Consider the following 112,618-nt stretch of genomic DNA (forward strand, 5'->3'; position numbering starts at 1 on the left):
GCTCCCGGTAGATCTCCACGCCGTCCGGCACGTCGGTGTCCCGGACGAACTCACGGTAGGCCTCGTCGAGCACCACCAGGACGTCGCCGGGCACCCGGTCGAGGAACCGCTCCAGCTCGGCCCTGCGCACCGCCGTGCCGGTGGGGTTGTTGGGGTTGCAGACGAAGACGAGCCGCGTCCGGTCGGTGATCGCGTCGGCCATCGCGTCCAGGTCGTGCACATCGCCCTCGGTGAGCGGCACCTGCACCGAGGTGGCCCCGCTGATCTGCGTGATGATCGGGTAGGCCTCGAAGGAGCGCCAGGCGTAGATCACCTCGTCACCGGGGCCCGAGGTGGCCTGCAGCAGCTGCTGGGCGACGCCGACCGAGCCGGTGCCGGTGGCCACGTGGGACACCGGGACCGCGAAGCGCTCGGCCAGCTCCGCCGTCAGCGCCGTACAGGCCATGTCCGGGTAGCGGTTGAACGAGGCGGCCGAGGCCGTCACGGTCTCCATCACGCCCGGCAGCGGCGGATAGGGGTTCTCGTTGGAGGACAGCTTGTACGCCGCCGGTCCGCCGGCCGCCGCCGGTTTGCCCGGCTTGTACGTGGGGATCCCCTCCAGCTCGGCGCGCAGCTTGGGGCTCGTCTCGCTCACCGCAGTCCTCCTCGCGAAGACCGGCGGCACCCGTGTCCGCCGCCGACATCCAATACTGCTCACCTTATGAGGATTCGGCCCCGCTGCGTATAGGAGGGGACGAGGCGTGCTTCCCGGGGGCCGGAGGGTCCGGCGCGCCCGCCGGAAGGCCGGGTCCTCGCGCCCGTGGCACCGGTCACGGGAACAACAGGGGGCAACGTCCCACGAAGGGGTACGAAGGGCGTGCGGGCCAGGGGCGCGCCGCACATATATCTACGCGCCGGTGGTTCGCGCCGTGGCGCGCATCCCCCGTGCAGGTGAGTTGAGACCTCTTCGCAACATCGCACCCTCGCCAGGCCCGCATGCGCCGACACGTCAGGTCCTGGCATTGGAACGTTCAACCTCCTTGATTTGCAAGGCAATTGAGTATCAATGATCATGCAGAAACGTGCCTGTCAATGTGTGCATATGCGTCCGCCCTACCCCACCGCATGAGCCCTACTATCGGCTCGCCATGACAGCAGCAGGGAAGCACCAGGTGAGCCGCGCGGAAACCTCACGCCGAGGCAGCCGGCCGGGTCGAGCGGGCATCAGGGACGTGGCCGCCGCCGCCGGAGTCTCCATCACGACCGTCTCCGACGCCCTCAACGGCAAGGGCAGGCTCCCGGACGCCACCCGGCGCCACGTCCGCGAGGTGGCCGACCGACTGGGGTACCGCCCCTCGGCCGCCGCCCGGACGCTCCGCACCGGGAAGTCCGGACTCATCGGCCTGACCGTGACGACGTACGGGGATGAACCTTTCACCTTCACCGAGTTCGCGTACTTCGCCGAGATGGCGCGGGCCGCCACCTCCGCCGCGCTCGCCCGCGGCTACGCCCTGGTCATCCTGCCCGCGACCTCCCGCCACGACGTGTGGTCCAACGTCGCACTGGACGGCACGGTCGTCATCGACCCCTCCGACCAGGACCCGGTCGTCAGCGAACTGGTCCGCCAGGGCTTACCGGTCGTCTCCGACGGCCGCCCGGCCGGCGCGCTGCCGGTCACGGCCTGGGTCGACAACGACCACGAGGCCGCGGTCATGGGCATCCTCGACCACCTCGCCGACGCCGGCGCCCGCCGCATCGGTCTGCTCACCGGCACCACCACCGACACGTACACCCACCTCTCGACCACCGCGTATCTGCGCTGGTGCGAGCGCGTGGGCCAGGACCCCGTCTACGAGTCCTACCCGGCGCACGATCCGCGCGCGGGCGCCGTCGCCGCCGACCGGCTGCTCGCACGCCCCGACCGCCCCGACGCCGTCTACGGCCTGTTCGACCCGAACGGCACCGACCTGCTCGCCGCCGCCCGCCGCTACGGCCTGCGCGTCCCGGACGACCTGCTGCTCGTCTGCTGCAGCGAGTCCATGGTCTACGCCAACACCGAACCCCCGGTCACCACGCTCTCCCTCAAACCGCGCCGCATCGGCACGGCGGTGATCCAGCTGCTCATCGACGCCATCGAGGGGGTCGAGTCCGACCAGCCGGTGGAGCAGGTCATACCGACCGAACTGATCGTCCGCACCTCCTCACAGCGCCGCCCGCCGCGTACGACGGTCAGCCCGCCGAGGTCCCCGAACGGGACGTGACACACCGGTCCGAGCGGACTGGCGCCGCCCGGCCACGGAACAGGACGGGCCGGCCGCCCCGAGAGGACGGGCCGGCGACCGGCGGAGGGCGCGGGGGAACGGCGGACGAAGACCGTCCCAAACGGGGCGAAAGCCTCGGTGAAGCGGAGTCTCGCTCCGATTCACCACCCCTGGGTCATCACACAGCGCGATCCGCATTCCTATGATGGGCCCACGACACCGCGGGCCGCTGCGACCAGGCAGTCCGACGCGGTGCGGAAGCGGCGTGATGGTGGAGGGGTCGATGACTCAGGGGGCCGGTCAGGGACCCGATGTGGAGCGGACGGCGACGCTGCGCGACTTCCGGGTACCCGCGTACGTCCACGAGTCCGGTCCGTACGCCCAGAGCACGCACCCCGGTGACGTCGCCCCGCCCTCCGAGGAGACCTATCCGGAGGGATACACGCCCACCCAGCGGGACCTCCCCGTCATCAATCGGGGTGACACTGTCCAGGTGACCGTCGACCCCGCGTCCGTCCCCGCTCCGCCGCCCGCCACCGGCCAGGGCCCGCTGTACGTGGTCGGCGACGTCCACGGCTACCTCGACGAGCTGATGGCCGCGCTCCGGGAGCAGGACCTCGTCGACGCGGCGGGCAAGTGGTGCGCCGGCACCGCCCGGCTGTGGTTCCTCGGCGACTTCACCGACCGCGGCCCGGACGGCATCGGCGTGATCGACCTCGTGATGCGGCTGTCCGCCGAGGCCGCCGCCGCGGGCGGGTACTGCAAGGCCCTGATGGGTAACCACGAGCTGCTGCTGATCGGCGCCAAGCGGTTCGGGGACACCCCCGTCAACTCCGGCGCCGGCACCGCCACCTTCCAGGCGGCCTGGCTGCTCAACGGCGGACAGAAGACCGACATGGACCGCCTCCAGGACCACCACCTGCAGTGGATGGCCCGGCTCGACGCCGTCGAGGAGGTGGACGGCCACCTGCTGCTGCACTCCGACACCACCGCCTACCTCGACTACGGCCGCTCCATCGAGGAGGTCAACGACACCGTCCGCGAGACGATCACGCGCAACGACGCCGACGAGGTCTGGGACCTCTTCCGCAAGTTCACCAAGCGGTTCTCCTTCCGCGACGAGGGCGGCGCCGACGCGGTGCGCTCCCTGCTGGACACGTACGGCGGCACCCGGGTCGTACACGGCCACAGCCCCATTCCGTACCTGCTCGGCGAAGTCGGCTCCGAGGAGGACGAGGACGACACCGGCCCCGTGGTCACCGGACCGCACGTCTACGCCGACGGACTCGCCATCGCGATGGACGGCGGGGTCACCATGGCCGGAAAACTGCTGGTCCAGCAACTGCCGCTGCGCGCCTGACGGTTCGGCGGGCCGCTACGGCGCGGCCCGCAAGCGCACCGTGCACATGCCAATTTCGGTAAACCCCCTGTCACCGCGCGCCGTCACCGCTCTACCATCGGCTTATCCGTAGCAGGCTCCCCTCCGTTTCTGCCCGACGGCTCGTCAGCATGCCGAGCCCCAAGCCCTACGGAGCATCGGGGGATGCACATGAACAGCGTTCCGCAGCACCTGCTGAGTGAGGACCGCCAGGAATACGAGCGGATCCTCCATGCGGCGCTGCGCTCCGCACCACACCACCCGGAACTGGCCGCTGTCGGTCAGCGGCTCAACTCGGAACAACTGCGCACCATGGCGCTCAACGCCAGCGCCCTCATCACGGCGGCCGCGGCCACCGAGTACCAGAACTACGTGAAGCTGCGCGAGGAACTGCGCCGGCCACCCGCACAGGGCACGCCGTCCGCCCGTGATTCCGGCTCCGCCGAGCCGGGCGCGAACGCGGTGGGGCTCGCCGCCACCATGGGCGAGGTCGCCGAGACCGCCGGGGCCGGCGCCGTCGCCGTCGTGGCCGTCCTGGCGCCCGTCCTGGCCGGTACCTCGGCCGCGATCTTCCTGCTGGTCGGCTACATCCTGCGGATGCTCGATCCCGGCGCCGCGTTCGCCCGGACCATGCTCACCACGGGCTGGGTGTTCGGCGCGGTGACGGCCGTCGCCATCCTGGTCGCCGCCGTGGGCCTGCTGATCACGGCGCTGCACAACAAGCCCTCGGCGCCCGGCGGCTCGTACGACGAGCTCGACGGGGAGGTGACCCGGGCCAGGGACGCCTGGCGCGAGGCCCTGCTGGAGCGGGGGATCCTGCCGTTCCTGCGGGAGGCCCTCGCCGACCCGGCGACGGCCACCGCGCTGCAGCACACGGCCCCGCCCCCGCCGGCCGGCCGTATCCCGCACCTCGGGTACGACAGGCCGGGCTTCTCCAGCCCGGGCGAGGGCTCGGCGCGCGGCACTCGGCCGAGCTACTCCAGTCCGGACTACTCGAGCCCGGACTTCGGCGGGCCGGAGCACCAGCCGGACTAGCCGGAACGGCTTGGCGGCACGTCCGCCGGCTCGCGCTCCGCGGCGGAGACGCGAGCCGGGTGGGCGGGCCGGCCGGACGGGGCCGGCCCGACGCGGTCCTCAGAGGATGCCCGCCCGTCCGGCGGCCGTGATCCACTGCGGGAACTCGGAGAGCAGACGGTCGTACAGCTCCGCGTCCGGCACGGTGCCGATGTCGTCGACGGCGAAGAAGCCGACGTTGTCGACCCGGCGCCCCGCCAGCGTGTCGAACCGCTCCAGCACGCCGTAGTTGGACTTGCCCAGCCCCACGAACTGCCAGAACACGGGTTCCTCCACCGCCTCACGGAGTTCGCGCTCGATCTCCTTGTTGCGGTAGACGCCGCCGTCGGAGAAGAACAGGACGAGCGTCGGAGCGGACGCGGGATTGTCCCGGACGAACGCCCGCACCTCGGCGATCACCTTCTGCTCCTCGTTCTGGATGCCCACGTCGCGCATGTCGACCTGGCTGGGGTCCAGTCCCTTCTTCCGTCCGCGCCGGAACAGGCCCACCTCCCCCACGCGCACATGCAGCCGCAGCCACTCCGGAAGCTCCCCGAGCCGCAGGTCCGGCAGCCGGGCCGGGTTCGAGGCGAACGTCCAGGCCTGCATCTCACCGTCGTCGTCCAGCTGCGCGGCGACCGCCGCCATCCGCTCCACGACATCGGCCACGACCCCCTTGGAGTACAGGAAGGACATGGACCCGGAGGCGTCCAGCACGAGGACGACGCGCGCGACGACGTCGGCGGCGCCGTGTTTGCGCAGACTGACCGCCACCTGCTCCTTGCGCAGCGACAACCGCTTCCGCATGTCGACGGGCAGCCGCTCCTCGCCCTTGGTCAGCCGGGGGGCACCGGGACGGGAGGGGGCGGAGGCGGCGGGCGCGGCCGGTGCGGCGGGAGGAGCCGGCGGGGGCGGCGGGACCGCGGGTGCGGCGGCGGGCCGGGGCGCGTCGTCCACGGTGATGCCGAAGTCGGTGGCGAGCCCGGCGAGCCCGGAGGCGTACCCCTGCCCCACCGCCCGGAACTTCCACTTCCCCTGCCGCCGGTACAACTCGCCGCCGATGAACGCCGTCTCCGTCCCTGCCACCATGTCGAACCGGGCCAGCTCGGACCCCGTCGAGGCGTCCAGCAGCCGCAGCGCCAGACCCGGCACCTGGCCGAACGTCCCGCCGTCGGCCGACGCGCACAGCACGATCCGCTCGACCGCCGGCTCGACCGCCCCCAGATCCACCTCGATGGTGTCGCCGGCGGCACCGGCGACGCTCCGCTTCCCGAGGTGCGTCACCGCGCCGGAGGCGTGACGGGGCTGGTTGTAGAAGACGAAGTCCGCGTCGTCCCGCACCTGCCCGGCCTCCGTGAGGAGCAGCGCGGAGGCGTCGATGTCGGGCACGCCGGACCCGGCCGCCCAAGCGAGCTCAACGCGCACCACGCGGGCATCGACGGGAAGGTTGGACCCCTTGCTCATGGAACTCGCTGTCATGGGGCCAGTCTGCCCATCCACCCCGCCGAAGGGGAGGGGCGGCCCGGCCCGGCTCCCGCAGGAGCGGCACCCCGTCACGGGCGCCGCCCCCGCGCGGCCGCTCAGTCGGTGAGGGGGAGATACACGCGATTGCCCGCCGCGGCGAACTCCTTCGACTTCTGCGCCATTCCCTCCTCGATCTCGGTACGGCTGCCGCCATGTTCACGGCGGATGTCCTGGGAGATTTTCATCGAACAGAATTTCGGACCGCACATCGAGCAGAAGTGGGCCGTCTTGGCGGGTTCCGCCGGGAGGGTCTCGTCGTGGAACTCCCGTGCCGTGTCCGGGTCGAGGGCCAGGTTGAACTGGTCCTCCCACCGGAACTCGAAGCGGGCGTCGGACAGCGCGTCGTCCCACTCCTGGGCGCCCGGGTGCCCCTTGGCGAGGTCCGCGGCGTGGGCGGCGATCTTGTAGGTGATGACGCCGGTCTTGACGTCGTCGCGGTTGGGCAGGCCCAGGTGCTCCTTGGGCGTGACGTAGCAGAGCATGGCCGTGCCCCACCAGGCGATCATCGCGGCACCGATGCCGGAGGTGATGTGGTCGTACGCCGGCGCGACGTCGGTGGTCAGCGGGCCGAGCGTGTAGAACGGGGCCTCCTCGCAGATCTCCTGCTGGAGGTCGATGTTCTCCTTGATCTTGTGCATCGGGACGTGCCCCGGGCCCTCGATCATGGTCTGCACGTGGAAGCGCTTCGCGATCGTGTTGAGTTCCCCGAGCGTGCGCAGCTCCGCGAACTGCGCCTCGTCGTTGGCGTCCGCGATGGAGCCGGGCCGCAGGCCGTCGCCGAGCGAGTACGTGACGTCGTATGCGGCGAGGATCTCGCAGAGCTCCTCGAAGTGCTCGTAGAGGAACGACTCCTTGTGGTGCGCCAGACACCACGCTGCCATGATCGAGCCGCCGCGCGAGACGATGCCGGTCTTGCGGTGCGCGGTGAGCGGCACGTACGCGAGGCGCACGCCCGCGTGCACCGTCATGTAGTCCACGCCCTGCTCGGCCTGTTCGACGACCGTGTCCTTGTAGATCTCCCAGGTCAGCTCCTCGGCCCGGCCGTCGACCTTCTCCAGGGCCTGGTAGAGCGGCACGGTGCCGATGGGGACGGGGGAGTTGCGCAGCACCCACTCGCGGGTGGTGTGGATGTTGCGGCCGGTGGAGAGGTCCATGACCGTGTCGGCGCCCCAGCGGGTCGCCCAGGTCATCTTCTCGACCTCCTCCTCGATGGAGGAGGTCACCGCGGAGTTGCCGATGTTGGCGTTGACCTTCACCAGGAACCGCTTGCCGATGATCATCGGCTCGATCTCGGGGTGGTTGACGTTGGCCGGCAGCACGGCCCGGCCCGCCGCGATCTCCTCGCGGACCACTTCGGGCGCGACGTTCTCCCGGATCGCCGCGAACTCCATCTCGGGCGTGATCTCGCCGCGCCGCGCGTACGCCAGCTGCGTGACCGCCCGGCCCCCGCGGCCCCGGCGCGGCTGGCGCGGCCGGCCGGGGAAGACGGCGTCCAGATTACGCAGACCGCCGCGCGGAGAGGTGTGCCTGATCCCGTCGTCCTCGGGACGGACGGGGCGGCCCTCGTACTCCTCGGTGTCGCCGCGGGCGGTGATCCAGTTCTCCCGCAGCGGTGTCAGCCCCCGGCGGACGTCGGTGCCGACCAGCGGATCGGTGTATGGGCCCGAAGTGTCGTACAGCGTGACCGACTGCCCGTTGGTGAGGTGCACCTGGCGGACCGGCACCCGCAGATCGGGGCGGGTGCCCTCGACGTACGCCTTGTGCCAGCCGATGGACTTCCCGGCCTCCCCGTTCTCCGACGTGCCCGTCGGGTCCTGCGTGGAGGCAGGCGTGCGTGCGTCCTTGTTGGTCATGAGACCTACTCCCTACGCCGGCATTACCCGGTAACAGGTTCAGCGGTCGACGCAGCGGTTTCCGTCTGCCGGCGTTCCGTGTGAAACATCACTCGACTTCGGTGACGTTTCATGTGAAACATGGCTGGGACGGAGGTCAGCGCCCTCTCAGCCCGGTGCTCCGAGCTCCCGCGTGTACAAAAGCGCCTCCACGCTAGCGTCCTTTCTGGCGCGGTGAACAGAGGGCCCACCCCGTTCTTGCGATGATCGGGCGGTGACCCCGACTCAGCCTCCTCCGTTTCCACCGCCCGAACCCCCGCGCCCGCCCGGCGCGGGAGACGGCGGCGGCCACGGCCACCCGCACGGGCACGGACACAGCCACGCCCACGGCCCGGCGGCGCCCGTCTCCCAGCACCTGCGCAAGGTCATCGCGGCGATCCTGATCCCGTTCGCGGCGGCGGTGCTGATCGGGCTCGCCGTGCTGTGGCCGGGCGGCGCCCCGGCGCACGAACGCACCGGCGTCGGCTTCGACCGGCAGACGCAGCACGCCACGGTCACCAAGGTGGTCGAGCTGAGCTGTCAGTCCGTCAACGCCTCCGGAGGCGTGCCGACCGGCGACACCTCCACCGCGGAGGGCTCCTCCGCCCAACAGCAGGCGGACGGCACCTGCAAGAAGGCGACGATCCGTGTCGACACCGGCAAGGACAAGGGCCGTACCTTCGACGAGATCGTGCAGCCGGACCAGTCCCGGCAGCTGAGCGAGGGCCAGAAGGTCGTCGTCGCCTACGAACCCTCGGCGCCCGACGACCTCCAGTACTCGGTCACCGACGTGGACCGGCGCTTCCCCCTCGCGCTGCTCGCCGGCATCTTCGCGCTCGCCGTGGTGGCCGTGGGACGGCTGCGGGGCGTCATGGCGCTGGTCGCGCTGGCGATCAGCTTCCTGGTGCTCAACTTCTTCGTGCTGCCCGCCATCCTGCAGGGCTCGAACCCGCTGGTCGTGGCGGTGGTGGGGGCGAGCGCGATCATGCTGATCGCGCTGTACCTCTGCCATGGGCCGTCGGCGCGCACATCGGTGGCGGTGCTCGGCACGCTGATCTCGCTGCTGCTGATCGGCGTCCTGGGCTCGGTGTTCATCGGCTGGGCCGCGCTCACCGGCAACACCGACGACAACACCGGTCTGATCCACGGGCTGTATCCCGGTATCGACATGAGCGGTCTGCTGCTGGCCGGCGTCATCATCGGTTCGCTCGGCGTCCTCGACGACGTGACGGTGACGCAGACGTCGGCGGTCTGGGAGCTGCACGAGGCCAACCCGTCGACGGGCTGGCGCGGGCTGTACCGCGCGGGCATCCGCATCGGCCGCGACCACATCGCGTCCGTCGTCAACACGCTGGTCCTCGCCTACGCGGGCGCCGCGCTGCCGCTGCTGCTGCTGTTCTCCATCGCGCAGAGCAGCGTGGGGACGGTCGCCAACAGCGAGCTGGTCGCGGAGGAGATCGTGCGCACCCTGATCGGCTCGATCGGCCTGGTGGCCTCGGTGCCGGTGACCACGGCCCTGGCCGCACTGGTCGTCTCGGCCGACCGCCCCTCGGCACGGACACCCGGCCGGGCGGGGGCGCAGGAGGCTGCACAGGCACCGGAAGCCCGGCCTCCCACGATGCGCGGGGGCAGGGGCAGGCGCCGCAAGCGCTGAGGTCCGCGGGGCGGGCGCAGCCCGCTGAAGCGTTCCGCCACCGGTCACCCGGCCGGCGGAACTCCTCAGCCGGCGCTCTGCTCCGCCAGGATCCGGTCCAGCGCGTCGTCGAGGTGGGCGTCGAAGTCGGCGAGCGCCCCCTCCTGGCCCAGCGGCACCAGCTTGTCGGTGCGGTCGAGGAAGGCCACCAGCGGCGCCGTCGACGAGCGGAACAGCGCCTGGTCGCCGCCGACCTGAAGCCGGATCAGCACCTCGCCCAGCGCGTCGGGGTCGAGCGGCGAGACCCGCACATCGCCCTCGCCGCACGGCCGCCCCACGCCGTCGATCAGCAGCTCTCGGCCGAACGCCCAGGTGACGGGGGCGTCCCCGGGCAGGTGGAAGGTCAGCCGTACGGCGTAGGGATCACAGGTGTCGTAGCGGAGCTCCACCGGAATGCGGAAGGACAGCTCCTCCGACACGAGAAAGCTCATCATGACCTCTGCCTGTACGGATTCGCGCATCGCCTACCCCGTCATTCGCCACGGACTGGCCGGGCATGGACCCTGACACCACAGGGAATCTTGCTGAAAGTACACAGCAGATCACAAGGAGTGAGTTTTCAGATACTGATAGACGGCGTGAGCGACCCGAGCAGACGTCCCGCCTCGGCCTGGAGCCGCAGGGCCGCGGGGACGAGCCGGTCGGCCTGGTGTGCGGGGAGCGAGAGGGCCACCGCCGCGGCCGTGGAGCCGACGGTGACCGGGATCGCCGCGCAGACCGTGCCGAGGGCGTACTCCTGGCGTTCCATGACCGGTTCCATGCGCCGCGTCCGCTCCAGGCGCCTGAGCAGCCCCTGCTCGTCGCGCACGGTGTACGGAGTGACGGGCCGCACGGGATGGCGGTCGAGGTGGTCGCGGCGGCCCTCCTCGTCTAGCTGGGAGAGCAGGCACTGTCCGAGCGCGTGGGCGTGGCCGGTCTGCCGGAAGTCGGCCCATTCCTCGACCGCGGGGTTGCCGGGGGTGTCGGAGACGCAGACGAGGTCGATCTCGCCCTCGCGGTACACGGCGTAGTACACGGGGGCGCCGATCGCGTCCCGCCAGCGGGCCAGGGTGTCGGCCACCGTGCTGCGACGTTTCTGCTGTGCTCCGCTGCTGCTCAGCCGTGCTGCCGCCTCCCCCAGGAAGAACAGGCCCTTGTCACGGCGCAGATAACCCTCGTGCACCAGGGTGCGCAGCAGGTGGTAGGCGGTGGGGAGCGCCAGCCCGGTCTCACGGGCCAGCTGCTTGGCGGGGGCCCCGTACTCGTGGCCGGCGACGGTCTCCAGCAGACGCATGGCCCGCTGCACCGAGCCGATCAGGGTCGCGGTGGGAGGCGGTGCGGAGGGCGCCGGCGAACGGGGCTGCGGGGGGACCGCGGTCAGCTGTGCGGAGGCGGTGCCAGTCGTGGCCAAGGGTCACTTCCGTAACGCGAGAGGGCGGCCCGTGCGGGAACACGGGTGGGGGACGCCGCTCGCGGGGATCGTCCCCGCGTCGAGTTCCGGACTCTAACGGGCTGTCACCGCGCGCGGACGGCCCGCCGGAGAAACTTCCCCCGCCCGAGGGAACCGGTGATTCCTGTTACCGCCCCACCGGTCCCCCTCGGCTCACCAGTCGCTGCGCGACGAGGAGCTCGACATGAACTTCCTCACGACGTAGATCAGTCCGCCGACCAGCGCCACGAAGAGCAGCACCTTGAAGAGCAGTCCGATCACGAAGCCGATCACGCTGGCGATCAGTCCGCCGAACACGACCAGAGCGATGACCGGCACCGCGATCCACTTCACCCACCACGGCAGTCCCGTGAAGATCTCTCGCATCGCCCTGTCCTTACCTCTCCGCCCGCCGAGTGCCGGGTCGTGTCGATGTGTCCTGCACTCGATGCTAGGGCCGCGGGTGCTCCGGCGGGGGCCCCGGATCCCTTGTCCTCCCCTGACCGTTCCCCTAGGGAACCCCGGGGCGGGGCTCAGCTCTCGGGGGGAGAGAACACCACCAGAACCCGCAGATCCTCGCTGATGTGGTGGAACTTGTGCGCCACCCCGGCCGGTACGTACACGACGCTGCCGCGTGCCACCTGGGTGGTCTCCATGCCGACGGTGATCGCCGCACGGCCGCTGACGACGAAGTACACCTCGTCCTGGCTGTGCGGCTGCTGCGGGTCCTGGGCGCCCGCGTCCAGCGCGTAGAGGCCGACCGACATGTTCCGTTCCCGCAGGAACTGCAGGTAGGCCCCGTCGTTGGCGGCGCGCTCCGCCTCCAGTTCGTCCAGCCGGAATGCCTTCATCGTGTGGTCCCGCCCCTGCCTCACTGCCCGTGTCCGATCGTGTCTGCCACGATCAGACACATGATGAATTTCCTAGTCAAGACGCTCGCCAACGCCGGCGCCCTGGCAGTCGCGGTCTGGCTGCTCGACAAGATCACCCTCACCGGTGACAGCACGGGCAAGGAGATCGGCACCCTCATACTTGTCGCACTGATCTTCGGCGTGGTGAACCTGCTGGTCAAGCCGTTCGTGAAGCTGCTGAGCCTCCCTCTGCTCATCCTGACCCTGGGGCTGTTCACCCTGGTGGTGAACGCGCTGATGCTGCTGCTCACCTCCTGGCTCGCCGACCAGTTCGACCTGAGCTTCCACGTGGACGGCTTCTGGACGGCCGTACTGGGCGCGCTGATCATCTCCGTGGTCTCCTGGGCGCTCAACGTCGTGCTGCCCGACGGGGACTGAGCACCATGACCTACCGCGTCTGCTTCGTCTGCACCGGCAACATCTGCCGCTCCCCGATGGCCGAGTCCGTCTTCCGCGCGCGGGTGGTTCAGGCCGGTCTCGACGGCCTGGTCGAGGTGGACAGCGCCGGTACGGACGGCTGGCACGAGGGCGAGGGCGCCGATCCGCGCACGGTGACCGTGCTGCGGGAGCACGACTATGACGCCGGTCACACGGCCCGGCGGTTCGACCCCTCCTGGTTCGCCCGCCTCGATCTCGTGATCGCGCTCGACTCCGGCCACCTCCGGGCGCTGCGCCGCCTCGCCCCCACGGAACGGGACGCGGAGAAGGTGCGTCTGCTGCGTTCCTACGACCCCGCGGCGGACGGCGATCCCGACGTACCGGATCCCTACTACGGGGGCGCGGAAGATTTCGCCGCATGTCTTGAGATGGTGGAGACGGCGAGCACCGGACTGCTCGCCGCGGTACGCGAGCAGGTGGAAGGACACGCGGCATGAACGATTCGACGACCGGCGCGGGCCAGGGGCCCGCGCTGCCGGACGGGGCGGGTGACGGCACCCGCGCGGTTCGTGCCGGGCTGCCCGAGCCGGTCAAGCACGAGCCGACCCTGCCCGGGCCCGTGTTCGCGGCGCACTTCCATCTGCCCGGCGACCCCACCGGCCCGTACACCTACGGCCGGGACGAGAACCCGACCTGGACCTTGCTGGAACGGGCCGTCGGGGAACTGGAGGCGCCGGGGCAGGACGACGTCGAGGCCCTCGTGTTCGCCTCGGGCATGGCCGCGATCTCCTCGGTGCTCTTCTCCCAGCTGAGCGCCGGGGACGCGGTCGTCCTGCCGGACGACGGCTACCAGGCCCTGCCCCTGGCACGGGCCCAGCTGGAGGCCTTCGGCATCGAGGTGCGCACCGCGCCGACCGGCGGGGACGCCCAGCTGGAGGTTCTCGACGGCGCGAAGCTGCTGTGGATCGAGACGCCCTCGAATCCGGGGCTCGACGTGTGCGACGTCCGGCGGCTCGCCGAGGCGGCGCACGCGCGCGGCGCCCTGGTGGCCGTGGACAACACCCTGGCGACGCCGCTCGGCCAGCGCCCGCTGGAGCTCGGCGCCGACTTCTCGGTGGCCAGTGGCACCAAGCAGCTCACCGGTCACGGCGACGTCCTCCTCGGCTACGTCACCGGCCGGAACGCCGAGGCCATGGCCGCGGTCCGCCGCTGGCGCAAGATCGTCGGCGCCATTCCGGGACCTATGGAGGCCTGGCTCGCGCACCGCTCGATCGCCACGCTGCACCTGCGTGTCGACCGGCAGAACGCCACCGCCCTGGCGCTCGCCGGGGCACTGCGCGAGCGGCCGGAGGTGACGGGTCTGCGCTATCCGGGGCTGCCCGACGATCCCTCGCACCGGATCGCCTCGCAGCAGATGCGGCGCTACGGGTGCGTGGTCTCCTTCACGCTGCCCTCGCGGGCGCGTGCGGACGCCTTCCTCGACGCGCTGCGGCTCGTGGACGACGCGACGAGCTTCGGCGGCGTACGGTCCACCGCGGAGCGGCGCGGGCGCTGGGGCGGGGACGCGGTGCCGGAGGGCTTCATCCGCTTCTCCGTGGGCGCCGAGGACCCGGAGGACCTGGTCGCGGACGTACTGCGCGCCCTCGACGAGTCGGCCGGCTGACCGGCGGCTCCCGCGAAGGCCGGCGGGCGACCGGCACACTGCGGCGGACGGTCCGAGCCTCCCCCCTCGTGGCTCGGACCGTCCTCGGTTCCGCGCGCGAAGAACCGCTCGACCAAGGCTAGTTGACTCAGTGTCAGTGTCCAATCACAGTAACGACAGCGGCCTATCGACATATTTATAGTTGGCCGCGTCCGGCCCGCAGCGGGGACGACGAGGGAGGGTGTGCCGTGGATCTGGCATTGCTGCGGACCTTCGTGACCGTGCACCGGGCCGGCTCCTTCACCCGTGCGGCGGCCCTGCTCGGCCTCTCCCAGCCCGCCGTCACCTCGCAGATACGCACGCTGGAGCGGCAGCTGGGACGACCCCTGTTCCTGCGGCAGGCGCGCGGTGTGACACCGACGTCCATCGGGGACGAGCTGGCCCACAAGGCGGCGCCGCATCTCGACGCCCTGGTGGAGATCGCCGAGTCCGGGCTGGAGGAGGACTCCTCCTTACGGACGCTGCACCTGGCCGGCCCTCCGGAGTTCACCGCCGAGCGGGCGCTGCCCGTGCTCACGGAGCTGACCGGCGAGGACGGCCGGAGCATCGCCCTGCGCGCCTCGTTCGGCACCGCCGAGGAGGCTCTGGAGGGGCTGGCCGCCGGACACCACGACCTCGCCATCTGCACGGCCCGGCCACGCGGCGCCCTGCTCACGGCGACCGCCCTCTGCGACGAGGAGCACGTCCTGGTCGCCGCCCCGCGCTGGGCCGAGCGGATCGGCTCCGGCGGTCTCCGCCGCACCGGCCCGTCCGCCCTGGAGCGCGTCCCGGTCGTCGAGGTCCATGAGTCGCTGCCCTTCGTCGCCCGCTACTGGGCCTCCGTCTTCGACTCCCGCCCCGTCGCCCCGGGCACCGTCGTCGTGCCGGATCTACGCGCGGTGCTGGCCTGCGCCGCCGCGGGAGCGGGACTGGCGGTACTGCCCCGCTATCTGTGCGGGGACGCGCTCGGCCGGGGCGACGTGGTGGCCCTGCACGAACCGACGGTGCCACCGCTGCGCACGTACTTCCTGGTGGTACGCACGGGCACGCTGGCGATGCCGCACATCGCACGGGCCCACGAGCGGCTGGAGCGGGCGGCCGCCGACTGGAGCTGACCCGCCGGACGGGCCGGGGCCCCTTCCGATGTTTCACGTGGAACCAGCCGGGCCACATTCCCCCCATGACCGTCCGACCCGTGGTCAAGCGCACCGCCCGAGCAGTTCTGCTGGACGGCGAGAACTTGATCCTGATCAAGCGCACCAAACCCGGCGTGGACCCGTACTGGGTCACCCCCGGCGGAGGGGTCGAGCCGGAGGACCCGACCGTCGTCGACGCCCTGCACCGCGAGGTGTACGAGGAGCTCGGCGCCAAGGTCACCGATGTGGTGCCCTGTTTCGTCGACACCGTGGAGCACATCGGCGAGGACGGCGGCGCCACCGGGGTGAAGGTGCAGCACTTCTTCGTCTGCCGCCTGGAATCCATGGACACCTCCCTGCGGCACGGCCCGGAGGTCGACGAGCCCGCCGGCGAGTACGAGATCGTCCGCGTGCCGTTCACCCGCGTCGGGATCGCCTCGGTCCACCTGGTGCCGCTGTCGCTGCGCCACTACCTGGACGGCAACATCGAGGGCGTACGGGCCATGCACGCTCCCGACCTGGGATGACGTCCGGCCGTGGAGCGCCACGCACCGGGCGCGGGCAGGCCCGCGCTCTCGTTCCGCGGGCGGCCGTGGCGTGGCCGAAAGCCCTCAGGATTCTCCTGAAACAGGTGGACGCCGAAGCCCTCTGTCGGACAGCCTGACCTGCGTGCCGACACCTTCCCTTGACTCCCTGCCCATCCGCCGTCTGACGCTGCGCGACCTCACCGCCTGCGCCGACTTGTCCGAGGACCGGGGGTGGCCACGGGAGGAGCACAAGTGGGGCCTCCTCCTCGCGGCCGGGACGGGGTACGGCGTCGACGACCCCGACGGGGGGCTGGTGGCGGCCTGTGTCGTCACCGAGTACGGACCGGGTGACCGGCCCGCCCTGGCGGCCATCGGGATGGTCCTGGTCGCCGAACGCCACGCGCGCCGGGGCGTGGGACGCCGGCTGATGCGGCATGTGGTCGCCGCGATGGGCACCACGCCCCTCACCCTGCACGCGACTCCCTTCGGCCGCCCCCTCTACGAACAGCTCGGCTTCAAGGTCATCGGCCGGTCCGAGATGCTGCGAGGCCGCTTCGTGCCCTCGGGCGGTCTGTCGGAGGCCGGCACCCGGGCCGCGACCGCGGAGGACCTCCCCGCGATCGTCCGCTTCGACGAGGAGGTGTTCGGCGCCGACCGGACCCATGTCGTCACCCGCCTGCCCGCCTTCGCCGACCAGCTGCGCGTCGCCGAGGAGGACGGGCGGATCACCGGCTACGCGGCCGCCTGGCCCAACATGGACACCCATGTCGTGGGCCCTCTGATCGCCCGCGACACCGGGACGGCCCGGGCACTGCTGGTCTCCCTCGCCGCCCGCACCGACCGGCCGCTGCGCACCGACATCGATGTGCGGCACGAAGAGCTGGTGAGCTGGCTGAAGGCGCACGGGCTGGCGCCCGTCGCACGGAACGCCGTCATGACGTACGGGATCACGGAGCTGCCCGGCGACTGGAGCCGGAGGTTCGCCCCGGTGACGGTCGCCGCGACCTGAGACGGGGCGACCCGAGGCATGACCGCCTGGTGCGGGCGACACGGCGACGCCGGTCCCGGGCTTCGGGGCCGGCGTCGCCGCTTCCGTCGCGTCGTGTCGTCAGACGAGGGCCTTAACGGCTGCCGTGGCGAAGTCGTGGTCCTGCTCGGGTGCGCCCCCGCCGACGCCGATCGCACCGATCAGCCGGCCGTCGCGCCGGACCGGCACGCCCCCGGCGATGAACAGCAGCGGCCGGTCCAGTGCGGTGGGCAGGGTGTGGAACGGCGCCCCGGGCTGCACGGCGTCCACCAGATCGGCGGTGGGCGCGTTCAGCTGCAGAGCGGTGTACGCCTTGCGGGTGCTGGTCTCGCCGGAGATCAGCACGGCCCGGTCGTCCCTGCGGAAGGTGAGCGGATGCCCGCCGGCGTCGAGGACGGTGACGCTGACCGTGACACCGGCCGCTTCGGCGGCCCGGCCTGCCGCGGCGACGAGGGCCTCGGCGTCCGCGGTGGTCAGCGGGGCTGTGGCGCTGGTGGTGGTGCTCATGAGGGTGTTCTCCTTGCGGTACTGGTGACATCGGTGGTGCGGGGAGACGGTCGCGGGAACGGCCCTGGTCCCGCGACTCCGGGCGCGGTGGGTCAGGGGGTGACGGCGGTGCGCCGCTCGGCGGTCGCCGGAGCGGTGACCGGGGTGGCGGGCGCGGCGGCGGAGGTGCCGCGGCGCTCGAGCGCGGCCGAGACGAAGGCCAGCACCAGGGCGCTCGCGGCGAGGACGGCGCCGACCCAGTTGGGCGCGGTGTAGCCGAGACCGGCCGCGATCACGAGGCCGCCCAGCCAGGCGGCCAGCGCGTTGCCGAGGTTGAAGGCGCCGATGTTCAGGGCCGAGGCCAGGGTGGGGGCGCCGTGCGCCTGGTCGAGCACCCGCTTCTGCAACGGCGGCACCGTGGCGAATCCGAGGCCGCCGATGAGCACGATGGTGACGGCCGCCGCGGCCTTGTTGTGGGCGGTCAGCGTGAAGAGCGCGAGGACGACGGACAGGGCGCCCAGGGACAGGTACAGCATGGGCATCAGGGCGCGGTCGGCGTACCTGCCGCCGACGAGGTTGCCGCCGACCATGCCGAGCCCGAAGAGGACCAGCAGCCAGGTGACGGAACCGTCCGCGAAACCGGCGGCGTGCGTCATCATCGGCGCGATGTAGGTGATGGCCGCGAAGACCCCGCCGAAACCGAGGACGGTCATCGCCATCGCGAGCAGGACCTGGATGTTCTTCAGTGCCGCCAGCTCATGACGCAGCCGTACGCCCTCGGGCCTTGGCATGTCGGGGACGAGCTTCGCGATGCCGGCCAGGCCGACGACGCCGAGGACGGCGACGATGCCGAAGGTGACGCGCCAGCCGAGGGACTGGCCGACGAGGGTGCCCAGCGGCACGCCGACGACGTTGGCGACGGTCAGGCCGGTGAACATCAGGGCGATGGCCCCGGCCTTCTTGTCCGGCGCGACCAGCTCGGCCGCCACCACCGCACCGATGCCGAAGAAGGCGCCGTGGGCCAGTGAGGCCACCACCCGGCCGGTCAGCATGACGCCGAAGGACGGTGCCAGGGCCGAGAGCAGGTTCCCGGCGATGAACAGTCCCATCAGCAGCATCAGCATCCGCTTGCGGGAGATCCTGGTGCCGAGCACGGTCATCAGCGGGGCGCCGAACATGACGCCCAGCGCGTAGCCGGTCACCAGATAGCCGGCGGTGGGAATGGAGACCCCGAAGTCACCGGCGACCTCGGGCAGCAAGCCCATGATCACGAACTCCGTGGTTCCGATCCCGAAGGCCCCGATCGCGAGGGCCAGTAGCGCGAGAGGCATGGGGGACAGACCTTCCCAGACGATTGCAGGAGCGCTTTACAAGCTCAGACAATAATTGCAGATGCCGATTAATTGCAAGCGCGGGCTATTGCGGACTTGCTCTACCCTGGTGCCAGTAGCTCCTTGGACGGAGGAAACGCCCATGACGGCCACGGATCCCGCGCTCACCGCCCTCTCCCAGGGCTGGTGCGCACTCTCCCTGCTGCACGGGAGGATCGAGGCCCACATCGAACGCGCCCTGCAGGCCCGGCACGACCTGAGCGTGCGCGAGTACTCCCTGCTCGACGTGCTCAGCCGGCAGCACGACGGCGACGGGGGCCATCTGCAGATGAAGCAGGTCGCCGACGCGGTCGTGCTCAGCCAGAGCGCCACCACGCGCCTGGTCACCCGCCTGGAGGACCGTGGACTGCTGGAGCGCTATCTGTGCCCCACCGACCGCCGCGGCATCTACACCAACGTCACCCCGGCCGGCCTCGAGCTTCTGACCCGGGCGCGACCCACCAATGACACGGCCTTGCGTGAGGCCCTGGACGAGGCAGCGGCCAATCCCGAACTGGCCCCACTGGTCCGGGCCGTGGAAACGCTCAAGACGTCGGTGCCCGCATAGGCTGCGGCCATGGACGATCTCGAGATACGTGCCGCGGCCGCCGACGACCTCCCCGCGATCGTCGGCATGCTCGCGGACGACCCCCTGGGCGCGCAACGAGAGTCGCCGGAGGACCTCGCCCCCTATCTCACCGCTCTGGAGCGGCTCGGCGCCGACCCGAACCAGCACCTGGTCGTGGCGGTCCGTGAGGGCCGCGTCGTCGGCACCCTCCAGCTCACGATCGTTCCCGGCCTCTCCCGCCGCGGCGCCACCCGGTCGATCATCGAAGCGGTCCGGATCCACGGCGACGAGCGCGGCAGCGGTCTGGGGAGCCGGCTCATCGAGTGGGCGATCGACACGTCCCGCCGTGAGGGGTGCCAACTGGTCCAGCTGACCTCGGACAACACCCGCACCGATGCCCACCGCTTCTACGAGCGCCTCGGCTTCACGGCCTCCCATGTGGGCTTCAAGCTGCCGCTGTGACGCAACGGGCCGGATCCTGTTTCACGTGAAACAGGACCCGCCGCCGCCGGACCGGCCGGAGGCTAGCCGATGCCCCTCCACCCCTCGGGGTCCACTCCGCCCGGCACGGGAGCCCCCTCGTCATACGGCTGCCGCGTGAACACGAACGAGCCCAGGTCGAGATGGCTCACCGCCCCGTCCGGCCGCCGTACCGGCCTCAGGACCTCTCCGGCGTAGTAGCCCTCCAGCCCCACCCAGGTGCCGTCCCCCTGCGGACGGAAACGTGAGCGCCTGCCGTTGCCGGACAGCGGCCCGAGCGAGACGAGACCGTCCGCCCGGAGCCGCAGGGCGAACGCGGCCGTCCCCCAATACCACTGCCCCACCAGCTCCAGCACCGCGGGATCGGGGGTCTCCCGCAGCGGCTGCCAGGGAGCCGGGATACGCGGTTCCGCCTCGGCGACGATCCGTACGAGGTCCGCGGCGACCGTGAACGGCGCCGGCCCCGAGGTGCAGTTGGCCAGGACCACCGCGCTCACGTCGTCCGCCACACCGGCGGTGAGGCAGGCGAGGAACCCCGGCAGTGATCCGGTGTGCCCGACGAGGGACCGGCCGTGCTGGTGCCGGACCTCCAGGCCCAGGCAGTACGCGTAGCCGCTCGTCACGTCCGCCGCCTCGGCCGGTGCCGCAGGCGTCCTCATCTCCCGCAGCGACTCGTCACTCAGCACCCGCTCGTCGCCCCCGGACAGGAAGGCCGCGAAGCGCGCCAAGTCCCCTGCGGTCGACCAGAGTTGCCCGGCGGGCGCCATCAGCCCGAGGTCCTCCAGCGGCTCGGGCAGCATCACATCCGCCCATGGGTGCACCGCCCAGCCGCCCGCGTGCGGCGCCTCCGCGTGCACGGTCGTGCGACGCAGGCCCAGGGGTTCGAGCACCTCCCGCCGGAGCACCTCCTCCCACGGCGCACCGCGCAGCTTCTCGACCAGCGCGCCGAGCAGCGCGTATCCGGTGTTCGAGTAGTGGAACCGCCTGCCCGCGGGATGCACCAGGGGCCGCTCGCCCAGCACGTCGGCGAGATCCGGCCGCAGGGAGCCCGGGGTCCGCTCCCACCAGGGCCCGGGCGTCTCCGCAGCCAGCCCCGCGCTGTGGGAAAGCAGTTGCGCGACGGTCGCCCCGCCCGCGCCCGTGCCCGGCAGATGTCTCTCCAGCGGGTCGGAGAGAGCGAGCGCTCCCTCGTCGCGCAGCCGGAGCACCAGCACGGCGGTGAAGGTCTTGGTGATCGAGCCGATCCGGTACTGCACGTTCTCGTCCGGGGCCTGGCCCTCCACCGAGGTCCGTGCCCCCGTCCACACGGTCCTCCCGCCGCGCACCACGGCCGCGACGAGCGACGGCGCCCGCCCTTCGGCCTGGGCGACGGCGATCCGGTGCAGCAGTGCCCGACGAGTGCCGGGCAGCAGTTCTTCCTGAGCTGTCGTCATGCGCCCAGTTCAACAGCAACCGCGGGATCGGGAGAACTCCTGCCCGAGGCACCTCAGTCGTCGAACCAGACCACGAGTCGCACGTGGTCGTCGCCGTGCTGCGACGCGAGGGCCTCCATGACCGTCCAGACCGGTTTCCACTCGCCTGTCTCCGGGACGGCGTCCCGGCGGCGGAGTCTTTCGGACCTGTAGAGAGTGTCGCCGATGAGCCATTCGCTCCCCTCGGGCCACTCCCGGGCCTCGCCCGGCACCGGGCCGGGAAGGCCGACGGCTTCTGCCAGGCGAGGACTCCAGGCGGACTTCCCGGTCAGCCGGAGCCCGTCCGGAGTCCGACGGTACTGGTGGAGCCGGCTGTCGGCCTTCTCGGCCGGCTCGCCCCAGTCGACCTCCTTCAGCTCGGCCCAGGTGATCCAGGTGGTGCCGTACGCCTGGTCCGGCCACTCGGCGAGTCGGCCGAGTTCGGCACGGACGGTCTCCGACGCGTCGGCCGGGAGTCCCCGGTCCGCGGCCAGCGGCCGGAAGTTCGCGTAGTTGCGGACTCCGAAGAGGCAGCCGAACGCGTCGTAGTTCCGGGTGGTGTTGAGGAGGAAGAGGTCGATGGCGGCGCGCCAGACCGGGCCTTCGCCCTCCTCGTGGAGGTGCCGTGCCCGGCACTCGACGAAACCGCTGATGTCCGTCCCCATGTGACGGTCAGGTCTGCGCCATGTCGACGAAGCGCGAGTAGTGGCCCTGGAAGGCCACGGTGATGGTCGCCGTGGGGCCGTTTCGGTGCTTGGCGACGATCAGGTCCGCCTCGCCCGCGCGCGGGGACTCCTTCTCGTAGGCGTCCTCGCGGTGCAGCAGGATGACCATGTCGGCGTCCTGCTCGATGGAGCCGGACTCACGCAGGTCGGAGACCATCGGCTTCTTGTCCGTGCGCTGTTCGGGGCCACGGTTGAGCTGGGAGAGCGCGATCACCGGGATCTCCAGCTCCTTGGCGAGCAGCTTGAGGTTACGGGACATGTCCGAAACCTCCTGCTGACGGCTCTCGGACCGCTTGGAGCCGCCGGCCTGCATCAGCTGCAGATAGTCGATGACGACCAGCTTCAGGTCGTTGCGCTGCTTCAGACGGCGGCACTTGGCGCGGATCTCCATCATCGACAGGTTCGGCGAGTCGTCGATGTAGAGCGGCGCCGCCGAGACGTCCGGCATCCGGCGGGCCAGGCGCGTCCAGTCCTCGTCGGTCATCGTCCCGGAACGCATGTGGTGCAGGGCGACCCGGGCCTCCGCGGACAGCAGGCGCATCGCGATCTCGTTGCGCCCCATCTCGAGCGAGAAGATGACGCTCGGCAGGTTGTTCTTGATGGAGGCGGCCCGCGCGAAGTCCAGGGCGAGCGTCGACTTGCCCATCGCGGGACGCGCGGCGATGACGATCATCTGACCCGGGTGCAGGCCGTTGGTGAGCGAGTCGAAGTCGGTGAACCCGGTGGGTACGCCGGTCATCTCACCGCTGCGGGATCCGATCGCCTCGATCTCGTCGAGCGCGCCCTCCATGATGTCGCCCAGCGGCAGGTAGTCCTCACTGGTGCGCTGCTCGGTGACCGCGTAGATCTCCGCCTGCGCGCGGTTGACGATCTCGTCGACGTCGTCGTCGGCCGCGTATCCCATCTGCGTGATGCGCGTACCGGCCTCGACCAGGCGGCGCAGCACGGCACGCTCGTGGACGATCTCCGCGTAGTAGGCCGCGTTGGCCGCCGTCGGCACCGTCTGGACCAGGGTGTGCAGATACGAGGCCCCGCCGACCTTGTTGATCTCACCGCGCTTGGTCAGCTCCGCGGCGATGGTGATCGGGTCGGCCGGCTCGCCCTTGGCGTACACGTCGAGGATCGCCGTGTAGACGGTCTCGTGGGCCGGCTTGTAGAAGTCGTGGCCCTTGAGGATCTCGACGACGTCGGCGATGGCGTCCTTGGACAGCAGCATGCCGCCCAGCACCGACTGCTCGGCCTCAAGATCCTGGGGCGGCACCCGCTCGAAGGCGGAGCCTCCCCCGTCCCACGCGCCGCCGTCCCGGCCCCGGTCGTGCTGCTCGTCGCGGCCCCTGCCCCGGTCCTCGCGGCGGCGGGAGGCGGGCAGACGATCACTGGGACCGCTGTCGGCCCACGGATCGTCCAAGGGCTCGGAAATGCTCACCGAGCCACCTCCTCCCGTCCGCCGGAGCGGACCTCGCCGTGCCCCTCAGTTCTACGGCACGGCTCTGACAAATAAGAGGCCCAACTCCAGTTGCCGCACGCCAGGTTTGTGGCGTTTTTGTGAGCGGTGGACGGAGCAAGCGCCGGACCACCGTAGGCCCCTCGGCACCGTCAGCCAATCTGGTTATCCACAGGCCCTGTGGACGACCGGCCCAATGCTGTGGAGAACTCCGGGAAACCTGTGCACGAGCCGGTGGACAGCCCTGTGAACAAGCCGGGGCCCCTCTTGTCGACACAGCCTTGACCTGCAGTTTTATCGTCCACCGGCTGTGCAGAAGAAAAAGTTTCCCGGTCGGATCAAGATCGCTTCATGAGGTGTACGCAACCCCACACCCAGAGCCACGAAGTAAGGGTCTATAAAGCTTTGCATCTCTTACCTGTGGACGATTAGATTGGTGCACATGACACAGGCCCCCGCACGGCCCCGAGCCGCTCGACGGCAGCATGACCGAGAGATCGTCATGCTGGCAGTTCCCGCCTTCGGCGCGCTCGTCGCCGAGCCGCTCTTCGTCATGGCCGACAGTGCCATCGTCGGCCATCTGGGGACGGCACAGCTCGCCGGCCTCGGCGTCGCCTCCGCCCTCCTGATGACCGCGGTGAGCGTCTTCGTCTTCCTCGCCTACGCCACCACGGCCGCCGTCGCCCGGCGGGTCGGTGCGGGCGACCTCCCCTCGGCGATCCGCCAGGGCATGGACGGCATCTGGCTGGCGCTCCTCCTCGGTGGCATCGTCGTGGCCGCCGTCCTGCCCACGGCACCCGCGCTCGTGGAGCTCTTCGGCGCCTCGGACACAGCGGCCCCCTACGCGACCACCTATCTGCGGATCTCCACGCTCGGCATACCGGCCATGCTGATCGTCCTCGCCGCGACCGGGGTCCTCCGCGGGCTGCAGAACACCAGGACACCGCTCTATGTGGCGATCGCCGGTTTCGTCGCCAACGGTGTCCTCAACGTCGCCCTGGTCTACGGCGCCGGCCTCGGTATCGCCGGCTCCGCCTGGGGCACCGTCATCGCACAGTGCGGCATGGCCGTGGTCTACCTGGTCGTGGTGGTGCGCGGGGCCCGCAGGCACGGGGCGTCGCTCCGGCCGGACGCCGCCGGGATCAGGGCCTCGGCCCGAGCGGGGGTCCCCCTGCTGGTGCGCACCCTCTCGCTCCGGGCGATCCTGATGATCGCGACAGCCGTCGCCGCGCGCCTCGGCGACTCCGACATCGCGGCCCACCAGATCGTCCTCTCCCTGTGGAGCCTGCTCGCGTTCGCGCTGGACGCCATCGCCATCGCCGGGCAGGCCATCATCGGGCGCTATCTGGGCGCCGGGGACGTCCGGGGCGCCCGTGAGGCGTGCCGCCGGATGGTCGAGTGGGGCATCGCGGTCGGGGTCGTCCTCGGTGTGCTGGTGGTGCTTGCCCGACCGGTGTTCCTGCCTCTTTTCACCGGCGACCCCACCGTCAAGAGCGTGGCACTGCCCGCCTTGCTGCTGGTGGCGCTGTCCCAGCCGATCTGCGGCATCGTGTTCGTCCTGGACGGCGTGCTGATGGGCGCGGGCGACGGGCCCTATCTGGCATGGGCGATGCTGCTGACGCTCGCGGTCTTCACCCCCGCCGCCCTGCTGGTCCCCGCTCTCGGGGGCGGGCTTACCGCTCTGTGGGCCACGATGACGCTCATGATGAGCGTGCGCATGCTGACGCTGTGGCTCCGCACCCGCTCCGGCCACTGGATCGTCACCGGCGCGGCGCGCTGACCGTTTCACGTGAAACACAGCGATGGGGGCCGCCCCCGAAGGGTGCGGCCCCCATCCTCACTGCTTCAGTGGGCGCGGCCCTCAGGCAGCGACGACCTCGAGGCTGACCTTGGCGGCAACCTCGGGGTGCAGACGGACGGACGTCTCGTGGGCGCCCAGCGTCTTGATCGGCGAGCCCAGCTCGATGCGGCGCTTGTCGACGTCGGGGCCACCGGCGGCCTTGATCGCCGAAGCGACGTCGGCCGGCGTGACGGAACCGAAGAGACGACCGGCGTCGCCGGAGCGGACGGCCAGGCGGACCTTGACGCCCTCGAGCTGCGCCTTCACCTGGTTGGCCTGCTCGATGGTCTGGATCTCGTGGATCTTGCGAGCACGACGGATCTGCTCGACGTCCTTCTCGCCGCCCTTGGTCCAGCGGATCGCGAGCTTCCGCGGAACCAGGTAGTTGCGAGCGTAGCCGTCCTTGACGTCGACGACGTCGCCCGCGGCACCGAGGCCGGAGACCTCGTGGGTGAGGATGATCTTCATGAGTCGGTCACCCTTCCCTTATCGCGCGGTGGACGTGTAGGGCAGCAGCGCCATCTCACGGCTGTTCTTCACGGCCGTGGCGACGTCACGCTGGTGCTGCGTGCAGTTGCCGGTCACGCGGCGGGCACGGATCTTGCCGCGGTCGGAAATGAACTTCCGCAGCATGTTCGTGTCCTTGTAGTCCACGTACGTGACCTTGTCCTTGCAGAATGCGCAGACCTTCTTCTTAGGCTTGCGCACAGGCGGCTTCGCCATGATGTTTCTCCTGTGTGATCAAGAAGTGTGCGTGCGGCCCCGCCTAGAAGGGGGGCTCGTCCGAGTAGCCGCCGCCGCTGCTGCCGCCGGAGCCACCGCCCCAGCCGCCGCCACCGCCGCCGCCCTGCTGGCCGCCGGCGGGAGCGCCGGTCGCCCACGGGTCGTCGGCGGGCGCGCCGCCGCCCTGCTGGCCGCCACCGGGGCCGCCGCCCCAGCCGCCGCCCTGCTGGCCGCCGCCGCCACCGCCGCCGTAGCCGCCCTGGCCACCGCGGCCGGTGGTCTTGGTGACCTTGGCCGTGGCGTTGCGCAGGCTGGCGCCGACTTCCTCGACGTCCAGCTCGTAGACCGTGCGCTTGACGCCCTCACGGTCCTCGTAGGACCGCTGCTTCAGCCGGCCCTGCACGATGACGCGCATGCCTCGCTGGAGCGACTCGGCGACGTTCTCCGCCGCCTGACGCCAGACCGAGCAGGTCAGGAACAGGCTCTCGCCGTCCTTCCACTCGTTCGTCTGGCGGTCGAAGGTGCGGGGGGTCGACGCGACACGGAACTTCGCGACGGCCGCACCGGACGGGGTGAAGCGCAGCTCGGGGTCGTCGACAAGATTGCCGACGACCGTGATGACGGTCTCGCCTGCCATGGGGAACCTCTCGGCGGGTTTGCTGCTGGCTGCTTGTGCTGCTACTCGTGTCCCGGGACCAGCTGAGCGGGAAGGCTCAGTGGGTCTCGGGGCGGAGGACCTTGGTCCGGAGGACCGACTCGTTCAGGTTCATCTGGCGGTCGAGCTCCTTGACGACCGCAGGCTCGGCCTGCAGGTCGATGACCGAGTAGATGCCCTCGGGCTTCTTCTTGATCTCGTACGAGAGACGACGACGGCCCCAGGTGTCGACCTTCTCGACCTTTCCGCCGCCGTCACGGACGACGGAGAGGAAGTTCTCGATCAGGGGGGAGACAGCGCGCTCCTCCGTGTCGGGGTCGAGGATGACCATCACCTCGTAGTGACGCATGTGGAACCCACCTCCTTTGGACTCAGCGGCCACGGTCGTTCCGTGGCAGGAGGGTCGTGATGCGTTGCTGCAACGATGTCTGTCAGTAGAACAGCCGCCACTGACAATCGGGGTCGGGCGGCGGTTCACCGGGCCGGCCGGGACGGGCCGTGGCCCTGCCCTGCTCGCGCCTGGCTCTGTCCGGACAGACACCGGGGCAGACGGTACAGAGTACCCGCACAGCGGCTTCCGGTTGAAATCCGCCTGTGGGGACAGTCAATCTGTACACATCGGGTGTGTACGGCGCTACGATCCGCCGCCTTTCGCAGGAGGTGCCCCATGGCACAGGCATTGCGACCCAACACCGCCGGTGGCCTTTTCGCCACGGACGGCAAACCCCACCCGCTCCAGGACGCGCTGCTCGCGGTGACCCTGGTGCTGGGCATCACGTCCTTCATCACGGCGATGTTCCACCATCTGCACCTGCTCAGCTCCTGGACCGGTCTGGCGGGAATCCTCGTCGGTGCCTACGGCCAGTGGATCTCGGTGACCACGCGCGAGCGCTTCGGCCTCATCCTGGGACTGGGCGCCTCGGCGGTCGGGTTCTTCCTGGGCATGGCACACGGGGGCCTCTTCGGCGGGCTCTTCGACTAGCGCCGGCACCACCCGTTTCGGACATCGTCCAACGCCCCGGCCCGGCAACGGGCCGGGGCGAAGGTCCCGTGCGCCCAACCGGGGCGCCCCCGAGGCGCAGTAGGCTTCGCGCGAGAGCCGGAGCCCCTGAACCCATGGGGACACACCAGCCCGAGGAGCGCCCCGAATGAGCCTGACCCTGAGGACCATCAGCCGAGAGCAGCATCTGGCCTACATCCAGAGCCTGCCGTCGGCGAGCCACATGCAGGTCCCGGCCTGGGCTGATGTCAAGGCGGAATGGCGCTCCGAGAGCCTCGGCTGGTTCGACGACCGGACCGGTGAACTGGTCGGCGCGGGTCTGGTCCTCTACCGGCAGCTTCCCAAGATCAAGCGTTACCTCGCCTACCTGCCCGAGGGTCCGGTCATCAACTGGTTCGCGCCGAACCTCCAGGAGTGGATCGAGCCCATGCTCGCCCACCTGAAGCAGCAGGGCGCCTTCTCCGTGAAGATGGGCCCGCCGGTGATCATCCGGCGCTGGGAGGCCGCGACCATCAAGAAGGGCATCCAGGACCAGGACGTGAAGCGCCTGCGCGACCTGGAGGCCGACTTCATCGAGCCCCGTGCCTTCGAGGTCGCCGACAAGCTGCGCCGCATGGGCTGGCAGCAGGGCGAGGACGGCGGCGCCGGCTTCGGTGACGTCCAGCCCCGCTACGTCTACCAGGTGCCGCTGGCCAACCGCGCCCTGGAGGACGTCCACAAGAACTTCAACCAGCTGTGGCGCCGCAACATCAAGAAGGCGGAGAAGGCCGGCGTCGAGGTCGTCCAGGGCGGCTACAACGACCTGGCCGAGTGGCAGCGGCTGTACGAGATCACGGCCGTGCGCGACCACTTCCGGCCCCGCCCGCTGTCGTACTTCCAGCGCATGTGGACGGCCCTCAACACCGAGGACCCCAACCGGATGCGGCTCTACTTCGCCCGGCACAACGGCGTGAACCTCTCCGCGGCGACGATGCTGATCGTCGGCGGGCACGTCTGGTACTCCTACGGCGCCTCCGACAACATCGGCCGCGAGGTCCGGCCCTCCAACGCCATGCAGTGGCGGATGCTGCGCGACGCCTACGCGCTCGGCGCCACCGTCTACGACCTGCGCGGCATCTCCGACTCGCTGGACGAGACCGACCACCTCTTCGGTCTGATCCAGTTCAAGGTGGGCACCGGGGGCCAGGCCGCCGAGTACCTCGGCGAGTGGGACTTCCCGCTGAACAAGCTGCTCCACAAGGCGCTCGACATCTACATGTCGCGCCGCTGACCGGCTCTTCGTCACGGTCTTCGTCTTCGTGGCCCCGAGGGCTGCGTCGGCTCCCATACCTTTGATACACCGCAGCCACCAGAAAGGTTCCAGGTCCGGCCATGGCGCTCACGCTCTACGTCGACACCGCGCGCTGGCGGGCGCATCACAAGCACGTGCAGGAGCAGTTCCCGGGACTGGTCCCGGTCTGCAAGGGCAACGGCTACGGCTTCGGCCACGAGCGCCTCGCCGAGGAGGCCACCCGGCTGAGCTCGGACGTCCTCGCCGTCGGCACCACGTACGAGGCCGCCCGGATCAAGGACTGGTTCGGCGGTGACCTGCTGGTGCTGACGCCGTACCGGCGCGGTGAGGAGCCGGTGCCGCTGCCCGACCGCGTGATCCGCTCGGTCTCGTCGGTCGACGGCGTGTACGGCCTGGTCGGCGCGCGCGTGGTCATCGAGGTGATGTCCTCGATGAAGCGGCACGGCATCGGTGAGCAGGACCTGGCCCAGCTGCACGCCGCGATAGAGAACGTCCGGCTGGAGGGCTTCGCCATCCACCTGCCGCTGGACCGCACCGACGGCTCGGACGCCGTCGAGGAGGTCATCGGCTGGATGGACCGTCTGCGGGCGGCGCGTCTGCCGCTGCACACGATGTTCGTGAGCCACCTCAAGGCGGACGAACTCGCCCGGCTGCAGCAGCAGTTCCCGCAGACCCGGTTCCGCGCCCGGATCGGCACCCGGCTGTGGCTGGGGGACCACGACGCCACCGAGTACCGGGGCGCGGTCCTCGACGTCACGCGCGTCGCCAAGGGGGACCGGTTCGGCTACCGGCAGCAGAAGGCCGCCTCCGACGGCTATCTGGTGGTCGTGGCGGGCGGTACGTCGCACGGAGTGGGCCTGGAGGCCCCCAAGGCCCTGCACGGGGTCATGCCGCGCGCCAAGGGCGTCGCCCGGGCAGGCCTCGCCACGGTCAACCGCAACCTCTCGCCGTTCGTCTGGGGCGGCAAGCAGCGCTGGTTCGCCGAGCCGCCGCACATGCAGGTGTCGATCCTGTTCGTGCCCTCGGACGCGCCGGAGCCGCAGGTGGGTGACGAGCTGGTGGCCCATCTGCGGCACACCACCACGCAGTTCGACCGGCTCGTCGACCGCTGACAGCGAGAAGGCCGTGCACGGGTTCACCGTGCACGGCCTTCTGTCTGCCCTGAGGGAGCGTCACCTCGGGGTGCGTTCGCTCAGAGCGAACCCCCGGCGGCCCCCGTCCGGCCCCATTCGACCTGGGGCCCCTCGAAGTGGGCGGCGGCGTGCCGTGCGGGATACGCCGCGGGACCGATCACGAAGGCGTCCTCGGCGCCGTCCAGCACCCCGCCCGAGGGATCGTCGTCGCCGGACCGGCGCACCGGGTCCCGCTCCGGCATCAGGACGTCGCGCACCACCATGACACACAGGTAGAGCGTCCCCAGCAGATGCACGCCGATCGCCCAGTGGTAGCCGTCGGTGGGCAGTCCCTTGTGGGCGTCCCCGCTGGTCGTGTAGGCGAGGTACATCCAGATGCCCAGGAAGTACGCCACCTCGCAGGCCTGCCAGACCAGGAAGTCCCGCCACTTGGGCCGGGCGAGGGCGGCGAGCGGCACCAGCCACAGGACGTACTGCGGCGAGTAGACCTTGTTGGTGAGGATGAACGCCGCGACGACCAGGAAGGCGAGCTGGGCGAAGCGCGGCCGGCGGGGAGCCATCAGCGTGAGCGCGGCGATGCCCGCGCAGCACAGCAGCATCAGCACCGCGGCGAGCGTGTTGACCGTGTCGGTGCTCAGCGGGTTGTCCGAGTTCTGCGCCAGGATCAGCCAGAAGGACCCGAAGTCGACGGGGCGTTCATGGCTGAACTCGTAGAACTTCGACCAGCCGTCGAACGCGAAGAGCATCACGGGTCCGTTCACGACGAGCCAGGCGGCCGCCGCGCCGCCGAGGGCGGTGCCGAACTCCCGCCAGCGTCCCGCGCGCCAGCACAGCACCAGGAGCGGCCCGAGCAGCAGCCCGGGATAGAACTTGGCGGCCGTGGCGAGCCCCAGGAGGAGCCCGAAGGCGAGGGGACGACTGCGCGCCCACATCAGCATCGCCGCGGCCGTCAGAGCGACCGCCAGGAGGTCCCAGTTGATGGTCGCGGTCAGCGCGAGGGCCGGCGCCAGCGCGACCAGCAGGCCGTCCCAGGGACGCCGCGCGTGCGTGCGGGTCACGCAGACGACGAGGACGGCCGCGCACGCCATGAGCATTCCGGCGTTGACCATCCAGTACCACTGCTCCTGGTCCTGGATGCTGCCGCTGCCGGGCGTGAGCCAGGCGGCGACCTCCATGAACAGGCCGGTCAGCACGGGGTACTCGAGGTACTGCATGCCCCCCGACAGCTTGTCGAAGTACGGCACCAGCCCGTCGGCGAATCCGCGCCCCTGGTAGAGGTGGGGGATGTCCGAGTAGCACGCGTGCGTGTACTGGGAGCTGGCGCCGAAGAACCAGGCCCCGTTGTAGCAGGGCGCCTTCTGCACCATGCCGAGGGCGAACATGCCGATCGCCACGAGCGCGATCACCCGCACCGGGGTCCACCAGGACGCGCCGAGCAGGGCTCGCCGCCCGAGCGGACCGCCGATCAGCTCACTGCCGGCCGCGGCGACCCGGTCCTCGTCGGTCGGACGCACCTGGTCCTGCTCGTGGACGCTCGCTCGCGTCGATTCTCCACTGGGCATGCCGCACATCCTGCCGTACGAGGCTGGGGATACGCCGAGGGCCGCCGCACCCGGGGGGGGTGCGACGGCCCTCGTTTCACGTGAAACGCCCATGCCGGGCGAAGGGGCTGCTAAGCGGCCGGGCCTCCGAAGAGACCACCGCCGTTGCCGTTGCCTCTGCTGCTTCCGGTATCACCGCTCTCCGTGGGATCCGGTGAGCTCGTCGCCCCTCCGTCGGTGCCCCCGTTGTCGGTGCCGCCGTTGTCGGTGCCGCCGTTGTCGTTGCCGTCGTCGCAGTTGATGTCGAACGGCCCGCATGTGGCGGTGTCCGTCGGCGTCGGCGTGACCTCGGTCTCGGTGGGCGACGGAGGCGCCGACGGCGTCTCCTTCTCCTCCTCCTCGGTCTCCGTGACAGTCGGCGTCGGGGTCGGCGCGCCGATCCCGTCCGCGATCTCACCGATCTTCTCGGCCTTGGGGAAGCCCGGGTCGTCCTTCCCCTTCAACGCGGTCTTCATGTACTCGGTCCAGATCTGGGTGGGGATGTCACCACCGTGGATCGAGTCCTTGCCCGCCGTGCCGTTCATGGACAGCAGCTTGTGGCTCTTGGGGTCCTCACGGAACATCGCGACCGAGGTCGACAGCTGCTGGGTGTAGCCGACCCACCAGGCGGACTTGTTCTCGTCCGTCGTACCGGTCTTGCCGGCGGCCGTGCGCCCCAGGTCCTGCGCGTGGTAGCCGGTACCGTTCTTGATCACGTTCTCGAGGGTGCTGGTGACGTTGTTGGCCACGTTCTCGGGCATCGCCTGCTTGACCCGCGGCTTCTCGAAGCCGGGGAGCTCCGAGCCCTTGTTCTTGACGGCGGTCACCGAGTACGGATCGGCCTGCTTGCCGGACGCCGCGAAGGTCGCGTAGGAGTCGGCCATGCGGATCGCGCTGGGGGTCGACGTACCGAGGGCGAACGACGCGTTCAGGCCGGCGAAGCTGTCCTTCAGGATGCCGGACTTCTCGGCGACGTCCGCCACGTTCTTCATCCCCACGTCCATGCCGAGCTGCACGAAGGGCGTGTTGACCGACTGCTCCATCGCCTTGCGCAGGGTGATGTAACCCCACGGGTAGTCGCTCTCGTTCTTCTGGCGGAAGGGCGTGTTGTCCTTCTTCAGGACGAGCGAGCCGTCGTTGTTCTTGATCTCCAGGTTGTCGTCGCCGTTGTACTTGCTCTGCGGCGAGACACCTTCGCCGTTGGTCTTGTAGGTGCCGTGCTGCATCGCGGCGGCCAGCACGAACGGCTTCCACGTCGAACCGACGGGGATACCCGAGGTGTCCGCGTTGTTGTTGAAGTGACCGTTCTCGAAGCCGGCGCCGCCGTAGAGCGCGACGATCGCACCGTCGTTGGGCTTCACCGAGGCGGCGCCGAACTGGACGTGCTTGTCCAGCTCACGCTTCGGGTTGATGTGTTCCTTCTCGATCTTCTTGACGGCCTTGGCCAGTGCATCGACCTTGTCCTTCTCGAAGGTCGTGTAGATCTGGTAGCCGCCCTGGTCGAACTGCGCCTCCGTGATGTCGGAGTTCTTCAGGACGAAGCGCTTGGCCGTGTCGACGAGATAGCTGACCTGGCCGGTCATGCCCTTGGTCGCCTTGCGGCCCTGGGGCATGGGGTACTTCTTGGTCGCCTCCTGGTACTCGGCGTCCGAGAGGGACTTGTCGCTGTGCATCTGCTCGAGGATCCAGCCCCAGCGGTCCTCCGAGCGCTTGCGGTTCGCCGACTCGGTGGCCGAGGAGTCGAGGCTCGTGTTGCCCGCGGGGTCGTAGTACGTCGGGCCCTTGAGCAGAGCGGCGAGGAACGCGCACTCGCTCGGCGTGAGATCGACCGCGTCCTTGCCGTAGTAGGTCTGGGCGGCGGCCTGGATGCCGTACGCGCCGCGGCCGTAGTACGAGGTGTTCAGGTAGCCCTGGAGGATCTCGTCCTTGGAGAGCTTGGTGCCCACCTTGATCGAGATGAACATCTCCTTGAACTTCCGGGAGACCGTCTGGTCCTGGCTCAGGTACGTGTTCTTGACGAACTGCTGTGTGATCGTCGAGCCGCCCTGGGTGTCACCGCCGGTGGCCATGTTGCCGAGCGCCCGGGCGATACCCATGGGGTCGATGCCCGAGTCGTCGTAGAAGCTCTTGTTCTCGGCCGAGATCACCGCCCGCTGCATGGCCTCGGGGATCCGGTCGATCGTGACGTTCTGCCGGTTCTGGCCGCTGCCGGTGGCCACCATCTGGGACCCGTCCGCCCAGTAGTAGACGTTGTTCTCGGACAACGCCATGGCGTTCTCCTCGCTGGGCACGCTCACCATGGCGTACCCGATGCCCGCCACGGCGACGAGGCTACCGAGGAACGCGAGGCACAGCCCGGACACGAGCTTCCAGGACGGCATCCACCGGCGCCAGCCGTCCTTGTCGTAGCGCGGATAGTCGATGATCCGCTTCTTGTCGGGCGGAGCCGCGCGTCCTCTGCCACGGCCGGCCCCGGCGGCGCCGGCACGGCGGCCTCCGCCTCTCTGTGCGGCACGTCGCGCCTCGGCGCGGCTGCCGTACGTACGCTCCTCATCCCCCGCTCCGGGGGAGCCCGACCCATAGGAATCGGACGGAGACCCGGTGGCGCCTCGCGGTGCCGCGCGGCGGCCGGAGGACGAGCCGGACTGGCCGCGTCGGGCCGCGGCACGTCCGCCTCCCTGCGGCTGCGGCGGTTTGCGACGGTGCTCGCTCATCGAACGACTACTCCTCGGGCAGGCGCACCCTTGCGCGCCTGGAAACGGCGGCTGGTTTCCGGTCCCCCCGAAGTACGGATGCGTTGCTGTGCGCATTCACCCGTACTGCACCGGGGACAAAGACGCCCCCAGGCGTCACTCGGTTCCCGGTGGCGTGCATGGCGCACAGACTACGCACCGCCAAAACCCGCCGAGCACAGAAGTTCAGCCCAAATCAGGCAACTTGCTCACGATGAATCGGTGATGTGACCCCGTTCACCCTTCTCCCCCTTGTCGCATCCGGAAGGCCGTTCTATCGTCATGATGTATCGAGTCGATACATCAGCTCGGCATAAGGGCGGCGACGAGCCGCACACGAACCCGTCACGGCGGGACCGCGGCAGAGGGGAGGCGACGATGAGCCGGCGTTCCGGGATCCTCGAGTTCGCCGTCCTCGGCCTGCTCCGCGAATCACCCATGCACGGCTATGAGCTGCGCAAACGACTCAATACGTCACTGGGCGTGTTCCGTGCGTTCAGCTACGGGACGCTCTACCCCTGCCTCAAGACGCTGGTCGCCAACGGCTGGTTGATCGAGGAACCGGGGAACACCACCGAGGACGCCCTCGCCGCTCCGCTCACCGGGCGCCGCGCCAAGATCGTCTACCGGCTGACGGCGGAGGGCAAGGAGCACTTCGAGCAGCTGCTCTCCCAGACCGGACCGGACGCCTACGAGGACGAGACCTTCGCCGCGAGGTTCGCCTTCTTCGGGCAGACCTCCCGCGATGTGCGGATGCGCGTCCTGGAGGGCCGCCGCAGCCGGCTGGAGGAACGCCTCGAGAAGATGCGCGCCTCCCTGGCCCGGACCCGGGAGCGCCTCGACGACTACACGCTCGAGCTCCAGCGCCACGGAATGGAGTCCGTGGAGCGCGAAGTGCGCTGGCTGAACGAGCTCATCGAGAGCGAGCGGGCCGGGCGGGACCTGAAGGGGTCCGCCACCGGGGGGCCCGCTCAGCAGGACACCACATCTGGAACGCCGGGCGGCCTGCCCCGGACCGGGGACGACCCCCGGCCGGATACGCCCGACGACACCGCCACGTGAGACCCGCTCCAGGGCCTCACTCGTACACACAGGGAGCAACCGGAATGGGTTCGGTTCGCGTAGCCATCGTCGGCGTGGGCAACTGCGCCGCCTCGCTGGTGCAGGGCGTCGAGTACTACAAGGACGCCGACCCGGCGTCCAAGGTCCCGGGCCTGATGCACGTCCAGTTCGGCGACTACCACGTCCGTGACGTGGAGTTCGTGGCCGCCTTCGACGTGGACGTCAAGAAGGTCGGCTTGGACCTCGCGGACGCCATCGGCGCCTCCGAGAACAACACGATCAAGATCTGCGACGTGCCGAACAGCGGTGTGCAGGTCCAGCGCGGCCACACCCTCGACGGTCTCGGCAAGTACTACCGGGAGACCATCGAGGAGTCCGCCGAGGAGCCGGTCGACGTCGTCCAGGTCCTCAAGGACAAGCAGGTCGACGTTCTCGTCTGCTACCTGCCGGTCGGCTCCGAGGACGCGGCGAAGTTCTACGCCCAGTGCGCCATCGACGCCAAGGTCGCCTTCGTCAACGCCCTGCCGGTCTTCATCGCCGGCACCAAGGAGTGGGCGGACAAGTTCACCGAGGCGGGCGTCCCGATCGTCGGTGACGACATCAAGTCGCAGGTCGGCGCCACCATCACGCACCGCGTCATGGCGAAGCTGTTCGAGGACCGGGGCGTGATCCTGGACCGCACGATGCAGCTGAACGTCGGCGGCAACATGGACTTCAAGAACATGCTCGAGCGTGACCGCCTCGAGTCCAAGAAGATCTCCAAGACGCAGGCCGTCACCTCGCAGATCCCCGACCGGGAGCTCGGCGAGAAGAACGTCCACATCGGCCCCTCCGACTACGTCGCCTGGCTGGACGACCGCAAGTGGGCCTACGTCCGCCTCGAGGGCCGTGCCTTCGGTGACGTCCCGCTGAACCTGGAGTACAAGCTCGAGGTCTGGGACTCCCCGAACTCCGCCGGCGTCATCATCGACGCCCTGCGCGCCGCGAAGATCGCGAAGGACCGGGGCATCGGCGGCCCGATCCTCTCGGCGTCCTCGTACTTCATGAAGTCCCCGCCGGTGCAGTACTTCGACGACGAGGCCCGCGAGAACGTCGAGAAGTTCATCCAGGGCGCGGTCGAGCGCTAGGAACTCCCGTCGCGGGCAGTTGAGGGTCTCCGGGTCGTATGGCCCGGAGACCCTTCCCGTATGTGAGGCTGTGCCCCATGGCCGTCGTCCGTGACCTGCGCGTTCTGCTGCGCTACCAGGGTTTCCGACGCCTGCTCTCCGTCCGGCTGCTCTCCCAGGGCGCGGACGGCGTCTTCCAGGTCGCACTGGCGTCGTACGTGGTGTTCTCGCCGGAGAGGCAGACCTCGGCCGCGGCGATCGCCTCCGCCATGGCGGTCCTGCTCCTCCCGTACTCCGTGGTCGGGCCCTTCGCCGGCGTCCTGCTGGACCGCTGGCGCCGCCGCCAGGTCTTCCTCTACGGCAATCTGCTGCGCGCCCTGATGGCGTCGGTGACCGCCCTCCTCATCCTCGGCCGGGTGCCCGACTGGCTCCTCTTCGTCGCCGCCCTGTGTGTCACCGGCGTCAACCGTTTCGTCCTGGCCGGCCTGTCCGCCGCGCTGCCGCGGGTGGTGGACCCCGGACGGCTGGTCATCGCCAACTCCCTCTCACCGACCGCCGGGACGCTCGCCGCGACCGCCGGCGGCGGTCTGGCCTTCGTCGTGCGTCTGGTCGTCGCCGACTCCGACGCGGCGGTGGTGCTCGTGGGCGCCGCGCTGTATCTGTGCGCGGCCGTGGCCGCGCTGCGCATCGCGAAGGAACTGCTCGGTCCCGACCGGGCGTTGGTGCGTCCCCGGCTTGCCACGGCGCTCAGCGGGACCGCCCGCGACCTGGTGGCGGGTGTGCGCCACCTGGTGGAGCCACCGCGCAGGGAGGCCGCCTGGTCGCTCGCGGCGATGTCGCTGATGCGGTTCTGCTACGGGGCGATGCTGGTCATGCTGCTGATGCTGTGCCGGTACTCCCTGACGTCGACCACGGACGAGGGACTCGCACTGCTGGGGCTGGCGTTGGGGGTGTCCGGCGCCGGCTTCTTCGCCGCGGCCGTGCTGACGCCCTGGGCCGCGGGGCGGCTCGGTCCCGGCCGCTGGGTCATGGTGTGCGCCGCCGCGGCGGCGGTGCTGGTGCCTGCGCTCGGTCTGCCCTTCGCCTCCGGCCCTCTGCTGGCCGGAGCGTTCGTCCTGGGTCTGACGAGCCAGGGCGCGAAAATCGCCACGGACACCATCGTCCAGTCGTCCGTCGACGACGATTTCCGCGGCCGCATCTTCTCCGTGTACGACGTCCTGTTCAACGTTGCCTTCGTCGGCGCGGCGGGAGTGGCGGCCCTGATGCTCCCGCCGGACGGCCGATCCGTCCCGCTGGTGGTAACAATCGCCGTTATCTACGGAGCAGTAGCTGTGACTATGGCCCGTTTTGAGCGCCAGTAAGTGTCACATCAACGCCACAGAGCCTTATTGAGCTACAGAGTTGTCAGTGTGGGCCGGTAGCTTACAGGCGTCTTATCAACGCGTCTTTCGCGCCACGCACCCATGTTCTAGGGGGACCCCAAGTGACCACTCCGCCGCCCCAGGGCAACCCATTCGCCCAGGGCCAGCAGCAGCCCTACGGCCAGCCCCAGGGCCAGGCGCCCCAGGGTGGCTTCCCGCAGCAGGGGGGCCAGCCCGGGTTCCCCCCGCCGGGTGCTCCGATACCGCCGCCGCAGCAGGGACGCAAGCTCAGCTTCAAGACGATAAAGAACATCGTCATCGTGCTGATCGTCGCCGGTGTGGCCATCGGTGGTTACATCGCCAGCAAGGACGACGCCAACACCGCCGCGGTCGGCGACTGCATGCACCGCGGCAGCACGGACGACAACGACCCGGACCTCGAGGTCGTCGACTGCGGCGACGCGAAGGCGCAGTACACGGTTCTCGCCAAGATGGAGGGCAACTTCTCCGGCCTCACGGCGCAGAACAAGTGCGAGGCGGAGGCCAAGGACTTCCAGTACGTGTACACGGAGACCAACGGCAGCAAGAGCTTCCTCCTCTGCCTGAAGGACAAGTAGGACAGACGGAGGGGGCGGTGTTTCACGTGAAACACCGCCCCCTCCGGCACTCGCGGGGCCATGTTTCACGTGAAACATGGCCCCTTTCCGTTCTCTCAGCCCTGCTGCGCGGCCCACCACTCCTTGAGTGCCGCCACCGCCGCGTCATGCGCCATCGGACCGTTCTCCAGTCGGAGCTCCAGCAGGTGCTTGTACGCCTGACCGACGGCCGGACCCGGCTTGACGCCGAGGATCTCCATGATCTGGTTGCCGTCGAGGTCGGGACGGATCGCGTCGAGCTCCTCCTGCTCCTGGAGCTGGGCGATGCGCTCCTCCAGGCCGTCGTACGCACGGGAGAGCGCGGCGGCCTTGCGCCGGTTGCGCGTGGTGCAGTCCGAGCGGGTCAGCTTGTGGAGCCTGCCGAGAAGCGGGCCGGCGTCGCGCACATAGCGGCGGACGGCGGAGTCCGTCCACTCTCCTGTGCCGTATCCGTGAAAGCGCAGATGCAGCTCGACGAGCCGGGAGACGTCCTTCACCAGTTCGTTCGAGTACTTGAGCGCGGTCATGCGCTTCTTGGTCATCTTCGCCCCGACCATCTCGTGGTGGTGGAACGAGACCCGGCCGTCCTTCTCGAAGCGGCGCGTGCGCGGCTTGCCGATGTCGTGCAGCAGGGCCGCGAGGCGCAGGGTCAGATCGGGGCCGCCCTCCTCCAGGGCCATCGCCTGCTCCAGGACGATCAGCGTGTGGTCGTAGACGTCCTTGTGCCGGTGGTGCTCGTCCCTTTCCAGGTGCAGGGCCGGCAGCTCGGGCAGCACGTACTCCGCGATGCCGGTGTCCACGAGCAGTGAGAGCCCCTTGCGGGGGTGCGCGGAGAGGATCAGCTTGTTCAGCTCGTCCCGTACCCGCTCGGCGGAGACGATCTCGATGCGCCCGGCCATCTCCTTCATGGCCGAGACGACCTCGGGCGCCACCTCGAAGTCGAGCTGGGCGGCGAACCGGGCCGCCCGCATCATCCGCAGCGGGTCGTCCGAGAAGGAGGCCTCCGGAGTCCCCGGCGTGCGCAGTGCACGTGCCGCGAGATCACCGAGACCGCCGTGCGGATCGATGAACCGCTTCTCCGGGAGCGCGACGGCCATCGCGTTCACCGTGAAGTCCCGGCGGACCAGATCCTCCTCGATGGAGTCGCCGTACGACACCTCCGGCTTGCGCGACGTGCGGTCGTACGCCTCCGAGCGGTAGGTGGTCACCTCGATCTGGAAGCTCCGGTCGGCGTCCCCGACACGGGCGTCCTTCTGCGCCCCGACCGTGCCGAAGGCGATTCCGACGTCCCAGACGGCGTCCGCCCAGGGACGCACGATCCTCAGCACGTCCTGCGGACGGGCGTCGGTCGTGAAGTCCAGGTCGTTGCCGAGGCGGCCGAGCAGCGCGTCCCGCACCGAGCCGCCGACCAGGGCGAGCGAGAACCCGGCCTCCTGGAAAAGGCGGGCGAGTTCGTCGGCGACAGGGGCGACCCTCAGCAGTTCACTCACGGCGCGGTCCTGCACCTGGCTCAGGGCACTGGTTTCTTCGTTGGCGTTCGGCACAACAGAAGAGGGTACGTGGCCCGAACGGCCGTGAGCCTCCTCATTGTGCGGGTGCGGACACCCCCGCCGATACAGGGACAACGGGCTCGCCCCCCGATCTTGTAACACCGGTCCGCGGCACTTCCCCTCAGCGCACATCGTTACCATGCGTGGACGCACATTCCGACGACCATTGACGAAGACGAGGGACGGGCGAGCGCGTGGCCGAGGCGGCAGACTTCCAGGGGACGAATCCCTCACCTGCCCGCCGCTGGATGCGGCGCACCGGAGCCCTGCTCGCCGGAGCGCCCCTGCTGGCCGGGCTGGTCCAGCTGCCCACGGCTTCCCCCGCAGCCGCCGCCCCGGGGGAAGCGCCGCGGGCGGCCACCGACACGGGCCCGGTCTCCGTCTCGGTCGACACGCTCACCCCCAGCGCCCCCACCGAGGGCGACACCGTGACGGTCAAGGGAACGGTGACCAACAAGGGCAAGCAGAACGTCACCGACGCCCACGTGGGACTGCGCGTGGGACCGCTGCTGAACACCCGCTCGGGCATCGACACCGTCTCCAGGGACAGCACCGACGTGCAGAGTGCCGTCGGCCCGGAGGTCGGCGACAAGTACGCCGAGGAGTTCGACAAGCTCACCCCGGGCGTCTCCCGGCCCTTCAGCATCTCGGTGCCGGTGAACAAGCTGAACCTCGGGCAGGACGGCGTCTACCAGCTCACCGTGGCGCTCTCCGGGCAGACCTCCGCCCAGCAGTGGGAGCAGACCCTGGGCGTGCAGCGGACGTTCCTGCCCTGGCAGCCGGACGAGGCCGCCACGAAGTCCAGGACCACGTTCATGTGGCCGCTGATCTCCACCTCCCACATGACGGCGGAGACGGCATCCGACGAACAGCAGACGCCGCTCTTCCACGACGACGACCTCGCCGAGGAGATCTCCCCGGGCGGACGGCTGGACCGGATGGTGGCGCTCGGCAAGGACCTCGACGTCACCTGGGTGATCGACCCGGACCTGCTGGCGTCCGTCGAGTCGATGACCGAGCGTTACGAGGTGAGCGGCGAGGGTGACGAAACCGTCGTCGGCAGCCACCAGGCGGTCGCCAAGAAGTGGCTCACCGAGGTGCAGAAGGCGGTGGCGGACAAGGACGTCGTCGCGCTGCCGTTCGGCGACCCCGACCTGGCGTCCCTCGCACACAACGGCACGTCCGTCACCGGCTCGCTGAGCCACCTCAAGGAGGCCACCGACGTCGCCTCCGAAACCGTGGAGTCGATCCTCCACGTGAAGCCCAGCACGGACTTCTCCTGGCCCGTCAACGGCGCCGTCGACCCCTCCATCGTCAAGGTCGCCACCTCCGCCGGAGCCGACAAGGTGATCGCCCGCAGCGATACCTTCGAGGAGACCGCCGGCCTGTCGTACACGCCCTCCGCGCCCCGGCCCATCGGCGGCGGCACCACCGCCGTCGTCGCGGACGCCCCGTTGTCCGTCGCGTTCCAGGGCGACATGACCAAGGCGTCCTCCTCGACCCTCGCGGTACAGCGCTTCCTGGCCCAGAGCCTGACCCTCGACCTGCAGACGGGCAAGCGGCGCAGCGTCGTCGTCGCACCGCAGCGCACCCCGTCGGCAAGCCAGGCCCAGACGATGGCCGAGGCTCTGGACGCCCTCCAGAACGGCACCTGGTCCGAAGCACAGGGCCTCCCGGCGGCCGCCAGGTCCGAACCCGATTCCGCCGCCACGACCAAGGTCCCCCCGGCGTCCTCGTACCCCTCCTCCCTGCGCAGGAACGAGCTGCCGAAGGCGACGTACGAGCAGATCGCGCGGACACAGGACAAGCTCGACAGGTTCAAGGTGATCCTCTCCGACCAGTCCCGCGTGGTGACCCCGTTCGGACGGGCGCTGAACCGGTCGATGTCCGCGTCGTGGCGGAACCGTCAGTCCGAGGCCGCGATCTACCGGAGCGGCATCGAGTCGTACCTCGACGGGCTCATCGGGCAGGTCAGACTGATCGACAAGTCGGAGACGAAGCTCTCCGGCCGCAGCGCCACCATCCCCGTGACCGTCCAGAACAACCTGGTGCAGGGCGTCGAGCACCTGGTGCTGCGGCTCAGCTCGACCAACCCGACCCGTCTCGAGATCGGCGGGAACGCCTACGAGGAGCACCCCGTCACGGTCTCGGGCGGCCACAGCCAGTCGGTGAAGTTCACCACGTCCGCCAACGCCAACGGCCGGGCGACGGTCGTCGCCCAGCTGTACACGCAGGACGGCCAGAAGTACGGCGAGCCCGTCACGTTCGACGTGAAGGTCACCGAGATCACCGCCACGGTGATGCTGGTCATCGGCGGCGGCGTGCTGCTGCTCGTCCTCGCCGGCTTCCGGATGTACACCCAGCGCAAGCGGGCCGCCGCCCGCGACGCGCAGGAGCGGGACGACGACGCGGGCGAGGACGCCGGCGACCCGCAGAACCCGGAAGCCGCCGGGGAGCGTCTCACCCAGGAGTCCGGGGCGGACACGAAGGCGGACGGCCCCGAGCAGCCGAGTGACCCGGCACCGGACACCGCACCGGAAAACGCCGACCCGTCCGGCACGGGTGAGAGAGTGGACCGTTGAGGATGTCGTGGCCGGTGGGCCGGGGACGATGAGGTGGGGTAACCATGAACGCGCCGTACGACGGTGACCGCGGCCATGCCGCGGGCAACTCGGGCCATCCCGAGTCGGACCCCCCGCAGGGTCCGCCGCCCGGGCACGACCAGGCGCCGCCGCCGCCCGCCGACCCGTACCTCCAGGACGCCTACGACCAGGACCCCTACCGGGCGCAGGACCTCTCCGCGCAGGACCCGGTCGCCGAGGCGCTGTACGACCGCGCCGCCCACCCGCCGCCCCCGCCGGGCGCCTACGCCCCTCAGCAGCCGCTGTACGGGCAGCCGCCCCAGTCGCCGTACGCCCCCGACCCGCGGGTGTGGGCCCAGACGCCCGCGCCGGAGCCGGACGGGCCGACGCAGCACCTGCCGTACGGCGACGACCCGCGCACCACGCAGTTCGTGGGCGTGGACGACCTGGTCGGCCAGACGGGCGACCAGCGACACGAACCGGACGCCTTCGCCCACCTCTTCCGCGACCAGCAGCAGAGCGGCGCCTTCCCCGACCAGCAGCAGGCCGGCGGACACCCTCAGCAGCACGGCGGCGCACACCCCGGACACCCCCCGGTGAACGGCATGCAGAACTATGCCGCGGCACCCGTCCCGGGCCCCGCGTCCCCGACGCCCGGCCACTACGCGGGAGCCACCCCGCCTCCCGCCGCGGAAGCGCCCGCGCCGGAACCGGCCCCCGCGCCGAAGAAGGGCGGCCGGGCCGGGGGACTGCTGAAGTCGAGCGCCGTGATGGCGGCCGGCACCATGGTGTCCCGCCTCACCGGGTTCATCCGGTCCGCGCTGATCGTCTCGGCCCTGGGCCTCGGCCTCCTCGGCGACTCGTTCCAGGTCGCCTACCAGCTGCCGACCATGATCTACATCCTCACCGTCGGCGGTGGTCTCAACTCCGTCTTCGTACCGCAGCTCGTGCGGGCGATGAAGGACGACGACGACGGGGGCGAGGCGTACGCCAACCGCCTGCTGACGCTCGTGATGGTCGCCCTGGCCGCCCTCACCACCCTCGCGTGGCTGGCCGCCCCGCTCCTGGTGCGCGCGCTGTCGAACCCGGTCGCCACCGACCCGGCGGCCAACGACGTCGCCGTCACCTTCACCCGCTTCTTCCTGCCCTCGATCTTCTTCATGGGCGTGCATGTGGTGATGGGTCAGATCCTCAACGCGCGCGGCCGGTTCGGCGCGATGATGTGGACCCCGGTCCTGAACAACATCGTCATCATCGTCACGCTCGGCACCTTCATCTGGGTCTACGGCACCGCCGGGGACTCGAAGATGGAGGTCACGAACATCCCGCCGGAGGGCCAGCAACTGCTCGGCGTCGGCGTCCTGCTCGGACTCGTCGTCCAGGCCCTCGCGATGATCCCGTATCTGCGCGAGACCGGGTTCCGCATGCGCCTGCGGTTCGACTGGAAGGGCCACGGGCTCGGCAAGGCGGCGATGCTCGCCAAGTGGACCATCCTGTTCGTCCTCGCCAACCAGGCGGGCGCCCTGGTGGTGACCCAGCTGTCCACGGCCGCGGGCCTGGACTCCGCCGTCCAGGGCACCGGCTTCGCGGCATACGCCAACGCCCAGCTGATCTGGGGCCTGCCCCAGGCCATCATCACCGTCTCCCTGATGGCCGCCCTCCTGCCCCGTATCTCACGCTCGGCGGCCGACGGCGACGCCGGCGCGGTCCGTGACGACATCTCCCAGGGACTGCGCACCACGGCCGTCCTGATCGTGCCGCTCGCCTTCGGCTTCGTCTCGCTCGGCATCCCGATGTGCACCCTGATGTTCGGCTCCTCGGGCACCTCGGCGGCCACCAACATGGGCTACATGCTGATGGCCTTCGGCCTCGGCCTGATCCCCTACTCCGTGCAGTACGTCGTCCTGCGCGCGTTCTACGCGTACGAGGACACCCGCACCCCCTTCTACAACACGGTCATCGTGGCCGCGGGCAACGCGATCGTCTCGGGCATCTGTTACGTCGTGCTCCCGGCCCGCTGGGCCGTGGTCGGTATGGCCGCCTCCTACGGCCTGGCCTACGCGATCGGCGTCGGCGTCGCCTGGCGCCGGCTGCGCAAGCGGCTGGGCGGCGACCTGGACGGTGCCCGGGTACTGCGGACCTACGCCCGGCTGTGCATCGCCGCCGTCCCGGCCGCGCTGCTCAGCGGCGCGGCCTGCTACGGGGTCAGCCAGGCCCTGGGCCAGGGGGTCGCGGGCTCGTTCGCGGCACTGCTGGCCGGCGGGGCCGTGCTGTTCGGCGTGTTCTTCGTGGCCGCGCGCCGGATGCGGATCGACGAGGTCAACTCGCTGGTCGGTATGGTTCGCGGACGCCTTGGACGCTGAGACACGGGGTAGGCGCACAACCATCAACGGCCACCGTGTGTCGTGCATAGCGGCGGACTGTGGGCACAATTGGTCTCGGCGTCGAACGGCGCGCGACGGACGCCGGCCGACGCGCATGGGATGGGGAGGCAGGGAACGACGGTGGCCGAACGGAGCACAGCTGCCGTCGACGTGGCAGACAACAGCGGCGAGCAGCCGCTGACCGCACAGGCGGACCAGTCCACGGCCGACGGGGTGGCCCAGAACCGGGAGCGGGACACGGACAACGACGAGGCACAGGAGAACACCGGGGCCGACGGTTCCGCGATGACCTCGCCACCCGAACTGCACAGCGGTCACAAGCTGGCCAGGCGCTACCGCCTCGAGGAGTGCGTCACCCGTCTGGACGGGTTCAGCAGTTGGCGTGCCGTGGACGAGAAGCTCCGCCGCGCCGTCGGCGTGCACATCCTGCCCGCGGACCACTCGCGCGCCCGGTCCGTCCTTGCCGCGGCCCGTTCCTCCGCCCTGCTGGGCGACCCGCGCTTCGTCCAGGTCCTGGACGCCGTCGAGGAGAACGACGTCGTCTACGTCGTGCACGAATGGCTCCCCGACGCCACGGAACTGACCGCGCTCCTGGCGGCCGGCCCGCTGGAGGTGTACGACGCCTACCAGATGGTCAGTCAGATCTCCGCAGCGATGGCGGCGGCACACCGCGAGGGTCTCGCCCATCTGCGGCTGAACCCCAACGCCGTCCTGCGCACCTCGACCGGACAGTGGCGGATCCGCGGCCTCGCGGTGAACGCGGCGCTGCGCGGCGTCAGCTCCGAGACGCCGCAGCGCACCGACACGGAGTCGATCGGCGCCCTGCTGTACGCGGCGCTCACCCAGCGCTGGCCGTACGAGAGCGACGCCTACGGCATGTCCGGGCTGCCGAAGGACATCGGGCTGATCCCGCCCGACCAGGTGCGCGCGGGCGTCCACCGGGGGCTGTCCGAGCTGGCCATGCGCGCGCTCGCCAACGACGGCGCCACCGCCTCGCGCCACGAGTCGGCGTGCACCACGCCGGAGGAGCTGGTGAAGGCGATCGGTGAGATGCCCCGCATCCGCCCGCCGGAGCCGGCGTTCACGACCCCGCCCGAGTACCAGCGCACCACGTACCAGCAGGGCACCTACGGCCGTCCGACGCCGCACCCCGGTGTCACCCAGGCGCTCCCGACACCGCCTCCTCCGCTGCAGAGCCGCACGGGCAAGGCGCTCAAGTGGGCCGTCTCGGCGCTGCTGATCGCCGCGCTGGGCTTGGGCAGCTGGCAGCTCGCGGACGCGCTCATGGATCAGGGCGGCAAGGCGGACGACACGAACAAGACCCAGACGACGGACGGCGACGACAAGAGCCCGAAGAAGCCGGTGAGCGGTAAGCCCATCGCCATCACGGCGGCGCGGGACTTCGACCCGTTCGGCAGCGACGGCTCCGAGAAGCCGGCCGACGTGGGCAAGGTGTACGACAGCACGCCGGGTACGTACTGGCAGACGGACTACTACCTGAGTACGGACTTCGGCCGGCTCAAGTCCGGCGTTGGAGTGATCCTCGACCTCGGCCGGTCCCAGCAGGTCGGCAAGGTCACCGTCTCCTTCGTGGGGAACACGTCGGTGGAACTCCGTGCCGCCCCGAGCGACGCAGGGGTACAGCCCACGTCTTTCGACGACTACGCCAAGGTCGCCGAGGGCACCGGCTCCAGTGTGACCCTCAAGCCCGGGGAAGCGGTCAAGTCCCGGTACCTGCTGGTCTGGCTGACCGAACTGCCGCAGACGAGTGACGGCAACTTCCGTGGCCGTGTCGTGGACGTCAAGGTGACCAGCTAGCCCGTCCGCATCGAGGGAGGGGACCCGATGGCAGCAGGCGCCGCACATGACGGAGTGAGCGATCAGGATCTGCTCACCCGGCATGTCGAGGGCGACCCCGACGCCTTCGGTGAGCTCGTGCGCCGGCACCGCGACCGGCTGTGGGCCGTGGCCCTGCGGACGCTGGGCGACCGCGAGGAAGCCGCTGACGCCGTCCAGGACGCCCTGGTCTCCGCCTACCGGGCCGCCCACACCTTCAGGGGCCAGTCGGCCGTCACGACGTGGCTGCACCGGATCACGGTGAACGCCTGCCTGGACCGCGCCCGCAAGGCGGCCTCCCGGAAGACCTCCCCGGTCGACGACACGGAGCGCCTGGAGCAGCTGCTCGAGCCCCACGAGTCCGCCTCGGCCCCCGCGGAGCGCAACGATCTGCACCGCCAGCTCATCGAGGCCATGGGCACCCTCCCGCCGGATCAGCGGGCCGCGCTCGTGCTCGTTGACATGCAGGGATACCCGGTCGCGGAAGCCGCCCGCATCCTCGAAGTGCCCACCGGCACGGTGAAGAGCCGCTGCGCCCGCGGCAGAGCCAGACTGCTGCCCCTGCTCACTCATCTGCGGCCGGACGGGCCCGGTGAGAAGAAACGGGGTGAGGGACGGAACCGGACGCAGGGGACGTCCGTCCCACCCGCAGCGGGACCGCGACAGGCGGATCCCCCGGACTCAGGATCGAACGACCCGGCTGCAGTGAAGGGCGGAGGTGGGCGAGCGTGACGTCGACGACGGACAGGGCGGAGCACCCGGACGTCGCGGAGATCTCCGACCTCACCGAGGGACTCCTGCCATCCGCCCGGAGCGCCGAAGTGCGCCGGCATCTGGACGAGTGCGCGCTCTGCGCGGACGTCCATGCCTCGCTCGAGGAGATCCGGGACCTGCTGGGCACGGCGCCGGGCCCGCCGCGGATGCCCGCCGAGGTGGCGGGACGCATCGACGCGGCGCTGGCCGCGGAGGCCCTGCTGCATGCCACGGCGCCGGAACCCGAGACCACCGGGGACACCGCCGGTAGTTCGTCCGCGTCCCCCGGCGACGAGCAGGCGCATGTTTCACGTGAAACATCGCCGCTCCAGGACCGGCCGGCCGGGCGCCCCCGCTCCTCCACGACCGGGCCGGGCCGCAAGGGCCGTCTCCGCGGCGGGCGCCGACGGGTCGCCGTCCTGGGGACCGTGTTCACGGTCGCGGCTCTGGGGCTCGGATCAGTGGTGCTGTCGAGCATGAACGAGGGAGGGCCGGACGAGGGCCCCCGGACCACCGCGTCGGACACCTTCTCCGAGGGGAAGCTGGAGAAGCAGGTCACCGATCTCCTCGCACAGAGCCAGGGGGAGCGGAAGGGCGCCAGCACCGGGCGAACCTTCGGGTCGCAGTCGGAGTCCCACGCCGTCAGTCCCCGGGTTCTCAAGGAGCCCGCGGTGCCGAAGTGCGTCAGCGACGGCATCGGCCGCGACGACGCCGCGCTCGCCACCGAGAAGGGCACGTACCAGGGGAAGGAGGCGATGCTTGTGGTGCTCCCCGACGCCTCGGACAGCTCCCGTGTGACCGCGTACATCGTCGAGGCGACCTGTGTGGACAACGTGTCCGCGGCCACCACGGCGAAGGTTCTGCTCGAGCACTCCTACGCACGCTCCTGACGACCGGCGCGCCCGCTCTGACGTCCGGCCCACACGGCCCTGACGTCCGGCGCTTCGTCCGCCTCCCGCGTGGTATCCCGTACTGGGTGTGTTCCTCACCGTGCCGGCAACGGGCCGTGTCCGTGTGCGCGGGCACGGCGGGAATGCGCGCCCCTTAGGATCCGTTGGGTGGGGTGAGAGCTGCAAAGGCGGCTCCCACCGGTCGACCGACGCAGACCAGAGACGAGGAATTCAGCCGTGAGCGACGTCCGTAACGTGATCATCATCGGCTCCGGGCCCGCCGGCTACACGGCGGCGCTCTACACCGCCCGTGCGTCGCTGAAGCCCCTGGTGTTCGAGGGCGCCGTCACCGCCGGCGGTGCGCTGATGAACACCACCGAGGTCGAGAACTTCCCCGGCTTCCAGGAAGGCATCATGGGCCCCGAGCTCATGGACAACATGCGGGCCCAGGCGGAGCGCTTCGGCGCCGAACTCGTCCCGGACGACGTGGTCGCCGTCGACCTGACCGGTGAGATCAAGACCGTCACGGACACCGCCGGTACGGTGCACAAGGCCAAGGCCGTCATCGTCACCACCGGCTCGCAGCACCGCAAGCTCGGCCTGCCGAACGAGGACGCCCTGTCCGGCCGCGGTGTCTCGTGGTGCGCCACGTGTGACGGCTTCTTCTTCAAGGACCAGGACATCGCCGTGATCGGTGGTGGCGACACCGCGATGGAGGAGGCCACCTTCCTCTCGCGCTTCGCCAAGTCCGTGACGATCGTCCACCGCCGTGACACCCTGCGCGCCTCCAAGGCGATGCAGGAGCGTGCCTTCGCCGACCCGAAGATCTCGTTCGTCTGGGACAGCGAGATCGCCGAGGTCCAGGGCGACCAGAAGCTCTCGGGCCTGAAGCTGCGCAACGTCAAGACCGGCGAGCTCTCGGACCTGGCGGCCACTGGCCTGTTCATCGCGATCGGCCACGACCCGCGCACCGAGCTCTTCAAGGGCCAGCTGGAGCTGGACGAGGAGGGCTACCTCAAGGTCGACGCGCCCTCGACGCGCACGAACATCACCGGTGTCTTCGGCGCCGGTGACGTGGTCGACCACACGTACCGGCAGGCGATCACCGCGGCCGGCACGGGCTGTGCCGCCGCCCTCGACGCCGAGCGCTACCTCGCGGCCCTCTCGGACGAGGAGCAGGCCGAGCCCGAGAAGACCTCTGTCTGACCCCCACCCGCCCCACGCACCGACCAGTTAAGGAGCCCGCTGTGGCCGGCACCCTGAAGAACGTGACCGACGACTCCTTCGAGCAGGACGTCCTCAAGAGCGACAAGCCCGTCCTGGTGGACTTCTGGGCCGCCTGGTGCGGTCCGTGCCGTCAGATCGCTCCGTCCCTCGAGGCGATCGCCTCCGAGTACGGAGACAAGATCGAGATCGTCAAGCTGAACATCGACGAGAACCCCGGCACGGCCGCCAAGTACGGCGTCATGTCCATCCCGACCCTGAACGTGTACCAGGGTGGCGAGGTGGCCAAGACCATCGTCGGCGCCAAGCCGAAGGCCGCGATCGTCCGCGACCTCGAGGACTTCATCGCCGACTGACGTTTCACGTGAAACACGAGTGGGCCGGCCCGGAAGGGCCGGCCCATTCGCATGACGGCAGCACATCCGGCGGGGAGACGGTCACGCTCCCGCGGACGCACTCACAGCGGCCTCAGCGCCGGCTCCTTCTGTACCGCCCCGAGCAGCCGGTCCAGCGCCATCTCGACGTCCTCCTTCCAGGAGAGCGTCGTCCTCAGCTCCAGTCTCATCCGGGGATGGGTGGGATGCTGACGGACCGTCTTGAAGCCCACGGCCAGCAGATGGTCGGCGGGCAGCAGGCAGGCGGGTTCCTTCCAGCGGGCGTCGCCGAAGGCCTCGATCGCCTTGAAGCCCCGGCGCAGCAGATCCTTCGCCACCGTCTGCACCATCACGCGGCCCAGTCCCTGACCCTGGTACCGGGGCAGGATGAACGCGGTCATCAGCTGTACCGCGTCCGGCGACACGGGGCTTGTGGGGAACGCCGCGGAGCGTGGCACATAGGCGGGCGGTGCGTAGATCACGAAGCCCACGGGGACGTCGTCGACGTAGACGACCCGCCCGCAGGATCCCCAGTCCAGGAGAACGGCCGAGATCCACGACTCCTTCTCCTCCGCGGACGTGCCCGCCCTTACCGCTGCCTCGCCACTGACGGGGTCGAGTTCCCAGAAGACGCATGAGCGGCAGCGCCGGGGGAGGTCCGGAAGGTTGTCCAGCGTGAGCGGTACGAGCCGACGCCCCATGAAGGCTGTTCCTCGCTTCCTTCGCCCGCTGCCACGCGGGCGGCCGTCAGAGCACTCCGTTCCCTGAGCAGGCTGCCGATGAACCCGCTGACGGCGCCCACCCCCAGCCCCGCGCTCACCAGTCCGGTGCGGCTCGTCAATCGCATGGCTCCTGCCTTGCTCTCCGAGGTGCTGCCGGGTGGATGCGCCATACCCGAACGCATCGTATCCATGAAGCGATTCCGCCGATACCGCCAAAAAGCAAAGGGCGGACCGTGTTCCGGTAGACACCGGACACGGCCCGCCCCTGGTCGCTCGGACGGCTCTCGGCCTGACCTCGGAGGGTCAGCCCTCGGCCTCCACGGAGTCGTCGTCCGTCAGGCTCGGCTGCAGCACGGGCCCTTCCCCGGGAGCGAGGGTGCCCAGGATGCGCTCGAGGTCCTCCATCGAGGCGAACTCGACGGTGATCTTGCCCTTCTTCTGCCCGAGGTCGACCTTCACGCGCGTCTCGAAGCGATCCGACAGACGCGTCGCCAGTTCTGTCAGAGCCGGGGAGACCAGGGCTCCCGCGCGCGGACCCTTGGACCGCTGAGCCTTCTGGGGCCGTGAACCCATCAGGGTCACGATCTCCTCGACCGCCCGCACCGACAGCCCCTCGGCCACGATGCGGTGGGCCAGCCGGTCCTGATCCTCGGAGTCCTCGACGGACAGCAGCGCCCGCGCGTGCCCGGCGGACAGCACACCGGCGGCCACCCGGCGCTGGACGGTGGGCGACAGCTTCAGCAGACGCAGGGTGTTGGACACCTGAGGCCGGGAGCGGCCGATGCGGTCCGCCAGCTGGTCGTGCGTGCAGTTGAAGTCCTTGAGCAACTGGTCGTAGGCGGCGGCCTCTTCCAGCGGATTCAGCTGGGCGCGGTGCAGGTTCTCCAGCAGCGCGTCCAGGAGGAGCTTCTCGTCGTCCGTGGCCCGCACGATCGCCGGGATCGCCTCGAGTCCCGCCTCATGGCAGGCACGCCACCGGCGCTCGCCCATGATGAGCTCATAGCGCTCTGGCCCCACCTGCCGCACGACGACCGGCTGGAGGAGGCCGACCTCCTTGATGGAGGTGATGAGCTCGGACAGGGCGTCCTCGTCGAACACCTCCCGCGGCTGCCGCGGGTTCGGCGTGATGGCGTCGAGCGGGATCTCGGCGAAGTGCGCGCCCATGGGCGGCGCGGGCACGGCCGCGGCGCTCTGGGCCGGCGCCTCTTCCGTTTCACGTGAAACAGCCGACAGGGTCGCCAAGTTCGCGGCGCCCCCGCTTCGACCGCCGGGCAGACCCGGCACCGCCGCCGGAGACGTGGAAGCAGTACCCCCCACCGCCGGGGGCGTCACCGTCTTCTCCGCCGGCCCAGGGATCAGTGCGCCTAGACCACGACCCAGCCCCCTCCGTCGCTCGCTCACTGGATGCCCTCCACCATGCTCGGATCGTTCTGCTGTGCGCCGATGTGGGCCCCCGCCGCGTCATAGCTGACGCCGACGCCCCTCAACGCGATCTCTCGTGCCGCCTCGAAGTAGGAGAGGGCACCGCTCGATCCAGGATCGTAGGTCAGCACCGTCTGCCCATAGCTCGGCGCCTCCGAGATACGGACGGAGCGAGGAATGCTCGTCCGCAGTACCTCGTCGCCGAAGTGGGTGCGCACCTCGTCCGCGACCTGCGACGCGAGGCGCGTCCGGCCGTCGTACATGGTGAGCAGGATCGTCGATACGTGCAGGGTGGGGTTGAGGTGGCCCCGCACCAGATCGACGTTGCGCAGCAGCTGTCCCAGGCCCTCCAGCGCGTAGTACTCGCACTGAATCGGGATCAGGACCTCCTGGCCGGCCACCAACGCGTTGACCGTCAGCAGGCCGAGCGAGGGCGGGCAGTCGATGAGGATGTAGTCCAGCGGCTGCTCATACGCCTGGATCGCCCGCTGCAGCCGGCTTTCCCGCGCCACCAGCGACACCAGCTCGATCTCCGCACCGGCGAGATCGATCGTGGCGGGTGCGCAGAAGAGCCCCTCGACGTCGGGGACCGGCTGGACGACTTCCGCCAGCGGCTTGCTCTCCACCAGGACGTCGTAGATGGAGGGGACGTCGGCGTGGTGGTCGATGCCCAGGGCGGTGGACGCGTTGCCCTGGGGGTCGAGGTCGATCACCAGGACACGACTGCCGTGCAGAGCGAGCGACGCGGCAAGGTTGACGGTGGTCGTCGTCTTGCCGACACCGCCCTTCTGGTTGGCGACCACGATGACGCGGGTCTGCTCGGGCCGTGGCAGGCCTTCGCCGGCTCGCCCCAGAGCCTCCACCGCCAGTTGGGCAGCGCGACCGATGGGAGTGTCGTCCATCGGAGGCGGTGTTTCACGTGAAACATCCGCTCCCGTCGATTCGGTACGGGGACCGGGGACCGGATCGGTCATCGGTCCCGCGATGTTGGCGTCGGACCGCAAGGATTCACTCTCCTCGACTTCAGGCTCGCTATGAACAGAGCCTCCCATGCCTTCGGGGTCGTGAACCAGTGAGCCCTGGCGTTCTGTGGAGAAATCCACCTCTGTGGACAACTCCGCGCCCGCGGAGGAGGCCCGTGTCTCATCGGAACCGGGAGCCTCTCCGAGAGAACCGAGGGGCTTCCGGTCACGGGGTTCGGCCGCGGCGCGGCCCCGACTGATGATGCCGTGCAGCAGTGAGCGACGTTTCACGTGAAACACGATGCACAGCAGCCGGGGCGGTACTGCCGCGACACTCCGGCATGCATGGGTTTGGCAGCTTGTGTGGAGTACGTCCAACCCTCAGCGCCGTCGTCGCGCCCGTCCCGTGCGGGCGGCCTTGGCGCGCTTCGCGGCGAACCGCACACCGCCCGGGCTCTCCCCGACCTCGACCCGTACCACCGTGGACATCGGGTCCACCACGCCCTCGCCCACATGCACGATCGATGTCTCCACGGCGCCGAGCTTGCTCAACGCCGTCGCCGCGCTCTTCAGTTCCTCCTCGGCGGTGTCGCCCTTGAGGGCCAGCATCTCGCCGTAAGGACGCAGCAGGGGGATGCCCCAGGTGGCGAGGCGGTCCAGCGGAGCCACGGCGCGCGCGGTCACCACGTGCACCGGGGTCAGCTTGCCCATGACCTCCTCGGCCCGGCCGCGGACGACCGTCACATGATCCAGGCCGAGCAGCTCCACGACCTCGGTGAGGAAGTTGGTGCGCCGGAGCAGCGGCTCCAGCAGAGTGATCTTGAGGTCCTCCCGGACCAGCGCCAGGGGGATGCCCGGCAGACCGGCCCCCGATCCCACATCGCACACCGTCACGCCCTCGGGCACGACCTCCGAGAGCACCGCGCAGTTCAGCAGATGCCGCTCCCACAGGCGGGGCACCTCACGCGGGCCGATCAGGCCGCGCTGCACACCCGCCTCCGCGAGCAGCTCCGCGTACCGGACCGCGTCCTCGAAGCGATTGCCGAACACCTCGCGTGCCTGCTCGGGCGCGGGGGGAAGCTCCGCTGCCTCCGTCACGGGGGACCGTCCTTCCGTACCGTGCCGGCACGGGGCGCCGACACCAGAACCACAGAACTATCAGGCTGACAAAATTCGGCCCCGTCTGCGCACAGACGGGGCCGATGGAACGTAGTGGCCGATCAGGCGGGAAGCACGACGACGAAGCGCTGCGGCTCCTCGCCCTCGGACTCGCTGCGCAGGCCGGCCGCCTTGACCGCGTCGTGCACGACCTTGCGCTCGAACGGCGTCATCGGGTCCAGCTTCACGGCCTCGCCGCTGCTCTTGGCCTCGGCGGCGGCCTTGGCGCCCAGCTCGGACAGCTCGGACCGCTTCTTGGCGCGGTAGCCGTCGATGTCGAGCATGAGGCGGCTGCGGTCGCCGGTCTCCCGGTGCACGGCCAGCCGCGTGAGCTCCTGGAGGGCTTCCAGGACCTCACCGTCACGACCGACCAGCTTCTGCAGATCACGGGTGCCCGCGTCGCTGATGATCGAGACGGAGGCCCGGTCGGCCTCGACGTCCATGTCGATGTCACCGTCGAGGTCGGCGATGTCGAGCAGACCCTCCAGGTAGTCCGCGGCGATCTCGCCCTCCTGCTCGAGGCGGCTGAGGGTGTCTGTGCCCTCGCCAGCGGCGGCGGTGGTGCCTTCCGTCACGGGATGGACTCCTTCTTACTTCTTGGACGAGGACTTGGGCCGCTGCGGGCCCTTGCGCTGCCCGGACTGGGCCCTGCTGCGGGTGCTGCCGGCGGGCTTGGCGCCGCCCTTCTTGGCGGGGGCCGCGGGCTTGCCGTCGTCCTCGGGCTCGTCGTCGGACTTGGTCAGCGAGGTGGGTTCACCGGCTGCCTTGGCCGGACCGGTCTGGCGCTGGGACTTGGACTGCCGCTTGGGCTGCTGCCGCTTGGGAGCGGCCCCGGTGCCCGGCGTACCGTCATCGGACTGGGCGGCGGCGGTGCCCTCGCTCTTGATCACCATGCCGTCGGCCTGAGCCGCGAGCCCCGCCTTGTTCAGACCGTTGATGAACTTCCGCTCGTACTCGTTGCGATCCCGGCCCTTGGCGACGATGGCCTTGACGATGGCCCGCTCACGACGGTTGCGGGTCTTGCCCTGGTGGGTGACGTGCTTGGTGAGGCGCTCCAGGTAGGCGGCCTGGGCCTTGGAACCCGGCGTGGGGTTGTTGTGGATGACGTACATCTGCTGGCCCATGGTCCACACGTTGGTGGTCAGCCAGTAGACGAGGACACCGACCGGGAAGTTGATGCCGAAGACGGCGAAGATGACGGGGAAGACGTACATCAGCATCTTCTGCTGCTGCATGAACGGCGTCTTCACCGTGGTGTCGACGTTCTTCGTCATCAGCTGGCGCTGCGTGTAGAACTGCGACAGCGACATCAGCACGATCATGATGGCCGTGACGACGCGGACGTCGGTCAGCGAGGAGTTGAGCGCCTCGACCTTGGCCGAGCTGTCCGTGAACTTCGCCGCGAGCGGGGCGCCGAAGATGTGCGCCTTCTGGGCGCTCTCCAGCAGCCGGGTGTTGATCACGCCGATGGTGTCGTTCGACGCGATGCTGTTGAGCACGTGGTACAGGGCGAAGAAGAACGGCGACTGGGCCAGGATGGGAAGACACGAGGAGAGCGGGTTGGTGCCCGTCTCCTTGTAGAGCTTCATCATCTCTTCGGACTGGCGCTGCTTGTCGTTCTTGTAGCGCTCCTGGATCTTCTTCATCTCCGGCTGGAGAGTCTGCATCGCGCGCGTGGCCTTGATCTGCTTCACGAAGAGCGGGATCAGGCAGATGCGGATCAGGATCACCAGGGACACGATGGACAGGCCCCAGGCCCATCCGGTGTCAGGGCCGAAGACGGCGCCGTACACGCTGTGGAACTGGACGATGACCCAGGAGACAGGGGTTGTGATGAAGCTGAAGAGGCTGGCAATCGTGTCCACTAATCATGCTCCTTGGGCATGGGACGGGGTCTCTGCGGCCGGGCTCGGGGGACTTGTCTGACCTGTGGGAGAGGTCTGTCCCTCGGTGGCCGGTTCGGCGGCGGAGGTCCCGCCCCTGCGTGCACGCCAGGCGTTACGCAGCATTTCGTGCCACCGCGGACGCTTGCGCGGCGGAACATGGTCCACACCGCCCAGCGACCACGGATTGCACCGCAGGATGCGCCAGGCCGTGAGTGCTGTGCCCTTGATGGCACCGTGCCGGTCGATGGCCGTGTACCCGTAGTGGGAGCACGACGGGTAGTACTTGCACACCGGCCCCAGCAGCGGACTGATCGTCCACTGGTAGATCTTGATCAGGGCAAGCAGTGGGTACTTCATCGCGCGCCCCCTCCCAGCAGCCGCCGCAGGGCGGCGTCCAGGTCTCGGGCCAGCTGTGCATGGTCGGCGTCACCCGCACCGGGCAGCGCTCGTACGACTACCAGGCTACCGGGGGGCAGCCGGTCGACTCGCTGGCGCATCAGATGGCGAAGCCTGCGCTTCACCTTGTTGCGCACCACCGCACCACCCACGGCCTTGCTCACGACGAAACCCGCACGCGACGGGGGAGCGCTCTCCCCAGGCGCATGCGGGTCCGTGGCACCGCTACGAAGGTGGACGACGAGATGCCGGTTCCCAGCCCGGCGACCCCGTCGTACCGCGGTCGCGAAGTCCTCGCGCCGCCTCAGCCGGTTCTCGGTGGGCAGCACGACGTCATGACCCGATTGGGATCAGGCGGACAGACGGGCGCGACCCTTGCTGCGGCGGGACGCGAGAATCGCGCGGCCGGCACGGGTGCGCATACGCAGCCGGAAGCCGTGGGTCTTGGCGCGGCGACGGTTGTTCGGCTGGAAGGTGCGCTTGCTCACTCGGGGGCTCCAGAAAGACTCGGTGTTTGCGGGGTGCCGTCTTGGCTGTCACCGTGCGCCCACGAGTAGCTCGCGTTACGCCCGAGTGCACCGCTGACCGATCAACTTGCGCGATCTGTGCCCATCGGAGGCAGGCGGCAGCAGCCATCGACAACTCGACCTGTTTACGGTACGCGCGGCTGCGCCATTCGGTCAAACCGGCGACGGCCGGGGGACACTTGTCCACAGCCTGGGGACAACAACTTGAACCGTACCGGCCGCGCTGACTACCGTGACTGGACTCCGATTCGTTCCCTTGACCCTTCACCACCCGATTTACATCCCGACCCGTCCTTCGCTTCACACGATCGAGGGACCTGTGAGAGAGCGTGCCCTGTGGCTGACGTACCTGCCGATCTTGCCGCAGTGTGGCCACGCGTCCTGGAGCAACTCCTCGGCGAAGGCCGCGGGCAGGGAGTCGAGGGCAAGGACGAACACTGGATCCGGCGCTGCCAGCCCCTGGCACTCGTCGCCGACACGGCCCTGCTCGCCGTGCCCAACGAATTCGCCAAGGGCGTGCTCGAGGGCCGCCTCGCGCCCGTCGTCAGCGAGACCCTGAGCCGGGAGTGCGGCCGCCCGATCCGCATCGCGATTACCGTCGACGACACCGTCGGCGAGCCCTCGCCACCGCCGGTGCCGCGTCCCCAGCCGCGCTACGAGGAGCCCGAGCTCCCGCCCGGCCGCCAGGACCGCCCCGACCGCCCCGACCGCCTTGAGCGGCAGGACCGGCAGGACCGGCAGGACCGCGAGCCCTACGAGACGTACGACGGCTACGACGGCTACGGCCGCCGCCGCGCCGACCAGCACTCCGGCGACCAGCTCCCCACCGCGCGCCCCGCCTACCCGTCGGAGTACCAGCGCCCGGAGCCCGGCTCCTGGCCGCGGCCGGGGCAGGAGGAGTACGGCTGGCAGCAGCAGCGCCTCGGCTTCCCCGAGCGTGACCCGTACGCCTCGCCCCCGCAGGACGGCGCCTACGGCTCCCCGGACTCGTACGGCTCCCAGGACGGCTACGGCGGCCCGCCCGCGCAGGACTACCGCCCGCAGCCCATGGACCGCCCGCCGTACGACCAGCAGCGCTCCGACTACGAGCCGTCGCGCGGCGACTACGACCAGCGCGACGCCCGGCGCCGCGAGCTGCCCGAACCGCCCCCCGGCTCCGGGCACGTCCACCGCGGCGGCCCGGTGGGCCCGAACCTGCCCACCACCGGCGCGCCCGGCCCGCTGGCCGCGCAGCCGGCGCCGGCGACCGGCCCCGGTGAGCCGACCGCGCGGCTGAACCCGAAGTACCTCTTCGACACCTTCGTCATCGGCGCGTCCAACCGCTTCGCGCACGCGGCCGCGGTCGCCGTCGCCGAGGCGCCGGCGAAGGCGTACAACCCGCTGTTCATCTACGGGGAGTCGGGGCTCGGCAAGACACACCTGCTGCACGCGATCGGGCACTACGCGCGAAGCCTCTACCCCGGCACCCGGGTGCGGTACGTGAGCTCCGAGGAGTTCACCAACGAGTTCATCAACTCCATCCGCGACGGCAAGGGCGACAGCTTCCGCAAGCGGTACCGCGAGATGGACATCCTGCTCGTCGACGACATCCAGTTCCTGGCGGACAAGGAGTCGACGCAGGAGGAGTTCTTCCACACCTTCAACACGCTCCACAACGCCAACAAGCAGATCGTGCTCTCCAGCGACCGGCCGCCCAAGCAGCTGGTCACGCTGGAGGACCGGCTGCGGAACCGTTTCGAGTGGGGCCTGATCACCGACGTCCAGCCGCCGGAGCTGGAGACGCGCATCGCGATCCTGCGCAAGAAGGCGGTGCAGGAGCAGCTGAACGCCCCGCCGGAGGTGCTGGAGTTCATCGCCTCCCGGATCTCGCGGAACATCCGTGAGCTGGAGGGCGCGCTGATCCGGGTGACGGCGTTCGCCTCGCTCAACCGGCAGCCGGTGGACCTGGGCCTCACGGAGATCGTCCTCAAGGACCTGATGCCCGGCGGTGACGACTCGACGCCGGAGATCACCTCGACGGCCATCATGGGCGCCACGGCGGACTACTTCGGCCTCACGGTCGAGGACCTGTGCGGCAGCTCCCGGGGCCGCCAGCTGGTCACGGCCCGCCAGATCGCCATGTACCTGTGCCGCGAGCTGACGGACCTCTCCCTGCCGAAGATCGGCGCGCTGTTCGGCGGCCGGGACCACACCACGGTGATGCACGCCGACCGCAAGATCCGCAATCTGATGGCCGAGCGGCGCTCCATCTACAACCAGGTCACGGAGCTCACCAACCGCATCAAGGCCGGCTGAGCGGCCCACCGCCGGACGACTTGGGTCGAGGGCGCCCCCGGAGCGATCCGGGGGCGCCCTTCTTCGTGTCCCGCCCCGAGCCCTCTCGAGCCTCCCGAGCCCCCTTGAGGGGCCCCGGAGGCCCGCGGCGACCCACGGTCGGCCGCCGGCCGACCGCCGGCCGGCCTCCCCGGCGCACCCGCTCTGTTCGATTCCGGGACGGGGTTACGGCCTTCCTCCACAGATTCGGCGACTTTTTCCCGTCCACATCCTGGGGACCGGGAAGTTGTCCCGATTCTTTCCACAGGCACGCCTGTTGAGGGATCATCAGGCCAGGTCAACCGGCTGTGGAAACGTGGACGAACGATCTCCACAGACTGTGGACAAAGCGCGGGCCGCTCAGCCGCGTGTCGCGTTGTCCACGGGCAACCCACAGGCTGAGGGCGGTTGTCCCCAGCGATCACCCACTTCTCCACATGGCTGTCCACTGTTCGGCAACGCGACGCGCCCTCTCACCGTCCCGAGTGAAAGGCGTCACACCGGGCTGCCGCGAGGGGCTGTGGGAAAGGCCCGCAAACCTGGGGACGGACCTGGGGAGAACTCGCCCCTCCCTGTGCACGCGATGTGCAGAACTTTCTGTTCTCCACAGAGAGGCCCGGTTGTCCACTGCCTCCGCCCACAGGGGCGGTGGACAAAATATCGGTGCTGACCTGCGCAAACGAGGTTATCCACGGTATCCACAGGCCCTACTACTACTCCCAACTAGAGAGAGCGAGGAATCCGTTTCGAAGGAGGCCCTGTGCACAACTCGGTGTCTCGGCCCCAACTGCCACCCGGCACGACTTGACCCCGAGGGGCACCTACTGTCAGTGCGGTGCGTCAGACTGGTCCCCGGTGTCCTTCCCGTCACAGGGGCCGACGACACCGAGTCAGACGACGGAAGCCAGGCAGGGCGAGAAGCGCCGGCAACAGCAGGAGGCGGCAACAGTGAAGATCCGGGTGGAACGCGACGTACTCGCGGAGGCAGTGGCCTGGGCGGCTCGCAGCCTTCCGGCCCGTCCGCCGGCCCCTGTCCTCGCCGGCCTGCTCCTGAAGGCCGAGGACGGCAAGCTGAGCCTGTCGAGCTTCGACTACGAGGTCTCCGCGAGGGTGTCGGTGGACGCCGAGACCGAGGAGGAGGGCACCGTCCTCGTCTCCGGCCGTCTGCTGGCCGACATCTCGCGCGCCCTCCCCAACCGGCCGGTGGAGATTTCCACAGACGGTGTACGGGCGACGGTGGTGTGCGGCTCCTCGCGGTTCACACTCCACACCCTGCCTGTGGAGGAGTACCCGGCCCTGCCTCAGATGCCGAACGCGACGGGCACGGTCCCCGGCGAGGTCTTCGCCTCCGCGGTGCAGCAGGTCGCCATCGCGGCAGGCCGCGACGACACGCTGCCGGTCCTCACCGGTGTGCGCATCGAGATCGAGGGCGACACCGTCACGCTGGCCTCCACCGACCGCTACCGCTTCGCGGTCCGCGAGTTCCTGTGGAAGCCGGAGAACCCCGATGTCTCCGCGGTCGCCCTGGTGCCCGCCAAGACCCTCCAGGACACCGCCAAGGCGCTGACCAGCGGTGACCAGGTCATCCTGGCGCTGTCCGGCTCGGGCGCGGGCGAGGGCCTGATCGGTTTCGAGGGTGCCGGCCGCCGTACCACCACGCGGCTGCTGGAGGGCGACCTCCCGAAGTACCGCACGCTGTTCCCGACCGAGTTCAACAGCGTCGCCGTGATCGAGACCGCCCCCTTCGTGGAGGCCGTCAAGCGCGTGGCCCTGGTCGCCGAGCGCAACACCCCGGTGCGGCTGAGCTTCGAGCAGGGCGTGCTCATCCTGGAGGCCGGTTCCAGCGACGACGCACAGGCTGTGGAAAGGGTCGACGCCCAGCTGGAGGGCGACGACATCTCGATCGCCTTCAACCCGACGTTCCTGCTGGACGGGCTGAGCGCCATCGACTCCCCCGTGGCCCAGCTGTCCTTCACCACGTCCACCAAGCCGGCGCTGCTCAGCGGCCGCCCGGCGGTGGACGCGGAGGCGGACGACGCCTACAAGTACCTGATCATGCCGGTGCGGCTCAGCGGCTGACCGCCGTCCTGGGGTGAATCCGCAGGTGAGGGCGTGCGCATGAGCGCGTATGCCCACAGATGTGCGCGGGCGTCCGGGTTTAGGCTCGGACGCCGGCACGTACGTGCCGTCACGCCACGTCGCATACCTAAGGAACACAACTGATGGAGCTCGGTCTCGTCGGCCTCGGCAAGATGGGCGGCAACATGCGCGAGCGGATTCGCCGCGCGGGTCACACCGTCTTCGGATACGACCGCAACCCGGACCTCGCCGACGTCCACAGCCTGCAGGAGCTTGTGGGCAAGCTCAGCGGCCCGCGTGTGGTGTGGGTGATGGTTCCGGCGGGCGGGCCGACCCAGTCCACCGTCGACGAGCTCGCCGAGCTGCTCGAGCCGGGTGACGTCGTGGTGGACGGCGGCAACTCCCGCTGGACGGACGACGAAAAGCACGCCGAGCAGCTGGCGGCCAAGGGCATCGGCTTCGTCGACTGCGGCGTCTCCGGCGGTGTCTGGGGCCTGGAGAACGGCTACGCGCTGATGTACGGCGGCGACAAGGAGAACGTCGCCAAGGTGCAGCCGATATTCGACGCCCTCCGGCCGGAGGGCGACTTCGGCTCGGTGCACGCGGGCAAGGTCGGCGCGGGCCACTTCGCGAAGATGGTCCACAACGGCATCGAGTACGCCATGATGCAGGCCTACGCCGAGGGCTGGGAGCTGCTGGAGAAGGTCGACTCGGTGACCGACGTCCGGGAGGTGTTCCGCTCCTGGCAGGAGGGCACCGTCATCCGCTCCTGGCTGCTCGACCTCGCGGTCAACGCCCTCGACGAGGACGAGCACTTGGACGGGCTCCGGGGTTATGCACAGGACTCCGGTGAGGGACGCTGGACTGTGGAGGCCGCCATCGACAACGCGGTCCCGCTGCCGGCGATCACCGCCTCGCTGTTCGCGCGGTTCGCCTCCCGTCAGGAGGACTCGCCGCAGATGAAGATGATCGCGGCGCTGCGGAACCAGTTCGGCGGCCACGCGGTCGAGAAGAAGTAATCCACAGGGAGGTCGGCGGAACGACCATGCACGTCACGCATCTGTCGCTGGCCGACTTCCGGTCCTATCCCCGGGTCGAGGTCCCGCTCGGCCCGGGGGTGACGGCCTTCGTCGGGCCCAACGGGCAGGGCAAGACGAACCTGGTCGAGGCGGTCGGCTATCTCGCCACCCTCGGCAGCCACCGCGTCTCCTCCGACGCGCCCCTGGTCCGCATGGGCGCCGACCGCGCGATCGTCCGGGCCCAGGTCCGGCAGGGCGAGCGGCAGCAGTTGGTCGAGCTGGAGCTGAACCCGGGCCGCGCCAACCGCGCCCGCATCAACAGGTCCTCGCAGGTCAGGCCGAGGGACGTGCTGGGCATCGTGCGCACGGTGCTGTTCGCGCCGGAGGACCTCGCCCTGATCAAGGGCGACCCCGGTGAGCGGCGCCGGTTCCTGGACGAGCTGATCACCGCGCGCTCCCCGCGCATGGCCGGTGTGCGGTCGGACTACGACCGGGTGCTCAAGCAGCGCAACACCCTGCTGAAGTCGGCCGCGCTGGCCCGCCGGCACGGCGGCCGCACCCTGGACCTGTCCACCCTCGACGTCTGGGACCAGCACCTCGCGCACGCGGGCGCCGAGCTGCTGGCGCGGCGGCTCGACCTGATCGGCGCGCTCCAGCCGCTGGCCGACAAGGCGTACGAGCAGCTCGCGCCCGGCGGGGGGCCGCTCACCCTGGAGTACAAGCCGTCCGCGCCCGGCGAGGCCGACACCCGCGAGGACCTGTTCGAGCAGCTGATGGCGGCCCTGGCGGAGGCGCGCAAGCAGGAGATCGAGCGGGGCGTCACCCTGGTCGGCCCGCACCGCGACGACCTGCTGCTCAAGCTGGGCCGGCTGCCCGCCAAGGGCTACGCCTCCCACGGCGAGTCCTGGTCGTACGCGCTGGCGCTGCGGCTGGCCTCCTACGACCTGCTGCGCGCCGAGGGCAACGAGCCGGTCCTGGTGCTCGACGACGTCTTCGCCGAGCTGGACACGCGGCGCCGCGAGCGCCTGGCCGAGCTGGTCGCCCCGGGCGAGCAGGTGCTGGTCACCGCGGCCGTGGACGACGACGTACCCCATGTGCTGGCGGGTACGCGGTTCACCGTGGCCGAGGGGACGGTGGAGCGCGTATGAGCGAGCGGGACTCGACGGGAGGCGGCGCCGGGAAGGCCCCCGAGCCCTCCGGTGTCGATCTCGCGCGGGTGGCGCTGCGCGCGGCCAGGGAAGCGGCTCGCGCGCGCGGGGACGCGGCCCAGCAGCGGAAGCAGGCGCGGCGCGGTGGACTGCGGTCCGGAGCGCGGGCCGACCGGCGTGACCCGATGGCGCTCGGCTCGGCGATCAGCCGACTGCTCACCGAGCGCGGCTGGGAGGCCCCGGCCGCCGTGGGCGGGGTGATGGGGCGCTGGCCGGAGATCGTCGGCGAGGACGTGGCCAAGCACTGCGAGCCGGAACGGTACGACGAGGGCGAGCGGGTGCTGGTGGTGCGCTGCGACTCCACGGCGTGGGCGACGAATCTGCGCCTGCTCGCGCCGACCCTGGTCGCGCGTCTCAACGAGGACCTCGGGCACGGCACGGTGCGGCTGATCAAGGTCGTCGGCCCCGGCGGCCCGGCCCGTCGTTTCGGGCCGCTGCGGGCTCCCGGAAGCGTGGGTCCCGGCGACACATACGGGTGAGACGCGCCCCGTTTTCCGCCCGTGAGCCCCACGTGATGGACATCACAGCACGTCTCTCAGCAGGGCGGTCGGGTGTCCGGCGACCGGTGCGCCGGACGCCCGTACAGGGTGGCGAATCGCCACCTGACTCCTAAGTAGCCAAGGGTTGACGGCCGGAAGCGCTGAGTGGCCTCGTGGGGCTCTCGGGGACCCCATCCGCATATCGGGAGTCGGACGAGACCGGTTGAGGGCGGCACATGCGAACCCAGGTACCGGCAAACCCCCATCGATGTCAGTGCTACCGGTAGACTGGAAGACAATCCCGCCCCGACCGTGGGGACTGCCCGGGAAAAGCTGAGCAACGCTGATCAAGGCTTACCAACGCAACATGCCGCAGCCGCTCCGGCAACCTGCCGCCGAGCCCGGCTCGTGCTGTGCCAGAAAGGGCGCTTCGTGGCCGATTCCGGCAACCCCAACGAGAACATCCCGTCCACCGACGCCGGCGTGAACAGCGCGGCGGCCACCTCGGGCAGCGAGGGCACCGCCTCGTACGACGCCAGTGCCATCACCGTCCTCGAGGGTCTGGACGCGGTCCGCAAGCGACCCGGTATGTACATCGGCTCGACCGGTGAGCGAGGACTGCACCACCTGGTGCAGGAGGTCGTCGACAACTCCGTCGACGAGGCGCTGGCCGGTCACGCGGACACGATCGACGTGACGATCCTCGCCGACGGCGGCGTCCGGGTCGTCGACAACGGCCGCGGCATCCCGGTGGGCATCGTCCCGTCCGAGGGCAAGCCCGCCGTCGAGGTCGTGCTGACCGTGCTGCACGCGGGCGGCAAGTTCGGCGGCGGCGGTTACGCGGTCTCCGGCGGTCTGCACGGCGTGGGCGTCTCCGTCGTCAACGCCCTCTCCACCAGGGTCGCCGTGGAGGTCAAAACCGACGGCCACCGCTGGACGCAGGAGTACAAGCTGGGCGTCCCCACGGCGCCGCTCGCCCGGCACGAGGCCACCGAGGAGACCGGCACGTCGGTCACCTTCTGGGCCGACGGCGACATCTTCGAGACCACCGACTACTCCTTCGAGACGCTCTCCCGGCGCTTCCAGGAGATGGCCTTCCTCAACAAGGGCCTGAAGATCAACCTCACCGACGAGCGCGAGTCGGCGAAGGCCACCGCCGGTGCGGACGAGGCGGGTGAGGACGAGAAGCACGAGGTCAAGAGCGTCTCGTACCACTACGAGGGCGGCATCGTCGACTTCGTGAAGTACCTCAACTCCCGCAAGGGAGAGCTGGTGCACCCCACCGTGATCGACCTCGAGGCCGAGGACAGGGACAGGCACCTGTCCCTCGAGGTCGCCATGCAGTGGAACGGCGGCTACACCGAGGGCGTGTACTCGTTCGCCAACATCATCCACACCCACGAGGGCGGTACGCACGAGGAGGGCTTCCGCGCGGCGCTCACCTCCCTCATCAACAAGTACGCGCGCGACAAGAAGCTGCTGCGCGACAAGGACGACAACCTCACGGGTGACGACATCCGCGAGGGTCTGACCGCGATCATCTCGGTCAAGCTGGCCGAGCCGCAGTTCGAGGGCCAGACCAAGACCAAGCTGGGCAACACCGAGGTGAAGACCTTCGTGCAGAAGGTCGTCTACGAGCACCTCAACGACTGGCTGGACCGCAACCCCAACGAGGCCGCGGACATCATCCGCAAGGGCATCGCGGCGGCCACCGCGCGGGTGGCGGCCCGCAAGGCGCGCGACCTGACCCGCCGCAAGGGCCTGCTGGAGTCGGCCTCCCTGCCGGGCAAGCTGTCCGACTGCCAGTCGAACGACCCCGTCAAGTGCGAGATCTTCATCGTCGAGGGCGACTCCGCCGGCGGTTCGGCCAAGTCCGGCCGGAACCCGCAGTACCAGGCGATCCTCCCGATCCGCGGAAAGATCCTCAACGTCGAGAAGGCGCGCATCGACCGGATCCTGCAGAACCAGGAGATCCAGGCGATGATCTCCGCGTTCGGCACCGGTGTGCACGAGGACTTCGACATCGAGAGGCTCCGCTATCACAAGATCATCCTGATGGCGGACGCCGACGTCGACGGCCAGCACATCAACACCCTGCTGCTGACCTTCCTGTTCCGCTTCATGCGGCCGCTGGTCGAGGCCGGGCACGTGTTCCTGTCCCGTCCGCCGCTCTACAAGATCAAGTGGGGCAGGGACGACTTCGAGTACGCGTACTCCGACCGGGAGCGCGACGCGCTGATCGAGATGGGCCGCAACGCCGGCAAGCGCATCCGTGAGGACTCCGTCCAGCGCTTCAAGGGCCTCGGCGAGATGAACGCCGAGGAGCTGCGCATCACCACGATGGACCAGGAGCACCGCGTCCTCGGCCAGGTCACCCTGGACGACGCCGCCCAGGCCGACGACCTGTTCTCGGTCCTGATGGGCGAGGACGTCGAGGCCCGCCGCGCGTTCATCCAGCGCAACGCCAAGGACGTCCGGTTCCTCGACATCTGAGTCGGTCTCAGCTGACCGCACAGGGAAGGATCTTCACCAGCAATGACCGACGAGAACACTCCCGTCACCCCTCTCGAGGACGTGGACGCGGCCGCGATGCGCGTCGAGCCCGTCGGGCTCGAGACGGAGATGCAGCGCTCGTACCTCGACTACGCGATGTCCGTCATCGTCTCGCGTGCGCTGCCCGACGTCCGTGACGGCCTCAAGCCCGTCCACCGCCGCGTGCTGTACGCCATGTACGACGGCGGCTACCGCCCCGAGCGCGGCTTCTACAAGTGCGCGCGCGTCGTCGGCGACGTCATGGGCAACTACCACCCGCACGGCGACTCCTCGATCTACGACGCGCTGGTCCGTCTGGCGCAGCCGTGGTCGATGCGGATGCCGCTGGTGGACTCCAACGGCAACTTCGGCTCCCCGGGCAACGACCCGGCGGCGGCGATGCGCTACACCGAGTGCAAGATGGCGCCGCTGTCGATGGAGATGGTCCGCGACATCGACGAGGAGACCGTCGACTTCACGGACAACTACGACGGCCGCTCCCAGGAGCCGACGGTCCTTCCGGCCCGCTTCCCGAACCTGCTGATCAACGGCTCGGCCGGTATCGCGGTCGGCATGGCGACCAACATCCCGCCGCACAACCTGCGCGAGGTCGCGGCCGGCGCCCAGTGGTACCTGGAGAACCCCGAGGCGTCCCACGAGGAGCTGCTCGACGCGCTGATCGACCGGATCAAGGGCCCCGACTTCCCGACCGGCGCCCTCGTGGTGGGCCGCAAAGGCATCGAGGAGGCCTACCGCACGGGCCGCGGCTCGATCACCATGCGCGCGGTGGTCGAGGTCGAGGAGATCCAGAACCGCCAGTGCCTGGTGGTCACCGAGCTGCCCTACCAGACCAACCCCGACAACCTGGCGCAGAAGATCGCCGACCTGGTGAAGGACGGCAAGATCGGCGGCATCGCCGACGTGCGCGACGAGACGTCCTCGCGCACCGGCCAGCGCCTGGTCATCGTGCTGAAGCGGGACGCGGTCGCCAAGGTCGTGCTGAACAACCTGTACAAGCACACCGACCTGCAGACCAACTTCGGCGCCAACATGCTGGCCCTGGTCGACGGTGTGCCGCGCACGCTGTCCCTGGACGCGTTCATCCGGCACTGGGTGGCGCACCAGATCGAGGTCATCGTCCGCCGTACGCGCTTCCGGCTGCGCAAGGCCGAGGAGCGGGCGCACATCCTGCGCGGCCTGCTGAAGGCCCTGGACGCCATCGACGAGGTCATCGCGCTGATCCGGCGCAGCGACACCGTCGAGATCGCGCGCGGGGGCCTGATGGACCTCCTGGAGATCGACGAGATCCAGGCGAACGCCATCCTCGAGATGCAGCTGCGCCGGCTGGCCGCCCTGGAGCGTCAGAAGATCGTCCAGGAGCACGACGAACTCCAGGCGAAGATCAGCGAGTACAACGAGATCCTCGCCTCGCCGGTCCGCCAGCGCGGCATCGTCAGCCAGGAGCTGGCCGCGATCGTCGAGAAGTTCGGCGACGACCGCAAGACGAAGCTGATCCCCTATGAGGGCGACATGTCCATCGAGGACCTGATCGCCGAGGAGGACATCGTCGTCACGGTCACGCGCGGCGGCTACATCAAGCGCACCAAGACCGACGACTACCGGGCCCAGAAGCGCGGCGGCAAGGGCGTGCGCGGCACGAAGCTCAAGGAAGACGACATCGTCAACCACTTCTTCGTGTCCACCACCCACCACTGGCTGCTGTTCTTCACCAACAAGGGCCGGGTCTACCGGGTCAAGGCCTACGAACTCCCCGACGCCGGCCGGGACGCCCGCGGGCAGCACGTGGCGAACCTGCTGGCCTTCCAGCCGGACGAGACGATCGCCCAGATCCGCGCGATCCGCGACTACGAGGCGGTGCCCTACCTGGTCCTGGCCACCAAGGCGGGCCTGGTGAAGAAGACGTCGCTGAAGGACTACGACTCCCCGCGCTCCGGCGGTGTGATCGCCATCAACCTGCGCGAGCAGGAGGACGGCACCGACGACGAGCTGATCGGAGCCGAACTCGTCTCGTCCGACGACGATCTCCTGCTGATCAGCAGGAAGGCGCAGTCGATCAGGTTCACGGCCACGGACGACACGCTGCGTCCCATGGGCCGTGCGACCTCGGGCGTCAAGGGCATGAGTTTCCGCGAAGGGGACGAACTGCTCTCGATGAATGTTGTTCGACCCGGTACGTTCGTGTTCACTGCCACAGACGGCGGGTACGCGAAGCGGACCGCGGTCGACGAGTACCGCGTCCAGGGGCGTGGCGGCCTCGGCATCAAGGCTGCCAAGATCGTCGAGGACCGCGGCTCCCTCGTCGGGGCACTGGTGGTCGAGGAGACCGACGAAATTCTCGCCATCACGCTGTCGGGTGGTGTGATTCGTACGCGAGTCAACGAGATCAGGGAAACCGGCCGTGACACCATGGGCGTCCAACTGATCAATCTGGGCAAGCGCGATGCCGTGGTCGGCATCGCTCGTAACGCCGAGGCTGGACGCGAGGCGGAGGAAGTCGACGGCGACGTGGTCGTGGACGAGACCGCCGACGGGGCCGCGCCCGCCGGTACGGACGAGGGTGAGGCGCCCTCGGCCGAGTAGCACGAGGAGTGAGTCAGCGTGAGCGGAGCCACGGGCGCCGGACCGACCGGGACCGGTAGGGGAACGGACGGCGGTGGCCGTGGCTCCGCCGCGCGGGCGACGGATCCGCACACGACCAATCTCAAAGCGATCAAGTCGCCCGCCAAGGACGCCTCCTCGTCCGGCAGGCAGGGATCCCAGGGGGGAACCGTGACGGACACCCGAGGCGGGCAGCAGGCCGCGTCCGGCCAGGGGGCCGGCGCCCAGACGGCCTCGCCGCTGCCGGGGGAACGCCAGGGGCAGCAGCAGTCGGGCCCGTACCACCCGCCGCAGGCCTACCAGGCGCAGTCCGGTACGGCGGCCGGGCGGACCGGCGCGGTCCGCCGTCCCCGCACGGGGGCGCGCACCACCCCGCGTGTGCGCAAGGCGCGCCTGCGCGTGGCGAAGGCCGACCCGTGGTCGGTGATGAAGGTCAGCTTCCTGCTCTCCATCGCGCTGGGCATCTGCACGATCGTCGCGGCGGCGGTGCTGTGGATGGTCATGGACGCCATGGGCGTGTTCTCGACGGTCGGCGGCACCATCTCCGAGGCGACCGGCTCCAACGAGTCGAACGGCTTCGACCTGCAGTCGTTCCTGTCGCTGCCCAACGTCCTGATGTTCACGACGATCATCGCGGTCATCGACGTCGTCCTGGCCACGGCGCTGGCGACCCTCGGCGCGTTCATCTACAACCTCTCCGCGGGCTTCGTGGGCGGCGTCGAGCTGACCCTCGCCGAGGACGAGTAAGCCCTCGCAGGTCCTCGCCCGGCCCGTCCGCGCGGACCGGCGACAACCGATTTTGGGACTGCCCCGGTCGTGCGCTAATCTTCAGGAGTCAGCGCGCGGGACACACACCGCAGAGCGCGGCGGGGCTATAGCTCAGTTGGTTAGAGCGCATCCCTGATAAGGATGAGGCCACAGGTTCAAATCCTGTTAGCCCCACCAGCGAAAGACCCCCAGCCGGTACCGGCTGGGGGTCTTCTGGTTATGCGGCTGACATCGGCCGATGCGCGGACCTAGGCTCTGCGGATGACCTTGGAATGGCGCAATGTGATCGTCCACTCGGCGGATCCGAAGGCCCTGGGGCAGTGGTGGGCCGAGGCCCTCGGGTGGGTCGTGGTCCACGTCTCCGACGTGGAGTTCGCGATCCAGCCGGAGCGGGACCGCCTGCCGGGGCTGGAGTTCGTCCTGCTCGACGAGCCCAGGAAGGCCAAGAGCCGGCTCCACCTCGACTTCGTGCCCGACGACCAGGACGCCGAGGTGGCCCGCCTCGAGGCTCATGGCGCGAGGCGTGTCGACATCGGTCAGGGGGACCAGCCGTGGGTCGTCATGGCGGACCCCGAGGGCAACGAGTTCTGCGTCCTCGGCCGACGGAGTCAGTGAGCACCGGCCGAAGCGTTGTGCGTGCACATCAGAAGACCCCCGGGCCGATGGCGGCCGGGGGTCTTCGTGGTGGGGCGTGCCGTGAGGCTGTACGCGAGTTCGCCAGGACTCCGGGGAGCCGGGACGGCACGGGAACGGCAGGGGCCGGGGCCTGAGGGTCAGCGCTGGAGGGGAATGCGGCCGGCTGCGGGCTCCGCGCGGCTCGACGTCGTGTCGTCGGAGCAGTCTGCGGGTTCCTGCCGGCCGGTGGACTCCGGCTGTGCGGCGGAATCCTGCTGAGCGGGGGGTTCCTGCTGGGCCGTGGGGTCCGATCCGCCGGTGGTGTCCGCTTGCGGACTGTGCCGGCAGCTGGGGGACTTCCCGTGGGCCTCGGCGTGGATGCGCTGTTTCATCGTGGGGGGCAAGGCCCTGACCAGTGACCAGGACCCGAGGGGCGTAGTCAGGGTGATCGAGCCCTGGGTGCTGTCGCTGTTGCGCGCCTCATCGGTCTGCGGTACCGCCGCGGAGGCGGTCGTGGTGATGAGTCCGAGCGCCGTGCACAGCGCCAGGAAGGCGGTGACGACGGCGTTCCACAGCTTCATGACCTTGTTCCGGGCCATGGCCCCTCACTTTCGGGTTGGGCGATTTGCGTACTTTGCTCATGATGTGTATGCGGCTCGCGAAGTGGGGGACCGACGCCCGTGGCGCGTGGATGTTCAGATGAACACCACTCGGATGGGCGCAGCAGGGCTGAAAAGTTGTCCGGACCGCCCGGTGTCGGGGGGTGGTCGGAGGGGCCGACGCAGGTCACCGATCGGTATCGGCCGGTGTGTATAGTCGGGCGGCAGAGGTCCCCTACGTCAAGGAAAGACGAGGTCGCGCGGTGAAGAAGCTTCTCCTGGTCGCACTGGCCGCCATCGGCGGGCTCCTCGTGTACCGCCAGATCCAGGCGGATCGCGCCGAGCAGGATCTGTGGACGGAGGCGACTGACTCCGTGCCCACGGGTTCGTGAGTACCGACATACGACGCTGAACAGACCCCGGCCGCACTCGCGGTCGGGGTTTTGTGTGTGGTGGGGCCTTGCCGACGGGCCACGTCCGCCGGGCAGGATGGCCGCGGTGCGACGTCCGGGCGACGACGAGGGGTGGCGCGTGAGGGCACGGCAGGGTAGGGGACGGGGGCGCGCACGCGCCGGGCGGGCGGGCGTGGTGGGGCTCGCGTCCGCGGTGCTGCTCGGGGCGGCCGCCGTACCGGGGCCGCAGGCGCTGGCCGGCGGGTTCACCGGCGCCGCCGGGTCCTTGCCCGCCGCCTCCGCCGGGTCCGGCGGCTATGCCTTCGCCGAGGACGCCCGGAGCGTCGACGGCGCCGCGAGCCCCGGGGACTCCGTGGAACTGGAGCCCGGCCGGACCTACCGGAGCACGCTTCCGGCGAGGGGCAAGGTCTACTACCGCCTCACGCTCGACGACTCCACCAACACCTACGCCTCGGCCACCGCCGCCCCTCCGGCCGGCCGTACCGCCTCCGTGGTCGACGGCATCAAGGTCGCCGTGGAGGACGACGAGGGCCGCTCCTGCGACGTGGACACGGAGAGCTTCGGCGCCGCCGGCAGCCGGCATCCCCTCGCCGGGTGGGCCATGCGGGAGATCTCCCCGAGGAGATCCCTCTGCCAGGAGGCCGCTACGTACTACCTGACCGTCGAACGCGTCGACCCGGACGGGGACGGCTCCTCCCCCGGCCCCTGGGAGATGGAACTTGCGGCGACGGCGGAGCCGCCCCTGGAGAAGGCCGGTGCGACGAGCGCCCCGACGGCGTGGGACTCCGCCCCGCCCCGGCCCGTCGATGGGGATCCGCAACGGCGCACGGGCGGCGCGGGGTTCAGCCGGGCCGCCCCCGTCGGCCACGGGGTCTGGCGGGACGACATCCGTCCCGGGCAGACGCTCTTCTACGAGGTGCCCGTCGACTGGGGCCGCCGACTGCACGCCACCGCCGAACTGGGCGGCTCGGGCGCGGGCGGCAGCGGCTATGTCGCCGCCGCGCTGGACCTGGACCTCTACAACCCCGTGCGCGGGCACGTCGTGGACGCGACCGTCGGCTACGACGGCACCCGGAAGACGGGCAGCCTCGCCGCCCTGCCGCCGGTCGCCCACGTCAACCGGCACGCCGTCAGCCGACAGGTCGCGGCGATGCGGTTCGCCGGGTCGTACTACCTCGTCGCGCATCTCTCCTCGGAGGTCGCGGACGCCTTCGGCGACGCGCCCGTGCCGCTGACGCTGCGGGTGGGGCTGAGCGGCGCGGCACAGGACGGGCCCGGATACGCGGGGGAGTCCGTGCCGGCGGACGCCTTCACGGTCGCGGGGGCAGATCGGGAGACGGCGGCCGGGGGCGGGGCGGCGGGTGACGACACCGCCTACCGGGCGCTGGCGGTGGGCGGGATCGGCGCCGGCACCGCACTGCTGGCGGGGCTCGGTGTGTGGACGCTGGCGGCCCGGCGCCGGACCGCCGCCCAGACGGCGACCGGCTCCCGGCAGGAGCCGTTCAGATCCGCGTGAGGGCCCAGAACCCCACGGCGTAGCAGGCCAGGGCCAGGAACAGGACGGGCACGGCCACCTTCGCCGACGGGCCGGGGCGGCGGGCGCGCCGGCGGTGGGTCCGCCGGGCGGTGGATCCCCGCACCGGCGGCGCCTCGCCCGGGGGCGGGAGCCGTGAGCCCTGGGCGGTGTACTCGGCCGTGGCCGCCTCGGGGTACGGGGCGGGCGGGGGGAGGGGTGAGCGCAGCGGATGCGTGGGGTCGTGCGGTGAGACGGGGGAGGAGTCCCCGGCCTGGGGGTGCGGTACGCCGTAACCGTCCTGTGCCGGCGTGGGAGGCGCGTGGTCGGGGGCGGGCGGAGCGGGGGCGGGCGAGGAGGTGACCGTGGCCCGGGGCGGCGGCAGGGGGAAGCTCCCGGTGTCCGTCATGCCCGGCGGCTGCGGGGCGGGCCCGGACGCGGTGGACCGCCGCGGATCGGCGGGTACGACGCCCCCGCCGCCCGGCGGACCCGAGCGGTCTCCGGTGCCCGCGCCCGTACCGGCGTCGTACCTGCCGGCACCGGACGGAGAGCTCCGCTCCTCCGCAGGCAGGTGCTCCTCCGGGGCCGTGCGGACCCCGCCCGGACCCAGGCCCGAAGCCCGCTTCAGCGGACCGTCCGCGGTGAACCCCGCGGGCAGCGGCCCCAGTTGGTCGAAGATCTCGATGAGTTCGTCGTCGGGGCCGGGTTCCGGCAGCAGCTCCGCGGCCGCCGCGAGCGCCTTCCGCGCCCCCGTGGCCGTACGGAACCGCGCCTGCGGGTCCGGCTGCAGCAGCGAGGCCACGACCTGCCAGAGTGGCTCGGGAACGCCCCGGGGCGCGCCGGGGGTCCCGTGGTCGGCGAAGTACTGGATGAGGGCCTTGGCGTCCGGCTTGGCGCCCTCCAGCAGATACAGCGCGACCAGGCCCACGGCGAACAGATCCGCGGGGAAGTCCGGTTCGGAGCCCATCAGTTGCTCCGGCGCCAGATAGCCCGGCGTGCCCACCACCAGGTTGGTCTCGGTCAGCCGGGGCTCGCCCAGCCGCATGGCGATGCCGAAGTCGGACAGCCGCAGCCGGGGCCTGCCCGTGCCGGTGGCCTCCAGGAGGACGTTGGCGGGCTTGATGTCGCGGTGCAGGACGTCCTCCGCGTGCACCGCGGCGAGTCCGGCCAGCAGCTGGTCGAGCAGGGTGCAGACGAAGGCCGGCGGCAGCGGACCGTAGTCGCCGACCAGGTGGACCAGCGAGCCCCCGGTGACCAGGTCCATGGTGAACAGGACCTTGTCGTCGTCCGCGGCCCAGCTGGAGGGCGCGAGCACATGGGGGTGATCGATGCGCAGCGCCTGTTCGCGCACGAAGCGGAGCAGGGAGTGGGCGTCGCTCTGCAGCAGCACCTTGGCGGCCACATAGCGGCGGCGGCGGTGGTCCCAGGCGCGCCAGACGGCGCCGACGCCCCCGCGTCCGATCGGATCGACCAGTTCGTACCGGCCGGCGAAGACCTCACCCATGACCGTGCGTCGCTCCTCCCCCTGCGGTGTCCCCCGTTCCTTCCCCCCGATGAGCGATACGCATTCCCCCCGCCCCCGTCCGTGCGCGGGTCCCCCGTTCCGCGCGCCGTCCCGGCAGCCGAACCCCCTTCGGCGCCGGGCGGGGAATCAGTTCTGGTGGGACTGGTAGTGCGTGACCGCGTCGGAGGTGCGACCGGCGCCGTAGACCCGGAGGAACTCCGCCAGTTCGGGATGGGTCGGCGCCAGGGTGTCGGCGGCGTCGATGATGTCGCCGGCGGCGGCCACCGAACGCAGCAGGGACTGGATCTCGCGGACCACCCGCTTGACCGTGGGCGCCCCCGAACCGCTGGTCGTCTGCGTGGTGTTGCTGAGCACCGAGCCCCCCTGTGACTTCTTGATCTCCTCCATGCGCTCGGTCGCCTCGGCCGCGCTCACACTGCCGTCCGCGACCTGCCCCGACAGGTCCTGCAGCAGCTGCACCCGCTGCACCACCGCGGGATTGCCGATCTTCGCCCGCTGGCCGCTCATCAGCTGCGAGAGCATCGGTGCGGACAGTCCCAGAACCCCCGCGAGACGGGCCTGGTTGAGGCCCAGGTCGTCTATGAGCCTACGGAAGAGCGCCCCCAGCGGCTCCCCGTACCAGTTCCGCTGCAGTTCCCGCGCCCTCGCGGTTGCTTCCTGCTGTGCGGCGTCCATTGCGTCTCCCCATCGCTTCCCCAGAACCATGGTTCGCTGTAGCGAACCACGTCCGAGCATCTTACGGAGAGTGTTTGGTCACGGGGACCCCCAATCTTTTTGCGGATACCCCGGGGGGACCCGGTACTCTGGTTGCGGGCGGCCACCACGACGCGGTTCTCGCAGGTGGACGCTTTTTCAAGGGGCCTTAGCTCAGTTGGTAGAGCGCTGTCTTTGCATGGCAGATGTCAGGGGTTCGACTCCCCTAGGCTCCACAACCGGACCCCTCCCACCTGCGGAAACGCGGGCGGAAGGGGTCCTTTGTTTCACGTGAAACGGCGCGGTGGGGCAGCGGACACTCAAGTCCGCTGCCCCACCGCGCCGTTGACGTCGTCGCGCGTCAGGACTGGTCGTCGCGGCGGGCCGCCTTCTCCTCGGCCTCCTTGGCCTCGACCTCGGGGTCGAGAGCGGCCCCCTCGCTGCCGTCCACCGACGTCAGCTTCGTCGCCCCGGACACGTCCGTCGCGGCCGGCGGCTCCACCAGCCAGTCCGGGTTGGCCTGCTTGTCCCACCACTTCCAGGCCGCGAAGGCGCCGCCTGCCACAGCGCTCAGGATCAGCGCCGTCTTCGCGGCGCGGCCGGCCTTCGCCCGCCGCCGCTGCTTGCGGGCGAGCTTCTCGATCTGCTGTGCCGACACCTGGCTGCGCAGCGCCGCCAGCGCGGCCGCACCACGGGCCGCGGCCTGCTCCTTCGCGGGACCTGCGACGGCCACCGCCTGCTCGATCCTCGGGCGGGAGTAGTCCGCCGCCTGCCGGGCGGCCTTGCGGGTGCGGTCGGCGGCCTGCTGGGCGGCCAGGTCGACCTTGGGCGGCACACGCGTCCGGGCCTGTTCCATGAACGGCTGCACATGGGCGCCGTACTGGACGCGGGCCTGGCCTGCGGCCTGCGTCACCACGGGCGCGAGCCGTACGCGGGCCTCCTGCGCGTAGTGCGCGGCCCTGACCTTGGCCGTGTCGGCGTAGGGCGCCACCGCTTCCGCGGCGTGCAGCACGCTGTCCTTCGCCGAACCGGTCGCGGTGCGCACGCTGTCGATGCGGGTCACGGGTTCCTCCTCCTCGGTGGCGTACGGTATTTCGACTTTCCACCCTTTTACGGATCATGCATGTCGGGCCGCCTCGCGGCATGCGCGGACGGGCATCCGGGTGCCGACGGCGGTGATCGAATGCGGTGTCGGGTGCGATAGCGGATGAAAACGGGCAACGAAAGCTTGTCGTCGACAATGCCACGGATCGCCGCACCACGCCCCCGCCACGGGGCCACTCCCCCCGTTTTCCGCAAGCGGAACGGCCCGGTCGCCCCTCTGTGAACGGAGGCCGCACGACTGGGCGCCCCGTCCGTGCGAGGATCAGGGAGTCACGGAAAGACAACGGAAGGCACATCGTGGCTGAGCAGCTCAACGCCACCCTGAAGACCAACCACGGCGACATCCAGGTCCGGCTCTTCGCGAACCAGGCGCCGATCACGGTCAAGAACTTCGTCGAGCTCGCCAAGGGCGAGCGGGAGTGGACCAATCCCCAGACCGGTGAGAAGTCCACGGACAAGCTCTACGACGGCACGGTCTTCCACCGGGTGATCAGCGGTTTCATGATCCAGGGCGGTGACCCGCTGGGCAACGGCACCGGGGGTCCCGGCTACCAGTTCGAGGACGAGTTCCACCCGGACCTGCGCTTCGACAAGCCCTACCTGCTGGCGATGGCCAACGCGGGCCCGGGCACCAACGGCTCGCAGTTCTTCATCACCGTCGCCCCGACGGCATGGCTGAACCGCAAGCACACCATCTTCGGTGAGGTCGCCGACCCCGCCAGCCAGAAGGTCATCGACACCATCGCGGCCGCGCAGACCAACCCGCGCACCGACCGCCCGGTGAACGACGTCGTGATCGAGTCGGTCGAGATCCACGAGGGCTGAGCACCTCGTCCCCCGGAGCGCGAAAGCCCTCGAAGGGAACCAATCGCCCCGCCCATCCGTAAGGATGGGCGGGGCGGGGCTTTTCCACACGAGCTAGGGGATCCCATGGACGACCAGGCCGCCGGCAGCCCGCAGGACGCCCGGCGCGTCCCTGTCTGCTATCGCCACCCGGAGCGCGAGACCGGCATCCGCTGCACCCGGTGCGAGCGGCCGATCTGCCCCGAGTGCATGGTCGACGCCTCGGTCGGATTCCAGTGCCCGGAGTGCGTCCGCGAAGGACGGGGCACCGGGCACGCGCCCGCCGCCTCCGTGCCCCGCACGATCGCCGGCGGCGCCGTCGCCGCCGACCCCCGGCTGGTCACCAAGATCCTCCTCGGCATCAACCTCGCGGTGTTCCTCGCCGTACAGGTCCGGCCGTCGCTGGTGCGCGACCTGTATCTCATCGGGGCCTGGCCGCCGGCGCCCTTCCTGCCGACCCAGGGGGTGGCCGAGGGCGAGTGGTACCGCCTGTTCACCTCGATGTTCACGCACCAGGAGATCTGGCACATCGCCTTCAACATGCTCAGCCTGTGGTGGCTGGGCGGACCGCTGGAGCAGGCCCTCGGCCGCGCCCGTTATCTCACGCTCTATCTGATCTCGGGCCTGGCGGGCGGCGCGCTGACCTATCTGCTGGCCTCGGGCACCACGGCCTCGCTCGGCGCGTCCGGCGCCATCTTCGGACTCTTCGGCGCGACCGCCGTGCTGATGCGCCGGCTCAAGTACGACATGCGCCCGGTCATCGCCCTGCTGGTGATCAACCTGATCTTCACCTTCGGCTGGAGCAACATCGCCTGGCAGGCCCACATCGGGGGACTCGTCGCCGGTGTCGTGATCGGGTACGCCATGGTGCACGCCCCGCGTGAGCGGCGGGCCCTGGTGCAGTACGGCACCTGTGCGCTGGTGCTGGTCGCGGTCGCCGTGATGGCCCTGTTGAGGACCGCGCAGCTCACCTGAGCCGCAGTTGTCCACAGCCAGTGGCGGATCTTGTGCACACGGTGCGGGAACATCTGTGCCCTGGCTGACCGGGCGGTGTTCGTGCAGGTCAACCGCAGTGCGAACAGATTTTCGGTTGCCGGTGCTTCTGTCACACCGGCGTCAACCCCGGAAGGGTTATCCACAGATCGTCTTTGTTTTCCCCATGTGGACAAGTCCTGTGGATAACTCAGAGGACAACTCTGCCCAGAGCTGTGGGACAGCTCCGGGCAGAGTGTTGCTCACCGTGCGGCGGGCGCTACTTCCACTGGGTGGAGACGCCGAATCCGGCGGCGATGAAGCCGAAGCCCACCACGATGTTCCAGTTGCCCAGGGCGTCGATGGGCAGCGAGCCGTCGGTGACGTAGAAGACGACGATCCAGGCCAGGCCGATGAGGAACAGCGCCAGCATCACCGGCGCGACCCAGGCGCGGTTGGTCAGCTTGATCGCCGCCGCCTGCTTCGACGGCGGCGGCGTGTAGTCGGCCTTCTTGCGGATACGTGACTTCGGCACGAGGGTCTCTCCTGTCGATGCGCTGCGTGGCCGCGCAGGGAACTGGGTCGGGCTCGGAGCAGCGTACAAGGGGACTCTGAGCTCTCCCCCGGGCGTCCGTTAGCGTAGTGCTTCCGCGGCGCCGAAGGAGATAAGGGTACGTTGAGCAATTCTGCCGACTTCCCCGGGAAGGAATCCAGTCCTGCCCGCCGGCGCCGTCTGCGGCCCGTGCGGGTGCTCACCGCGGGTGTCTTTGCCCTCGCCGGCCTGATCTTCTTCACCAGCTTCGACACGGCCAGGGGCACCGACATCCGCACGGACGCCTCGCTGCTGAAGCTCTCCGACCTGATCCACGAGCGCAGCCGCAAGAACGGCGAGCTGGAGGAGTCCAACGGCGCGTTGCGCGACGACGTGGAGTCCCTGGCCGAGCGCGACGACGGCAGGACCCGGGCGGAGGACGACAAGCTCGCCGGCCTGGAGAAGCGCGCCGGCACACAGGAGCTGAAGGGCGAGGGACTCACCGTCACGCTCAACGACGCCCCGCCGGACGCCACCGCCAAGCTCCCCGGCTATCCCGAACCGCAGCCCGACTACCTGGTCATCCACCAGCAGGACCTGCAGGCCGTGGTGAACGCGATGTGGCAGGGCGGCGCCGAGGGCATCAAGGTCATGGACCAGCGGCTGATCTCCACCAGCGCCGTGCGCTGCGTGGGCAACACCCTGATCCTCCAGGGCCGGGTCTACTCGCCGCCGTACAAGATCACCGCGGTCGGGGATCCCGAGAAGCTGAGGAAGGCGCTCACGGCCTCGCCGGCGATCCAGAACTACATGGTGTACGTCAACGTCTACGGGCTCGGCTGGCAGGTCGAGCAGCCCGGGACGGTGACCCTGCCCGGCTACACGGGAACGGTGGACCTGCACTACGCGGAGCCCGTGGAGTAGCGGCCGTGCTCGACGGACGCCCCCGTCGTTGTTTCACGTGGAACACCCCGTGGGATCGAGGCGATCGGTCCCGCGCCGCGTACATATGAGCACACGCGGCCGGGCCGGGACGGACCTCACGGAGCCCGCGGAGGCCGGGAAACCGGAGGCGTCACGCCGTTAGTCTGTTGGCGTACGGCGTGGGTCTGGTGCCGTGGTACGACGGGAAGGGACGGCATGTACAGCTGGATCTGGCGGCATCTGCCGGGCAACGGATGGGTGCGCGCACTGCTCTCACTGGTGCTGATCACCGCCGTGGTCTACGTCCTCTTCCAGTACGTCTTCCCGTGGGCCGAGCCGCTGCTGCCCTTCAACGATGTGACGGTGGACAACCAGTGAGCGCGCGCATTCTCGTCGTCGACAACTACGACAGCTTCGTCTTCAACCTGGTCCAGTACCTGTACCAGCTGGGCGCCGAGTGCGAGGTGCTGCGCAACGACGAGGTGTCGACCGCGCATGCACAGGACGGTTTCGACGGCGTGCTGCTGTCGCCGGGCCCCGGCACTCCCGAGGAGGCCGGTGTCTGCGTGGACATGGTGCGGCACTGCGCGTCGACCGGGGTGCCGGTCTTCGGCGTCTGCCTCGGCATGCAGTCGATGCAGGTGGCGTACGGCGGTGTGGTGGGCCGGGCGCCCGAGCTGCTGCACGGCAAGACCTCGCCGGTGGAGCACGGGGGCAGGGGCGTCTTCGCGGGCCTGCCCTCCCCGTTCACGGCGACCCGCTATCACTCCCTGGCCGCCGACCCCGCCACGGTCCCGGCCCAGCTGGAGGTCACGGCCAGGACGCCTGACGGCATGGTGATGGGTCTGAGGCACCGTGAACTCCCGGTGGAGGGTGTGCAGTTCCATCCCGAGTCGGTACTGACCGAGCACGGGCACCGGATGCTGGCCAACTGGCTGGTGGAGTGCGGCGACGAGGACGCGGTGACGAGGTCGGCGGGGCTCGCCCCGGTGGTGGGCAGGTCCTCGGCGTGACCGCGCTGCGCCCCGAGCGCGAGTCCGGCGCGGACGCCTACGGCGGCGCCGGCGGACAGGGCACCTCGTACGGCGGGCAGCCGCACGGGGCGCCGGGTGCGTACGGGGACGGCTGGTACGACACCACGGCGCCCGGACCCCACGGGGGTTCCTCCGACACGACGGCGTATCTGCCGCCGGTCGACGAGGAGACGGTGGCGCTGCGGATCCCCGAGCCGCCGGAGCGGACGGCGCGGGAGGAGCCCGCTCCCGCGGCTCCGGGTGGCCGGGCGGCCCGCAGGAAGGCCGCCAAGAAGCGTCAAGGGCGCCGTGGAGGCTCTCACAAGGCCGCGGAGGCCCCGAGGGACTCCCGGGGGCCTGACGGAGGCTCTGAGGGGGCCTCACGGGCGCCGCTGTCCCGGGTGGAGGCACGGCGGCGGGCGCGGGCCAGCAAGGCGAGTCCCGCGGTCCTCGCGAGCCGGGCGATCGGCGAGGTGTTCATCACCTGCGGTGTGCTGATGCTGCTGTTCGTCACCTACCAGCTGTGGTGGACGAACGTGCGGGCGCACGCACAGGCCGGCAAGGAGGTCAGCGACCTCCAGAGCGACTGGGCGAACGGCGCGGGCAAGCCGGGGGCGTTCGAGCCGGGGCAGGGCTTCGCGCTGCTGCACATCCCCAAGCTGGACGTGGTGGTGCCGATCGCGGAGGGCATCAGCAGCAAGAAGGTGCTCGACCGGGGCATGGTGGGCCACTACGCGGAGGGCGCGCTCAAGACGGCGATGCCGGACGCGAAGGCGGGGAACTTCGGGCTCGCGGGGCACCGCAACACCCATGGCGAGCCGTTCCGTTACATCAACCGGCTGGAGCCCGGCGACCCGATCGTCGTGGAGACCCAGGACCAGTACTTCGTCTACAAGATGGCGTCGGTGCTCCCGGTGACGCCGCCCAGCAACGTGAGCGTCCTCGAACCGGTGCCCAAGGGCTCGGGGTTCACCGGGCCCGGCCGCTACATCACGCTGACCACCTGCACCCCGGAGTTCACCAGCAAGTACCGCTTGATCGTCTGGGGCAGGATGGTCGAGGAACGGCCGCGCAGCAAGGGCAAGCCGGATGCGCTCGTCAGTTAAGGGCAGTGGAAACGTGGCAGCGACCGCCGACGGCACCGAACAGCACACCGACGCGCCCGCGTCGCCGCCGCCACCGGGACGCCGCCGTCCCGGGCCGGTGGCGACGGTGGTCGGCTTCTTCGGGGAACTCCTCATCACCGTGGGCCTGGTGCTCGGCCTGTTCGTCGTCTACTCGCTGTGGTGGACGAACGTCGTCGCCGACCGGGCGGCGGACAAGCAGGCGGACAAGGTCCGCGACAACTGGGCCCAGGGGCCGGACGGCGGCGGCCCGGTGTCCTTCGACAGCAAGAACGGCATCGGCTTCCTGCACGTGCCCGCGATGAGCGGTGACGAGATCCTCGTCGAGAAGGGCACGTCGATGAAGGTGCTCAACGACGGCGTCGCCGGCTACTACACCGACCCCGTGAAGGCGACCCTGCCCACCTCCGGCAAGAAGGGCAACTTCTCGCTCGCCGCCCACCGGGACGGGCACGGCGCGAAGTTCCACGGCATCCACAAGCTCGCGAAGGGCGATCCGATCGTCTTCGAGACGAAGGACACCTGGTACGTCTACAAGGTCTACGGCATCCTCCCCGAGACCTCGAAGTACAACGTCGACGTGCTCGGGAAGATCCCCAAGGAGTCCGGCAGGAAGAAGGCCGGCCACTACATCACCCTGACGACCTGCACCCCGGTGTACACCAGTAAGTACCGCTACATCGTCTGGGGCGAGCTGGTCCGCACGGAGAAGGTCGACGAGGAGCGGACCCCGCCGGCGGAACTGGGCTGACGGGACGGTCGCTGACGGGACGGCCCGCGAAGGCGTAAGGCAGGAGCCCCGGCCCCCTCCGGAGAGGGTGCCGGGGCTCCGTCGTGCGGGCGCTACGGGTCAGTCGTCCCCGCGGCCGCCGGAGGGGCCGCCGAAGATACCGCCGTCGTTGCCGCCGTTGCCGCCCTGCTGGCCGCCGAGGGCGACCAGGGTGACCTTGTCGCCCTTCTTGACCTCCTGGCCCTCCTGCGGGTTGCTCTGGAGCACCACGGCGTTGTCGTCGCCGCCGCCCTGCACCTTGTCGAGCTGCAGACCCGCTCCGGCGAGCACCTGCTTGGCCTGGGCGACCGTCATCCCGGTCACCTTCGGCATGGCGAACTTCTGCTCTTCCTTGGCCTTGCCGATCTGGATCGTCACCGGCGAGTTCTTGGCGAGCTGGGTGCCCTGCTGGGGATCGGTGCCGATGACCTTGCCGACCAGAGCCGGGTTGTCCGTCTCCACGTCGACGCAGTTGCCGACGAGTTCGTTGCCGGTCATCTGCGCCTTGGCCTCGTCACAGGTCCTGTTGGTGACGTCGGGCACGGTCGCCTTGTCCGCCTCCTTGGCGACGGTGAGGGTGATCGTGCTGCCCTTCTCCTGCTCCGTGTCGCCGTCGGGGTCCTGTCCGATGACCACACCCGGGGTCTGGTCGGACACCTCGTTCTTCTGCTCGACGGTGAAGCCCTTGTCCTCGAGCTGGGACTTGGCCTTCTCGTAGGTGAGGCCCTGCACGTCGGGGACCGTCACCTTCGGCGCGCCGGTGGAGACCGTCAGGTTGACGGTGGACTCCTTGTCGACCTCGGTGCCGGCCTTCGGATCCTGGTCGCAGATCTTGCCCTTGCTCTGGTCCTCGCAGGGCTTCTCCACGAAGCTGAGTTTCAGGTCGCCGTTCACGGCCAGCTTCTCGGCGTTCGCTTTCGTCTCACCGACGAAGTTCGGGGCCGCGACCTTGTCGTTGCCCACGCCGCCGCTGCCGCTGATCGCCCAGCGGCCGATCAGGATCGCCCCGATGAGGACCAGGACACCCGCCACGACCAGCAATATCGTCGAGGTGTTGTTCTTCTTCGGCTGGCGGCGGCGGCCCTGGCGGTCGTCGTAGCCGAAGCCGCCGTCGTCGGGGTTCATGGGCGGCAGCATCGAGGTGGCCGCCCCGGCGCCGGCGTCCGAGCGCAGTGCCGTCGTCGGCTGGTCGTCGCCGTAGCCGCCGTAGCCGACCGCGCCCAGGGCGGCGGTCGCCGCGACGGGCTGGCCGTCGAGGCAGGCCTCGATGTCGGCGCGCATCTCGTCGGCCGACTGGTACCGGTAGTCGGGGTCCTTGACCAGCGCCTTCAGCACGATCGCGTCCATCTCGGGCGTGATCTCGGGGTCGAAGACGCTCGGCGGCTGCGGCTCCTCCCGTACGTGCTGGTAGGCGACCGCGACCGGGGAGTCGCCCACGAAGGGCGGCCGGACGGTCAGCAGCTCGTACAGCAGACAGCCGGTGGAGTACAGGTCGGAGCGCGCGTCGACCTGCTCGCCCTTGGCCTGCTCGGGCGAGAGGTACTGCGCGGTGCCGATCACGGCCGCGGTCTGGGTCATCGTCATGCCGGAGTCGCCCATCGCGCGGGCGATGCCGAAGTCCATGACCTTGACCTGGCCGTTGCGCGTCAGCATGACGTTGGCCGGCTTGATGTCCCGGTGGACGATGCCGGCCCGGTGGGAGTACTCCAGGGCCTGGAGGATGCCGATGGTCATCTCCAGCGTCCGCTCCGGCAGCAGCTTGCGGCCGCTGTGCAGGAGCTCGCGGAGCGTGGAGCCGTCGACGTACTCCATGACGATGTACGGGATCGACACGTTGTCGATGTAGTCCTCGCCCGTGTCGTAGACCGCCACGATCGCGGGATGGTTGAGCGAGGCGGCCGACTGGGCCTCACGGCGGAACCGGGCCTGGAAGGACGGGTCGCGCGCGAGGTCCGCGCGCAGCGTCTTCACCGCCACCTGGCGCCCGAGCCTGGTGTCATGCGCGTGATAAACCTCCGCCATGCCACCACGGCCGAGCACCGGGCCCAGCTCGTACCGGCCGCCGAGGCGACGCGGCTCTTCCATAGCTACCTACCAGCCCTCTCCGTCGGTCCCGGGCGGCACACGTGTGCCGCCGGAGGCTGCCGTCCGGGCCTACCGTACCCGGCTCGCTTTGTGTGACCTGGCCAAGTACGTCAGCCGATACCGGACCGGTACCGCAACGTGCACCGATGTGAAGCGGACGTGACGGGGGTCACTGCTTGCCCTTGACGACCGCCTCCATCACGCTCTTGGCGATCGGTGCGGCGAGGCCACCGCCGGAGATGTCGTCGCGCACGGCGTTCTCGTCCTCGATCACCACGGCCACGGCTACCGGCGAACCGCCGTCGCCGCTCTTGGCGTAGGAGATGAACCATGCGTAGGGGTTCTCGCTGTTGTTCTCACCGTGCTGGGCGGTACCGGTCTTGCCACCGACGGTGACGCCGGGGATCCGGGCGTTGGTTCCCGTGCCCTCGTTGACGACCGTCTCCATCATCGACTGGAGGATCTGCGCGTTCTTCGCCGACAGCGGCTTGCTCATCTCCTCCGGGTCCGTCTTCTCGATGGTGTCGAGGCCGGGGGACTGGAGCTCGTCGACCATGTACGGCTTCATCAGCGTGCCGTTGTTGGCGACGGCCGCGGAGACCATCGCCATCTGCAGCGGGGTGGCGGCGGTGTTGAACTGGCCGATGGAGGACAGGGCGACCTCGGAGGGGGCCATGTCCTCGGAGAACACCGAGGCGCTGGAGCGGATCGGGGTGAACTGCTCCTCGGTGAAGCCGAACTTCTTGGCCGTCTCGAGCATCTTGTCGTTGCCGAGGTCGGAGCCGACCTTGCCGAAGACGGTGTTGCAGGACACCCGCAGCGCCTCGCGCAGCGTGGCGTCCTCGCAGGGGATGTTGCCCTCGTTCTTCAGCTCGGTCGTGGTGCCGGGCATGGTCCACGGCAGCGGGGTGTCGGTCTTCTGCTCCGCGTCGTCGTACAGCCCGTTCTCCAGGGCGGCGGCCGCGGTGACCACCTTGAAGGTGGATCCGGGCGGGTAGACCTCGCGCAGCGCCCGGTTGAGCATCGGGTCGTCCGGGTTGTTCTTCTTCTGCAGCTTCTCCCACGCCTTGCTGTCCGAGTCGAGGCTGTTGCCGGCGATCGTGGACGGGTCGTAGGAGGGGTAGGAGGCCAGCGCGAGGATCTTGCCGGTGGAGGGCTCGAGCGCGACCACGGAGCCCTTGGCGCCCTGCTTCTTCAGGCCCTCGTAGGCGGCCTTCTGGGCGGCGGTGCTCAGCGTCGTGACGACGTTGCCGCCTTCCTTGTTCTTGCCCGTGAGCATGTCGAGCGTGTTGCGGAAGAAGAGGCGGTCGTCGTTGCCGGTGAGGATGCCGTCCTCGATGGACTCCAGCTGGTTGGCGCCGAAGGCCTGGGAGACGAAGCCGGTGACGGGCGCCCACATGGCGCCGTCCTTGTAGGTGCGCTTGTACTTGAAGTCGCCCTTGGTGGCGGTGTGCCCGGTGATGGGCTCGCCGTCGACGATGATGTCACCGCGCGGCGAGGCGTACCGCTCGATGGCGACGCGGCGGTTCTCCTCGTCGGTCCTCAGCTTGTCCGCCTGGGCGTACTGGATCCAGTTGTTGCGGACGAGCAGGGCGAGCATCAGCAGGCCGCAGAAGATCGCGACCCGGCGCAGGGGCTTGTTCACGGGCGGACCACCTGGGTCATCTCGGCGTCGGGGTTGGCGGCGGGCGCGGGCGCCGGGCGGCGGGCGGTGTCGCTGATTCTCAGCAGGATGCCGATCAGCGCCCAGTTGGCGATGACGGAGGAACCGCCGTACGCCAGGAAGGGCATCGTCATACCGGTCAGCGGGATCAGGCCCATGACGCCGCCGGCCACGACGAACACCTGGAGCGCGAAGGCGCCGGACAGGCCGATGGCGAGCAGCTTGCCGAACGGGTCGCGGGCGGCGAGGGAGGTGCGCACGCCGCGTTCTACGATCAGGGCGTAGAGCAGGATCAGCGCCATGACGCCGGCCAGGCCGATCTCCTCGCCGAAGGTGGCGAGGATGAAGTCGGAGTTGGCGGCGAAGCCGATGAGGTCGGAGTTGCCCTGGCCCCAGCCGGTGCCGAGGGTGCCGCCGGATCCGAAGGCCCACAGCGCCTGCATGGCCTGCTCGGAGTGGACGATGCCGTCCTGGACCCCGGCGCGGCTGAGTTCGAACTCGTGCATCGGGTCGAGCCAGGCCTGCACACGCGTCTGGATGTGCGGCTCGAAGCTGGCCACGCCGACCGCGCCGACCGCGGACATCAGCAGACCGAACACGATCCAGCTGGTCCGCTCGGTGGCGACGTACAGCATGATCACGAACATGCCGAAGAACAGCAGCGAGGTTCCGAGGTCGGTCTCGAAGACCAGGATCAGGATGGAGATGATCCAGACGACGATGATCGGGCCCAGGTCGCGGCCGCGGGGCAGGTAGAGCCCCATGAAGCGGCGGCTGGCTAGGGCCAGGGCGTCCCGCTTGACCATGAGGTAGCCGGCGAAGAAGACCGCGAGGACGATCTTGGCGAACTCGCCGGGCTGGAGGGTGCCGAGACCGGGGATCTTGATCCAGATCTTGGCGCCGAAGACGTTGTGGCCGAGGCCCGGGACCAGCGGCAGGAGCAGCAGGACCAGCGCGCCGGCCATGGAGATGTAGGTGTAGCGCTGCAGGGCGCGGTGGTCCTTGAGGAAGAACAGCACGGCCACGAACAGGGCGACGCCGAGCGCGGAGTACATCAGCTGGCGCGGTGCCGCCTCGACGAACGTCCTGCTCGCCTGGAGCCGCTCCGACTGGTCGAGGCGCCAGATGGCGACCAGACCGATGCCGTTCAGCAGCGTGGCCAGGGGCAGCAGCAGCGGGTCCGCGTACGGGGCGAACTTCCGTACGGCGAGATGGCCGACGCCGGCCATCAGGCCGAGGCCGAGGCCGTAGCTCAGCAGTCCGGCGGGCACCTCGTCGTCGAGGGCGAGCCCCACGTTGGCGTAGGCGAAGACCGGGATGACGACGGCGAACACCAGGAGCGCGAGCTCGGTGTTGCGGCGGCTGGGCGCGCCGATCGCGCCGATCGTGGACGTGTGCTGCGTCGACGGGTTCTGAGTACTGCTCATCGTGTGACAGGGCCTCTCACGGCTTGCCTACTGCTTACCGCACAGCGAGACGACCTTCTGCTCTTCCTCCGAGAGGCTGGGGCCGGGGCTGGGAGTAGGTGCGGTCGTGGACGGGGACGTGGACTCCTCCGGGGCCTTCGGCGAGCCCGAGGGGTTCGGCGTCGGCGAGGCCTTGGACGTGAAGGAGGCGGGGGTGGTTCCCGTGGTGCCTCCGGCCTCGCCCTCGCCGGTCTTCGCGTTCTTCTCGCTCTGGGCGGCGCGCCGCTCGGCCTGCTTCTTGCACGCGGAGGCCTGGACCGACAGTTCCTCGATCTTCTCGCGCGCGCCGTAGAGGTCGCCCTCGACGATGGTCGCCTCGACCAGCTTCTGCTGGTAGGGCGGCAGGTACTTGAGTTCGATCTCGGGGTGGTCCTTCTCGACCTCCGAGAGCGAGACCCAGGCCAGGTCCTGGTTGATGCCCCGGTACAGCGCGACGTGCTCGTCGTTGATGCCGACGTAGTACTGGTTCTGGGTCCAGCGCCAGCCGCCGTACAGGCCGCCGCCGATGACGGCGAGCGCGAGCAGGCCGTACACGGACCTCTTGAGCCACCTGCGGTTCTTGCCGGGCTTGACGAAGTCGTCGTCGCCGTAGCCGAAGCCGTCGGTGGGGATGAAGCCGGTGACGTCGCCGCTGCCGGGCGGGCCGAACTCGCCGCCGCCCTCGCCGCGCCTGCGGCCGAGCCCGGAGGCGCGGCCCGCCGGGGTCTGCATGATGCCGTTGTCGTGGAGCTGGTTCTGGTTCTCGGCGACGGCGCCGACCACCACGGGGGTGTCGGACAGCTGCCCGGCGAGGGTGTCACCGGTGTCGAGGTCCAGGACGTCGGCGACGATCACGGTGATGTTGTCGGGCCCGCCGCCGCGCAGCGCCAGCTCGATCAGGTTCTGGACGGTCTCCTCGGGGCCCTGGTAGCTGGCCAGGGCCTCTTCGAGGGTCTGGTGGGAGACCACGCCGGACAGGCCGTCGGAGCAGATCAGGTAGCGGTCGCCGGCCCGGACCTCGCGGATGGACAGGTCGGGTTCGACGTGTTCGCCGCTGCCGAGGGCCCGCATCAGCAGGGACCGCTGCGGGTGGGTGGTGGCCTCCTCCTCGGTGATCCGGCCCTCGTCGACCAGACGCTGCACCCAGGTGTGGTCCTGGGTGATCTGGGTGAGGACGCCGTCCCGCAGGAGGTAGGCGCGGGAGTCGCCGACGTGCACCATGCCGAGGCGCTGACCGGTCCACAGCAGGGCGGTCAGGGTGGTGCCCATGCCCTCGAGCTGGGGGTCCTCCTCGACCATCATGCGCAGCTGGTCGTTGGCCCGCTGGACGGCCTGGCCGAGCGAGGTCAGCAGGTCGGAGCCGGGGACGTCGTCGTCGAGCGCGACGATGGTGGAGATCGCCTCGGAGGAGGCGACCTCACCGGCGGCGGCGCCGCCCATGCCGTCGGCGATGGCGAGCAGGCGGGGACCGGCGTAACCGGAGTCCTCGTTGCCCTCCCGGATCATGCCCTTGTGCGATCCGGCGGCGAAGCGCAGGGACAGACTCATGCGCACCTCGCCCGTCGGCTCCGGGTACGCCCGGTCGTGTCGAGCCACACTGCCCACCCTCCGGTCGGGAGCGCGCCGGGCCCCTGGACGGGGACCCCCACTGCGTGCTCGCTCCGCTCGCGCTCATTCATGACGTGGCACTACTTCCGCAGCTCGATGACGGTCTTGCCGATGCGGATCGGCGCGCCCAGCGAGATCGGCGTGGGGGTCGTCAGCCGGGTCCGGTCCAGGTAGGTGCCGTTGGTGGAGCCCAGGTCCTCGACGATCCACTGGCCGTCGCGGTCCGGGTAGATCCTGGCATGGCGGCTGGAGGCGTAGTCGTCGTCCAGCACGATCGTGCTGTCGTGCGCCCGGCCCAGGGTGATGGTCTGGCCCTGGAGGGCGACGGTGGTGCCGGTGAGGGTGCCCTCGGACACGACCAGCTTGGTGGGGGTGTTGCGGCCGCGGCGTCCGCCGCCGGACTGCTGGCGCTGCTGCGGAGGCGCCTGCCGGGCGGCGGCCTGCTGCTGGCGGCCTGCCTCCCGCCGGGATCCGCGCTGGGTGACACGAGTGCCGAAAAGGTCACTCCGGATGACCTGCACGGCCACGATCACGAACAGCCACAGTACGGCCAGGAACCCCAGCCGCATGACCGTGAGGGTCAGCTCTGACATTGCCCCCGCTTCACCCTTCGGCTTGCCTATAGATAACGGTGGTGCTGCCCACGACGATCCGCGAGCCGTCGCGGAGCGTAGCGCGGGTGGTGTGCTGCCCGTCCACCACGATGCCGTTGGTGGACCCGAGATCCTGGATCGTCGAGGGCGTTCCGGTCCGGATCTCGCAGTGCCGGCGGGACACGCCGGGGTCGTCGATCCGCACGTCGGCTTCGGTGCTGCGGCCCATCACGAGGGTGGCGCGGGAGATCTGGTGGCGGGCGCCGTTGATCTCGACCCAGTAGCGGGTGCGTCCACCGGGCGCGGCGGCCGGGGGCTGCTGGCCGCCGGCGGGCCCCGGGTAGCCGTAACCGCCGCCGGGCCTGCCGCCGGGGGGCGGCGCGGACGGCATCGGCGGCGCGGCCGCGGGGCCGGCCTGCGGGTAGCCGTAGCCGCCGGGGCGGCCGGCCGGCGGGGCGGCCGCTCCGCCGGGAGCGCCCGGGGCGCCGGGGGACTGGCTGGCGGAGGACGCGAGCGTGCGGCTGCGCACCCGGTACAGCCCGGTGTCGAGGTCCTCGGCCTTCTCCAGGTGCACCTTGATCGGGCCCATGAAGGTGTAGCGCTGCTGCTTGGCGTAGTCGCGCACCATGCCGGCGAGCTCGTCGCCGAGCTGGCCGGAGTACGGGCTGAGCCGCTCGAAGTCGGGGGTGCTCAGTTCGACGATGAAGTCGTTGGGCACGACGGTGCGGTCGCGGTTCCAGATGGTGGCGTTGTTGTCGCACTCACGCTGGAGCGCTCCCGCGATCTCCACGGGCTGCACCTCGGACTTGAACACCTTGGCGAAGGTGCCGTTGACCAGACCTTCGAGACGCTGCTCGAACTTCTTCAGGACTCCCATGGGGCACCTCCTCCGTCGCCACTGTCCTGTGTTCTGCCCGGTGCACGGTTTCGTGCACCGCCTACCTGGTACTGCTTACTGATCGTATCCACGCGTCGGTCGATCGGCTGGTTCCCCCTGTCCGCCCGGTCGACGGGTGTCGACGCCTGACGAAGTTCCCTCCGGGGGCCCTCTTCGAACTCCTTCGGCGAACTCCTTCGGCCGTGCTGGTGCGCGTCGTTCTGCCATGGATCGTAGAGGGGGCCGAAGACCAGTGTCCCGCACCCGGCTGTGGACTCCGTCCTGCTCCTGGGGAGACGGGGACTACCGGTACGAGGTTGATACGTGAGGCGGTCATGGCCGCGACATGAGCGGCCGGGCCGGGAGGCGGTGCGGGGCCCCGCGGACGGCCGGGGTTGGCCGGGCCGGCCGCGGGGAAAGGGATGTGAATCCACCCCGGCCAGCGTGCTAATGTTCTGGGTGTCGGAAGGCGCAGGGCCCCCAGGGGCAGGGCCGGAAGACACACCCAATGCGCGGGTGGCGGAATAGGCAGACGCGCTGGATTCAGGTTCCAGTGCCCGCAAGGGCGTGGGGGTTCAACTCCCCCCTCGCGCACATCGAGAAACCGACGAAACGGGTCTCGGTCAGACGAAAGTCTCGACCGGGGCCCGTTTCTCGTCGTACGGCCGGTTGTGAGCCATCACACAGCTCCCGGTCGGGCGTCGCCCAGGGCCCCGCAGTGATCTATTTCACGGCGGGGCCTTCTTCGTGACGTGAGCATCGCCGGCTGTGTCGGGCCGGCCCGTCACTCCCTCCGTCCCGCGGTCGCGGCGGCCCTTGGCGCGTGTGAGGCGCGTCACTCCTGGATACCCCCGGGGGCATAAACCCGATCTTGTTACGGTTGGGCTCAGGCATACCCCCCAGGGTATTTCCGAACAGCCTCCATCCCCGAGGAGAAGCGATGATCACCGTCCTGCCCGTCGAGACCCCCGGCCTCGGTGACCGCACCTATCTCGCCCACGACGGTTCCGTGGCCCTGGTGGTCGACCCCCAGCGCGACCACGACCGCGTCACCGCGCTCGCCGACGCCGCCGGGGTGCGGATCACCCACGTCTTCGAGACCCACATCCACAACGACTACGTCACCGGCGGCCTGGCCCTGGCCCGTGAGGCGGGCGCGCGGTACCTGGTGAACGCCGACGACGAGGTCGCGTACGAGCGGGTCCCGGTCCGCGACGGCCAGGTGATCGAGGTCGGCGACACCATGCGGGTACGGGTGATCCACACCCCGGGCCACACCCACACCCACCTGTCCTACGCCCTGGAGGCCGACGGGGAGCAGGTCGCGGTGTTCACCGGGGGCTCCCTGCTGTACGGCACCACCGGACGGCCGGACCTGCTGGGGCCGGACCACACCGACACGCTGGTGCGGGCCCAGTGGCGCTCCGCGCGACGGCTGGCCGAGGAACTGCCGGACGAAACGGCCGTCTACCCCACCCACGGGTTCGGCTCCTTCTGCTCCGCGACCCAGGCCACCGGCCTGTCCAGCACCATCGGCGAGGAGAAGCGGACCAACACCGCGCTGACCGCCGGCGAGGAGGCCTACGTCGAGCAGCTGCTGGCGGGCCTGGACGCCTTCCCGGCCTACTACGCCCACATGGGCCCGGCCAACGCCGGCGGGCCCGGCGCGCCGGACCTGTCGGCGCCGTCCGTGGCGGACCCCGCGGAGCTGCGGCGCCGGATCGAGGCCGGTGAGTGGGTGGTCGACCTGCGCGACCGCACCGCCTTCGCGGCCGGGCACCTGGCGGGCAGCCTCAACTTCGGCCTGGACGGCCAGTTCGTCACCTACCTCGGCTGGCTGATCCCGTGGGGCACCCCGGTGACGCTGCTCGGCGAGAGTGCCGAGGACGTGGCCGAGGCCCAGCGCGAGCTGGTCCGCATCGGCATCGACCGCCCGGCCGCCATGGCCACCGGCGGCCCCGGCGACTGGGCCGGCGGCGAGCCCCTGGCCTCCTACGAGCGCGCCACCTTCGGCGACCTGAAGGCCGCCCTCGGCGACGACGACCTCGTCGTCCTCGACGTACGCCGCGACCAGGAGCGCGCCGAGGCGCACATCCCGGGCTCGGCGCACATCCCCATTCACGAGGTGCCGGGCCGCCTCGACGAGATCCCCGCGGGCCGGGTCTGGGTGCACTGCGCCGGCGGCTACCGCGCCGGGATCGTCGCCGCGCTGCTCCACGCCCGCGGCCGTGACGTCGTCGCCGTCGACGACAGCTTCGACAACGCCCTCGGCCTGGGGCTGTGCCCCGCCGCCCCCGCCGCCCGTTCCTGAACCCCGACAACCGACAGGAGATCAACGCGTGACCACCCCCACCACCCCCCGGGGCCTGACCATCGACGAACTGCGCGCCCGGCTCGACTCCGCGAGCCCGCCCCGGCTGCTCGACGTCCGGTCCCCCGCCGAGTTCGAGGGAGCGCACATCCCCGGCTCCTACAACGTCCCCCTGAACACCCTGCGCGAGCACCGCGCGGAGCTGACGAAGCACCTGGACACCGACGTGGTGCTGGTGTGCCGCTCCGGCCAGCGCGCGGGCCAGGCCGAACGCGCGCTCGCCGAGGCCGGACTGCCCGGTCTGGCGGTCCTGTCGGGCGGCATGACCGCCTGGGAGAAGTCCGGTGCCCCGACGAACTACGGCCAGGAGCGCTGGGACATGGAACGCCAGGTCCGCCTGGTCGCCGGCTCCCTGGTGCTGGTCGGCGCCGTCGGCAGCTTCTTCGTCCCCGGCCTTCAGGCGCTGTCCGCGTTCGTCGGCGGCGGACTGGCCTTCGCCGCGATCAGCAACACCTGCGCCATGGGCGTGATGCTCTCGAAGATGCCGTGGAACCGCACCCCGTCCTTCGACCCGCGCAAGGCCGTCGCCCAACTCGCCGACGGCAGGTGAGCACCATGACGCTGACGCTCGTCCTGGTCCTCGCGCTGCTGGTGGGCCTCTCCCTCGGTCTGCTCGGGGGAGGCGGGTCGATCCTGACCGTGCCGCTGCTGGTCTACGTCGCGGGCATGGACGCCAAGGAGGCCATCGCCACCTCCCTGTTCGTCGTCGGCGTCACCTCCGCCGTGGGCATGATCAACCATGCCCGCGGCGGGCGGGTCCGCTGGCGCACCGGCGTCCTGTTCGGCGCCGCCGGCATGGCGGGCGCCTACACCGGCGGGCTCGTCGGCGGCCACATCCCCGACGCCGTGCTGCTGGTCGCCTTCGCGGTCATGATGATCGTCACCGCCGCCGCGATGCTCCGGGGCCGCCGTAACCCCGACCCCGACCGGGCCCACCGGCAGCTTCCGGTGGGACGGGTGCTGCTGGACGGCGCGGCCGTCGGCCTGGCCACCGGCCTGGTCGGCGCGGGCGGCGGCTTCCTCGTGGTCCCCGCGCTGGCGCTGCTGGGCGGACTGTCCATGCCGGTGGCCATCGGCACCTCGCTGCTGGTCATCGCGATGAAGTCGGCGGCCGGCTTCGCCGGCTACCTCTCCAGCGTCCAGATCGACTGGGGCCTGACCCTGGCCGTCACCGCGTTCGCGGTCGTCGGCAGCCTCGCCGGCGCGCGGCTGGCCGGGCGCGTCCCCGCGGACGTCCTCTCCCGGCTGTTCGCCTGGTTCGTCCTGGCCATGGGCACCTTCGTCCTGGTCCAGCAGACACCCGCCCACATCGCCGTCCCGGTCCTCGCCGCCCTCGCGGCGCTGGGCGCCGGAGCGGGCGTCTGCTACGGCCTCGTCGCCCGCTGCCCGCTGCGACGCGCCGTCCACAGGACCTAGCGTCCCCCGCCCTCGCCGCCGCCCCGGTGCGCCGTCCCCCGGCCCACCGGGGCGGCGGCGTGCTGGGCGGAATGTCCCGCTGGGTCCTGGTGTTATGTACCCCAGGGGGTATCAACAACCCCTCGCCCCGGCCAACCGGAAGGAACCCTCCCATGAGCACCGTGGATCTCACCGCCGCCGACTTCGAGAACACCGTCACCGGCAACGACATCGTCCTCGTCGACTTCTGGGCCTCCTGGTGCGGACCGTGCCGGACGTTCGCCCCCGTCTACGAGAAGGCCTCCCGGACCCACTCCGACATCGTCTTCGGCAAGGTCGACACCGAGGCCGAGCAGAGCCTGGCCGCCGCGGCGGACATCACCTCGATCCCCACCCTGATGGCCTTCCGTGAGGGCGTCCTGGTCTTCTCCCAGCCCGGAGCCCTGCCGCCCCAGGCCCTGGACCAGCTGATCACCGCCGTCCGCGGGCTCGACATGGACGAGGTCCGCGCCTCCCTCGCCGCCCAGTGACCACGGCCGGCCCCCGGCCGGTCCTTCGAGAGGAACACCCCATGGTCCAGCTCCCCGCCGACCGGGTGCGGTCGGCCGCCAACAGGCTCAAGCGTGCCCAGGGCCAGCTCGCCGGCGTCGTGCGCATGCTGGAGGAGGGGCGCGACTGCGAGGACGTCGTCACCCAGCTCGCCGCGGTCAACCGCGCGCTGGACCGGGCCGGCTTCGCCATCGTCGCCAGCGGCCTCGAACAGTGCCTGACCGGGGAGGGCGGCGCCGACAGCCTCGACACCAAGAAGATGGAGCGGCTCTTCCTCTCCCTCTCCTGAGGCGCCCCGCCCCGGGCCGTCAGGAGGGGGACAGGGCGTTCAGGGCGGCGTCCAGGCGGGCGGTGGCCTCCTCGGCCACGGGCTGCAGGGCGTCGAGACCGGTGAGGGTCACCATGGTGCCCGGGTCGAGGGCCTGGACGACCGTGTGGCCGCCCTCGCGGCGGACGACGACGTTGCACGGCAGCAGCAGCCCGATGGAGCGGTCGGCCTCCAGGGCGCGGTGGGCCAGCGGCGGGTTGCAGGCGCCCAGGATCAGGTAGTCCTCCATGTCATGGCCGAGCTTGGTCTTCAGGGTGGCCGTCACGTCGATCTCCGTGAGGACGCCGAAGCCCTGGTCCGCCAGGGCCTGCCGGACGGCGGTGACGGCGGCTGCGAAGTCGGCGGTGGCCAGACGGACGGTGCGGTCGTAGGACACGGTGCGCGGCTCCTTCCGTGCGGAGAGCCCGGTTTCCCGGCGTCCGGCCGGGTACCCGCCGCGCCGGACGCGATGCCGGGCCGGGGCCCCGCCGCGGCCTCGCCATTCGTCGGAGCCCCGGACGCGGTGACGGGGTGGGACGGTGCTCAGGCCAGCGACAGGAACAGCTTCTCCAGGCGGGCGCGCATCCGGTCCCGGTCGCCGTCCACCTGTCCGCCCTCGGCCATGCAGTGCTGCAGCCCCGTGGCGATGATCGCGAAACCGGCCCGGTCCAGGGCCCGGGAGACCGCGGCGAGCTGCGTGATCACGTCCTCGCAGTCGCGCCCCTCCTCGATCATCCTGATGATCCCCGCGATCTGGCCCTGCGCCCGGCGCAGCCGGTTGAGCACGCTCTTCAGCTCCTCGGCCGCCATGTCCAGCTCCACGCATCCTCCTCCATAGATACCCCTTAGGGTATTCTAATCCGTTCCGTTTCGTTCCCTCCCCCGGACGACGAGACGACAAGACCGAGAGACGAAAGGCGACACCCCGCCCCATGAGCACCCCCGCCACCATCGCCCCCGCCCAGGCCGCCGAGCGTCTGGGCGACTACACCGTCATAGACGTGCGCACCCCCGGCGAGTACGCCGCCGGCCACCTGCCCGGCGCCCACAACATCCCGCTGGACCACCTGCACACCGCGCTGCCCGCCCTCAAGACGGCGGCCGCCCGCGGCGAACTGCTGGTGGTGTGCGCCTCCGGCAACCGCTCCGCCACCGCCTGCGCGCAGCTCGCCGACGCCGACATCGCCGCCACCACCCTCACCGGCGGCACCACCGCCTGGTCCGCCGACGGCCACCGCGTCGACCGTGACGAGAACGCCAGGACCGCCTGGCCCATGGAACGCCAGGTCCGGCTCGCCGCCGGCTCCCTCGTCGTGGCCGGTCTCGCACTAGGCACCCGCTACCGGTCCGCGCGCTGGCTGTCCGCCGCCATCGGGGGCGGCCTGGTCTTCTCCGCCGTCACCGACACCTGCGGCATGGCCGCCGCCCTGGCCAGGCTCCCGCACAACCAGCCCCGCACCACCGACCTGGACGCCACCCTGCGAGCCCTCTCCCGGTGACCGCGGCCACCGGGTGCGCGGGGCCGTGCTGATCACTCGCGGGCGGCCGCCGGTCCCGGGACGGGCCGGTGCAGCACGACGGCCGCGGACGCCACGGCGGACGCCGTGGCGAGGACGGCGCAGACGGCCGTGACCGCGGCGAGGGCCCGCCAGGGCAGGACGAGCGGCGCGGGGGCCGACTGCAGGGTCAGCGCCGCCCACATCCCGGCGAGTTCGAGCGCGGCCACGGCAACCCCCAGGACGGCGCCGCCCGCGGCCACCGCCAGCGCCTCCGCGCCCACCAGCCGCAGCACCTGCCACCGCGTGGCCCCGGCCAGCCGCAGCGCCGCGAATTCGCCCACCCGGTCGGCGGTGGCCATGACCACGGTGTTGACCAGGGCGATGGCCGCGTAGAGCAGGGCGATGCCGAGGACGAGCAGGAACCCGTAACGGGTGGTGCGCCCGCTGCCGGGCGCGGTGGCGGCCCGCCACCGGTCCCCGGTGAGGACCCGGCCGCCGACGGGCCGCACCGCCCGTTCCAGGCCGGCGGCGACCGCGCGCGGGTCCGCGCCCCCGGCGAGGGCGATGTCGACCCGGTCCACGCGGGCGCCGGGCGCGTTGGCCGGGGTGACGTAGACGCCGTTGTTCCCGGTGCCGGTGGTCATCACGGCGGCGATCCGCAGCGTCCGCCCGGTGCCGTCCCCGAGCCACACCCGCACCCGCTGCCCGACCGTGTGCCGCTCCCACTCCTCGTTGACGACGATCGAGTCGTCGTCGAGGCCGCCGAGCCCGCCCGCGGCCAGCGGCAGCCGCGCGGTGGCCGCGAGCGCCCCGGGTTCGGCCGCCCGCGCCTCGGACCTGACCAGGGCCCCGCCCTCCTCCAGGACGTACACCGCGCTCGGCGCGCTCGCCGACACCCGGGCGCTGGGCACCGCGCGCAGCCGCTCCAGCGTCCGCGGTCCGAAGGCGCCGTCGCCGCCGGCCGTGACGACGAACGCGGCGGTGGTCAGCTCCCGCCTCTCGGCGGCCCCGGCCCGGCCCAGCGTGGCCGTGGCGCCGAGCAGCGACCCCGTGAGGGCGACGGTGACCAGCACGGGCGCCGCGACGGCGGCCGTACGGCGCACCCGGGCCGCCGCGTTCTCGCGCGTCAGCGTGCCGACCGCGCCCGGGAGCCGGGCGGGCAGCCAGGTCAGCAGGCGGGTGAGGGGGCGCACCACCAGCGGTGCGAGCAGCGCGGCGGCGCCGATCAGCAGCATGGGCCGGCTGACGTACGTCTTGCGGTGCAGCAGGTCGCCGGGATCGCCGAGGAGCGCGGCGGCGAGCGTCACCACGGCGGTCAGCAGCAGACACCCGCCCCACAGCCACCGCCCCGGAGTCATGGCCCGGCCATCGGCGGACGCCTCGCGCAGCGCCCGCAGGGGGCTCGTGCGTCCCGCCCGCCAGGAGGCCGCGACGGCCCCGCACAGGGCGACGAGGAGCCCCGTCCAGAACGCCGCGTGGTACGGCCAGGCCGCGTCGCCGACCGTGAACCAGCCGGGCGCCAGCTCCACGTCGACCACCCACGCCGTCAGCCGGGGGGCCGCGTACCCGCCGAGCGCGCAGCCGGCGGCCGAGCCGAGCACCCCGACGAGCAGGGCCTCGCCGCACACCATGCGCCCCACCTGGCCCGGGGTGGCCCCCGCGGCGCGCAGCAGCCCGAACTCCCGGCGCCGCCGGTCGACGGCGAGGGCGAAGGTGGACGCCACCACGAACACCGAGACGAAGGCGGAGACCCCGCCCGCCGTGCCGAACAGGGCGTTCACCGCGGTCAGCGCCGCACGGTCGCGCTCCGGGCCGGCGTCGGCGTACCGACGGTCGCCGCCCGTGAGGACCCGCACCCCGGCGACGTCGCGCACCGCTTCCCGGACGGCCGCCGGGTCGGCGTCGACGACCAGCTGAAGGACGGGCGGGGACAGCGCGGCGGCGCGCGCGTCGGTGTGGAAGACGGCGTGCTCGAAGCCCCGGCCGGCGACGGCGCCCACGACCCGCACGGTGCCGCGGTCCGTGCGGACCCGCTCGCCGGGCCGCGCCCAGTCGCCGCTGACGACGACCTCGTCGTCCGCGCGTGGCGCGCGGCCCGCCGCCAGCTCGTACGGGGCGAACGCGGCGGTGGACCAGGGATGGCCGGTCAGTTCGCCGGGGCCGCCCTCCGCGCGGACGCGGTAGGAGCGGTCCACGACCACGGCGCCGAGCCGGCGCAGCTTCGCCACGGTCGCCGCGGGCAGCGCGCGGGGATGCGCCGGCGTCATGGTCCGGTCGCCGTACGGGGTTTCCACGCGCAGCGTGTCCCCGGCCCTGACCACCACCGGGGCGGCGGCGAACCGCTCCGGTCCCCGGGCGGGGGCGTCCAGGGAGGAGGCGAGGGCGAGCCCCATCACGGTGAGCAGCGCCACGCCCAGCGCGAGGGCGGTGAAGGCGCCGGCGAAGGCGGTCCAGCGGGCGCGCAGGGTGCGCAGGGCGAGGCTCAGCACGGCACGGCCTCCAGCCCGGTCATCCGCGCGGCGACGGCGTCGGCGCCCGCCCCGGTCAGCTCGTCGTGGACGCGGCCGTCCACCAGGAAGACCACCCGGTCGGCGCGGGCGGCGGCCACCGGGTCGTGGGTCACCATGACGACCGTCCGTCCCTCCCGGTCGGCCATGCCGCGCAGCAGGCCGAGCACCTCGTGGCCGGTCCGGGAGTCCAGCGCCCCGGTCGGCTCGTCGGCGAACAGCACGGCGGGACGGGTGACCAGGGCACGGGCCAGCGCGACCCGCTGCTGCTGGCCGCCGCTGAGTTCGGCGGGCCGGTGCCGGGCCCGGTCGCCGAGCCCCACCCGCCGGAGCGCCTCACGGACCAGGGCCCGCGGCACCCGCCGGCCGGCGAGCCGCAGCGGAAGGGCGACGTTCTGCTCGGCGGTCAGCGCCGGCAGCAGGTTGAACGCCTGGAACACGAACCCGATCCGCTCACGGCGCAGCAGGGTGAGCCGTCGCTCGCCGAGCCCGGTCAGCTCGGTGCCGTCCACGGTGACCGAGCCCGAGGTGGGCCGGTCGAGACCGGCGGCGCACTGCAGCAGCGTCGACTTGCCGGAGCCCGAGGGGCCCATCACCGCGGTGAAACTCCCGTGCGGGAAGGCGAGGGACACGTCGTCCAGCGCGGTCACCGCGCTGCCGCCCGACCCGTACCGCCTGCTCACCCGGCGCAAGGCGACCGCGTCGCCGTCCAGCTTGCTCATGTGCCCCACTCCCCTGTCCGGCCCGGGCGTTCCGGGCCGCTCGACCAGGGGAAACGAAACCGTCCGGGGGCCGGCCGGCACACTGCGGCAGGGGCGAGGAAAGGGGTAGGGCCAGGCATACCCCGAGGCCTCCGTCCAGGCCCATGGCCCCGCCCGGCGACGGCTTCTACGGTGATCCGCATGCAGCCCCGAAACATCTGGCGGGCCATGTCCCGCCCCGGCTACGCGCTGTCGCCGTGGCCCTGGCGCTCGGCCGGGTACCTGCTCACCGGCGCGCTGACGGGCGCGGTCCTCCTCGTGGGCCTCGTGGTGTCGGCGGTGGCCGGCGGCGTCCTCGCGCTCGCCCTGGTCGGGCTGCCGCTGCTGCTCGGCACCGCACTGGCGGGCCTGCCGGTGGCCCGGCTGGAGCGGGCACGGCTGCGGCTGGTCGACGGCGACCCGGCGCCCGACCCCCACCTTCCGCCCGCCGCCCCCGGCCTGCGCGCCTGGCTCATCACCCGGCTGCGGGAGCGGGCCACCTGGCGGGAGCTCGGGCACGCCGTGCTGTTCGCGGCCCTGCTCTGGCCGGTCGACGCCCTCGCGCTCACGGCCGGCCTGCTCCTCCCGGCCGCCGTGACCGCCACCCCCCTGCTGATGGCCACCGTGGGGGACGGCAGGGAGGCGAAGGTGCTCAAGCTGTGGACGGTCACCAGCTGGCCGGCCGCGGCCGCCGCCGCCGTGCTGGGTGTCGCCCTGCTCGCCGTGGGCGCCTATCTGCTCGGCGTCGCGGCCGGCGCCCGCGCGGGCCTCACCCGGCTGTTGATCGCGCCGCGCGAGGCCGGCCTGCACGCCGTGGTGACCGAGCTGACCCGGTCCCGCGTACGGCTGGTGGACGCCTTCGAGGCGGAACGGCGGCGCATCGAGCGCGATCTGCACGACGGGGCCCAGCAGCGCCTGGTCGCCCTGACGATGACGCTGGGCCTGGCCCGCCTGGACGCGCCGCCCGGACCGCTCGCCGACCAGCTCGCCAGGGCACACGACGAGGCGGGCCGGGCGCTGGAGGAGCTGCGCGAGCTCATCCACGGCATCCACCCCCAGGTCCTCGCCGACTACGGCCTCGCGGCCGCGGTCGCCGACGCCGCCGACCGGTCCGCCGTGCCCGTCGACGTCGACCTGGACCTGACCGGCCGGCTGCCCGGGTCCGTGGAGGCCGCCGCCTACTTCGTGGTGTGCGAGGCCCTGGCCAACGTCGCCCGGCACAGCGGGGCGAGCCGCGCCCGGGTGGGCGGCGGGCACCGCGACGGACGGCTGCTGCTGGAGATCGGTGACGACGGGCGGGGCGGCGCGCGGGCCGGGGCGGGCAGCGGGTTGACCGGACTCGCCGACCGGGTGTCGGTCCTCGATGGCAGACTCACCCTGTCCAGTCCGGTGGGCGGACCGACCCTGCTGCGTGTGGAGATTCCTTGCGCCCCCTGCCTCCCCTGCGAGACGGCCGAGCACTGCGCGTAGCGCTGGCCGAGGACAGCGTGCTGCTGCGGGAGGGCCTGACCGGCCTGCTCCAGCGGTGCGGCCACGAGGTCGTCGCGGCCGTCGGCGACGCCGAGGCGCTCGTCGCCGAGGTCCGCGAGCGGGACCCGGACATCGTGGTGACGGACGTCCGGATGCCGCTGGGCTTCCAGGACGAGGGCCTGCACGCGGCCGTGCGGCTGCGCGCCGAGCGGCCCGCGCTGCCCGTGCTGGTGCTCAGCCAGTACGTGCAGCACCGGTACGCCTCCGACCTGCTGGACTCCGGCGACGGCACCGGCATCGGCTATCTGCTGAAGGACCGGGTCGGCCGGATCGAGGAGTTCGTGACCGCGCTGAGCGAGGTCGCGGACGGCGGCACGGTGGTCGACCCCGAGGTCGTACGGCAGTTGCTGCGGCGCCGCCGCGATCCGCTGGAGCGGCTGTCACCGCGCGAGCGGGAGGTGCTGGCGCTGATGGCGGAGGGCAGGTCCAACGGCGCGATCGCCCGCGCGCTGGTGGTGTCCGAGGCCGCCGTCGGCAAGCACGTCGGCGGCATCCTCGCGAAGCTGGACCTGCCGCCGGCGGACGGGACGCACCGGCGGGTGCTGGCTGTGCTGGCGTTCCTGCGGGCCTGAGGCGCGCACCGGGCGGAGGGTGCCGCTGAGCGGTCCGCGCGGCCCGGCTGCCTAGCGGTCACCGGTCGCCGGTCATTCAGCGGTCACTGGTCACTCCCCGGTCGCAAGGTACGACCGGTACCACGGCGCCGACCGTGCGAACGTGCCGGCGAAGCCCTCGCCCGGTGAGCAGTCCAGGTCCTTCCAGAAGCCGTCGTCCGCGAACCAGTGGTCGACGGTGAGCATGCCGAGGTGGTGCAGCGCGCGGGGGGAGCCGGCGGCACGCGCGTGGGCGGTGGCGACGTCCACCGCCGCGCCCGCGCCCGGTCGTTCCACCCGCTCGCACACGGCCGCGAGCAGCTCCGAGGCGGGGACGGGGTCCGGGTGGGCCACGTAATGGGCGCCGGGGCCGTGGCGCGGGGACAGGGCCGCGGCGACGACCGCCCGGCCCAGCGTGCCGACGTCGATCATCGACTGGAGCGCCTCGCAGCCGGACACCGTGGCGGACAGCTCGCGCAGCAGCCCCACCAGCCCGGGGACCACCCAGCGGTCGCCCTCGCCGTGCACCAGGTGCGGGCGCAGCACCAGGCCGCCCGCGTCGAGGACGTGCCGTTCGGCCGCCGCGCGGCTGCGGCTGGTGGCGGAGACGGGAGCGACCGGGGCCTCGCCGGGGCGGACCCCGCGGAAGGGCCCCCGGCCGTGGACCGCCGCGGTGCTCACGTACACGATCCGGCGCACCCCGCTCCGTACCGCCTCCTCCACCAGGGCCTTCGTGCCGGCGTCGTTGACCGCCGCGACGGAGTCCGGGTCGCCGCCCACCCGGGAGGCGCAGTGGACGAGGACGTCGACGCCGGCGCAACTGCCGTGCAGCGTGCGGGGGTCGGCGAGGTCGCCGGGCACCGTCCCGGCGTCCGGCCCGACGTCCGCCGGTGTCACGTCCGTCGGCCGCCCGTCCGCCGTGCGGCGGGACAGGGTGCGGACGCGGACCCCGGGGCGTGCCCGGGCCGCCGCCGCGACCCGGCCGCCGACGAAGCCCGTCGCGCCGGTGACCAGCAGCTCGACGGTCACCGCGGTGACCGTGCCGGGGCGGTGGGCGCGCAGGTGAGGGTGGCGGCGAAGACGGGCTCGCCCTCCTGACGGCCCGACACCCGTACCGTCACCCCGTCCTCGCCCTTGTCGAGCACCTCGGTGTCGATCAGACAGGGGCTGTCCAGTTCGGCGTAGCGGCTGAAGGAGACGGCCAGTTCCGACGGCAGGAAGGGACGACGGCCCGATGCCGCGGTCGCGGCCTGGCGGGCCGCCTCGAACAGGACCATGCCGGGCACGTGGTCGTTGGGGCGCGCGAAGAGGACCTCGTGCCCGGTGTGCACGCGCAGCAGCCAGGAGCCGGGCCGGTCGGCGGGGGCCAGGACGACGTCCTCCGCGCGGTGCCGGCCGACCGTTTCGGGCGCCACCGGTTCCGGCAGCGGTATTCGGGCGTCCCGGGCGGCCAGGTGCCGTCCCCGCAGTCGGCGGTAGGCGGCCGGCGAGGTGCAGCCGGTGCTGCCGGTGCCGCGGGCGACGAGGTGTCCCGCGCGGTGGAACTCCATGGTGGTGCGCATGCCGTTCAGACCGCGGCCACGGCGGCGGACCTCGGAGCAGACGACGTCGACGGTGACCGGCTCGTCCGCGTCCGCGAGCAGCAGCCGGTCCGGGTCGGTGGAGATCTCCAGGTCCCGCATGACGAAGTGGGTGTCGGCGGGGGCGCCGAACTCCGCGTGCGCGAGGGCCATCGCGGTCTGACGCAACGTTTCGCCCACGATCATCGGATCCTGGTGGCGGTCGTCGACCGGGCCGAAGAAACTGTGCACGGCGGGCCATCGGGCGGTGACGCGGAATCGGACGTCCGACTGCCGGACCCAGGAGACCGGGAAGACGTCCTCCGCGCGGTGGCGGTGGGCGAGCCGCGTCGTGACCCGGACCGGGGCGCCGGGGCCGCCGGCGGCGTTTGCGGACGAGCCCCGCCGGCCGGTCTGATCCTCCATGGGTGCGCTCCAGGAATGCGGCTGCGGCATGAGGAACCCCCCGGGATCGACGATCAGGACTCCGGTCGGTCCGCCCTAAGATACGGACGAGTTGGTTTTTTTCCAAGGGTGATCCACACCGCCGGAGACGAGCCCACGCGCCCCGCACGACACGGCTGACCGGCATGGACGGCTTCACGGCGGCTTCATGGCGGCCCGCGCGGTGACCGCACGGCGCGACCCACCGGATCCATGAGATCCACCCAGATCAGGAGGCATGCGATGGCGCGACAGGAGCGCGCGGTCCGCACCCGGCGGACCATCCTGGAGGCGGCGGCTGCCGTCTTCGACGAGCGCGGCTACACCTCGGCGACCATCGGGGAGATCCTGGAGCGGGCCGGGGTGACCAAGGGCGCGCTGTACTTCCACTTCGGCTCCAAGGAGGAGCTGGCCCTCGGCGTCTTCGCGGAGCAGCTGGCCATCTCCCTGCCCCCGCAGTCCAGCAAGCTGCAGGAACTCGTCGACTCCGGCCTGGTGCTGGCGCTGCGGCTGCGGACCGAGCCGCTGGTGCGGGCCAGTGTCGGACTCGCCCTGGACCAGGGGGCGCTGGGCCTCGACCGCACTCCGGCGTTCGGCATGTGGATCGACCAGACCACCCGGACCCTGACCGAGGCGAAGGCGGGCGGTGAACTGCTGCCGCACGTCGACCCGACGGAGACCGCGGAACTGCTGGTCGCGAGCTTCTCGGGGACGCAGCTCCTGTCGCAACTGCGCTGTCAGCGGCAGGACCTGGAGCACCGGGTCACCGTGCTCTTCCACCACATGCTGCCGGGCGTGGCCGTTCCCGCCGTGCTGGCCCGGCTGGACATCACCCCGGACCGCGCCGGGCGACTGCTCGCCGAGGGGCGGCTGCTGCCGGTGGAGGGGGACGTCGCGGAAGTCGGGTAGAGCCGGGAGGGCCGGGGACGATCGGCGAGGGCCGGGGACGATCGGCGAGGGCCGGGGACGACCTGAGGCTTTCCACACCGCGGGAGTTGTCCACAGGGTCTGACGCGTTCCGTCCGGCGGCTGTACGGTCGGCACGATCGATGTCGACACGTGTGTACGGCACGTATGTGTACGGGGAGGCGGTCGCCGTGGCCGAAGCTGTTGCCGGGACATCCGGAGTCTCCGGGACGTCCGGGGCTCGTGAGTCCGCGGGCGGGACCGGGACCGGCGGCGCGGCCCCGGGGCGGCGGCTGCCGCGGGTGCCCGGATTCGCCGAGCGGGCCGCCGGGGGCAGCCCCAAGCAGGAGGGCAAGGCCCTGCGCGAGCGGATCCCGCGCGGCGCGCACGCCACCCTCGACCCGGACGCCTCCCGCCCCGACGCCGTGAGCGCCGTCGAGGAGTCCAGCCGCGGCCGGCTGCCCGAGCTGGCCCCGCTCCGGGTCGGCAGGATGGCGGCCACGCCGTTCGCGTTCCTGCGCGGATCGGCCGGCCTCATGGCGTACGACCTGGCCCGCACCCCCATGACCCGGATCGCCGCCCAGATCTGCGGGGACGCCCACGCCGCCAACTTCGGCCTCTACGGCGACGCGCGCGGCGGACTCGTCATCGACCTGAACGACTTCGACGAGACGGTCCGCGGCCCCTGGGAATGGGACCTCAAGCGGCTCGCCACCTCCCTGGTGCTCGCCGGGCGTGAGGCCGGCGCCGACGAGGACACCTGCCGGGCGGCGGCCCACGACACCGCGGGCGCCTACCGCCGCACCATGCGGCTGCTGTCCAAGCTGCCCGCGCTGGACGCCTGGAACGCCATCGCGGACGAGGAACTGGTCTCCCACACCGACGCCCACGACCTGCTGGGCACGCTGGAGCGGGTCTCCGAGAAGGCCCGCGCGAACACCAGCGGCCGCTTCGCGGCCAAGTCGACCGAGGCGACCGGGGACGGCGGGCGCCGCTTCGTCGACGCGCCGCCGGTGCTGCGCCGGATCCCGGACGGGGAGGCCGCCGCGGTGGCCGCCTCGCTGGAGGAGTACCTCGGCACGCTTCCGCCGGACCGCCACCCGCTGCTGGCCCGGCACGCGGTGCACGACGTGGCGTTCCGCGTCGTCGGCACCGGCAGCGTGGGCACCCGCTCGTACGTGGTGCTGCTGCTCGACCACCGGGGCGAGCCCCTGATCCTCCAGGTGAAGGAGGCCCGCGCCTCCGCGCTGGTGCCGCATCTGGTGACGGCCGGCTTCGACGCCCCCGCGGCGGAGCACGAGGGCCGGCGCGTGGTCCACGGTCAGAAGCGCATGCAGGTGATAAGCGACAACCTGCTCGGCTGGACGACGGTCGAGGGCCGCCCCTACCAGGTGCGCCAGTTCCGCAACCGCAAGGGCAGCGTCGACCCGGCCGCGCTCGCCGCCGACCAGGTCGACGACTACGCCCGGATGACCGGCGCGCTGCTGGCCCGCGCCCACTCCCACAGCGCCGACCCCCGTCTGATCGCCGGCTACTGCGGCAAGAACGACGAACTGGACGAGGCGATCGCCGCCTTCGCCGTCGCCTACGCCGACCGCACCGAGGCGGACCACACGGACCTGGTGACCGCGGTGCGCTCGGGACGCGTGGCGGCCGAGACGGGGGTGTGAGCGGACGCGGCGTGCGGCGGACGTGCCGCGGCCGCGATCGGTGGCGCCCCGGCGCGTGGCCTACGCTGTCCGGGTGACGACCTCGGAAGGTGAGCAGGGTGGCGGCGGCGTCGGCGCGGAGCGGACGCCCGGCGGTGGTGCGGCGCGGCCCGAGGAGCGGCTGGAGCGCGCCGTACGAGCGGCCGAGCAGGCGCTGATCGAGTTCGAGATCGCCGTGGAGACCTTCCGCGTCGAGGTCGACAACTTCTCCCGGCTGCACGAACAGAAGCTCGGCCCCATGTACGCCCGCCTGGAGGAGCTGGACGCCCGGATCCTGGAGGCCAGGGCCGCGCGCAGCGACGACCCGGAGGACCGGCGCAAGGCCGACGAGGCGCGCGCCCGGCTGGCGCCGATCCCCGGCGTCGAGGAGCTGCTGAACGGCTGGATGGACGGCGACGGCCTGTTCCCCGAGGCCACGGCCATGCTCACGGACCAGCCCGTCCGGCCCCCGCAGCGGGTGCGGCCCAGCGAGGAGGCCCGCAAGCTCTACCGCGACCTCGCCCGCAAGGCCCACCCGGACCTGGCGCAGGAGGACAAGGAACGCGCGCGCCGCGAGGAGTTCATCACCCGCGTCAACGCCGCCTACGCCCGCGGCAACGCGGACGAGCTGCGCGAGCTCGCCGCGGAGTGGGCCGCGGGGCCCGAGCTGCGGCACGTCCCGAGTGAGAGCGAGGAGCTCTACGCCCGCCTCGAATGGCTCGCCCGGCGCAAGGAACTGCTCACGCTGGTCGCCAGGCAGCTGGAGGAGGGCGCCATCGGCTCGATGCTCCGCCTCGCCCCGGACGACCCCGACAAGCTGCTCGAGGAGATCGCCGGGCAGCTGAGCGCCCAGGTCACCGAACGTGAGGCGGAGCTGGCGGCGCTGCTGGCCTGAACCGGACGCCGTCCGGTCGGGTAGCGTCGGGGCCATGAGTTTTGGAGCTGGTGTGCCCACGGTCCCGGTCGCGGACCTCAAGGACGGCGACTTCCTGCTGGACGTCCGCGAGGACGACGAGTGGAAGGCAGGTCATGCCGCGGGGGCGCTGCACATCCCCATCAGCGAGTTCGTGGCCCGCTACGGCGAGCTGACCGAGGCCGCCCCGCAGGACGGCCGGGTGCACGTCATCTGCCGGTCCGGCGGACGGTCGGCGCAGGTCACCATGTATCTGGCCCAGCAGGGCGTCGACGCCGTGAACGTGGACGGCGGGATGCAGGTGTGGGAGGCCGCGGGGCGCCCCGTCGTCACCGACGACGGAACGCCCGGACACGTGCTGTAGCGCGCCCGCGCGGACGCCCGCGGGCCGGGCCGGTCCTACCGGTCGAAGTCCAGCTCCACCCGCTCCGTCACCGGATGCGACTGGCAGGCCAGGACATAGCCCGCCTCCGTCTCCTCCGACTCCAGCGCGTAGTTGCGGTTCATCCGCACCTCGCCCGTGACGAGGAACGCCCGGCAGGTCCCGCACACCCCGCCCTTGCAGGCGTAGGGCGCGTCGGGCCGGTTGCGCAGCACCGTGTCCAGCAGGGACTCGCCGTCCTGGACGGGCCAGGTCCCGCCGCGTCCGTCGAGCCGTGCCGTGACCGTGCTGTGCGCGGGGGCGGCCGCCGCGGCCACGGGCTCCGTGCCGGCGTCCACATGGAAGATCTCCTGGTGGATGCGGGAGCGTGCGACGCCCAGCCCGCGCAGCGCCCGCTCGGCTCCCCCGACCAGGCCGTACGGCCCGCACAGGAACCAGCCGTCCACCTGGCCCACGGGGAGCAGGACCGGCAGCAGGCCGGTCAGCCGCTCCTGGTCCAGCCGCCCGGACGGCAGCCCGGCCTGCTGCTCCTCACGCGAGAGCACCGTCACCAGCTGGAACCGCTCGGGGTAGCGGTCCTTCAGGTCGGCGACCTCCTCCAGGAACATCGTCGAGGCGGCCGTACGGTCGCTGCGGACCAGGCAGAACCGGGCCTCGGGCTCGCGGGCGAGGAGGGTCGAGACGATCGACAGCACCGGGGTGATGCCGCTGCCGCCGACGATCGCCGCGTACCGGCCCGGAGCGGGGGGCAGCGTGAAGCGGCCGGCCGGGGTCATCACCTCCAGCTCGTCGCCGGCGGCGATCTCCTTGAGCGCGTACGTGGAGAACGCGCCGCCGTCGACCAGGCGCACGCCGACCCGGAGGGTGCTCGGCGCCCCGCCCTCGGGTGCGGGGGAGCAGATGGAGTAGGTGCGGCGTATCTCCTCGCCGTCCGCGACGCGCCGCAGGGCCAGGTGCTGGCCGGGGGCGTACCGGTACTCCTCGCGCAGGGGCGGGGGGACGGACAGGGTGAGGGCGACGGAGTCGTCGGTGAGCCGGTCGACCGCGGCCACCCGGAGCCGGTGGAAGCGGGCCATCACAACTCCTTGAAGTGGTCGAACGGTTCACGGCAGGACAGGCAGCGGCGCAGCGCCTTGCACGCCGTGGAGGAGAAACGGCTGAGCAGTTCGGTCTCGGCGGACCCGCAGTGCGGGCAGCGCACGGGGGCGAGGTCCGCCTCCCCGGGGCTGTGCCGGGTGCGGGTCGGGCCGAGCGACACCGCGACCGGTCCCGCGTCCGCCCGTACACGCGGTGGCGCGATGCCGAACTCCCGGAGTTTTCGCCGCCCCTCGTCCGTGATGTCGTCGGTCGACCAGGCGGGTGCGAGCACCCTGCGCACGGTGACCTCGCGCACCCCGTGCTCGCGCAGCACGCGCTCTATGTCGTGGCTCATCGCCTCGACGGCCGGGCAGCCGGTGTACGTCGGGGTCAGCTCGACCTCGACGGCGTCCGCCCCGCGCGCGTGCACCGCCCGCACGACGCCCAGCTCGCGCAGGGTGAGCACGGGCAGTTCCGGGTCGGGCACCGAGCCCGCGAGCTCCAGGAGTTCCGCCTCCAGCGGGGTGGTGGTCACCATGTCGCCCCCGGGTGGCTGCGGTGCAGGTGCTGCATCTCGGCGAGCATGCGGCCGAAGGGTTCGGTGTGCAGGCCCTGACGGCCGGCTCCGGCCTTCCACGCTCCCGTGCGCGGCCCCTCGGGCACCGTGAGCGTGGCCCGGCGCAGCACCTCCGTCACCCGCTCCAGCCAGGCCGCCTCCAGGGCGGCCGGGTCGACGTCGAGGCCCTCGACCGGCTGGAACATCTCCCCGGTGTGGCGCCACAGGGCGTCCACGGCCCGCTGCATCCGCGCGTGGCTCTCGTCCGTGCCGTCGCCGAGGCGGAGCGTCCACTGCTCGGCGTGGTCGAGGTGGTAGGCGGTCTCCTTGACGGCCTTGCCGGCCAGCGGCGCGAAGGGGCCTTCGCCGGAGGCCAGCGCGTCGTACAGCAGGTACTGGTGGGCGGAGAAGTACAGCTGGCGGGCGATGGTGTGGGCGAAGTCGCCGTTCGGCTGTTCCACCAGCTGGAGGTTGCGGAAGGCGCGCTCCTCGCGGAGGAACGCCAGCTCGTCCTCGTCGCCCGCCATCGAGAGCAGCACGCGGGCCTGGCCCAGCAGGTCCAGCGCGATGTTGGCGAGGGCGACCTCCTCCTCCAGTACGGGGGCGTGCCCGGCCCACTCGCCCAGACGGTGGGAGAGCACCAGAGCGTCGTCACCGAGGGCGAGCGCGGCAGCCGTGCGGGCGGTGTCCTCGGCGGGGGTCGTCGTCACAGGTGCGGCACTCCCTCGGGGATCTCGTAGAACGTCGGGTGGCGGTAGGGCTTGTCGGCGGACGGTTCGAAGAACGGGTCCTTCTCGTCGGGCGAGGAGGCGGTGATCGCGGACGACGGCACGACCCAGAGGGAGACGCCCTCGCCGCGCCGGGTGTACAGATCGCGGGCGTTGCGCAGGGCGAACTCCGCGTCCGGCGCGTGCAGGCTGCCGGCGTGGGTGTGGGACAGGCCCCGGCGCGAGCGCACGAAGACCTCCCACAGGGGCCAGTCGGTGTGGGTCATGCTCGGGTCGCTCCTGTCTCGCTGCTGCTGTGCTTGGCCGCGTGGGCCGCCGCGGCCTCGCGGACCCAGGCGCCTTCCTCGTGGGCCCGCCTGCGCCGGGTCAGCCGCTCTTCGTTGCACGGGCCGTTGCCCTTGAGGACGTCCCGGAACTCGGTCCAGTCGATCGCCCCGAAGTCGTGGCGCCCGCGCTCCTCGTTCCACTTCAGGTCGGGGTCGGGGAGGGTGAGGCCGAGGGACTCGGCCTGCGGGACGCAGATGTCGACGAAGCGCTGGCGCAGCTCGTCGTTGGAGTGCCGCTTGATCTTCCAGGCCATCGACTGCGCGGAGTGCTGGGACTCGTCGTCGGGCGGGCCGAACATCATCAGTGAGGGCCACCACCAGCGGTCCACCGCGTCCTGCGCCATCGCGTGCTGCTCCGGTGTGCCCTTGCTGAGGGCCAGCAGCAGCTCGTAGCCCTGGCGCTGGTGGAAGGACTCCTCCTTGCAGACGCGGACCATGGCGCGTGCGTACGGGCCGTAGGAGCAGCGGCACAGGGGCACCTGGTTGGTGATCGCGGCGCCGTCCACCAGCCAGCCGATGGCGCCGACGTCGGCCCAGGTCAGCGTGGGGTAGTTGAAGATCGAGGAGTACTTCTGGCGGCCGGAGTGCAGCTTGTCGAGGAGCTCTTCGCGGCTGGTGCCGAGCGTCTCGGCGGCGCTGTACAGATACAGCCCGTGCCCCGCCTCGTCCTGGACCTTGGCCATCAGGATGGCCTTGCGGCGCAGCGAGGGCGCGCGGGTGATCCAGTTGGCCTCCGGCTGCATGCCGATGATCTCGGAGTGCGCGTGCTGGGCGATCTGCCGGACGAGCGTGGCCCGGTAGGCGTCCGGCATCCAGTCGCGCGGCTCGATCCGCTCGTCGGCGGCGACGGCCGCGTCGAAGGCGCGCTCGAGGCCCGCCGTGTCGCCGGCGCCCGCCGGTACGTCGTACGCCTGGCTGCCGGCCGTATCGCGGGCGGCTGCTGTCGCCATGAGGTCCCCCTCGACCTGGATGCTTCCCGGAGCACGCTCCCGACCGATCGTTCGGTTCGTGCGATTCCATGGTGAGACGGGCGCCGCGAGGTGTCAACCGCTGTGGATAACCTGCCGTTGCCGCCCGCGGACGACGGCGCCCGGGTCGTGGTGTGGTCACGGCCACGGAACGGGACGCCGACGGGACTGTGCCCGGGGGCCCGCCGCTGAGTACCGTTCCGTGCGACGCGGCGGCGCGTCCGCGCGGGGCGGCACGGTCTCCCGCGGCCAGGCGGACGCGGCGACGGACCGGGATCGGGGAGCGGGGCGGAATGGACGCGTACGACGAGGGCTCGGACCCCCGGCAGGGGCCCGCGCGCCCGCCCGCCGAGCCGACCGGCCCCGAGCCGACCGGATCACCGCAGGCCGGACCCCCGCAGGCCGGTCCGGATCCGCGCCCCGCGCCGACCGACCCCGCCGCACCTGCCGCCCCCGACGCGGTGACCGGGCCCCCCGCCCCCGGCCCGCCCGCCGAGCCCCGTACCGGGGTGGCGGCCCTC

Annotated in this window: 107 protein-coding genes, 3 tRNA genes and 1 pseudogene (2 of these 111 running past the window's edge); 61 read left to right on the forward strand and 50 right to left on the reverse strand. The window is 70.9% G+C overall.

The features are described from left to right. Window positions 1–634 carry the 5' portion of a histidinol-phosphate transaminase gene (gene hisC, locus CNQ36_RS17275; RefSeq protein WP_121546669.1) on the reverse strand. 446 nt of this gene lie to the left of the window's left edge, so only the first 634 of its 1,080 coding nucleotides appear in the window; it begins with the start codon at window positions 632–634; its stop codon lies off the left edge, out of view. A gap of 493 nt (window positions 635–1,127) precedes the next feature. On the opposite strand from hisC, the gene CNQ36_RS17280 reads away from it, so the two are divergent. From CNQ36_RS17280 to CNQ36_RS17290, 3 genes are all read left to right on the forward strand, one after another. Next, window positions 1,128–2,240, forward strand: a complete 1,113-nt coding sequence (locus CNQ36_RS17280; protein ID WP_004929306.1) for a LacI family DNA-binding transcriptional regulator — start codon at window positions 1,128–1,130, stop codon at window positions 2,238–2,240. 268 nt (window positions 2,241–2,508) lie between these two features. Next, entirely contained in the window at window positions 2,509–3,600 is a 1,092-nt protein-coding gene (locus CNQ36_RS17285; protein WP_086014682.1) for a metallophosphoesterase, read from the forward strand. A gap of 183 nt (window positions 3,601–3,783) precedes the next feature. Beyond that, window positions 3,784–4,653, forward strand: coding sequence for a hypothetical protein (locus CNQ36_RS17290; protein ID WP_121546670.1), 870 nt, complete (start codon window positions 3,784–3,786; stop codon window positions 4,651–4,653). 99 nt (window positions 4,654–4,752) lie between these two features. Here CNQ36_RS17290 and CNQ36_RS17295 read toward each other — a convergent pair whose 3' ends face one another. Both CNQ36_RS17295 and thiC read right to left on the reverse strand, forming a co-directional pair. Continuing rightward, the gene (locus tag CNQ36_RS17295) at window positions 4,753–6,150 is read right to left on the reverse strand and encodes a VWA domain-containing protein (protein WP_121546671.1); all 1,398 of its coding nucleotides are present in this window, start codon (window positions 6,148–6,150) and stop codon (window positions 4,753–4,755) included. A gap of 101 nt (window positions 6,151–6,251) precedes the next feature. Next, window positions 6,252–8,048: a phosphomethylpyrimidine synthase ThiC gene (gene thiC / locus CNQ36_RS17300; protein ID WP_121546672.1), complete on the reverse strand. Its 1,797-nt coding sequence runs from the start codon at window positions 8,046–8,048 to the stop codon at window positions 6,252–6,254. A gap of 253 nt (window positions 8,049–8,301) precedes the next feature. On the opposite strand from thiC, the gene CNQ36_RS17305 reads away from it, so the two are divergent. Then, window positions 8,302–9,720: a YibE/F family protein gene (locus tag CNQ36_RS17305; RefSeq protein ID WP_121546673.1), complete on the forward strand. Its 1,419-nt coding sequence runs from the start codon at window positions 8,302–8,304 to the stop codon at window positions 9,718–9,720. Window positions 9,721–9,785: 65 nt separating this feature from the next. Here CNQ36_RS17305 and CNQ36_RS17310 read toward each other — a convergent pair whose 3' ends face one another. The 4 genes from CNQ36_RS17310 to CNQ36_RS17325 all read right to left on the reverse strand — a co-directional run bounded on the left by CNQ36_RS17310 (window position 9,786) and on the right by CNQ36_RS17325 (window position 12,018). Next, on the reverse strand, window positions 9,786–10,220 hold the full coding sequence (locus CNQ36_RS17310) for an SsgA family sporulation/cell division regulator (protein ID WP_121546674.1): 435 nt from the start codon (window positions 10,218–10,220) through the stop codon (window positions 9,786–9,788). 98 nt (window positions 10,221–10,318) lie between these two features. Continuing rightward, window positions 10,319–11,044, reverse strand: coding sequence for an IclR family transcriptional regulator (locus tag CNQ36_RS17315; RefSeq protein ID WP_040908630.1), 726 nt, complete (start codon window positions 11,042–11,044; stop codon window positions 10,319–10,321). Window positions 11,045–11,341: 297 nt separating this feature from the next. Then, window positions 11,342–11,554 carry a DUF5326 family protein gene (locus tag CNQ36_RS17320; RefSeq protein WP_004929286.1) on the reverse strand — a complete coding sequence of 71 codons (213 nt, stop codon included), beginning with the start codon at window positions 11,552–11,554 and terminating at the stop codon, window positions 11,342–11,344. Window positions 11,555–11,700: 146 nt separating this feature from the next. Further along, window positions 11,701–12,018: a cupin domain-containing protein gene (locus CNQ36_RS17325; protein WP_004929283.1), complete on the reverse strand. Its 318-nt coding sequence runs from the start codon at window positions 12,016–12,018 to the stop codon at window positions 11,701–11,703. A gap of 60 nt (window positions 12,019–12,078) precedes the next feature. Between CNQ36_RS17325 and CNQ36_RS17330 the strand changes: the two genes are divergently transcribed. The 6 genes from CNQ36_RS17330 to CNQ36_RS17355 all read left to right on the forward strand — a co-directional run bounded on the left by CNQ36_RS17330 (window position 12,079) and on the right by CNQ36_RS17355 (window position 16,809). Next, complete coding sequence (locus CNQ36_RS17330) at window positions 12,079–12,456, forward strand: phage holin family protein (RefSeq protein WP_121546675.1); 378 nt, start codon at window positions 12,079–12,081, stop codon at window positions 12,454–12,456. 5 nt (window positions 12,457–12,461) lie between these two features. Then, window positions 12,462–12,953, forward strand: a complete 492-nt coding sequence (locus CNQ36_RS17335) for a low molecular weight protein-tyrosine-phosphatase (protein WP_121546676.1) — start codon at window positions 12,462–12,464, stop codon at window positions 12,951–12,953. Further along, window positions 12,950–14,119 (forward strand): cystathionine gamma-lyase, encoded by a 1,170-nt coding sequence (locus CNQ36_RS17340; protein WP_121546677.1) that lies wholly within the window; start codon window positions 12,950–12,952, stop codon window positions 14,117–14,119. The genes CNQ36_RS17335 and CNQ36_RS17340 overlap by 4 nt, the downstream gene beginning before the upstream one ends. A gap of 227 nt (window positions 14,120–14,346) precedes the next feature. After that, on the forward strand, window positions 14,347–15,252 hold the full coding sequence (locus CNQ36_RS17345) for a LysR family transcriptional regulator (protein ID WP_121546678.1): 906 nt from the start codon (window positions 14,347–14,349) through the stop codon (window positions 15,250–15,252). 65 nt (window positions 15,253–15,317) lie between these two features. Continuing rightward, window positions 15,318–15,800, forward strand: coding sequence for an NUDIX domain-containing protein (locus tag CNQ36_RS17350; protein WP_004929274.1), 483 nt, complete (start codon window positions 15,318–15,320; stop codon window positions 15,798–15,800). Window positions 15,801–15,942: 142 nt separating this feature from the next. After that, window positions 15,943–16,809, forward strand: coding sequence for a GNAT family N-acetyltransferase (locus tag CNQ36_RS17355; protein ID WP_121546679.1), 867 nt, complete (start codon window positions 15,943–15,945; stop codon window positions 16,807–16,809). Between the two features lie 99 nt (window positions 16,810–16,908). Here the strand turns inward: CNQ36_RS17355 and CNQ36_RS17360 are convergent, their stop codons facing one another. Together CNQ36_RS17360 and CNQ36_RS17365 are read right to left on the reverse strand one after the other, a co-directional pair. Further along, window positions 16,909–17,334 carry a GlcG/HbpS family heme-binding protein gene (locus tag CNQ36_RS17360; RefSeq protein WP_121546680.1) on the reverse strand — a complete coding sequence of 142 codons (426 nt, stop codon included), beginning with the start codon at window positions 17,332–17,334 and terminating at the stop codon, window positions 16,909–16,911. Between the two features lie 92 nt (window positions 17,335–17,426). After that, window positions 17,427–18,644 carry an MFS transporter gene (locus tag CNQ36_RS17365; protein WP_121546681.1) on the reverse strand — a complete coding sequence of 406 codons (1,218 nt, stop codon included), beginning with the start codon at window positions 18,642–18,644 and terminating at the stop codon, window positions 17,427–17,429. Window positions 18,645–18,786: 142 nt separating this feature from the next. Between CNQ36_RS17365 and CNQ36_RS17370 the strand changes: the two genes are divergently transcribed. Then, on the forward strand, window positions 18,787–19,251 hold the full coding sequence (locus CNQ36_RS17370; protein ID WP_121546682.1) for a MarR family winged helix-turn-helix transcriptional regulator: 465 nt from the start codon (window positions 18,787–18,789) through the stop codon (window positions 19,249–19,251). 9 nt (window positions 19,252–19,260) lie between these two features. Then, on the forward strand, window positions 19,261–19,713 hold the full coding sequence (locus CNQ36_RS17375) for a GNAT family N-acetyltransferase (protein WP_121546683.1): 453 nt from the start codon (window positions 19,261–19,263) through the stop codon (window positions 19,711–19,713). Window positions 19,714–19,775: 62 nt separating this feature from the next. Here the strand turns inward: CNQ36_RS17375 and CNQ36_RS17380 are convergent, their stop codons facing one another. Genes CNQ36_RS17380 through dnaB form a run of 3 tightly spaced genes read right to left on the reverse strand, consistent with a single transcriptional unit; the run spans window position 19,776 to window position 23,333 of the window. Next, on the reverse strand, window positions 19,776–21,164 hold the full coding sequence (locus CNQ36_RS17380) for a serine hydrolase domain-containing protein (RefSeq protein WP_121546684.1): 1,389 nt from the start codon (window positions 21,162–21,164) through the stop codon (window positions 19,776–19,778). A 53-nt stretch (window positions 21,165–21,217) separates the two neighbouring features. Continuing rightward, window positions 21,218–21,847 (reverse strand): hypothetical protein, encoded by a 630-nt coding sequence (locus CNQ36_RS17385; RefSeq protein ID WP_121546685.1) that lies wholly within the window; start codon window positions 21,845–21,847, stop codon window positions 21,218–21,220. Window positions 21,848–21,854: 7 nt separating this feature from the next. Continuing rightward, a complete protein-coding gene (dnaB, locus tag CNQ36_RS17390) occupies window positions 21,855–23,333 on the reverse strand; it encodes a replicative DNA helicase (RefSeq protein WP_004929260.1) in 1,479 nt (492 codons plus the stop codon). A 460-nt stretch (window positions 23,334–23,793) separates the two neighbouring features. On the opposite strand from dnaB, the gene CNQ36_RS17395 reads away from it, so the two are divergent. Continuing rightward, complete coding sequence (locus CNQ36_RS17395) at window positions 23,794–25,131, forward strand: MATE family efflux transporter (RefSeq protein ID WP_121546686.1); 1,338 nt, start codon at window positions 23,794–23,796, stop codon at window positions 25,129–25,131. Window positions 25,132–25,212: 81 nt separating this feature from the next. On the opposite strand, the gene rplI is transcribed toward CNQ36_RS17395, so the two are convergent. The 4 genes from rplI to rpsF form a co-directional block, all read right to left on the reverse strand. After that, the gene (gene rplI, locus CNQ36_RS17400; RefSeq protein WP_121546687.1) at window positions 25,213–25,659 is read right to left on the reverse strand and encodes a 50S ribosomal protein L9; all 447 of its coding nucleotides are present in this window, start codon (window positions 25,657–25,659) and stop codon (window positions 25,213–25,215) included. Between the two features lie 18 nt (window positions 25,660–25,677). Next, window positions 25,678–25,914 (reverse strand): 30S ribosomal protein S18, encoded by a 237-nt coding sequence (gene rpsR, locus CNQ36_RS17405; protein ID WP_003949403.1) that lies wholly within the window; start codon window positions 25,912–25,914, stop codon window positions 25,678–25,680. Between the two features lie 43 nt (window positions 25,915–25,957). Continuing rightward, window positions 25,958–26,551 carry a single-stranded DNA-binding protein gene (locus CNQ36_RS17410; protein ID WP_121546688.1) on the reverse strand — a complete coding sequence of 198 codons (594 nt, stop codon included), beginning with the start codon at window positions 26,549–26,551 and terminating at the stop codon, window positions 25,958–25,960. A gap of 76 nt (window positions 26,552–26,627) precedes the next feature. Then, a complete protein-coding gene (rpsF, locus tag CNQ36_RS17415; RefSeq protein ID WP_004929252.1) occupies window positions 26,628–26,918 on the reverse strand; it encodes a 30S ribosomal protein S6 in 291 nt (96 codons plus the stop codon). A gap of 318 nt (window positions 26,919–27,236) precedes the next feature. Between rpsF and CNQ36_RS17420 the strand changes: the two genes are divergently transcribed. The 3 genes from CNQ36_RS17420 to CNQ36_RS17430 all read left to right on the forward strand — a co-directional run bounded on the left by CNQ36_RS17420 (window position 27,237) and on the right by CNQ36_RS17430 (window position 29,972). Further along, the gene (locus CNQ36_RS17420; RefSeq protein ID WP_004929250.1) at window positions 27,237–27,551 is read left to right on the forward strand and encodes a hypothetical protein; all 315 of its coding nucleotides are present in this window, start codon (window positions 27,237–27,239) and stop codon (window positions 27,549–27,551) included. A 166-nt stretch (window positions 27,552–27,717) separates the two neighbouring features. Further along, window positions 27,718–28,839, forward strand: coding sequence for a peptidoglycan bridge formation glycyltransferase FemX (gene femX, locus CNQ36_RS17425; RefSeq protein ID WP_004929248.1), 1,122 nt, complete (start codon window positions 27,718–27,720; stop codon window positions 28,837–28,839). 101 nt (window positions 28,840–28,940) lie between these two features. Next, window positions 28,941–29,972, forward strand: coding sequence for an alanine racemase (locus CNQ36_RS17430; RefSeq protein WP_121546689.1), 1,032 nt, complete (start codon window positions 28,941–28,943; stop codon window positions 29,970–29,972). An 80-nt stretch (window positions 29,973–30,052) separates the two neighbouring features. On the opposite strand, the gene CNQ36_RS17435 is transcribed toward CNQ36_RS17430, so the two are convergent. Continuing rightward, window positions 30,053–31,564 (reverse strand): glycosyltransferase family 87 protein, encoded by a 1,512-nt coding sequence (locus CNQ36_RS17435; RefSeq protein WP_121546690.1) that lies wholly within the window; start codon window positions 31,562–31,564, stop codon window positions 30,053–30,055. Between the two features lie 101 nt (window positions 31,565–31,665). Next, window positions 31,666–34,287: a transglycosylase domain-containing protein gene (locus tag CNQ36_RS17440; RefSeq protein WP_004929241.1), complete on the reverse strand. Its 2,622-nt coding sequence runs from the start codon at window positions 34,285–34,287 to the stop codon at window positions 31,666–31,668. A 396-nt stretch (window positions 34,288–34,683) separates the two neighbouring features. On the opposite strand from CNQ36_RS17440, the gene CNQ36_RS17445 reads away from it, so the two are divergent. The 4 genes from CNQ36_RS17445 to CNQ36_RS17460 all read left to right on the forward strand — a co-directional run bounded on the left by CNQ36_RS17445 (window position 34,684) and on the right by CNQ36_RS17460 (window position 38,451). Next, window positions 34,684–35,367 carry a PadR family transcriptional regulator gene (locus tag CNQ36_RS17445; protein ID WP_004929239.1) on the forward strand — a complete coding sequence of 228 codons (684 nt, stop codon included), beginning with the start codon at window positions 34,684–34,686 and terminating at the stop codon, window positions 35,365–35,367. Window positions 35,368–35,411: 44 nt separating this feature from the next. After that, entirely contained in the window at window positions 35,412–36,494 is a 1,083-nt protein-coding gene (locus CNQ36_RS17450) for an inositol-3-phosphate synthase (RefSeq protein ID WP_004929237.1), read from the forward strand. A 77-nt stretch (window positions 36,495–36,571) separates the two neighbouring features. Next, a complete protein-coding gene (locus tag CNQ36_RS17455; RefSeq protein WP_121546691.1) occupies window positions 36,572–37,834 on the forward strand; it encodes an MFS transporter in 1,263 nt (420 codons plus the stop codon). 122 nt (window positions 37,835–37,956) lie between these two features. Beyond that, window positions 37,957–38,451: an LppU/SCO3897 family protein gene (locus CNQ36_RS17460; RefSeq protein ID WP_004929233.1), complete on the forward strand. Its 495-nt coding sequence runs from the start codon at window positions 37,957–37,959 to the stop codon at window positions 38,449–38,451. A 95-nt stretch (window positions 38,452–38,546) separates the two neighbouring features. On the opposite strand, the gene CNQ36_RS17465 is transcribed toward CNQ36_RS17460, so the two are convergent. Further along, window positions 38,547–40,013, reverse strand: a complete 1,467-nt coding sequence (locus CNQ36_RS17465; protein ID WP_206278465.1) for a CCA tRNA nucleotidyltransferase — start codon at window positions 40,011–40,013, stop codon at window positions 38,547–38,549. 200 nt (window positions 40,014–40,213) lie between these two features. Between CNQ36_RS17465 and CNQ36_RS17470 the strand changes: the two genes are divergently transcribed. The 7 genes from CNQ36_RS17470 (at window position 40,214) to trxA (CNQ36_RS17500) (ending at window position 50,044) form a co-directional block, all read left to right on the forward strand. After that, window positions 40,214–42,601 carry a DUF6049 family protein gene (locus CNQ36_RS17470; protein WP_121546693.1) on the forward strand — a complete coding sequence of 796 codons (2,388 nt, stop codon included), beginning with the start codon at window positions 40,214–40,216 and terminating at the stop codon, window positions 42,599–42,601. Window positions 42,602–42,645: 44 nt separating this feature from the next. Next, a complete protein-coding gene (murJ, locus tag CNQ36_RS17475) occupies window positions 42,646–44,964 on the forward strand; it encodes a murein biosynthesis integral membrane protein MurJ (RefSeq protein WP_121546694.1) in 2,319 nt (772 codons plus the stop codon). A gap of 141 nt (window positions 44,965–45,105) precedes the next feature. Then, entirely contained in the window at window positions 45,106–46,803 is a 1,698-nt protein-coding gene (locus tag CNQ36_RS17480; RefSeq protein ID WP_121546695.1) for a protein kinase family protein, read from the forward strand. Between the two features lie 27 nt (window positions 46,804–46,830). Further along, window positions 46,831–47,553 (forward strand): RNA polymerase sigma factor SigM, encoded by a 723-nt coding sequence (gene sigM, locus CNQ36_RS17485; RefSeq protein WP_004929223.1) that lies wholly within the window; start codon window positions 46,831–46,833, stop codon window positions 47,551–47,553. Then, the gene (locus tag CNQ36_RS17490) at window positions 47,550–48,464 is read left to right on the forward strand and encodes an anti-sigma factor family protein (protein WP_121546696.1); all 915 of its coding nucleotides are present in this window, start codon (window positions 47,550–47,552) and stop codon (window positions 48,462–48,464) included. The genes sigM and CNQ36_RS17490 overlap by 4 nt, the downstream gene beginning before the upstream one ends. Window positions 48,465–48,701: 237 nt before the next feature. Beyond that, window positions 48,702–49,670 (forward strand): thioredoxin-disulfide reductase, encoded by a 969-nt coding sequence (gene trxB, locus CNQ36_RS17495; RefSeq protein WP_121546697.1) that lies wholly within the window; start codon window positions 48,702–48,704, stop codon window positions 49,668–49,670. A 41-nt stretch (window positions 49,671–49,711) separates the two neighbouring features. Beyond that, the gene (trxA, locus tag CNQ36_RS17500) at window positions 49,712–50,044 is read left to right on the forward strand and encodes a thioredoxin (RefSeq protein WP_004929217.1); all 333 of its coding nucleotides are present in this window, start codon (window positions 49,712–49,714) and stop codon (window positions 50,042–50,044) included. Window positions 50,045–50,145: 101 nt separating this feature from the next. Here trxA (CNQ36_RS17500) and CNQ36_RS17505 read toward each other — a convergent pair whose 3' ends face one another. From CNQ36_RS17505 to rpmH, 9 genes are all read right to left on the reverse strand, one after another. Next, window positions 50,146–50,763, reverse strand: coding sequence for a GNAT family N-acetyltransferase (locus CNQ36_RS17505; RefSeq protein WP_121546698.1), 618 nt, complete (start codon window positions 50,761–50,763; stop codon window positions 50,146–50,148). Window positions 50,764–51,087: 324 nt separating this feature from the next. Next, window positions 51,088–52,185 carry a ParB/RepB/Spo0J family partition protein gene (locus CNQ36_RS17510; protein WP_121546699.1) on the reverse strand — a complete coding sequence of 366 codons (1,098 nt, stop codon included), beginning with the start codon at window positions 52,183–52,185 and terminating at the stop codon, window positions 51,088–51,090. Further along, the gene (locus tag CNQ36_RS17515) at window positions 52,182–53,258 is read right to left on the reverse strand and encodes a ParA family protein (protein ID WP_004929211.1); all 1,077 of its coding nucleotides are present in this window, start codon (window positions 53,256–53,258) and stop codon (window positions 52,182–52,184) included. The genes CNQ36_RS17510 and CNQ36_RS17515 overlap by 4 nt, the downstream gene beginning before the upstream one ends. A gap of 291 nt (window positions 53,259–53,549) precedes the next feature. Next, complete coding sequence (rsmG, locus tag CNQ36_RS17520) at window positions 53,550–54,266, reverse strand: 16S rRNA (guanine(527)-N(7))-methyltransferase RsmG (RefSeq protein ID WP_004929209.1); 717 nt, start codon at window positions 54,264–54,266, stop codon at window positions 53,550–53,552. 122 nt (window positions 54,267–54,388) lie between these two features. Beyond that, entirely contained in the window at window positions 54,389–54,901 is a 513-nt protein-coding gene (locus CNQ36_RS17525) for a Jag family protein (RefSeq protein ID WP_121546700.1), read from the reverse strand. Between the two features lie 15 nt (window positions 54,902–54,916). After that, the gene (gene yidC, locus CNQ36_RS17530) at window positions 54,917–56,191 is read right to left on the reverse strand and encodes a membrane protein insertase YidC (protein WP_121546701.1); all 1,275 of its coding nucleotides are present in this window, start codon (window positions 56,189–56,191) and stop codon (window positions 54,917–54,919) included. A gap of 3 nt (window positions 56,192–56,194) precedes the next feature. Next, window positions 56,195–56,569: a membrane protein insertion efficiency factor YidD gene (gene yidD / locus CNQ36_RS17535; RefSeq protein WP_121546702.1), complete on the reverse strand. Its 375-nt coding sequence runs from the start codon at window positions 56,567–56,569 to the stop codon at window positions 56,195–56,197. Beyond that, window positions 56,566–56,937: a ribonuclease P protein component gene (gene rnpA / locus CNQ36_RS17540; protein WP_004929201.1), complete on the reverse strand. Its 372-nt coding sequence runs from the start codon at window positions 56,935–56,937 to the stop codon at window positions 56,566–56,568. The genes yidD and rnpA overlap by 4 nt, the downstream gene beginning before the upstream one ends. Window positions 56,938–56,958: 21 nt before the next feature. Continuing rightward, on the reverse strand, window positions 56,959–57,096 hold the full coding sequence (rpmH, locus tag CNQ36_RS17545; RefSeq protein ID WP_003956500.1) for a 50S ribosomal protein L34: 138 nt from the start codon (window positions 57,094–57,096) through the stop codon (window positions 56,959–56,961). Window positions 57,097–57,471: 375 nt separating this feature from the next. On the opposite strand from rpmH, the gene dnaA reads away from it, so the two are divergent. The 10 genes from dnaA (at window position 57,472) to CNQ36_RS17600 (ending at window position 70,767) form a co-directional block, all read left to right on the forward strand. Then, the gene (gene dnaA, locus CNQ36_RS17550; protein ID WP_121546703.1) at window positions 57,472–59,430 is read left to right on the forward strand and encodes a chromosomal replication initiator protein DnaA; all 1,959 of its coding nucleotides are present in this window, start codon (window positions 57,472–57,474) and stop codon (window positions 59,428–59,430) included. A 966-nt stretch (window positions 59,431–60,396) separates the two neighbouring features. Beyond that, window positions 60,397–61,527 (forward strand): DNA polymerase III subunit beta, encoded by a 1,131-nt coding sequence (gene dnaN, locus CNQ36_RS17560; RefSeq protein WP_121546705.1) that lies wholly within the window; start codon window positions 60,397–60,399, stop codon window positions 61,525–61,527. A 143-nt stretch (window positions 61,528–61,670) separates the two neighbouring features. Further along, a complete protein-coding gene (gene gnd / locus CNQ36_RS17565) occupies window positions 61,671–62,546 on the forward strand; it encodes a phosphogluconate dehydrogenase (NAD(+)-dependent, decarboxylating) (protein ID WP_121546706.1) in 876 nt (291 codons plus the stop codon). Between the two features lie 26 nt (window positions 62,547–62,572). Continuing rightward, window positions 62,573–63,694 (forward strand): DNA replication/repair protein RecF, encoded by a 1,122-nt coding sequence (recF, locus tag CNQ36_RS17570; RefSeq protein ID WP_004929183.1) that lies wholly within the window; start codon window positions 62,573–62,575, stop codon window positions 63,692–63,694. Continuing rightward, window positions 63,691–64,233 carry a DciA family protein gene (locus tag CNQ36_RS17575; RefSeq protein WP_121546707.1) on the forward strand — a complete coding sequence of 181 codons (543 nt, stop codon included), beginning with the start codon at window positions 63,691–63,693 and terminating at the stop codon, window positions 64,231–64,233. Before recF ends, CNQ36_RS17575 begins: the two co-directional genes overlap by 4 nt. Window positions 64,234–64,665: 432 nt before the next feature. Further along, window positions 64,666–66,726, forward strand: coding sequence for a DNA topoisomerase (ATP-hydrolyzing) subunit B (gene gyrB, locus CNQ36_RS17580; protein WP_176117713.1), 2,061 nt, complete (start codon window positions 64,666–64,668; stop codon window positions 66,724–66,726). 42 nt (window positions 66,727–66,768) lie between these two features. Next, entirely contained in the window at window positions 66,769–69,366 is a 2,598-nt protein-coding gene (gene gyrA, locus CNQ36_RS17585; RefSeq protein ID WP_004929173.1) for a DNA gyrase subunit A, read from the forward strand. A gap of 18 nt (window positions 69,367–69,384) precedes the next feature. Next, on the forward strand, window positions 69,385–70,131 hold the full coding sequence (locus tag CNQ36_RS17590) for a DUF3566 domain-containing protein (protein WP_040906699.1): 747 nt from the start codon (window positions 69,385–69,387) through the stop codon (window positions 70,129–70,131). 121 nt (window positions 70,132–70,252) lie between these two features. Continuing rightward, a tRNA-Ile gene (locus CNQ36_RS17595) sits at window positions 70,253–70,329 on the forward strand. Window positions 70,330–70,413: 84 nt separating this feature from the next. Continuing rightward, the gene (locus CNQ36_RS17600) at window positions 70,414–70,767 is read left to right on the forward strand and encodes a VOC family protein (RefSeq protein WP_121546709.1); all 354 of its coding nucleotides are present in this window, start codon (window positions 70,414–70,416) and stop codon (window positions 70,765–70,767) included. Window positions 70,768–70,925: 158 nt separating this feature from the next. Here CNQ36_RS17600 and CNQ36_RS17605 read toward each other — a convergent pair whose 3' ends face one another. Then, window positions 70,926–71,366, reverse strand: a complete 441-nt coding sequence (locus CNQ36_RS17605) for a DUF6344 domain-containing protein (protein ID WP_121546710.1) — start codon at window positions 71,364–71,366, stop codon at window positions 70,926–70,928. A 263-nt stretch (window positions 71,367–71,629) separates the two neighbouring features. On the opposite strand from CNQ36_RS17605, the gene CNQ36_RS35280 reads away from it, so the two are divergent. Further along, window positions 71,630–71,758, forward strand: coding sequence for a DLW-39 family protein (locus CNQ36_RS35280; RefSeq protein ID WP_003999697.1), 129 nt, complete (start codon window positions 71,630–71,632; stop codon window positions 71,756–71,758). Window positions 71,759–71,897: 139 nt separating this feature from the next. After that, the gene (locus tag CNQ36_RS17615) at window positions 71,898–73,295 is read left to right on the forward strand and encodes a hypothetical protein (protein ID WP_121548496.1); all 1,398 of its coding nucleotides are present in this window, start codon (window positions 71,898–71,900) and stop codon (window positions 73,293–73,295) included. Here CNQ36_RS17615 and CNQ36_RS17620 read toward each other — a convergent pair. Together CNQ36_RS17620 and CNQ36_RS17625 are read right to left on the reverse strand one after the other, a co-directional pair. Then, on the reverse strand, window positions 73,282–74,796 hold the full coding sequence (locus CNQ36_RS17620) for a protein kinase domain-containing protein (RefSeq protein ID WP_121546711.1): 1,515 nt from the start codon (window positions 74,794–74,796) through the stop codon (window positions 73,282–73,284). The two genes, CNQ36_RS17615 and CNQ36_RS17620, sit on opposite strands and share 14 nt — an antisense overlap. A 147-nt stretch (window positions 74,797–74,943) precedes the next feature. Next, the gene (locus CNQ36_RS17625; protein WP_004929152.1) at window positions 74,944–75,492 is read right to left on the reverse strand and encodes a helix-turn-helix domain-containing protein; all 549 of its coding nucleotides are present in this window, start codon (window positions 75,490–75,492) and stop codon (window positions 74,944–74,946) included. A 181-nt stretch (window positions 75,493–75,673) separates the two neighbouring features. Here CNQ36_RS17625 and CNQ36_RS17630 point away from each other — a divergent pair. Further along, window positions 75,674–75,746 (forward strand) — tRNA-Ala (locus CNQ36_RS17630). A gap of 125 nt (window positions 75,747–75,871) precedes the next feature. Here CNQ36_RS17630 and CNQ36_RS17635 read toward each other — a convergent pair. Continuing rightward, window positions 75,872–76,573, reverse strand: coding sequence for a DUF5324 family protein (locus tag CNQ36_RS17635; RefSeq protein WP_121546712.1), 702 nt, complete (start codon window positions 76,571–76,573; stop codon window positions 75,872–75,874). Window positions 76,574–76,911: 338 nt separating this feature from the next. Between CNQ36_RS17635 and CNQ36_RS17640 the strand changes: the two genes are divergently transcribed. Both CNQ36_RS17640 and CNQ36_RS17645 read left to right on the forward strand, forming a co-directional pair. Beyond that, window positions 76,912–77,439 (forward strand): peptidylprolyl isomerase, encoded by a 528-nt coding sequence (locus CNQ36_RS17640; protein WP_121546713.1) that lies wholly within the window; start codon window positions 76,912–76,914, stop codon window positions 77,437–77,439. 105 nt (window positions 77,440–77,544) lie between these two features. Further along, window positions 77,545–78,432, forward strand: a complete 888-nt coding sequence (locus tag CNQ36_RS17645) for a rhomboid family intramembrane serine protease (protein ID WP_121546714.1) — start codon at window positions 77,545–77,547, stop codon at window positions 78,430–78,432. Window positions 78,433–78,709: 277 nt separating this feature from the next. Here the strand turns inward: CNQ36_RS17645 and crgA are convergent, their stop codons facing one another. Then, entirely contained in the window at window positions 78,710–78,964 is a 255-nt protein-coding gene (gene crgA, locus CNQ36_RS17650; protein WP_004929143.1) for a cell division protein CrgA, read from the reverse strand. A 141-nt stretch (window positions 78,965–79,105) separates the two neighbouring features. On the opposite strand from crgA, the gene CNQ36_RS17655 reads away from it, so the two are divergent. The 5 genes and pseudogenes from CNQ36_RS17655 (at window position 79,106) to CNQ36_RS17675 (ending at window position 82,773) form a co-directional block, all read left to right on the forward strand. Further along, window positions 79,106–79,885 carry a DUF881 domain-containing protein gene (locus CNQ36_RS17655; RefSeq protein WP_004929139.1) on the forward strand — a complete coding sequence of 260 codons (780 nt, stop codon included), beginning with the start codon at window positions 79,106–79,108 and terminating at the stop codon, window positions 79,883–79,885. 167 nt (window positions 79,886–80,052) lie between these two features. Continuing rightward, window positions 80,053–80,263, forward strand: a pseudogene (locus CNQ36_RS17660) (hypothetical protein). Further along, window positions 80,260–80,898 (forward strand): aminodeoxychorismate/anthranilate synthase component II, encoded by a 639-nt coding sequence (locus tag CNQ36_RS17665; protein ID WP_004929132.1) that lies wholly within the window; start codon window positions 80,260–80,262, stop codon window positions 80,896–80,898. Before CNQ36_RS17660 ends, CNQ36_RS17665 begins: the two are co-directional and overlap by 4 nt. Further along, the gene (locus tag CNQ36_RS17670) at window positions 80,895–82,004 is read left to right on the forward strand and encodes a class E sortase (RefSeq protein WP_121546715.1); all 1,110 of its coding nucleotides are present in this window, start codon (window positions 80,895–80,897) and stop codon (window positions 82,002–82,004) included. Before CNQ36_RS17665 ends, CNQ36_RS17670 begins: the two co-directional genes overlap by 4 nt. A 13-nt stretch (window positions 82,005–82,017) precedes the next feature. Then, on the forward strand, window positions 82,018–82,773 hold the full coding sequence (locus tag CNQ36_RS17675; protein ID WP_004929125.1) for a class E sortase: 756 nt from the start codon (window positions 82,018–82,020) through the stop codon (window positions 82,771–82,773). Between the two features lie 99 nt (window positions 82,774–82,872). Here the strand turns inward: CNQ36_RS17675 and pknB are convergent, their stop codons facing one another. The 6 genes from pknB to CNQ36_RS17710 all read right to left on the reverse strand — a co-directional run bounded on the left by pknB (window position 82,873) and on the right by CNQ36_RS17710 (window position 91,062). Then, complete coding sequence (gene pknB / locus CNQ36_RS17680) at window positions 82,873–84,876, reverse strand: Stk1 family PASTA domain-containing Ser/Thr kinase (protein WP_121546716.1); 2,004 nt, start codon at window positions 84,874–84,876, stop codon at window positions 82,873–82,875. A gap of 169 nt (window positions 84,877–85,045) precedes the next feature. Beyond that, the gene (locus CNQ36_RS17690; protein ID WP_121546717.1) at window positions 85,046–86,521 is read right to left on the reverse strand and encodes a peptidoglycan D,D-transpeptidase FtsI family protein; all 1,476 of its coding nucleotides are present in this window, start codon (window positions 86,519–86,521) and stop codon (window positions 85,046–85,048) included. After that, window positions 86,518–87,966, reverse strand: coding sequence for an FtsW/RodA/SpoVE family cell cycle protein (locus CNQ36_RS17695; RefSeq protein WP_121546718.1), 1,449 nt, complete (start codon window positions 87,964–87,966; stop codon window positions 86,518–86,520). The genes CNQ36_RS17690 and CNQ36_RS17695 overlap by 4 nt, the downstream gene beginning before the upstream one ends. Before the next feature lie 27 nt (window positions 87,967–87,993). After that, window positions 87,994–89,532 (reverse strand): Stp1/IreP family PP2C-type Ser/Thr phosphatase, encoded by a 1,539-nt coding sequence (locus tag CNQ36_RS17700; RefSeq protein WP_121546719.1) that lies wholly within the window; start codon window positions 89,530–89,532, stop codon window positions 87,994–87,996. A 140-nt stretch (window positions 89,533–89,672) separates the two neighbouring features. Next, entirely contained in the window at window positions 89,673–90,185 is a 513-nt protein-coding gene (locus CNQ36_RS17705) for an FHA domain-containing protein FhaB/FipA (RefSeq protein ID WP_004929105.1), read from the reverse strand. 10 nt (window positions 90,186–90,195) lie between these two features. After that, the gene (locus tag CNQ36_RS17710) at window positions 90,196–91,062 is read right to left on the reverse strand and encodes an FhaA domain-containing protein (protein WP_121546720.1); all 867 of its coding nucleotides are present in this window, start codon (window positions 91,060–91,062) and stop codon (window positions 90,196–90,198) included. 510 nt (window positions 91,063–91,572) lie between these two features. On the opposite strand from CNQ36_RS17710, the gene CNQ36_RS17715 reads away from it, so the two are divergent. The 6 genes from CNQ36_RS17715 to CNQ36_RS17740 all read left to right on the forward strand — a co-directional run bounded on the left by CNQ36_RS17715 (window position 91,573) and on the right by CNQ36_RS17740 (window position 95,666). Continuing rightward, window positions 91,573–91,656, forward strand: a tRNA-Leu gene (locus tag CNQ36_RS17715). Window positions 91,657–92,002: 346 nt separating this feature from the next. Beyond that, window positions 92,003–93,373: an MBL fold metallo-hydrolase gene (locus CNQ36_RS17720; RefSeq protein WP_121546721.1), complete on the forward strand. Its 1,371-nt coding sequence runs from the start codon at window positions 92,003–92,005 to the stop codon at window positions 93,371–93,373. A gap of 28 nt (window positions 93,374–93,401) precedes the next feature. Next, the gene (locus CNQ36_RS17725; RefSeq protein WP_121546722.1) at window positions 93,402–93,983 is read left to right on the forward strand and encodes a rhodanese-like domain-containing protein; all 582 of its coding nucleotides are present in this window, start codon (window positions 93,402–93,404) and stop codon (window positions 93,981–93,983) included. Between the two features lie 5 nt (window positions 93,984–93,988). Continuing rightward, window positions 93,989–94,849, forward strand: a complete 861-nt coding sequence (locus CNQ36_RS17730; RefSeq protein WP_121546723.1) for a sulfite exporter TauE/SafE family protein — start codon at window positions 93,989–93,991, stop codon at window positions 94,847–94,849. Between the two features lie 152 nt (window positions 94,850–95,001). Next, window positions 95,002–95,358 (forward strand): thioredoxin, encoded by a 357-nt coding sequence (trxA, locus tag CNQ36_RS17735; RefSeq protein WP_121546724.1) that lies wholly within the window; start codon window positions 95,002–95,004, stop codon window positions 95,356–95,358. A gap of 41 nt (window positions 95,359–95,399) precedes the next feature. After that, window positions 95,400–95,666 carry a metal-sensitive transcriptional regulator gene (locus CNQ36_RS17740; protein ID WP_004929084.1) on the forward strand — a complete coding sequence of 89 codons (267 nt, stop codon included), beginning with the start codon at window positions 95,400–95,402 and terminating at the stop codon, window positions 95,664–95,666. 19 nt (window positions 95,667–95,685) lie between these two features. On the opposite strand, the gene CNQ36_RS17745 is transcribed toward CNQ36_RS17740, so the two are convergent. Together CNQ36_RS17745 and CNQ36_RS17750 are read right to left on the reverse strand one after the other, a co-directional pair. Then, window positions 95,686–96,081: a DUF302 domain-containing protein gene (locus CNQ36_RS17745; RefSeq protein WP_121546725.1), complete on the reverse strand. Its 396-nt coding sequence runs from the start codon at window positions 96,079–96,081 to the stop codon at window positions 95,686–95,688. A gap of 146 nt (window positions 96,082–96,227) precedes the next feature. After that, window positions 96,228–96,506, reverse strand: coding sequence for a metal-sensitive transcriptional regulator (locus CNQ36_RS17750; protein ID WP_004929077.1), 279 nt, complete (start codon window positions 96,504–96,506; stop codon window positions 96,228–96,230). 110 nt (window positions 96,507–96,616) lie between these two features. Between CNQ36_RS17750 and CNQ36_RS17755 the strand changes: the two genes are divergently transcribed. Then, window positions 96,617–97,183 (forward strand): rhodanese-like domain-containing protein, encoded by a 567-nt coding sequence (locus tag CNQ36_RS17755; RefSeq protein ID WP_121546726.1) that lies wholly within the window; start codon window positions 96,617–96,619, stop codon window positions 97,181–97,183. A gap of 32 nt (window positions 97,184–97,215) precedes the next feature. Here CNQ36_RS17755 and CNQ36_RS17760 read toward each other — a convergent pair whose 3' ends face one another. Then, complete coding sequence (locus CNQ36_RS17760; protein WP_121546727.1) at window positions 97,216–99,672, reverse strand: ABC transporter permease; 2,457 nt, start codon at window positions 99,670–99,672, stop codon at window positions 97,216–97,218. After that, window positions 99,666–100,412 carry an ABC transporter ATP-binding protein gene (locus CNQ36_RS17765; protein WP_121546728.1) on the reverse strand — a complete coding sequence of 249 codons (747 nt, stop codon included), beginning with the start codon at window positions 100,410–100,412 and terminating at the stop codon, window positions 99,666–99,668. Before CNQ36_RS17765 ends, CNQ36_RS17760 begins: the two co-directional genes overlap by 7 nt. Window positions 100,413–100,619: 207 nt before the next feature. Between CNQ36_RS17765 and CNQ36_RS17770 the strand changes: the two genes are divergently transcribed. Beyond that, window positions 100,620–101,900, forward strand: a complete 1,281-nt coding sequence (locus tag CNQ36_RS17770; RefSeq protein ID WP_121546729.1) for a sensor histidine kinase — start codon at window positions 100,620–100,622, stop codon at window positions 101,898–101,900. After that, window positions 101,873–102,532, forward strand: a complete 660-nt coding sequence (locus CNQ36_RS17775; RefSeq protein WP_206278567.1) for a response regulator transcription factor — start codon at window positions 101,873–101,875, stop codon at window positions 102,530–102,532. Before CNQ36_RS17770 ends, CNQ36_RS17775 begins: the two co-directional genes overlap by 28 nt. Window positions 102,533–102,622: 90 nt before the next feature. Here the strand turns inward: CNQ36_RS17775 and CNQ36_RS35020 are convergent, their stop codons facing one another. Together CNQ36_RS35020 and CNQ36_RS35025 are read right to left on the reverse strand one after the other, a co-directional pair. Then, a complete protein-coding gene (locus CNQ36_RS35020) occupies window positions 102,623–103,579 on the reverse strand; it encodes an NAD-dependent epimerase/dehydratase family protein (protein ID WP_206278467.1) in 957 nt (318 codons plus the stop codon). Next, on the reverse strand, window positions 103,576–104,535 hold the full coding sequence (locus CNQ36_RS35025; protein ID WP_206278468.1) for a ScbA/BarX family gamma-butyrolactone biosynthesis protein: 960 nt from the start codon (window positions 104,533–104,535) through the stop codon (window positions 103,576–103,578). Before CNQ36_RS35025 ends, CNQ36_RS35020 begins: the two co-directional genes overlap by 4 nt. Before the next feature lie 261 nt (window positions 104,536–104,796). Here CNQ36_RS35025 and CNQ36_RS17785 point away from each other — a divergent pair, with 261 nt between their 5' ends. The 4 genes from CNQ36_RS17785 to CNQ36_RS17800 all read left to right on the forward strand — a co-directional run bounded on the left by CNQ36_RS17785 (window position 104,797) and on the right by CNQ36_RS17800 (window position 108,424). Continuing rightward, window positions 104,797–105,462 (forward strand): ScbR family autoregulator-binding transcription factor, encoded by a 666-nt coding sequence (locus CNQ36_RS17785; RefSeq protein WP_040906690.1) that lies wholly within the window; start codon window positions 104,797–104,799, stop codon window positions 105,460–105,462. 140 nt (window positions 105,463–105,602) lie between these two features. After that, window positions 105,603–107,129, forward strand: a complete 1,527-nt coding sequence (locus CNQ36_RS17790) for a DUF2252 domain-containing protein (RefSeq protein ID WP_228312995.1) — start codon at window positions 105,603–105,605, stop codon at window positions 107,127–107,129. Window positions 107,130–107,202: 73 nt separating this feature from the next. Further along, window positions 107,203–108,042 (forward strand): J domain-containing protein, encoded by an 840-nt coding sequence (locus tag CNQ36_RS17795; RefSeq protein ID WP_121548500.1) that lies wholly within the window; start codon window positions 107,203–107,205, stop codon window positions 108,040–108,042. 52 nt (window positions 108,043–108,094) lie between these two features. Further along, window positions 108,095–108,424, forward strand: coding sequence for a rhodanese-like domain-containing protein (locus CNQ36_RS17800; RefSeq protein ID WP_004929045.1), 330 nt, complete (start codon window positions 108,095–108,097; stop codon window positions 108,422–108,424). Between the two features lie 35 nt (window positions 108,425–108,459). On the opposite strand, the gene paaE is transcribed toward CNQ36_RS17800, so the two are convergent. Genes paaE through paaA form a run of 5 tightly spaced genes read right to left on the reverse strand, consistent with a single transcriptional unit; the run spans window position 108,460 to window position 112,079 of the window. After that, the gene (gene paaE, locus CNQ36_RS17805; RefSeq protein ID WP_121546730.1) at window positions 108,460–109,518 is read right to left on the reverse strand and encodes a 1,2-phenylacetyl-CoA epoxidase subunit PaaE; all 1,059 of its coding nucleotides are present in this window, start codon (window positions 109,516–109,518) and stop codon (window positions 108,460–108,462) included. Further along, window positions 109,518–110,057, reverse strand: a complete 540-nt coding sequence (gene paaD / locus CNQ36_RS17810; protein WP_040906686.1) for a 1,2-phenylacetyl-CoA epoxidase subunit PaaD — start codon at window positions 110,055–110,057, stop codon at window positions 109,518–109,520. Before paaD ends, paaE begins: the two co-directional genes overlap by 1 nt. Then, the gene (paaC, locus tag CNQ36_RS17815; protein ID WP_121546731.1) at window positions 110,051–110,785 is read right to left on the reverse strand and encodes a 1,2-phenylacetyl-CoA epoxidase subunit PaaC; all 735 of its coding nucleotides are present in this window, start codon (window positions 110,783–110,785) and stop codon (window positions 110,051–110,053) included. The genes paaD and paaC overlap by 7 nt, the downstream gene beginning before the upstream one ends. Continuing rightward, window positions 110,782–111,069 carry a 1,2-phenylacetyl-CoA epoxidase subunit PaaB gene (gene paaB / locus CNQ36_RS17820; protein WP_040906681.1) on the reverse strand — a complete coding sequence of 96 codons (288 nt, stop codon included), beginning with the start codon at window positions 111,067–111,069 and terminating at the stop codon, window positions 110,782–110,784. Before paaB ends, paaC begins: the two co-directional genes overlap by 4 nt. Continuing rightward, the gene (gene paaA, locus CNQ36_RS17825) at window positions 111,066–112,079 is read right to left on the reverse strand and encodes a 1,2-phenylacetyl-CoA epoxidase subunit PaaA (RefSeq protein ID WP_004929032.1); all 1,014 of its coding nucleotides are present in this window, start codon (window positions 112,077–112,079) and stop codon (window positions 111,066–111,068) included. Before paaA ends, paaB begins: the two co-directional genes overlap by 4 nt. A gap of 311 nt (window positions 112,080–112,390) precedes the next feature. Between paaA and CNQ36_RS17830 the strand changes: the two genes are divergently transcribed. Further along, on the forward strand, window positions 112,391–112,618 hold the beginning of the coding sequence (locus tag CNQ36_RS17830; RefSeq protein ID WP_121546732.1) for a DUF5819 family protein. Its footprint extends 627 nt past the window's final position; 228 of the gene's 855 nt are visible here — the first part of the coding sequence; its start codon is at window positions 112,391–112,393; the stop codon falls past the right edge of the window.

Origin of the sequence: Streptomyces fungicidicus, from assembly GCF_003665435.1 — a bacterium.
Lineage (GTDB): Bacteria > Actinomycetota > Actinomycetes > Streptomycetales > Streptomycetaceae > Streptomyces > Streptomyces fungicidicus.

What these genes read in the sequence shown, in the direction of transcription:
- CNQ36_RS17765 (WP_121546728.1), bottom strand. Translation starts at nt 100,412, where the DNA reads ATGAGCAAGCTGGACGGCGACGCGGTCGCCTTGCGCCGGGTGAGCAGG.
- CNQ36_RS17375 (WP_121546683.1), top strand. Translation starts at nt 19,261, where the DNA reads ATGGACGATCTCGAGATACGTGCCGCGGCCGCCGACGACCTCCCCGCG.
- CNQ36_RS17290 (WP_121546670.1), top strand. Translation starts at nt 3,784, where the DNA reads ATGCACATGAACAGCGTTCCGCAGCACCTGCTGAGTGAGGACCGCCAG.
- sigM (WP_004929223.1), top strand. Translation starts at nt 46,831, where the DNA reads ATGGCAGCAGGCGCCGCACATGACGGAGTGAGCGATCAGGATCTGCTC.
- CNQ36_RS17720 (WP_121546721.1), top strand. Translation starts at nt 92,003, where the DNA reads ATGATCACCGTCCTGCCCGTCGAGACCCCCGGCCTCGGTGACCGCACC.
- CNQ36_RS17450 (WP_004929237.1), top strand. Translation starts at nt 35,412, where the DNA reads ATGGGTTCGGTTCGCGTAGCCATCGTCGGCGTGGGCAACTGCGCCGCC.
- murJ (WP_121546694.1), top strand. Translation starts at nt 42,646, where the DNA reads ATGAACGCGCCGTACGACGGTGACCGCGGCCATGCCGCGGGCAACTCG.
- CNQ36_RS17340 (WP_121546677.1), top strand. Translation starts at nt 12,950, where the DNA reads ATGAACGATTCGACGACCGGCGCGGGCCAGGGGCCCGCGCTGCCGGAC.
- CNQ36_RS17380 (WP_121546684.1), bottom strand. Translation starts at nt 21,164, where the DNA reads ATGACGACAGCTCAGGAAGAACTGCTGCCCGGCACTCGTCGGGCACTG.
- CNQ36_RS17515 (WP_004929211.1), bottom strand. Translation starts at nt 53,258, where the DNA reads ATGGGAGGCTCTGTTCATAGCGAGCCTGAAGTCGAGGAGAGTGAATCC.
- CNQ36_RS17700 (WP_121546719.1), bottom strand. Translation starts at nt 89,532, where the DNA reads ATGAGTCTGTCCCTGCGCTTCGCCGCCGGATCGCACAAGGGCATGATC.
- gnd (WP_121546706.1), top strand. Translation starts at nt 61,671, where the DNA reads ATGGAGCTCGGTCTCGTCGGCCTCGGCAAGATGGGCGGCAACATGCGC.
- CNQ36_RS17605 (WP_121546710.1), bottom strand. Translation starts at nt 71,366, where the DNA reads ATGGCCCGGAACAAGGTCATGAAGCTGTGGAACGCCGTCGTCACCGCC.
- paaD (WP_040906686.1), bottom strand. Translation starts at nt 110,057, where the DNA reads ATGGTGACCACCACCCCGCTGGAGGCGGAACTCCTGGAGCTCGCGGGC.
- paaB (WP_040906681.1), bottom strand. Translation starts at nt 111,069, where the DNA reads ATGACCCACACCGACTGGCCCCTGTGGGAGGTCTTCGTGCGCTCGCGC.
- CNQ36_RS17350 (WP_004929274.1), top strand. Translation starts at nt 15,318, where the DNA reads ATGACCGTCCGACCCGTGGTCAAGCGCACCGCCCGAGCAGTTCTGCTG.
- CNQ36_RS17280 (WP_004929306.1), top strand. Translation starts at nt 1,128, where the DNA reads ATGACAGCAGCAGGGAAGCACCAGGTGAGCCGCGCGGAAACCTCACGC.
- CNQ36_RS17370 (WP_121546682.1), top strand. Translation starts at nt 18,787, where the DNA reads ATGACGGCCACGGATCCCGCGCTCACCGCCCTCTCCCAGGGCTGGTGC.
- CNQ36_RS17320 (WP_004929286.1), bottom strand. Translation starts at nt 11,554, where the DNA reads ATGCGAGAGATCTTCACGGGACTGCCGTGGTGGGTGAAGTGGATCGCG.
- CNQ36_RS17445 (WP_004929239.1), top strand. Translation starts at nt 34,684, where the DNA reads ATGAGCCGGCGTTCCGGGATCCTCGAGTTCGCCGTCCTCGGCCTGCTC.
- CNQ36_RS17335 (WP_121546676.1), top strand. Translation starts at nt 12,462, where the DNA reads ATGACCTACCGCGTCTGCTTCGTCTGCACCGGCAACATCTGCCGCTCC.
- CNQ36_RS17730 (WP_121546723.1), top strand. Translation starts at nt 93,989, where the DNA reads ATGACGCTGACGCTCGTCCTGGTCCTCGCGCTGCTGGTGGGCCTCTCC.
- CNQ36_RS17600 (WP_121546709.1), top strand. Translation starts at nt 70,414, where the DNA reads ATGACCTTGGAATGGCGCAATGTGATCGTCCACTCGGCGGATCCGAAG.
- CNQ36_RS17435 (WP_121546690.1), bottom strand. Translation starts at nt 31,564, where the DNA reads ATGTGCGGCATGCCCAGTGGAGAATCGACGCGAGCGAGCGTCCACGAG.
- CNQ36_RS17430 (WP_121546689.1), top strand. Translation starts at nt 28,941, where the DNA reads ATGGCGCTCACGCTCTACGTCGACACCGCGCGCTGGCGGGCGCATCAC.
- CNQ36_RS17285 (WP_086014682.1), top strand. Translation starts at nt 2,509, where the DNA reads ATGGTGGAGGGGTCGATGACTCAGGGGGCCGGTCAGGGACCCGATGTG.
- CNQ36_RS17790 (WP_228312995.1), top strand. Translation starts at nt 105,603, where the DNA reads ATGTCGACACGTGTGTACGGCACGTATGTGTACGGGGAGGCGGTCGCC.
- CNQ36_RS17325 (WP_004929283.1), bottom strand. Translation starts at nt 12,018, where the DNA reads ATGAAGGCATTCCGGCTGGACGAACTGGAGGCGGAGCGCGCCGCCAAC.
- CNQ36_RS17295 (WP_121546671.1), bottom strand. Translation starts at nt 6,150, where the DNA reads ATGACAGCGAGTTCCATGAGCAAGGGGTCCAACCTTCCCGTCGATGCC.
- CNQ36_RS17360 (WP_121546680.1), bottom strand. Translation starts at nt 17,334, where the DNA reads ATGAGCACCACCACCAGCGCCACAGCCCCGCTGACCACCGCGGACGCC.
- thiC (WP_121546672.1), bottom strand. Translation starts at nt 8,048, where the DNA reads ATGACCAACAAGGACGCACGCACGCCTGCCTCCACGCAGGACCCGACG.
- CNQ36_RS17785 (WP_040906690.1), top strand. Translation starts at nt 104,797, where the DNA reads ATGGCGCGACAGGAGCGCGCGGTCCGCACCCGGCGGACCATCCTGGAG.
- CNQ36_RS17505 (WP_121546698.1), bottom strand. Translation starts at nt 50,763, where the DNA reads ATGGGGCGTCGGCTCGTACCGCTCACGCTGGACAACCTTCCGGACCTC.
- rpsF (WP_004929252.1), bottom strand. Translation starts at nt 26,918, where the DNA reads ATGCGTCACTACGAGGTGATGGTCATCCTCGACCCCGACACGGAGGAG.
- CNQ36_RS17710 (WP_121546720.1), bottom strand. Translation starts at nt 91,062, where the DNA reads ATGGGAGTCCTGAAGAAGTTCGAGCAGCGTCTCGAAGGTCTGGTCAAC.
- CNQ36_RS17395 (WP_121546686.1), top strand. Translation starts at nt 23,794, where the DNA reads ATGACACAGGCCCCCGCACGGCCCCGAGCCGCTCGACGGCAGCATGAC.
- CNQ36_RS17770 (WP_121546729.1), top strand. Translation starts at nt 100,620, where the DNA reads ATGTCCCGCCCCGGCTACGCGCTGTCGCCGTGGCCCTGGCGCTCGGCC.
- CNQ36_RS17755 (WP_121546726.1), top strand. Translation starts at nt 96,617, where the DNA reads ATGAGCACCCCCGCCACCATCGCCCCCGCCCAGGCCGCCGAGCGTCTG.
- CNQ36_RS17575 (WP_121546707.1), top strand. Translation starts at nt 63,691, where the DNA reads ATGAGCGAGCGGGACTCGACGGGAGGCGGCGCCGGGAAGGCCCCCGAG.
- CNQ36_RS17365 (WP_121546681.1), bottom strand. Translation starts at nt 18,644, where the DNA reads ATGCCTCTCGCGCTACTGGCCCTCGCGATCGGGGCCTTCGGGATCGGA.
- CNQ36_RS17645 (WP_121546714.1), top strand. Translation starts at nt 77,545, where the DNA reads ATGGACGACCAGGCCGCCGGCAGCCCGCAGGACGCCCGGCGCGTCCCT.
- paaE (WP_121546730.1), bottom strand. Translation starts at nt 109,518, where the DNA reads ATGGCCCGCTTCCACCGGCTCCGGGTGGCCGCGGTCGACCGGCTCACC.
- CNQ36_RS17385 (WP_121546685.1), bottom strand. Translation starts at nt 21,847, where the DNA reads ATGGGGACGGACATCAGCGGTTTCGTCGAGTGCCGGGCACGGCACCTC.
- CNQ36_RS17625 (WP_004929152.1), bottom strand. Translation starts at nt 75,492, where the DNA reads ATGGACGCCGCACAGCAGGAAGCAACCGCGAGGGCGCGGGAACTGCAG.
- gyrA (WP_004929173.1), top strand. Translation starts at nt 66,769, where the DNA reads ATGACCGACGAGAACACTCCCGTCACCCCTCTCGAGGACGTGGACGCG.
- CNQ36_RS17420 (WP_004929250.1), top strand. Translation starts at nt 27,237, where the DNA reads ATGGCACAGGCATTGCGACCCAACACCGCCGGTGGCCTTTTCGCCACG.
- femX (WP_004929248.1), top strand. Translation starts at nt 27,718, where the DNA reads ATGAGCCTGACCCTGAGGACCATCAGCCGAGAGCAGCATCTGGCCTAC.
- trxA (WP_121546724.1), top strand. Translation starts at nt 95,002, where the DNA reads ATGAGCACCGTGGATCTCACCGCCGCCGACTTCGAGAACACCGTCACC.
- paaA (WP_004929032.1), bottom strand. Translation starts at nt 112,079, where the DNA reads ATGGCGACAGCAGCCGCCCGCGATACGGCCGGCAGCCAGGCGTACGAC.
- CNQ36_RS17410 (WP_121546688.1), bottom strand. Translation starts at nt 26,551, where the DNA reads ATGGCAGGCGAGACCGTCATCACGGTCGTCGGCAATCTTGTCGACGAC.
- CNQ36_RS17740 (WP_004929084.1), top strand. Translation starts at nt 95,400, where the DNA reads ATGGTCCAGCTCCCCGCCGACCGGGTGCGGTCGGCCGCCAACAGGCTC.
- CNQ36_RS17455 (WP_121546691.1), top strand. Translation starts at nt 36,572, where the DNA reads ATGGCCGTCGTCCGTGACCTGCGCGTTCTGCTGCGCTACCAGGGTTTC.
- rpsR (WP_003949403.1), bottom strand. Translation starts at nt 25,914, where the DNA reads ATGGCGAAGCCGCCTGTGCGCAAGCCTAAGAAGAAGGTCTGCGCATTC.
- CNQ36_RS17695 (WP_121546718.1), bottom strand. Translation starts at nt 87,966, where the DNA reads ATGAGCAGTACTCAGAACCCGTCGACGCAGCACACGTCCACGATCGGC.
- CNQ36_RS35025 (WP_206278468.1), bottom strand. Translation starts at nt 104,535, where the DNA reads ATGGAGGATCAGACCGGCCGGCGGGGCTCGTCCGCAAACGCCGCCGGC.
- CNQ36_RS17440 (WP_004929241.1), bottom strand. Translation starts at nt 34,287, where the DNA reads ATGAGCGAGCACCGTCGCAAACCGCCGCAGCCGCAGGGAGGCGGACGT.
- CNQ36_RS17620 (WP_121546711.1), bottom strand. Translation starts at nt 74,796, where the DNA reads ATGGGTGAGGTCTTCGCCGGCCGGTACGAACTGGTCGATCCGATCGGA.
- CNQ36_RS17705 (WP_004929105.1), bottom strand. Translation starts at nt 90,185, where the DNA reads ATGTCAGAGCTGACCCTCACGGTCATGCGGCTGGGGTTCCTGGCCGTA.
- rplI (WP_121546687.1), bottom strand. Translation starts at nt 25,659, where the DNA reads ATGAAGATCATCCTCACCCACGAGGTCTCCGGCCTCGGTGCCGCGGGC.
- recF (WP_004929183.1), top strand. Translation starts at nt 62,573, where the DNA reads ATGCACGTCACGCATCTGTCGCTGGCCGACTTCCGGTCCTATCCCCGG.
- yidD (WP_121546702.1), bottom strand. Translation starts at nt 56,569, where the DNA reads ATGAAGTACCCACTGCTTGCCCTGATCAAGATCTACCAGTGGACGATC.
- CNQ36_RS17330 (WP_121546675.1), top strand. Translation starts at nt 12,079, where the DNA reads ATGATGAATTTCCTAGTCAAGACGCTCGCCAACGCCGGCGCCCTGGCA.
- CNQ36_RS17310 (WP_121546674.1), bottom strand. Translation starts at nt 10,220, where the DNA reads ATGCGCGAATCCGTACAGGCAGAGGTCATGATGAGCTTTCTCGTGTCG.
- pknB (WP_121546716.1), bottom strand. Translation starts at nt 84,876, where the DNA reads ATGGAAGAGCCGCGTCGCCTCGGCGGCCGGTACGAGCTGGGCCCGGTG.